Annotated in this window: 72 protein-coding genes and 1 pseudogene; 36 read left to right on the top strand and 37 right to left on the bottom strand. The window is 40.4% G+C overall.

What is annotated here, in order from left to right; all coding sequences use genetic code 11:
* Window positions 1–131 precede the first annotated feature (131 nt).
* The 7 genes from LV85_RS18650 to LV85_RS18685 all read left to right on the top strand — a co-directional run bounded on the left by LV85_RS18650 (window position 132) and on the right by LV85_RS18685 (window position 8807).
* Window positions 132–431 carry a GIY-YIG nuclease family protein gene (locus LV85_RS18650; protein WP_111322295.1) on the top strand — a complete coding sequence of 100 codons (300 nt, stop codon included), beginning with the start codon at window positions 132–134 and terminating at the stop codon, window positions 429–431.
* Window positions 432–567: 136 nt separating this feature from the next.
* On the top strand, window positions 568–1656 hold the full coding sequence (locus LV85_RS18655) for a glycosyltransferase (protein WP_111322297.1): 1089 nt from the start codon (window positions 568–570) through the stop codon (window positions 1654–1656).
* Window positions 1657–1808: 152 nt separating this feature from the next.
* Window positions 1809–2441 carry an FkbM family methyltransferase gene (locus LV85_RS18660; protein ID WP_158531207.1) on the top strand — a complete coding sequence of 211 codons (633 nt, stop codon included), beginning with the start codon at window positions 1809–1811 and terminating at the stop codon, window positions 2439–2441.
* 127 nt (window positions 2442–2568) lie between these two features.
* Window positions 2569–3894, top strand: a complete 1326-nt coding sequence (locus LV85_RS22345; RefSeq protein WP_245942374.1) for a glycosyltransferase — start codon at window positions 2569–2571, stop codon at window positions 3892–3894.
* Between the two features lie 259 nt (window positions 3895–4153).
* Entirely contained in the window at window positions 4154–5371 is a 1218-nt protein-coding gene (locus tag LV85_RS18670) for a hypothetical protein (RefSeq protein WP_170125634.1), read from the top strand.
* A 578-nt stretch (window positions 5372–5949) separates the two neighbouring features.
* Complete coding sequence (locus tag LV85_RS18680; RefSeq protein WP_111322301.1) at window positions 5950–6933, top strand: polysaccharide deacetylase family protein; 984 nt, start codon at window positions 5950–5952, stop codon at window positions 6931–6933.
* A gap of 683 nt (window positions 6934–7616) precedes the next feature.
* Window positions 7617–8807: an ATP-binding protein gene (locus LV85_RS18685; RefSeq protein WP_111322303.1), complete on the top strand. Its 1191-nt coding sequence runs from the start codon at window positions 7617–7619 to the stop codon at window positions 8805–8807.
* A gap of 1327 nt (window positions 8808–10134) precedes the next feature.
* Here LV85_RS18685 and LV85_RS18690 read toward each other — a convergent pair.
* From LV85_RS18690 to LV85_RS22505, 4 genes are all read right to left on the bottom strand, one after another.
* Window positions 10135–10509 carry a cupin domain-containing protein gene (locus LV85_RS18690; protein WP_111322305.1) on the bottom strand — a complete coding sequence of 125 codons (375 nt, stop codon included), beginning with the start codon at window positions 10507–10509 and terminating at the stop codon, window positions 10135–10137.
* 216 nt (window positions 10510–10725) lie between these two features.
* Window positions 10726–13530 (bottom strand): phospholipase C, encoded by a 2805-nt coding sequence (locus tag LV85_RS18695; protein WP_111322307.1) that lies wholly within the window; start codon window positions 13528–13530, stop codon window positions 10726–10728.
* 247 nt (window positions 13531–13777) lie between these two features.
* The gene (locus tag LV85_RS18700) at window positions 13778–15166 is read right to left on the bottom strand and encodes an FAD-binding oxidoreductase (protein ID WP_111322309.1); all 1389 of its coding nucleotides are present in this window, start codon (window positions 15164–15166) and stop codon (window positions 13778–13780) included.
* Window positions 15167–15304: 138 nt separating this feature from the next.
* On the bottom strand, window positions 15305–15460 hold the full coding sequence (locus LV85_RS22505) for a helix-turn-helix domain-containing protein (protein ID WP_111322435.1): 156 nt from the start codon (window positions 15458–15460) through the stop codon (window positions 15305–15307).
* Window positions 15461–15551: 91 nt separating this feature from the next.
* Between LV85_RS22505 and LV85_RS18710 the strand changes: the two genes are divergently transcribed.
* From LV85_RS18710 to LV85_RS18730, 5 genes are all read left to right on the top strand, one after another.
* Window positions 15552–15926, top strand: coding sequence for a BlaI/MecI/CopY family transcriptional regulator (locus tag LV85_RS18710; protein ID WP_111322311.1), 375 nt, complete (start codon window positions 15552–15554; stop codon window positions 15924–15926).
* Entirely contained in the window at window positions 15923–17188 is a 1266-nt protein-coding gene (locus tag LV85_RS22350) for a M56 family metallopeptidase (protein WP_111322313.1), read from the top strand. Before LV85_RS18710 ends, LV85_RS22350 begins: the two co-directional genes overlap by 4 nt.
* 105 nt (window positions 17189–17293) lie before the next feature.
* On the top strand, window positions 17294–17719 hold the full coding sequence (locus LV85_RS18720; RefSeq protein ID WP_111322315.1) for an energy transducer TonB: 426 nt from the start codon (window positions 17294–17296) through the stop codon (window positions 17717–17719).
* A 104-nt stretch (window positions 17720–17823) separates the two neighbouring features.
* The gene (locus tag LV85_RS18725) at window positions 17824–18261 is read left to right on the top strand and encodes a lipocalin-like domain-containing protein (protein ID WP_111322317.1); all 438 of its coding nucleotides are present in this window, start codon (window positions 17824–17826) and stop codon (window positions 18259–18261) included.
* A gap of 294 nt (window positions 18262–18555) precedes the next feature.
* Complete coding sequence (locus LV85_RS18730; RefSeq protein ID WP_111322319.1) at window positions 18556–19044, top strand: Dps family protein; 489 nt, start codon at window positions 18556–18558, stop codon at window positions 19042–19044.
* 135 nt (window positions 19045–19179) lie between these two features.
* On the opposite strand, the gene LV85_RS18735 is transcribed toward LV85_RS18730, so the two are convergent.
* A complete protein-coding gene (locus tag LV85_RS18735) occupies window positions 19180–21729 on the bottom strand; it encodes a M14 metallopeptidase family protein (protein WP_111322321.1) in 2550 nt (849 codons plus the stop codon).
* Between the two features lie 126 nt (window positions 21730–21855).
* Between LV85_RS18735 and LV85_RS18740 the strand changes: the two genes are divergently transcribed.
* Both LV85_RS18740 and LV85_RS18745 read left to right on the top strand, forming a co-directional pair.
* On the top strand, window positions 21856–22623 hold the full coding sequence (locus tag LV85_RS18740; RefSeq protein WP_111322323.1) for a 3-keto-disaccharide hydrolase: 768 nt from the start codon (window positions 21856–21858) through the stop codon (window positions 22621–22623).
* Window positions 22624–22706: 83 nt separating this feature from the next.
* Window positions 22707–24047, top strand: coding sequence for a Gfo/Idh/MocA family protein (locus LV85_RS18745; RefSeq protein ID WP_111322324.1), 1341 nt, complete (start codon window positions 22707–22709; stop codon window positions 24045–24047).
* Between the two features lie 190 nt (window positions 24048–24237).
* On the opposite strand, the gene LV85_RS18750 is transcribed toward LV85_RS18745, so the two are convergent.
* The 4 genes from LV85_RS18750 to LV85_RS18765 all read right to left on the bottom strand — a co-directional run bounded on the left by LV85_RS18750 (window position 24238) and on the right by LV85_RS18765 (window position 26338).
* Window positions 24238–24627 (bottom strand): hypothetical protein, encoded by a 390-nt coding sequence (locus LV85_RS18750; protein WP_111322326.1) that lies wholly within the window; start codon window positions 24625–24627, stop codon window positions 24238–24240.
* 19 nt (window positions 24628–24646) lie between these two features.
* On the bottom strand, window positions 24647–25036 hold the full coding sequence (locus tag LV85_RS18755) for a hypothetical protein (protein ID WP_146260507.1): 390 nt from the start codon (window positions 25034–25036) through the stop codon (window positions 24647–24649).
* Window positions 25037–25061: 25 nt separating this feature from the next.
* On the bottom strand, window positions 25062–25559 hold the full coding sequence (locus LV85_RS18760) for a DUF937 domain-containing protein (RefSeq protein ID WP_111322330.1): 498 nt from the start codon (window positions 25557–25559) through the stop codon (window positions 25062–25064).
* A 131-nt stretch (window positions 25560–25690) separates the two neighbouring features.
* Window positions 25691–26338 (bottom strand): CAP domain-containing protein, encoded by a 648-nt coding sequence (locus tag LV85_RS18765; RefSeq protein ID WP_146260508.1) that lies wholly within the window; start codon window positions 26336–26338, stop codon window positions 25691–25693.
* Between the two features lie 342 nt (window positions 26339–26680).
* Between LV85_RS18765 and LV85_RS18770 the strand changes: the two genes are divergently transcribed.
* Complete coding sequence (locus LV85_RS18770) at window positions 26681–29917, top strand: S41 family peptidase (RefSeq protein ID WP_111322334.1); 3237 nt, start codon at window positions 26681–26683, stop codon at window positions 29915–29917.
* A gap of 177 nt (window positions 29918–30094) precedes the next feature.
* Here LV85_RS18770 and LV85_RS18775 read toward each other — a convergent pair whose 3' ends face one another.
* From LV85_RS18775 to LV85_RS18845, 15 genes are all read right to left on the bottom strand, one after another.
* A complete protein-coding gene (locus LV85_RS18775; protein ID WP_111322336.1) occupies window positions 30095–31570 on the bottom strand; it encodes a M28 family peptidase in 1476 nt (491 codons plus the stop codon).
* Window positions 31571–31727: 157 nt separating this feature from the next.
* Window positions 31728–32489: an RluA family pseudouridine synthase gene (locus LV85_RS18780; RefSeq protein WP_317046470.1), complete on the bottom strand. Its 762-nt coding sequence runs from the start codon at window positions 32487–32489 to the stop codon at window positions 31728–31730.
* Between the two features lie 55 nt (window positions 32490–32544).
* Entirely contained in the window at window positions 32545–33429 is an 885-nt protein-coding gene (locus LV85_RS18785; protein ID WP_111322340.1) for a hypothetical protein, read from the bottom strand.
* Window positions 33426–34559, bottom strand: a complete 1134-nt coding sequence (locus LV85_RS18790) for a 6-bladed beta-propeller (RefSeq protein WP_111322342.1) — start codon at window positions 34557–34559, stop codon at window positions 33426–33428. Before LV85_RS18790 ends, LV85_RS18785 begins: the two co-directional genes overlap by 4 nt.
* 158 nt (window positions 34560–34717) lie before the next feature.
* Window positions 34718–35020 (bottom strand): hypothetical protein, encoded by a 303-nt coding sequence (locus LV85_RS18795; protein ID WP_111322344.1) that lies wholly within the window; start codon window positions 35018–35020, stop codon window positions 34718–34720.
* A gap of 162 nt (window positions 35021–35182) precedes the next feature.
* Window positions 35183–36397, bottom strand: coding sequence for a tRNA 2-thiouridine(34) synthase MnmA (gene mnmA / locus LV85_RS18800; protein ID WP_111322346.1), 1215 nt, complete (start codon window positions 36395–36397; stop codon window positions 35183–35185).
* A 340-nt stretch (window positions 36398–36737) separates the two neighbouring features.
* Window positions 36738–38009, bottom strand: a complete 1272-nt coding sequence (locus tag LV85_RS18805) for a serine hydrolase domain-containing protein (RefSeq protein ID WP_111322348.1) — start codon at window positions 38007–38009, stop codon at window positions 36738–36740.
* Between the two features lie 201 nt (window positions 38010–38210).
* Window positions 38211–38885 (bottom strand): ROK family protein, encoded by a 675-nt coding sequence (locus LV85_RS18810; RefSeq protein ID WP_111322350.1) that lies wholly within the window; start codon window positions 38883–38885, stop codon window positions 38211–38213.
* A gap of 377 nt (window positions 38886–39262) precedes the next feature.
* Window positions 39263–39616: a translation initiation factor gene (locus LV85_RS18815; protein ID WP_111322352.1), complete on the bottom strand. Its 354-nt coding sequence runs from the start codon at window positions 39614–39616 to the stop codon at window positions 39263–39265.
* A 54-nt stretch (window positions 39617–39670) separates the two neighbouring features.
* Window positions 39671–40519, bottom strand: a complete 849-nt coding sequence (locus LV85_RS18820) for a universal stress protein (protein ID WP_111322354.1) — start codon at window positions 40517–40519, stop codon at window positions 39671–39673.
* Window positions 40520–40582: 63 nt separating this feature from the next.
* Window positions 40583–41503: a 1,4-dihydroxy-2-naphthoate octaprenyltransferase gene (gene menA / locus LV85_RS18825; RefSeq protein ID WP_111322356.1), complete on the bottom strand. Its 921-nt coding sequence runs from the start codon at window positions 41501–41503 to the stop codon at window positions 40583–40585.
* Between the two features lie 19 nt (window positions 41504–41522).
* On the bottom strand, window positions 41523–42110 hold the full coding sequence (locus tag LV85_RS18830; RefSeq protein ID WP_111322358.1) for a glutathione peroxidase: 588 nt from the start codon (window positions 42108–42110) through the stop codon (window positions 41523–41525).
* Between the two features lie 111 nt (window positions 42111–42221).
* Complete coding sequence (argS, locus tag LV85_RS18835) at window positions 42222–44012, bottom strand: arginine--tRNA ligase (RefSeq protein WP_111322360.1); 1791 nt, start codon at window positions 44010–44012, stop codon at window positions 42222–42224.
* 68 nt (window positions 44013–44080) lie between these two features.
* Entirely contained in the window at window positions 44081–44485 is a 405-nt protein-coding gene (locus LV85_RS18840) for a GxxExxY protein (RefSeq protein WP_245942377.1), read from the bottom strand.
* Between the two features lie 60 nt (window positions 44486–44545).
* Window positions 44546–45496, bottom strand: a complete 951-nt coding sequence (locus tag LV85_RS18845; protein ID WP_111322362.1) for an arginase — start codon at window positions 45494–45496, stop codon at window positions 44546–44548.
* A gap of 325 nt (window positions 45497–45821) precedes the next feature.
* Here LV85_RS18845 and LV85_RS18850 point away from each other — a divergent pair, with 325 nt between their 5' ends.
* From LV85_RS18850 to LV85_RS18870, 4 genes are all read left to right on the top strand, one after another.
* Window positions 45822–46970 (top strand): methionine aminotransferase, encoded by a 1149-nt coding sequence (locus LV85_RS18850; RefSeq protein ID WP_111322364.1) that lies wholly within the window; start codon window positions 45822–45824, stop codon window positions 46968–46970.
* A 134-nt stretch (window positions 46971–47104) separates the two neighbouring features.
* Window positions 47105–47527 carry a hypothetical protein gene (locus LV85_RS18855; protein ID WP_111322366.1) on the top strand — a complete coding sequence of 141 codons (423 nt, stop codon included), beginning with the start codon at window positions 47105–47107 and terminating at the stop codon, window positions 47525–47527.
* A gap of 128 nt (window positions 47528–47655) precedes the next feature.
* A complete protein-coding gene (locus tag LV85_RS18860; RefSeq protein ID WP_111322368.1) occupies window positions 47656–49041 on the top strand; it encodes an arginine decarboxylase in 1386 nt (461 codons plus the stop codon).
* A gap of 1409 nt (window positions 49042–50450) precedes the next feature.
* Window positions 50451–53216 carry a carboxypeptidase-like regulatory domain-containing protein gene (locus tag LV85_RS18870; RefSeq protein WP_111322372.1) on the top strand — a complete coding sequence of 922 codons (2766 nt, stop codon included), beginning with the start codon at window positions 50451–50453 and terminating at the stop codon, window positions 53214–53216.
* A 7-nt stretch (window positions 53217–53223) separates the two neighbouring features.
* Here LV85_RS18870 and LV85_RS18875 read toward each other — a convergent pair whose 3' ends face one another.
* The 6 genes from LV85_RS18875 to LV85_RS18900 form a co-directional block, all read right to left on the bottom strand.
* Window positions 53224–53784, bottom strand: a complete 561-nt coding sequence (locus LV85_RS18875; RefSeq protein WP_111322374.1) for a mycothiol transferase — start codon at window positions 53782–53784, stop codon at window positions 53224–53226.
* A 68-nt stretch (window positions 53785–53852) separates the two neighbouring features.
* Entirely contained in the window at window positions 53853–54194 is a 342-nt protein-coding gene (locus LV85_RS18880; RefSeq protein ID WP_111322376.1) for an L-rhamnose mutarotase, read from the bottom strand.
* A gap of 161 nt (window positions 54195–54355) precedes the next feature.
* Window positions 54356–55171, bottom strand: a complete 816-nt coding sequence (locus LV85_RS18885) for a sugar phosphate isomerase/epimerase family protein (protein WP_111322378.1) — start codon at window positions 55169–55171, stop codon at window positions 54356–54358.
* Window positions 55172–55175: 4 nt separating this feature from the next.
* The gene (locus LV85_RS18890) at window positions 55176–56195 is read right to left on the bottom strand and encodes a zinc-binding alcohol dehydrogenase family protein (RefSeq protein ID WP_111322380.1); all 1020 of its coding nucleotides are present in this window, start codon (window positions 56193–56195) and stop codon (window positions 55176–55178) included.
* 196 nt (window positions 56196–56391) lie between these two features.
* Window positions 56392–57324 carry an aldo/keto reductase gene (locus tag LV85_RS18895; protein WP_111322382.1) on the bottom strand — a complete coding sequence of 311 codons (933 nt, stop codon included), beginning with the start codon at window positions 57322–57324 and terminating at the stop codon, window positions 56392–56394.
* Between the two features lie 282 nt (window positions 57325–57606).
* Window positions 57607–58635 (bottom strand): sugar phosphate isomerase/epimerase family protein, encoded by a 1029-nt coding sequence (locus LV85_RS18900; RefSeq protein WP_111322384.1) that lies wholly within the window; start codon window positions 58633–58635, stop codon window positions 57607–57609.
* 145 nt (window positions 58636–58780) lie between these two features.
* On the opposite strand from LV85_RS18900, the gene arfB reads away from it, so the two are divergent.
* Window positions 58781–59212, top strand: coding sequence for an alternative ribosome rescue aminoacyl-tRNA hydrolase ArfB (gene arfB, locus LV85_RS18905; protein ID WP_111322386.1), 432 nt, complete (start codon window positions 58781–58783; stop codon window positions 59210–59212).
* A gap of 69 nt (window positions 59213–59281) precedes the next feature.
* On the opposite strand, the gene LV85_RS18910 is transcribed toward arfB, so the two are convergent.
* The 3 genes from LV85_RS18910 to LV85_RS18920 all read right to left on the bottom strand — a co-directional run bounded on the left by LV85_RS18910 (window position 59282) and on the right by LV85_RS18920 (window position 62362).
* Complete coding sequence (locus tag LV85_RS18910) at window positions 59282–59671, bottom strand: hypothetical protein (protein WP_111322388.1); 390 nt, start codon at window positions 59669–59671, stop codon at window positions 59282–59284.
* Window positions 59672–59831: 160 nt separating this feature from the next.
* On the bottom strand, window positions 59832–60650 hold the full coding sequence (locus tag LV85_RS18915) for a PAS domain-containing protein (protein WP_111322390.1): 819 nt from the start codon (window positions 60648–60650) through the stop codon (window positions 59832–59834).
* Window positions 60651–61147: 497 nt separating this feature from the next.
* Window positions 61148–62362, bottom strand: coding sequence for a serine hydrolase domain-containing protein (locus tag LV85_RS18920; RefSeq protein ID WP_111322392.1), 1215 nt, complete (start codon window positions 62360–62362; stop codon window positions 61148–61150).
* Between the two features lie 171 nt (window positions 62363–62533).
* Between LV85_RS18920 and LV85_RS18925 the strand changes: the two genes are divergently transcribed.
* Window positions 62534–62878, top strand: a complete 345-nt coding sequence (locus LV85_RS18925) for a zinc ribbon domain-containing protein YjdM (RefSeq protein WP_111322394.1) — start codon at window positions 62534–62536, stop codon at window positions 62876–62878.
* Between the two features lie 60 nt (window positions 62879–62938).
* Here LV85_RS18925 and LV85_RS18930 read toward each other — a convergent pair whose 3' ends face one another.
* Both LV85_RS18930 and LV85_RS18935 read right to left on the bottom strand, forming a co-directional pair.
* Window positions 62939–64120 carry a retropepsin-like aspartic protease gene (locus tag LV85_RS18930; RefSeq protein WP_111322396.1) on the bottom strand — a complete coding sequence of 394 codons (1182 nt, stop codon included), beginning with the start codon at window positions 64118–64120 and terminating at the stop codon, window positions 62939–62941.
* Between the two features lie 74 nt (window positions 64121–64194).
* Window positions 64195–65121, bottom strand: coding sequence for a ThuA domain-containing protein (locus LV85_RS18935; RefSeq protein ID WP_111322398.1), 927 nt, complete (start codon window positions 65119–65121; stop codon window positions 64195–64197).
* Between the two features lie 80 nt (window positions 65122–65201).
* On the opposite strand from LV85_RS18935, the gene LV85_RS18940 reads away from it, so the two are divergent.
* The 5 genes from LV85_RS18940 to LV85_RS18960 are packed head-to-tail and all read left to right on the top strand — an operon-like array spanning window position 65202 to window position 71424.
* The gene (locus tag LV85_RS18940) at window positions 65202–66170 is read left to right on the top strand and encodes a DUF6807 domain-containing protein (protein ID WP_111322400.1); all 969 of its coding nucleotides are present in this window, start codon (window positions 65202–65204) and stop codon (window positions 66168–66170) included.
* Window positions 66171–66200: 30 nt separating this feature from the next.
* A complete protein-coding gene (locus LV85_RS18945) occupies window positions 66201–67571 on the top strand; it encodes a Gfo/Idh/MocA family protein (protein WP_111322402.1) in 1371 nt (456 codons plus the stop codon).
* A gap of 11 nt (window positions 67572–67582) precedes the next feature.
* Window positions 67583–68953, top strand: coding sequence for a putative oxidoreductase C-terminal domain-containing protein (locus LV85_RS18950; protein ID WP_317046468.1), 1371 nt, complete (start codon window positions 67583–67585; stop codon window positions 68951–68953).
* A 54-nt stretch (window positions 68954–69007) separates the two neighbouring features.
* Entirely contained in the window at window positions 69008–70414 is a 1407-nt protein-coding gene (locus LV85_RS18955; protein ID WP_111322404.1) for a Rossmann-fold NAD(P)-binding domain-containing protein, read from the top strand.
* 56 nt (window positions 70415–70470) lie between these two features.
* The gene (locus tag LV85_RS18960; RefSeq protein ID WP_111322406.1) at window positions 70471–71424 is read left to right on the top strand and encodes an aldo/keto reductase; all 954 of its coding nucleotides are present in this window, start codon (window positions 70471–70473) and stop codon (window positions 71422–71424) included.
* 157 nt (window positions 71425–71581) lie between these two features.
* Here the strand turns inward: LV85_RS18960 and trpF are convergent, their stop codons facing one another.
* The gene (trpF, locus tag LV85_RS18965) at window positions 71582–72202 is read right to left on the bottom strand and encodes a phosphoribosylanthranilate isomerase (RefSeq protein WP_111322408.1); all 621 of its coding nucleotides are present in this window, start codon (window positions 72200–72202) and stop codon (window positions 71582–71584) included.
* Between the two features lie 129 nt (window positions 72203–72331).
* On the opposite strand from trpF, the gene LV85_RS18970 reads away from it, so the two are divergent.
* The 10 genes from LV85_RS18970 (at window position 72332) to LV85_RS19015 (ending at window position 86662) form a co-directional block, all read left to right on the top strand.
* On the top strand, window positions 72332–72991 hold the full coding sequence (locus tag LV85_RS18970; RefSeq protein ID WP_111322410.1) for a hypothetical protein: 660 nt from the start codon (window positions 72332–72334) through the stop codon (window positions 72989–72991).
* The gene (locus tag LV85_RS18975; RefSeq protein WP_111322412.1) at window positions 72978–74642 is read left to right on the top strand and encodes a S8 family serine peptidase; all 1665 of its coding nucleotides are present in this window, start codon (window positions 72978–72980) and stop codon (window positions 74640–74642) included. Before LV85_RS18970 ends, LV85_RS18975 begins: the two co-directional genes overlap by 14 nt.
* A 54-nt stretch (window positions 74643–74696) precedes the next feature.
* A complete protein-coding gene (gene rpe, locus LV85_RS18980; protein WP_111322414.1) occupies window positions 74697–75356 on the top strand; it encodes a ribulose-phosphate 3-epimerase in 660 nt (219 codons plus the stop codon).
* 113 nt (window positions 75357–75469) lie between these two features.
* Entirely contained in the window at window positions 75470–75979 is a 510-nt protein-coding gene (locus tag LV85_RS18985) for a hypothetical protein (protein ID WP_111322441.1), read from the top strand.
* Window positions 75980–76075: 96 nt separating this feature from the next.
* Window positions 76076–77098 carry a hypothetical protein gene (locus LV85_RS18990; RefSeq protein ID WP_111322416.1) on the top strand — a complete coding sequence of 341 codons (1023 nt, stop codon included), beginning with the start codon at window positions 76076–76078 and terminating at the stop codon, window positions 77096–77098.
* A 96-nt stretch (window positions 77099–77194) separates the two neighbouring features.
* Window positions 77195–79768, top strand: coding sequence for a DNA gyrase subunit A (gyrA, locus tag LV85_RS18995; RefSeq protein WP_111322418.1), 2574 nt, complete (start codon window positions 77195–77197; stop codon window positions 79766–79768).
* A gap of 27 nt (window positions 79769–79795) precedes the next feature.
* Window positions 79796–81007: a tetratricopeptide repeat protein gene (locus LV85_RS19000; RefSeq protein WP_111322420.1), complete on the top strand. Its 1212-nt coding sequence runs from the start codon at window positions 79796–79798 to the stop codon at window positions 81005–81007.
* Window positions 81008–81167: 160 nt separating this feature from the next.
* Window positions 81168–82301: an acyloxyacyl hydrolase gene (locus tag LV85_RS19005; protein WP_111322422.1), complete on the top strand. Its 1134-nt coding sequence runs from the start codon at window positions 81168–81170 to the stop codon at window positions 82299–82301.
* A gap of 82 nt (window positions 82302–82383) precedes the next feature.
* Complete coding sequence (locus tag LV85_RS19010) at window positions 82384–84840, top strand: PIG-L family deacetylase (RefSeq protein WP_111322424.1); 2457 nt, start codon at window positions 82384–82386, stop codon at window positions 84838–84840.
* Between the two features lie 103 nt (window positions 84841–84943).
* Window positions 84944–86662, top strand: coding sequence for a sodium:solute symporter (locus tag LV85_RS19015; protein WP_111322426.1), 1719 nt, complete (start codon window positions 84944–84946; stop codon window positions 86660–86662).
* Window positions 86663–86869: 207 nt separating this feature from the next.
* On the opposite strand, the pseudogene LV85_RS19020 reads toward LV85_RS19015, so the two are convergent.
* Window positions 86870–87187 (bottom strand): annotated as a pseudogene (locus LV85_RS19020) (hypothetical protein); the annotation flags it as partial.

Genomic DNA, 87187 nt, shown 5'->3' on the forward strand with positions numbered 1-87187 from the left:
TTATATTAGCGTCATCGCGAGGAACGAGGCGATCTGTATTTAAATAGGTAGATTGCTTCAGTCGTGCCTCCTTCGCAATGACGTAAAGCAGATTGCAGCGCTCGTATCTCACTCGCAATGACGGTTAAATTATGAAAAAAGGTGGTTCCATATATCTCCTAACAAACAAGAATAATACAGTGATCTATACAGGTGTCACTGAAGATTTAATTCGAAGAGTACAAGAGCATAAATCCAAATTTGATCCTAATTCATTTACAGCAAAATACAACTTGGATAAACTGGTTTACTTTGAAGGTTTCCATACAATTGATGAGGCAATAGCCAGAGAAAAGCAGATTAAGGCAGGGAGCAGAGCAAAGAAAGAAAAGTTGATAAACTCTGTAAACCCAACTTGGAAAGATCTCTATAATGAATTATTGAGTGAATGAGGTGGCTATTCGTCATTGCGAGGATTGAGACAGAAGTTCATTTTACTGGACGGCTTATCAATCCGCGGCAATCTATTGGAAGTTTGTACTAATAAATTACAGATTACCGCGGTCGTTCCTCCCTCGCAATGACGATATGAAAATCATTCAACTTATACAAAAGCCTCAACGAAGAGGAGCGGAGATCTTTGCGGCTCAACTCAGCGAGCAGCTTAGGCTAACTGGAAATGAGATTTTGTTGGTTAGTATTTTTGAAGGAGATGCTGATTTACCCTTCAAGGGCAAATGGATTAAATTGAATAAACAGGTTTCTCATCGGTTTTTTGATTTTAATGGCTGGAGTCAATTTTCTACAATTGTAAAAGATTTTAAGCCAGATATCATTCAGGCAAATGCAGCTGATACGCTTAAGTTTTCAGTGTTTTCGAAAAGGCTATTCGGATGGAAAGCTCCAATAATTTACCGAAATGCAAACCAGATGGGGGATTTTATCAGAAATGGTTTCCACCAAAAGTTTAATCAATATTTATTAAATCAAGTTTCAGGAATAGTTTCAGTTTCTAATGCTTCAGCTGCAAATCTTCATGATACTTTCAGATTTCCACAGGATAAGTCCACAACTATTCCAATTGGAATTGATTCCATGGATATAGATTTAAAATTGCAGCAAAAACCCACCTTACCAATGCCAGAGGATTTCTTGCTGCAAATTGGTGGTTTGGTGGAGGAAAAAGACCCTTTAGGAATGCTGGATATTTTCTTTGAGATTCATAAAGATAAACCAGGTTTGAAGTTAATCTTTATGGGGTCAGGGAATCTTAAAAGTAAATTGGAGGATAGAATTAAAGAACTTGGCTTAGCATCTAAAGTTCAATTGATACCCTCACAGCAAAACATTTTCCCCATTTTATCTAAAGCAAAGGCCTTAGTAATGCCTTCTAAAATAGAAGGATTGCCTGGAGTGATTTTAGAAGCGATGTATTGCAAAGTACCGGTGATAGCTTATGATGTAGGAGGGATTAGGGAGGTGATAAAAAATGAGAATGGATGGTTAGTTCCTGCAGGTAAGCCAGTTTCATTTGAGAAAGCAATCGTAAGTGTTCTGAATAGCTCCAAAGTAGATTTAAAAGCAAAACTTTTTAAAGCAATGGAATTAATAGAAGATCAATACACAATTTCTAAAATTTCAAATCAATTTGGATTTTACTATAAATCTATCAGATGAGGCAAAAATTTCTAAAAATTATTCGTTCCAAAGTACTGCAACCTTTGTGGGTGAAATTGCACCATATTTCATTGATAGGGATGAATTACTTTGGCGGAGCATCTCTGAGTCACAGTGGAGAGATTTGGGCTTTGAATTACGTGAAACAGAAATTGAAAGATAAGGATGAGATCTTAATATTTGATGTTGGAGCAAACTCAGGCGAATACTCATTGGTAGCAAATGAATTGTTTGCGGATAGAGTGTTCATACATGCCTTCGAACCATCAGCCTATACCTATAAGATTTTGGAAGAAAAAACTGTTGCGTGTACTAAGATAAAAACCCATAAACTAGGAATAGGTAGTGAGAAGGCCATACTTAAATTGTACTCCAGTGGAAAAGGAAGGACTACAGCTTCTGTATATAATTTAGAATATAGAGTAAATAATTTTCAAGATGAGTTTACCGAAGAAATTGAAGTTATTTCGGTTGATTCGTTTTGTAGCGAGAATTCAATTCAATTTATTGATTTATTGAAAATTGATATTGAAGGCCATGAGTTAGTAGCACTCAAAGGAGCTAAATCTCTCATTGATTCTTTATCTATTAATTTCATTCAGTTTGAATTTGGGAAATGTGACATTGATGCTGATGTTTTCTTTAGAGATTTTTATGAAGTATTGTCCCCAGGATATCATATGTATAGGATTGTCTCAGATGGATTATTTGAGATTAAAAATTACGACTCAAGTTTAGAGATTTTTCACACCGCCAATTTTCTGGCGGAAAGAAAAGGGATATAGAATTTATGTTTAAGGCGGTTGTCACGTCATTGCGATCCTGAGCAGTGGGAGTAGTAATATGTTTATTGAATGGCATATTGTATCGCTCATACCTCACTCGCAATGAAGGATAAAGATCTTCTTTAGCATGATAAATAAAAAAATTAAAATATTACACCTTATCAAATCACTAGGCCGTGGAGGAGCTGAAAAACTCATTCCCGAAACTGCCTTGGTCCATGATCAGACTCGCTTTGAGTTTCACTGTATTTACTTCTACCATCAAAAGAACAATATAGTAGATGAGCTTGAAGCGGCGGCCATACAGGTACATTTATTTCCTTCTAGCAATTTGGGGCTGTTTTTTCAAGTAAATAAGGTTCGCGACTTTGTCAAGGCACATCAGATAGATATTATTCATGCACATCTGCCCTGGGCGGGAATTATGGCAAGGATTGTAGGTGATAAACTGGAAATCCCCATTGTCTACACAGAACATAATACCTGGGATAGATACAATTCTATATCCTATTGGGGTAATAGAATGACCTTTAAAAGGCAAGATATAGCCATTGCTGTTTCAAATGAAGTGGCGCTCTCCATGCAGCTCAATTCCATGGTGGATCCCTATCAGCGTGGTGGTAGAATGAAGATCAAAGTGATACAGAATGGCGTAAATACGGAGGTGTTTAGGAAGATGTGGGATCCACCACGGCGGACAAGTGTAGGATGTCGGATCCGCCACGGCGGACAAGTGCCCGATGTAGATTCGTCATTGCGAGGAGGCAAGAAAGCCGACGAAGCAATCTTACAATTTGATTCAGCTCTTATTGGTAACTCGAGACAAAATCCCCCTTTTCAAATGGGGGAAGGGGGGATTTACTCCAATTTGAAAACTACCCTTGGTATTCCTGAATCAGCTAAAATAATAGGTATAGTAGCAGTATTCCGCGATCAAAAACGCTTATGGTTATGGATAGATCTAGCCTTGAAAATTTTGAGAAAATGCCCAAATACACATTTTATATTGGTCGGCGATGGAGAGTGGAGGTCTAGGCTGGAAAAGCAGATATCAGATTCAGGTAAATCAGGCCATTTTCATTTAGTAGGGGTACAAAAACAAGTAATTCCTTATCTATCAATATTGGATATATACCTGAGTACCTCAGAGTTTGAGGGTTTGCCCATTGCCATGCTAGAGGCCATGTCCTGTGAAGTGCCGGTAGTGGCTACTCGTGCGGGAGGTATTGGTGAGGTAATTCAGCATGGAATCCAAGGCTTTTTATCTGAGATAGATGAATACGAAGAATTGGTTGATCACTGTGTTGAGCTAATCAATAAGGAGACCCTTCACAAATCAATGTGCCTTGCTGCTCGAGAAAGAGTGGTACAGCATTTTAGTATGAATAGGATGGTGGAGGAGTTGGAAGAGGTTTATGAGTCCGTCATTGCGAGGGAAAGCACTCGACGGTAGGAGAGTGTTTTGCCGAAGCAATCTTAAAGTTGGAATATATACTCTGATCAAAGAGATTGCTTCAGTCGGTTGAATTCCTTTGTAATGTAAAATTCCCTAGTCCTCCTTCGCAATGACGTATACTTGTCATTATGAGGATTGGACTCAAAATTTAATTTAGCATTGAATCATACATACAATCCGAAGTAATCATAAAGTTGGATTTCGTACGCTATACGCTAATTTTAAATTTCAAATTCAAAAATTTTAAATTAACGCAGTGCTTGGCGCAGTAGTCCTCATACTCATCCTTTTTGGCATTAGCCAACCCATACTCGGCAACTTGCAGCGTGAGCATAAGTGGGTGAAAGCAGGGTTACTCAACCAGATGTTTTGGTACCATATGTTCTTTGGATTAGTCTATTGGACATATAGCCAGTTTAACAGATCTGATTCTCAAATGTATTATAGGTACACTGAGATTTCCAGAAATTGGTTTGACTCTTTTCATGCAGGGACGGAGTTTATTCATTGGATGTCCTATCCATTTGTAAAATGGTTGAATTTCAATTATGATATGATGATGTTCTTGTCCTGTTGGTTGGGATTCTGGGGTTTTGTTTATTTCTACCTATTTTTTAAAGAGAACCTTCGATTTAATCCCAAATTCCAAGGTTGGGATGCGATTACGATTTTTATGTTTTTGCCTAATATGCATTTCTGGACTGCCTCTCTGGGCAAGGGGGCAGTGATTTTTGCAGGAATAGGCTTTTTGGTTTATGGACTTTCTTGGCCTCAAAAGAGACTTAGTTATATCGCATTTGGGAGCTTTCTTTGCTATATGGTGAGACCTCATATTCTCTTTGCAATTCTGATAGGTATGGGAGTGGGCTTTGTGCTGGGTAAGGAAAAAGTCCCTATTTATCAAAAGTACTTGGTGGTGTTTTTTGCAATAGGAATGAGTATTTATGTTTATGAAGATTTACTAGCTTTCTTAGGTTATGACCCTAATAATGTATTAGAAAGCTTTGAAGAAGAGTCTGCCCTGAATATGGGGAGACTTCGGTCTTCAGGTTCGGGAGTGGCTATGGAGTCATATAGCATGCCTATGAAGCTATTTACTTTTTGGTTTAGGCCTTTGTTTATTGATTCACCAAATGCCTTGGGAATTGCGATTTCCTTTGAAAATGCACTATACATCTACATGTTTAGTAAGGTGGTTCGAATGGATTTCATCAAGTATATCAAACAAGCTCCTGCTATGGTGAAGATGTCTGCGGTGGTATTTATTTCCATATCAATCTCCATGACCTTTGTGATGTCTAATCTGGGTATTATCATCCGGCAGAAGTCTCAGATCATGTACTTTATGCTCTTTGTGGTAGTGGCTTTTATGGATTGGCAACGGACCACGCGAATCAAAAAACGAGGAGAAATATTTAATCGGATAGTGGAAGAGGAGAGGAAGAATTTGGAATTGGCGGTGGCTGAGAAATAGTGTTTTAACGTCATTGCGAGGCACGAAGCAATCTGTATCTGTTAACTATTTACCTCCCTCCAAAACGACTGTAATTTGTCAGTTATTCCCTGTTCTCGATGAAAAAAGATGGCTCAATATATCTTATGACAAATAAGAATAACTCTGTTCTAGATATTGGAGTAACTGAAAACCTTATTCGTCGTGTTTAGGAGCATAAATTGAAGTTTTACCCAACTTCATTCACCGCAAAATACAACTTGGATAAGCTGGTATATTTTGAAAATTGTCAATCTATTGATGAAGTTATAAATCGGGAAAAGTAAATAGAAGGTGGTAGTAGAGCAAATAAAAAGCTTGATATTCAGTCAATCCCAATTGGGAAGATTTGTTTGAGGAATTGAGAATGAATTCCCTTCATTTCTAAAAGTGAAATACAAAAGCCGACTCAGTATTGTCCTAACTGGAGCTTCCTGCTATTTGATAAATAGATCGCTTCGTTCTTCGCGATGAGGTATTTGACCTAGATTAGCTTGTTCACAATGAATCGGGATAGGCTATACTCCTTTGAAATATTTCTTCAAAAGTCTATATATAAAATGAAAACCGGCACCTTCACCATTTCTCTTGACTTCGAACTCCTCTGGGGTATCTTCGATAAGGTAGGAACTGGCTACAAGCCTTCTTACTTTCTTAATACCAGGCAGATCGTCCCGATTATGTTGGAGAAGTTTGCCAAAGCGAATGTGCAGGCTACTTGGGCTACTGTAGGGATGCTTTTTGCAGAGAATGAAGAAGAATGGCGTGCATACTCACCCAAGTTTTTGCCATCCTACCGGGACAGAAAATACTCTGCGTATGAATGGGTTAAGAAAAATGGCATCAGGCCCGAGGTGCATTTTGCTCCGGATCTAATCAGGCAGATTATTGATACTCCAGGCCAGGAATTAGGTTCGCATACTTATGCACATTATTATACTTTGATGCGTGGCCAAAGCCCGGAGCAGTTTCGTGAGGATCTAATGGCCACTCAAAGAATTTCTAAAGATAAGTTTGGGGTTGGACTGGAATCTCTTGTGTTTCCCCGAAACCATATCAATGAGTTGTATTTGGGGATTTGTTTAGAGGAGGGGTACAAGTACGTTCGTGGTAATCCAAGAAATTGGTTTTGGCAAGAAACTCAGCACGAAAACCTCAGTAAGAAAATTTTCCGATCTGCAGACTGCTTTTTTCAGGTTGGAGCAAAGACCTCTTATGCTTTGGAAGAAGTCAATTTATTTGAACAGGAACCAATAATTATCCCCGCTTCTAGGATACTTCGTCCTCAGCAGCAGCACAATTTGCTAATGAACAAGAGTCGTTTGCTGAGAATTAAATCCGAAATGACATTTGCTGCACAGCATAAGGAAGTATATCATCTTTGGTGGCATCCGCATAATTTCGGTACCAATCCTGAAAGTTGTTTAGCTGAGTTGGATGAATTATTAAGTCATTATGCAAAGCTCCATTCTGAGTACGGAATGCTTTCTATGAATATGCGAAGTATGGGAGAATTGATAAAAGAGCAAGTTTCAATGGTTTAATTTCTGTGCCTCATCAGGTCCTGCATAAACCTCAGATCGTATAAGTCTGAGGTTTTTGTGTTTTCCAGCTCTTGTAAGGGCGAATCATCATTCGTCCTATAGAGCCATTGAGCTATTGCCCCAATGTCTCAATGATCCAATGTCCCTGTGTTTTCACAATTTTCCAATTCCATTTCTCGGCAGAACCATCTGGTACAAAGAACCATCTTGGCCGAGAGAATTTGGCTTCGGTAATTTATAACCTAGGGTTGAAACCCTAGGCTAGGAATATGGCTCGTCCCCATGGGACTGTTAGGTTTGAGTGCGTTCTTAGTTTTGGGCTTACTTAACAGAAGTGCCTTTTGATAAGGGTAGATGGGGAGGCTAGAATATCTTTTCTTCTTCAGCTCTGCTCTTGTAAGGGCGAATCATCATTCGCCCATCGCCCCATTGTGCCTGTGCTTTCACAATTTTCCGTTTCCATTTCTCGGCAGAACATTCTGGTACAAAGAACCACCTACGCCGAGAGAATTTGGCTTCGTTGTTTTATTACCTAGGGTTGAAACCCTAGGCTAGCTATATGGCTCTTCCTTATGTCAATCAATGGTTCACTTTCCACAGCAAGTCAGCGCAATTGATCTTGTGTATAACGTGTATCACAATAAACAAAAAATGGATATATTTGTTTATTAAGATAAACAACCATGGAGATTCTATTTAGTCTATACCAAAAGCTTTTACGAAATACAGCGCTAGATTTTCAGCGTAACTTGCTTGAAGAAATACGATGGGAAAATCGCCTGATTGGGATTAAAGGTGCCAGAGGAGTTGGGAAGACCACCTTGGTTCTTCAATATCTGAAAAAGGAATTTGGGAGTTCAGATTCTACTGTCCTTTATGTTTCCCTAGATCATTTTTGGTTTTCTACTCACAGTCTCTTGGATTTAGCAGATCAATTTACCAAAACGGGCGGTAAGCTATTGGTGCTGGATGAGGTTCATAAGTATCCTAATTGGTCTAGAGAATTGAAGAATATATACGATTTTTACCCCGAGTTGAAAGTTGTTTTTACTGGTTCCTCACTCCTCGAAATACTTAATGCTGGGGCGGACTTGAGTAGGAGAGCGGTGATGTACCAGCTGACCGGACTTTCTTTTCGGGAATACCTAAATTTGGAAGCAGGTTTGAATCTTCCAGTTTTGAAGCTTGATGTCTTAATTCATGAGCATATAGCTATTGCAAATGAATTGTTGACAGAAGTTCGACCTTTTCAATATTTTAGTGATTACCTACGAAAGGGCTATTATCCATTTTCAAGAGAATTTGGGGATTTATATGAGCAGCAGCTTAGCGCTGTTGTCAATTTGGTGTTGGAGGTAGAGCTGCCTCAGCTGCGCAAATTTGATTTAGCTTATGTGCCAAAGATTAAGCAGTTATTGGCAATAATCGCTGATTCAGTTCCCTTTATCCCTAATGTGACCAAACTCAGTCAAAAAATCGGTATCAATAGAACTACCTTGCTGACCTATTTTCAATACCTCGATGAAAGTAAATTGACAAGTAATCTGTATCAGTCCAATGAGGGAATATCCATTTTGCAGAAGCCTTCAAAACTATATCTTGAAAACACCAACTTAGCATATGCTCTGGGGAGAAATGTAGATGTTGGCAATCTTAGAGAGACTTTTCTGCTCAATCAGCTTAGCTATAAACATAAGATGACTTTGCCTCTAAAAGGAGATTTTTTAGTGGACAAAATATGGAATATTGAGGTGTGGGGAGCAGGGAAAGACCTTCCTAAATCAGGACTTGAAACTGATGTTGTTGCTGCCGATGGAATTGAATTGGGTCTCGGATCCAAGATCCCATTATGGCTTTTTGGTTTTTTGTATTGAGCCAAAGGATTTCCACAATAGAATAGCTATCCCGATCAGCCAACTTCATTATTATCTCATTGAGCGTTCATTATTAGCAAGGCGGTGCTTTGTGGTAAATATGAGTTATCATTTCCATTTCTCGGCAGAACCTTCGGTTACAAAGAACCATCTTGGCCGAGAGAATTTGGCTTCGGTAATTTATAACCTAGGGTTGAAACCCTAGGCTAGGTATATGGCTCGTCCCCATGGGACTGTTAGGTTTGAGTGCCACATCTAGATATTCTCGCTTATGATATTAGTTTAATATTAGCGCTTTTTGGAAGCAGTTTTGAGCGGAATCTTTTCCCTCTTCAGCTCTATTCTTGTAAGGGCGAATCATCATTCGTCCTTTAGAGCCATTGAGCTATTGCCCCAATGTCTAAATGATCCAATGTCCCAGTGCTTTCACAATTTTCCATTTTCATTTCTCGGCAGGACCTTCTGGTACAAAGAACCACCTAGGCCGAGAGAATTTGGCTTCGGTAATTATAACCTAGGGTTGAAACCCTAGGCTAACTATATGGCTCGTCCCTATGGGACTGTTTGGTTTGAGTGCCACATCTAGATATTCTCGCTTATGATATTAGTTTAATATTAGCGCTTTTTGGGAGCAGTTTTGAGCGGAATCTTTTCCCTCTTCCGCTCTACTCTTGTAGGGGCGAATCATCATTCGTCCTTTAGAGCCATTGAGCTATTGCCCCAATGGCTCAATGATCCAATGTCCCAGTGCTTTCAATAATTGTCATTTCCATTTCTCGGCAGAAACCTTCGGGTACAAAGAACCATCTTGGCCGAGAGAATTTGGCTTCGTTGTTTTATTACCTAGGGTTGAAACCCTAGGCTAGCTATATGGCTCGTCCCTATGGGACTGTTTGGTTTGAGTGCCACATCTAGATATTCTCGCTTATGATATTAGTTTAACATTAGCGCTTTTTGGAAGCAGTTTTGAGCGGAATCTTTTCCCTCTTCAGCTCTTCTCTTGTAAGGACGAATCATCATTCACCCTATAGCACAATAGCCCGATTGCCTGTTTAATCCAAAGTCCTTGTGTTTTCAATAATTGTTATTTCCATTTCTCGGCAGAAACCTTCGGGTGCAAAGAAACATCTTGGCCGAGAGAATTTGGCTTCCGTGATTTATAACCTAGGGTTGAAACCCTAGGCTAACTAAATGGCTTGTCCCCATGGGACTGTTAGGTTTGAGTGTGTTCTTACTTTTGGGCTTACTTAACAGAATTGTCTCTTGTTAGGGTAAAAGGGGAGGATTATTGCAACAAAGGTTTCCTCTTCTGTTTTGTAAGCACGAGTCAACCCATTTCAGCCATCTTCTTTCCTATATGCTCCATTACCTCCTGAAACTCCTTGGTTGGACTGAAGTCAATGATTTTTGTGTTCTGCTCTGCTTTGGCGGTATGTCCATTAGGCATATAGAAGACATCACCCTTTTCTAACAGTTCTTCTGTTCCATCGTCATATATGACGCGCATAGCGCCTTCCACTAGGTATCCCCAGTGCGGACAGTGGCAGCTATTGTTGTGAAGTCCCTGCAATAGTGGTGTAAAATCCGCTCCGGCTGGAACTTCATTGAATGCGATGGTCATACCTCCATAGCCAGGCATGTTGCGCATAATCGTATCAGGTGTTTGCATTACCACAGGTATGGCCTCTTTGTTGATTTTCATGATTAAACGAGTTATGGTGAGGATATTAGTTATTTAGTCCATAAGTCTACTAGTTCTGAGCTGATTTAGTGCTTGCTCTTTGCTTAGGCTTGAGATGAAAACTAGTTATGATTAATTAGGTAAACCACCATTATTTACCCAAAAATTAACACTATTGATCCCAGAACAGGCAACTATACTATTTCAAAATCTAGAGCCTTTATAATAGAAGTATCATTACTCCTTTTTCTTAATTTGATCAGCAACTATTTTGCGGAATTTTGAGCCAAAACCAAATAGTAGCATGTTGTCATGAAAACTATCCGCACTCACTTCCCTGTCATTTATCTCACCAGGCGCATTTGCAGCTATAAAAAACTGATGATTTGCTACAGTGGATGGCGTGACTGCCCTCGGGCGTCGGTCTAGAACTGATAATATACTGTTGGCGGCATCTGTTCTCTTGCCGAGCAATTCTTTGTTGGTGCCTTCGGGGCCTATAAAATTGGAAAGAATAGTTTTAAGAATAGAAGTGTGATCGAAGACTGTCTTTGATACAGATTTTGGCTTTACCCAAGGAGAAATAATAAATGCAGGTACTCGCAAGCCGTAATGACTTGCACCGTCTTTGTGAATCTTGTGTACTACTGGGTTCCCCTCACCGTTGATGCCATGTGGAGGCACATGATCATAAAAACCACCATGCTCGTCATAAGTGATGATAAATAGGGTCTTCTGCCAATGCAAGTCATTGCTTTTCAGTGCATCGTAAATCTCTTTGACACCAAGTTGACCTTTCCCGACATTTGCTGGCGGATGGTCATCATCAGCTTCACCTTCTATCTCTAGGTCAATGATGTGTGGATCTATCCATGAAACGGCTGGAAGCTGTCCATTTCTTGCCTTACTCAACCATTCATCTCTTTGGATAATGTTTTTTTCATCCACTCTGTATTTATCGAACATTCGCAGAAAGGCAATATTGCTCTCTACATAGTTCCAACTGATATTTTTCTGGGTCAGAATATCGAAAATGGTGTCGCCTTTGACAGCTCCTGCTTCATTTCCACCTATTTCAAAATTGTTGATGCTTGGTGCAGATCCCATTACAGAAATAAATCTATTGGGGTAGGTAGCCCCGGGGTGAGATGAGAACCATCGATCACAGATCATATAATTTTCTGCAAGGAAATCAAACATACCTAGTGTATCGTCGTCATAAAAACCCATTACCAACTTTTCACTGCCTGGATCATTCTTGATATCGGTTTTACTCATATAGTTTGAGACAAATCCCGACATTTCACCATTGGCAATCTGCTCTTTGACCTGCTTTACTCCATGCCCTGGGTCCACGCTGATTTTGGCCCCATCCGTGAGTTTAAATACGCTATGCGAGAAGTTGGTGCCTGGAATAGGATTAGTGTGATTGGGCGCTGCTCCCAGTCCATCCACATCTGTTCTGTTCTTTTTTTGAGTCAAATATCCCAGCATGTGATCAAATGACCTGTTTTCTAAGGTCAGTACTACAATATGTTCTATCTGCTTAGAATCAGGTTTGACTGGGGCATTGTGTGTTGGAGGTTTTATACTTATTGAAGCTTTATCCTTCTGGAAGAATCTGCCAAATTTGAAGCTTGAGAAAATAGATTTATGCAACCTTGTCTTTTGTGAAGTAGTGGGAATGGGACTTGGCTTGCTGGGTGCACTTTGGTTAATGATTTTGGTTACCTTCATGGTAGGCCTAGTTGTTATCAGACTATCCTTGAGCCGTATTTTCGCTGAAGGTCTGCTATAATGTCTCACAGTGAAATCTTTCGAAGTTGTTTGCAAATCGAAAAACACTTGGTTGTTTCTTCCAGAAGCTAAAAACAATAGCATATCAGTGAAATGTTCTGCAACAGTCTTGAGTATCTTTTTTGTCGAATTAGCTTTTAATATTTTCTCGATAGCGGATTTGGCACCAGCATTTATTCCGCTTTGTGTTTTAAAAACAATAAATTTTTCGGCGTGGATTGTTGGGAGTATGGTTGGCTCTGCTGCACTGATTGGAGAATGAGAAGCAATGAGTTTTCCTGCCAAATTTCGCTCTTCATAATAGCTTTGATTAAATGGAGCTTTGAATGCTAGCTCAGATTTCACTGCTAGTTTGGTGATATTGACATTTGGTCCTACGACGTTAACTTCATTCCCAGATGTCTCAAAAACAACCTCTGCAGCTAGTGCAATGGCATCTCCATCTGAAGGAATTACGCTTAAGTCTAGTGATTCTAGATTGATATTATTTAGAGAGAAGTTTACTGATATTGATCCAACTGATAATCCAGTCAGAGGGTCTTTGATTGGGTCAATAGATGTGGAAAGCTCACCAATAGGGATTTCTATTTTGTCAATGCCAAGCATTTTTTTTGCCTTGCTGCTGAAATCTAGCGTAAGGTTTTTGTCAATTTTAAGACTAACAGCAAATAACCGGTTGACCTTTTTCAATAAGCGATTCAACAAGCTAAATGGGACTGCTGATTCTTCTAGTTTTAATTGTAAATCCGGATGTGAAATATCGATTTCAAAATTTTCAGACTGAACCCCCTTGTTTTTTATTTGAATAGTCCAAGCCCCATTAGGGTCGTTATCTTTAATGGTGTATTTGAATTGGGTCAAATGTGCGGGTGGGCCTGGAGGTGGAAGAGTAGGGTCAAAGGGTGAGCCTACGTCGACAAGATCATCGAGTACAGATATCGCTGTTTTTCCAGGGAATTTAATATTACCTAAAGCAGTTTTTGTGGAAAATTTTGCACTTAGGAACGGAGTGAGCTCTTCACTTACTATTAATTTGTTAGGATTAATAAGCTGTATTTCCACTGGAGCTATTAGGAGAGGCTCGGGACCTTTTTGTCTTACATATACTACAATCTGTTTGGAGCCTCCTACGATTTCGGATGAAGGATTGAATTTGGTAGTGAAATTATATTCGATGGCTTTACCAAAACCGATAGGGATATTTCTTAGTTCTTTTACTTTAACCCTTGTTAATACATCTGCCATAAGTGATAAAAATTATTAATTATATAAATAGTTGAATAAAAATGTAAGATTACTCCTTCTGCTAAGAATTGCTTTATTCGCCTAGCTAGGCAGCCTGAATTATCACATCGTAATTTTGATGTGATTTTTATCAAGGTACTGATAATCTGCTTATTGATTTTTCCATGGATAAAAGTAAGAGAGCTTCATCCCTAGGTTTTTTTATTTGGCACTCCTTTTTCCACCATAGAACCTTGCAATCATAGACTTATTCAGGTGCTATATTCTGATTGATTCGGAAGAGGTTGTTCGGATCGTATCGTTTTTTTATCTGTGTTAGGCGTTCGTAGTTGTGTTTGTAACTGGCCTTGACACGATCTTCACCCTCGTCCATCATAAAATTGGAATAGGCGCCGCCTGAGGAATAGGGATGTAAGGCTCTCCAGTAGTCCTTGCACCATTTGGTGATTTTGTCCTTGTTCGCAGGATCTGGATCTACGCCTACGATTACGCCAGCGTACTTGGCGTCGCGATATGCCCAAGGGGTTTCTTCAGACCCAACTCGGCTCGCAGCTCCACTTATAGGATATAGGTGCATTTGAGAGAGGGGAGTGGGAATCGTAGAACCGAAATTCAAATGTTCTTTTCTGATTTCAGGACCTAATTCATTGAAAAAATCTGCACGCCAGTACCACTGCAAACCCGGCGGAAACAGCCCGTCAAAGAGGGTCTGAATAGCAGGATAAGGCATTTCACCTACGTGTTGGAATATTGGATTCTTTGCCAATATAGGCTTGAATGCTTCTGCTGCTTTGTCCATATCGCCAGTGTAGCACCAGACGATTCCGCAAAATTGTTTGTTGTGTAGATCCTCCGGAAATGGAGGTCCTGGAATAATCATGGTAGCTATAAATCCATTCAAGTCATCTGGAGCATCATGGATAAACTTATGATACCAATCCATTATTTCCTCAGTCTTCTCAATAGGCCATAAAGTCGGTCCACCGAAAACTGTTTTTAATGGATGTGCTTGGAATTTGAAGGAGGTGACGATGCCAAAATTCCCGCCTCCGCCACGAATGGCCCAGAAGAGATCCTTGTTCTGTGTAGCATTGACGGTGACGCAGGTTCCATCCGCCAACACCATATCTGCCTCCAGCAAGTTGTCGATGGTCAAACCATATTTTCTAGACAAATAGCCAACGCCTCCTCCGAGTGTTAAGCCTCCGACCCCTGTGCTTGAGATGATTCCGGCAGGGATAGCTAGACCAAAGACATGTGTAGCATGATCCACCTCTCCCCAGGTATTTCCACCGCCCACTCTTACGGTATTGTCAGAAGTATCCACTCTTACATTTTTAATCCCCGACAGATCTATGACCAATCCATCATCACATAAACCCAATCCGCCGCCATTGTGCCCACCACCTCGGATGGCGAGTGCAAGTTTATTTTCTCTGGCAAAATTCACTGCGGCAACGACATCTGCGACATCGGTACACATGACAAACATGCCGGGATGCTTGTCGATCATTCCATTGAAAACCTTCCTGGTGTTATCGTATTCCTTATCGGTGGATAAAACCAGCTTGCCCTTGAGCTGAGCGCTCAAATTGTCTAGTAAAGTAACGTCTAAGTCTGTGAGTTGAGTAGCCATGAGATGAGTATGTTAGAGTTTAGTCAAATCTAATCAGGGTTAAGAAGGGGCTCAACCACATTTCATTCAAAAAATAGCACTATTCGTTCATAGGTTGTTTTAGAGGGAAATAGGGAAGGGTTGTTAGAAGGACAGTTGTTAGGCGGAAGCTCGGATGGTTTTGTTATAGGCAGATGGGACCATGCCATATGCTTTTTGAAAGCATTTTGAAAAATATGCGGGTGTATTGAAACCCGTCTCATAGGCTATATCGGAAGCCCTTCGTGAGATACGAACGGTGGTGGTGGTTCTTATTGAGCAAGAGGTTAAACCTTAATATTTGTGAAATAGATCTATCTACGAAAAAATAGTAGGATTATTAAAAATTCGTTTCTATCTTAGGGATATGGAAGAATTAAATAACAACGAAGAAAGGATCATGCGAATTTTTTGGAGACTTGAAAAAGCGCTTGTCCGAGATGTACTAGATGAATTGCCAGATCCGAAACCGCCTTACACCACCTTGGCTTCTGCTATCAAATTACTGGAGAAGAAAGGTTATTTGGATCACAAAGCTTACGGTACCACGCACCAGTATTTCCCATTGATCACACAGGCTGATTACAGCAAGAGAAGTGTAAATCAATTGGTAAAAAATTATTTCGAAGGTTCGGTGGGAAATTTTCTCTCTTTTATGGTAAAAGAAAATAAGATTTCTGACAAGGAAATTGAGGGTTTACAGCGCATGATTGATGATATGGATAAACCCACAGAATCATGAACGCTATCCTAATCTATCTAACTGAGGCAAGTATTTGCGTAGCCATCACGGTGCTCTTTTACAGACTTGTGTTGAGTGATTTGACTTTTTTCACCTTGAATAGAGTCTTATTGGTTGGCATGTTGATGCTGTCATTTATCATTCCTTTGTTATCAATTAATCTTGGGGTCAAGGGAATAGGAACTGGCGAAATTACCCTTCCTGAGTTTCTGGTGGGCAAAGGGGTAGAACAAGAATCCTTGAGTTATTCATGGCAGGAAATTCTTTTTTATACTTACCTCGCTGGGGTAGTAGTCATGTCGGTTCATTTGTTTTTGGGCTTCTTTCTATCACAGCGCTTATTGGGCAAATCCAAGTTGATGCGCTACAAAGATTACTGGATAGCTGTTCATCCTAAATTCATTCCTGCTTCCTTTTTCAGCTACATTTTGCTTCCAGATTTTGATCCAAGTCGCTCTGAGCAGAAGCAAATCGTCCTTCACGAATCGGTGCATGTGCGATTGAAGCATAGCTGGGATTTGCTATTAGTCCAGTTTGCAAAAATTATCTTTTGGTTCAATCCGCTTATCTACCAGTTTGAAAATTCTCTTAGAGAAGTGCATGAATACCAGGCAGATCAGGGGGTGACCTCCAGCTATTCCAAAAGAGAGTACTCTGGCCTTTTACTCCAGATGATCAGAGGAGGACAGGGCTGGCACTTCATGAATAACTTTAACCAATTTCAAACCAAAAAACGAATTATCATGATGAGTAAACCAGAATCCCAGAAGAGGGAAATGCGTAGGTTCTTGCTTGCGATTCCCGTATTAGCTGCTTTGTTCTTTGTGTTTTCCTGTGAAATCACTCCCGAAGAAGATATCGATGCTCCTACGATGATGGGTGAGTCAAAAGCTACCAAGATAGGACCGGCTGACATTACCGCTAGAAAATTAGGTAAGGATGGAGAAACAGTATTTGATGTGGTAGAAAAGCAGCCAAATCCTCCAGGAGGAATGTCAGGATGGAATGAGTATTTAAGAAATAATTTGACTTATCCTGAACAGGCTAGAAAATTAGGTATTGAAGGAACCGTGATCGTAGCATTTATTGTCAATGCTGACGGTTCTCTTTCAGACTTTGAAATACTCCGAGGTATAGGTGGAGGAGCTGACGAAGAAGCAATTCGAGCAGTACAGAATTCCCCAGACTGGACTCCAGGTTCTCAAAAAGACAAAGTCATCAATACAAGAATGAGACTGCCTATTCGCTTTAAGTTGAACTAAAATCACTTAGTAACCAAAATCTGATTTCGTGGAGATACTTGAAGTTTCGACTTATAAATAACTCTACTTTACCATACTGAAAGACATTCACCTAAACCAATTATTATGAAATTATCAATCTCCAATTTCCCAATTAAAGCATCTCCTCTGTTTCTACTTGCGATGCTCTTTTTCGCTACTCTTCCCAATCAAACGGCGATTGCACAGACAGAATCTGAGACTGTCCATATGGAGGTAGATGAAATGCCACAACCCAAAGGGGGAATGGATGGCTGGAATACCTATTTGGCCGAAAACTTGAAATATCCTAAAGCAGCTAGCGAAGCGAAAATAGAAGGTACTGTGATCGCTACATTCGTAGTCTTAAAAAACGGCGAAATAGATTCTGTTGAAATCCTGCGTGGTATAGGAGGAGGATGCGATGAGGAAGTGCTACGATTGGTGAAAGAGTCTCCAAAATGGACTCCTGGAAAAAAGGATGGGGAGATCGTAAAAACACGAATGAGACTTCCTGTGAGATTTAAATTGTAAAAGTTAAGTTTTAATTAGTAGTAAAACATCCGGAGTATCTTCGGATGTTTTTTGTTTGTAGACAAATGATCTAGTTTTGCCGGTCAATAGCTGCAATCCATCCCATGAACAAAATAGAAGTAAGTAGTCGATTTTTAGTATGTCTTCCATTGCTGGTCCTTACGGTTATGATGTTTTCCTGCACGGACAACCTTGAGGAGAAGTTGGTTGGCTCATGGAAGGGCAGTGATCAATTGTTTGTCAAAAAGGCTGGTCCGAGCATTCCTGTTACCATTAATGGTGGGATAGAAAGGCACTTGAATAGTAGCTTTAATCTCAATGAAGATGGTACATACCAAAAGCTTGTAGGTGAATATGACAATGGGTCCGGTACTTGGGAGCTGAAAGATGATCAATTGATCATCCACGACAAGAGTGGAAATGACCTGACTTACACGCTCATCAAGCTTACGGACAAGGAATTGGTAACTATCCATAAAGTAAGTATGGAAACTCCAAGCGGAGAATTGTCTGGAAATATGACCTTGTCTTACACGCGATAATAGATTTCGGACGCGGTGAATATTGATCCCATTACTTTTTAATGAGTTTTGAGCGTTCATTTTACGCTGTTAGGAGTGAGGTTTTTCAACGAATTGGGGAATTGTTTTCATGGGATTAGCTTGGCTGATTTTATAGCTGATCAGAATAATCCATTTTTTATCGTATCGTTTAGAGATAAGTCAAAATAGTATTCCGCATAGTCTATCAAACCCCAGTATTCGTTTGGGGGGTATGGTCGTGGCATGTCTCTTGGATGATTAGTAGTATAATTTTAAATTTTAAAGACACTACATATGACTACTACTAAAGCAACACTCGCAAATCATTTGAAATTGGATAATAAAGCTATGAAAGAACTATCCGGCCAAATGAATGATTTACTTTCTGATTACCATATTTTCTATCAGAACGTAAGAGGGTTTCACTGGAATGTGAAAGGGGAAAACTTCTTTGATCTACACATCAAGTTCGAGGAGCTTTATACTCAACTATATGAAAATATAGATGAGTTGGCAGAAAGAATCGTAACGATAGGTTTCAAGCCGCTACATGCCTATTCTGATTATTTGAAAAGCACTATTCACAAGGAGATTACGGATGTTTCGAATGGAGATGAATGCGTAAAGCATGTGATTGATGGCTTGGGCATTTTGGCTCAGTCACATCGTAAAGCGGCCAAAGCTGCAGAAGAAGCTGATGATATCGCTTCAGCTGATATGCTTACGAAATTTGTGGGTGATATCGAGAAAAGAATGTGGATGTTTACCATGTTCTCTAAATAATACATAAGATAACTAACCAAAAAAAACCACAGTGAGAGCTGTGGTTTTTTATTTTGAAAACACTGTATTGGATTCCTAAAATTCAAAGAAAAGAGCGCCACTGAAGTCATGCAGTAGCGACTTGCAGTGCCATATCTAATCCATCAAATCCCCAAAGAATAAAGCGTTTAGGAATAATTTATTGGTACCAAACCAAGTTCCTCGGAAGTTGGGACTGTCGAAGAAATTGATCACTCTACCACCACCTACAGGCGATATAATTACACTCGCACTTTGTTTTAGCTTTTCCAGATTTGCGTCAGAAATATATCCTCCCAAATGTGGGTTTTCGGTATATCGAATAGGGCTGAGGTACTTGTTTTCACTCGGCTTCATAAATATGCTGTTGTTGCGATAAACAGGAAGTTCATCCCGCTGATAGCCATAAGCGATAGGATGGGTCAGATCCAGTTTTGCCATGTAGATGCTTCCTCCAACTGACTTGGCTCCTTCATGCTCTCGCTGTATCGCAAATGGAAGGTTTTTAGGTTCTGCTTCTTTTTCTTCGTCACTAACCTCTACCAGTGTTTCTTTGATAATCTCCTTTTTATTTAACCAGCTGCTGGCACTTTTCATGGATATAACGGTGCCGCCACGACTGATCCAGTCTTTCAGATGTGTGAGGAAAGCATCAGACAATGAATTGTAATTTCCAGATGGTAAGATTAGGCTTGTATAATCGAAAAGGTTTACTCTTCCCATATCATCGGAGTTTACTTTCGTTATTGGCATACCCAACTGACTATCCAATAGATACCATATCTCTCCTGCTTCATAACTTGATATTCCTTCACCCACTACCATGATTACTTTAGGCTTTTTCACCGCTCCGACCAGATTAGAACCAAGGTCTATCCCTGCTACATTCATACCTGTACCTGCCGCGAATATTTGCTGTGAATTTTCCTTTGCCAGTTCCTGAACAAGGCTTACGAGTTTTTCGGATTCTAAGCTTTGAAAACCTGTAGGAATCATCAAGGTTCCTGCTGCAAATTTGGTTTCCCCAGCTTGTGTATTTGCCGTAAATGGTCGATTGATGATCTCGACATGAACTCCTGCCTCTTGCAAATCAAAGAGCATTTTGGGAGCATAATAATCCGCCCAATCTATCAAATAGGCATAGGCTTTTTCCGTAGGGAATTCAAAAGTAGAAACTGCTGCTTCCGTAATTTGATCCCCTGATTTGATAGCGGAACTTGGCGCAAAAGGCATATCGTAAGCACGAGCCATAGTCCAGGCTGAAGCATCATAGAATACCGAGTCAGCAAATTCTTTTACATCCTCAAACATGGTACGTACCATTCTATATTGTGGCTGAGATGTAGGTACTATCCATGACTTGCCAGCTTTGAATTCGTATCCAGCAGCACTCAGGTCTTTAGTGTTTTCAAATACTTCGATTTTGTGATCTAACAGGAATTTCACAAAAAGTTGATTCTTACTTGCATCATACTCGTCGCCGAAGACATAGTTTTTGGCTGGATCTTTTGCGCCTTCAGAGACTGCCGTCTCGAAAAACTCTCTGAGGTAATCATGCATATACTCTCTATTATCCAAACCGGCTTCCATGGTCGCGAGAGAGGTTCGTACGTGATTTTTTATCGTAAAGGCAAAGCTGATATCTCCACGCTGACTGGACTGCAGATGTCCTCGGCTACTGGCTTGTTCAAATACTAGCCCTAAACCGCCTTGGATATCCGGATAGGTTGAGCCATAGCCGGGATAGCTATTATCGAAGACTTCTTTGGTCCAGTAAAGGCTTCCTATTTCATTCAAGTAGTCTGCGAAATAGGCTGCAAAGCGCACATTGATATCATCGTAATTTTTTCTTGGGATTACAGGATTCTCACTTCCGTAAGGTTTAGTTGGCTCAAAGAAATAAGTGCTATTTGTCCCCATTTCATGAAAATCGGTGGTCACATTTGGATACCAGTCGTGATACCAGGCTATTTTCACCTGAGATTCTGGATGTGCCAGAGGTAGCCAGTCCCTGTTCAGATCAAACCAGTAATGATTTGTTCTTCCGCCAGGCCAAGCTTCATTATGCTCCCTATCCAGCGGATCGGCTACAGGAGGAAAGCCTTTGTTGCTATTTGCCCAGAGGCTATGGCGATCACGCCCATCAGGATTGACGGTAGGATCGAAGTGAACGACGGAGTTTTCACGCAGATTTTGTGCTAATTCAGATTGAGAAGCTAGCAACCAATAGGCAGAAAGCATGGCTGCTTCTGCTGAGGAAGGTTCATTACCATGCACTCCATATCCCAAATGAATAATCGCCGGCATATTACTTACATCGGGCATTGGAAGGCTCGGATCTACCAATTGAAGATGTGTTTTTCTGATTGCTTCCAAATCAGCCATATGTGCAGCTGAAGCAATGGTAAGGATGATTTTAGGTCTATGTTCATGGGTATAACCTATCGTTTTTAGCTCGGCTAACGGGCTAACTTCATCCAGTTTTTCGAAGTATTTGACGATCAAATCATATCGTGTATGCCAATCGCCGATTGGATAGCCTAAAAACTCTTCAGGAGAAGGAATACTTGGGTCAAAACTTTCCTCTGGGAAATAATAGGAGGATTGCGCAAATCCTGATGCGCTAATGAGAATGCTGAGAAAAAGGCTGAGTATTAGTTTTTTCATAGGAAAATGGTTTCTGGAATTTACTAAAGAGAATCTGCACCACAATTTAAAATCCACCAATGGTTTTTGGTTTGCCGTGTTTTGGCTTAATTTATCGCCTTAATAGTAAATCCTAAAATCTATCGTATGAAAAATAGCATTTTCGCACTTGCTTTGACTGCCGGTGCTTTGACTTTGAGTTCATTAGCAACTGCCCAGGAGAAAACTCCACCACCAATGAAGCCTGAGGCTACGGAATTCTACACTCCGGTCCCGCCGAAAGTCACTCCTGGAGCAAACAATACCGCTCCTCCTTCTGATGCAATTGTACTTTTTGACGGTTCTAGTCTGAACGGTTTTGTCAGTGCAAAAGACGGTTCAAGTCCTGCGGAATGGACTATAGAAAATGGCGAATTGGTAGTGACAAGAGGTAAGGGAGATATACAATCCAAATTGCCTTTTGGTGATGCTCAGTATCATGTAGAGTGGTCAGCGCCAACAGAGATTGTAGGCGAAGGTCAGGGGAGAGGTAACTCTGGTTTTTTCTTAATGGGAATGTATGAGGTGCAGGTATTGGATAGCTACGAAAGTAAGACCTATACAAATGGACAAGCTGGAAGTATATATAAACAATTTCCTCCTTTGGCGATGGCACTTAGACCTGCTGGTGAGTGGAATTATTATGATATTATTTTCAAAGCTCCCCGCTTCAATAAAGACGGTATTTTGACTTCTCCTGCTACTGTTACGGTTTTGATGAATGGAGTACTAGTTCAAAATCATGTGATCTTAAAAGGCCCAACAGAATATATTGGTATTCCGAATTACAAGGCTCATCCAGAGAAGTTACCTATCAAACTTCAGGATCACGGTAACCCTGTGAGATTCCGAAATATCTGGGTTCGGGAGTTGTAAAAGTCTAATTCAAAGGGAGTAGTTATTCAGTTAGCTACTCCTTTTTTGTGCAATTGTCATTAAGAATTTAACCCAATAACCATATGTCATCGAGAAGAAGATTTATACAAAATACCATGTTGCTGGGAGCTGGTCTTACTATGCCTACTGTTCTCACAGCAGCAGATTTCGGCAGATATACCCGTAAAATAAAGCCCTCAGATCAACTGAATTATGGCTTGATAGGCTGTAAAGGTATGGGCTGGTCAAATATGAATGCACATCTCAAGATGCCTCAGGTAAACTGTGTGGCTCTGGCGGATGTAGATCAATCTGTGCTAGATCAGCGAACAGAAGATGTGTTTAAGCTCCGAGGAACTCGCCCTAAGCAATACAAAGACTACCGTAAGCTGCTGGAAGATCAGGATATAGACATTGTGATAATTGGTACGCCGGATCACTGGCATTGTCTGATCATGTGCGATGCAGTCTCTGCAGGTAAAAATGTCTATGTGGAAAAGCCAATTGCTAATACGATCGAGGAATGTCAGCTGATGGTCAAAGCTCAGGAACGCTACGGAAAAATCGTCCAAGTAGGGCAATGGCAGCGCTCGGGTTCGCAGTACGCTCAGGCAATTGACTATGTGAAATCTGGAAAGCTAGGTCAGATTCGCCTTGTGAAATGCTGGGCTTACCAAGGTTGGATGAAGCCTGTGCCCGTCTTGCCAAATGGGCCAGCTCCAGCGGGAGTTGATTACAAAATGTGGTTAGGTCCAGCTCCCGACAGACCATTCAATCCAAATAGATTCCATTTCAACTTCCGTTGGTTCTGGGATTATGCAGGGGGATTGATGACGGATTGGGGAGTTCATGAGATAGATATTGCATTATTTGCAATGGGAGTAAGCGCTCCCAAATCAGTGATGGCTTCAGGTGGTAAATTTGCTTATCCAGATGATGCTTCTGAGACTCCAGATACCTTACAGACTGTTTATGAATACGATGGCTTCAATATGCTATGGGAACATGCCACAGGAATAGATGGTGGGAATTATGGTACGACGGAAGGGATTGCCTTCATTGGCAATAATGCGACGCTGGTAGTGAATCGTGGTGGATGGAAGGTAATTCCAGAAACTGAATCCAAGGATGGAGTGAAGGTGCCGAAAGTGCCAGAAGTCCCTCATACTCCTGGGATAGGAAATGCCTTGGATCTTCATGCAATTAATTTCGTGGAAGCAGTGACAGCCAATGACCCTAGCTTGCTAAACTGTGCTATCCAAACAGGCAGCATCGCAGCGATCAATGCTCAGATGGGGAATATTGCTTATAAGACAGGTAAGAAGATCTACTGGAATGCTGATAAGAATCAATTTACAGATAAGGAAGCAAATCAATTAATCAAGGCTCATTACCATAATGGATGGGAGCTGCCGAAGATTTAAAAATCAAACAAACTTATGATAGGCTGCTTCTCCAGAAGCAGCTTTTTTATTTACAAAGCGCACCCGAAAAAGCGATTAAAAAAAATGATGATTTTTTACCCAGACTGTGGTAGTAGATGGCTATTATCTAGACAGACAAAAGCCGCAGAAATCACTCTCTGCGGCTTTCAATTTATAGTCTTATACTAGCTTAGAAGGCCAGTGCTGCCAGTCCAAGTTTGGATTTGAAAGGATTGATAGATTTCAGAACTTGACCTGAATATTTTTTGAATATGTCGCTGCCCAGCAAATCTGTTAGGAATTTGGTTCTGTTATTCTTCAGACCCAAGAAAGCAGACTTTTTATCATCGTCAGATTTATCGCTATTAGTAATATCCATTAGTTGATCTACAAAGCTTGAGTTATTTTTGGTTAGCTTGTCTTTTTGATCAGAATTAAGATCTAGTCCATCAGTGTCGTTAAGAACTCCCAGAACTTGAGAGGATAGATCCATCTTTGGCACTTTAAGTCCTTGGGCTTGTGTGCTTATCGAAAGCATCACGAGTAAGCTCAATCCGAGTAATAATTTTAATTTGTTCATAGTTGTATAATTTGGTTAATTACAGCACAAACTTAGCCAGTTTATACTTTCTGCGTAGCGGGCCAGTTTGTTTTTTGATTTTCTTACGGTATTTGCTGACAGTATCTTTACCGAGAATACTCTCAAAAGCGGAGTTTTGATCTTTAGCCAATCCAGTAATTTTGGCGATTTTGTTATCATCCGAATCATCTGATCCAGCGACTTTGATCACATTGTCCAAAAATGAAGAGTTACTAGTTTTCAATTTGTCTTTTTGATCATTGCTAATTCCGAGATCATCACCGGGGGAAAATGCGCCCATCATATCTTTTTTGAAATCTGGTGAGGGCAATTTGATAGTTTGTGCTGAAGCTTGCCAAGAGATTGCCATCATTAGCAAGACGAGCGTGAATATTGATTTGACTTTCACGATATGAATAAGTTTTGTTTGTGATTTATTTAAATAAGCCTTTTCCTAAGTCCATTAGGCCTCCTATATCCATTCCTCCCTTTCCTCCTCCATTTCCAAGCAATGAACCCAACAAGTCAGCAGTTCCTACTTTACCCTGTCCACCCTGAAGTGAAGAAACAACAGAAGACATAATGTCATTGTTATCTTGCGGGGCGTCATTCACTCGTTTGTTGAAGAAATTCATAATCATCGGAAGCGCGGCGGCGGCTATTCCCATGGCTTGCTCCTTGGAGATCCCTAGTTTTTCCATCAGGTTTTGCGAAACGTCTCCCTGAAGACTATTGATTTCTGAAGCACCTGGAGCCGTCTCTTTACCGGAAAACATTTCCTGTATGGCGGAGGTATCCCCTGAGGCAACGCGCTTTTGAAGGCTGCTGGCAAGGGAGTCTTTGATGGCTGCAGCTCCAGCTTTGTCCTGATTCATTCCTTGGAGCATTTCTTGAAGCGGCCCATCTGCTAACTGTAACAACTGATCTAACATGATTTCAAAAATTTGATTTGTTCAATTTCCTTAAAATGGAATGGGATTCCAATATTTTTCTTCTGAATTCATCAATTGACTAGCTAGATTGCTCAATAACAGAACGATTTTTTTCAATCGATGAAAGGAATTTATTGAACCAAAGCGATTTCCTGTCCTCCAAAATTCTGGACTCCAATTAGATAAGGGACATTGTGAAATTCCTTATTGTAATAGACGCTGGCACCACAACCTAACTGTACAAAATTTGGGTTTAGAATGCTCTTTCGATGGCTAGGAGAGTTCATCCATAGTTTTACCACTTCCTCCGCATAGCTAAGATAGGTATGTGGCAAGATCACTTCTCGTTTGGAACTGGCATAGGTATACATTCCTCCTGATCTAGGTATAATGATTTTTCTTCCATCTTGGTATTGTAGGCCTATGCTAGAACTGATATTTTCTCCGATTAGCATCAGGTTCAATCCTTCCAGTCCGAAGCGTTCATTGACGGTCTTCTTTCCTTTGATCTTACTGATATGTGAATAGAAATGTAGCTTGACCATGTCTGAGGCATGAGCAGCTGCTACTTTTTCTATGATCTCCGAATGTACAAATGGAGGCAGACCATATTTGATGCGCTCTTTATTGGTGACATAAAACATGGCAGCTTGTAGCAACCCAGGATCCATCTTTTTGTAATTGATGGTTTGATGAACTGCTGCCAATTGGAAAAATTCTTCAGGACTGAAGCGCTTATAATCTGAGGGAATCCAAGATTGTGCTGATGCTGATTGCACCAAAAGGAAAAGGTAAATGAATAGAGTCCGTGAAAGCAAGGTGACTTTGTCTTGAAATGGGAACAGGTGTCTTCTGAAGAATAGACGAAAAATGGGCTCAAATATTTTATTGAACCAGGGTGCTTTTGTGTGATATCGATCAAAACACTGTACGGTTTTGAGGCAGTCTGATTTAAAGCTGATTTTTTAGCATACTTAAAATCAATCACTTAAATTGAAATACTGTGTGATGGTATTGTTTTTTCTATAGATACAGATCTTTTAATTTAAATGATTTGACCTATAGCGTTTTGATGGTTAAATACATTTTACAAGTATTTTCAATCCAAATAATTACTTCCTATGAGAAAATTCATATTAGGCTTGTCGATTTTCGCAGCCCCTTTCTTTAGTCAGGCACAGACTGATGCCAGGCTTATGCAATTGCCCGATGTATCGGATACTCAGATTACTTTCACTTTTGGAGATGATATTTGGATAGTGCCAAAGCAAGGAGGCGTCGCCCAGAGACTTACTTCTCCTGCTGGTCCAGAAATGTATCCGAGATTCTCCCCTGATGGCAAGCAGATCGCCTTTTCTGCTAACTACAATGGGAATTATGATGTTTATGTAATGCCTACAGCGGGTGGAGTACCCACTAGACTGACTTATCATGGTATGCCGGATTATGTGCAGGGCTGGACCCCTGATGGCAAATCTGTGCTTTTTACCTCAGGTCGTGAAAGTGGCAAGGAGCGCTTTTCGCAGTTTTATACTGTAGCAGCCCAGGGTGGGCTTCCTACCAAATTACCTGTGCCATATGGGGAGTTTGCTTCTTATTCTCCTGACGGAAAAAGATTTGCTTACACTGATAAAAGCCGGGTAAATAGAAATTGGAAAAGGTATAGAGGAGGAACAGCGCCTGATATTCTGCTCTTTGACCTGGCAAGTTATAAAACCGAAAATGTAACACTAAATGATGCCAACGATGAACTTCCGATGTGGATAGGCGATGCAGTTTTTTACATGTCAGACAATGGCCCGGAAGAAAGGAATAATCTCTGGAAATATGATCTGAACACCAAGCAAAACACCCAGCTGACCGATTTTAAGGACTTCGATATCACCTTTCCTTCCAATAGCGAGCAAGAAATTGTCTTTGAAGCTGGTGGAAGTTTGTACCTATATGACATCGCTACCGATAAATCACAGCGTATAGAAATTCAGATTATTTCCGATCAAAAAGCCATGATTCCGAAGATCGTGAAAACTGAATCTGACCTCACAGCAGCAAGTATTTCTCCAGATGGAAACAGAGTGATAGCAAATGCCCGCGGGGAGATATATAATTTGCCAGCGAAAAAAGGTTTTGTTACCAATCTGACCAATACATCTGGTGTAGCCGAGCGCTATCCTGAAATAGCTCCAGACGGCAAAAAGATCGCATACTGGTCAGACGCAACTGGCGAATACCAGCTTACCATCAAAAGCTTGGGAGCTGATTCGGAGACTAAAACACTTACCAAATTCAAAGATGGTTTTGGTTACAATATCTTCTGGTCGCCAGATAGTAAGAAAATTGTATCTGTAAATCAGGCTATGGAAGTCATGTTAATCGATGCTAGTTCTGGGGACGTTCAAGTGATTGATCAAGGAAAGTATATGTTTGAAGGGAATCTTCAGGGCTTTGCCGTAAGCTGGTCACCAGACAGCAGATATATCACTTATAGTCTGTCTAAGGTAAATCGAGCTACTTCAGCGCTTTATGTGTTTGACACTCAATCAGGCAAGGCATCACAGCTAACTTCGGGTTTTTATTCTGATCAAAGCCCTGCTTTCAGCGAAGATGGTAAATACCTTTTCTTCAGTACCAACCGAAACTTCAGTCCACAGTATTCAGATATCGACAATACTTTCATCTACTCCAATACCACTGGTGTAGCTGTGGGAACCTTGAATCAGTCTATTTCATCCTTGATTTCTTTAGAAAACGATGAGATCAAAGTCGAAGAGGAGAACTCAGATAAGGAAGATGATAAAAAGGAGGAAAAAGAAGAACCAAAAGGAGTAGAGTTTGAGACTACAGGCTTCGAAAATAGAATAGAGATGCTTGATATTTCCACTGGAAATATAAGTGATTTAGCCAGTTTAGAAGGAAAGCTTCTGTACCTGCGTCACCCGAATACTGGTGCCGCTGATGATTCTCAAAGCAGTTTGCAAGTCTTTGATTTTGAGGAGAAAGAATCCAAGACCGTAATAGAAGGAATAGGTGGTTTTTCACTTTCAGCAGATCGCAAGAAAGTGTTGGTGTTCTCCATGGGCAAACTTGCTGTGATCGACCCCGCTCCTGGCCAGAAAATAGAAGAAACGGTGCCTCTTGGTGATATGCAAATGACTGTAGTTCCAGCTGAAGAATGGAAGCAGATTTTCAATGATGTGTGGAGGTTTGAGCGGGATTATTTCTACGATCCAACTATGCATGGAGTGGACTGGGCGCTTATGCGCAAGCGATATGGCGATTTGGTAGCACAGGCAGGATCGAGACGCGATGTCAATCTAATCATTGGCGATCTGATTGCAGAATTGAACGCTTCTCATACTTATAACGGTGGAGGAGATATGGATTCTGGACCAAGCTTATCTGTAGGCTATTTGGGAGCTAATTTCACTCTTGAAAATGGTGCTTACAAAATCGCCAAGATTATCAATGGAGCTCCTTGGGATGTGGAAGTTCGTTCACCGCTTTCAAGGCCTGGTCTAGATATCAAAGAAGGAAATTATATCCTTGCCATCAACGGTCAACCAATAGATGCGACCAAATCTATTTATGCCGCTTTGCAAGGCCTTGCTGGCAAAACAGTGCAGCTGACCGTAAATAGCTCAGCTTCTATGTCAGGAGCTAGAACAGTATTGGTGGAACCTCTAAGATCAGAAGCAAGACTTCGGAATCTAGACTGGATCAATGATTTCCGGAAGCGAGTAGAAGAGGCTACAGATGGACGAATCGGCTACATTTTCGTTCCTAGTACAGGGGTGGATGGGCAAAATGAGCTTTTCCGTCAGTTCTATGGACAGATGGAGAAAGAAGGAATGATTATAGACGAGCGCTTCAATAATGGTGGACAGATTCCAGATCGATTTGTAGAACTGATGGATCGTCAACCGCTTGCATTTTGGGCAGTTCGTGATGGTCAGGATTGGGCCTGGCCTCCTTCAGGCAACTTCGGCCCGAAGGTGATGTTGATCAATGGATTCTCGGGTTCTGGTGGAGATGCATTTCCTGATTACTTCCGCAAGCGTGAGATTGGCCCGCTGATCGGAACTCGCACATGGGGTGGATTGATAGGTATTTCAGGAGCACCAAGTTTGATAGATGGCGGTTCTGTGACAGTACCAACTTTTAGAATGTATGATCCTGATGGTACTTGGTTCAAGGAAGGTCATGGCGTAGATCCGGATATTGAAGTTGTAGAGGATTTCGAAAGTCTGGCCAAAGGAACAGATGCTCAATTGGAAGCAGCAATCAAAGAAGTAATGAGGCTATTGAATAGTACAGATCGCTTTAAGGTGCCAGCTAGGCCTGCTTACGAGAAGCGCTAATTTTGGAAATTTGGCTTAAATATTATTACTGGATTTTCTAATTACAGCCTGATTATTAAAGAACCAGCTAGTCATGACTTAAAGAAAAAGAAAGAGGTAGTAAATCGACTACACCAGCGACTTACTACCTCTCACTTTTTACCTCTTACAATACTTACTACTTACGAACCTTACGACTTACTTATCCCCGTAAAGCGCCTTACCCGCTTCCTCGTACTTATCACCGGCAACCCACATAGGTTGGTTTTTGGAGTTGGCAATGTTTTGCGCAGCAAGGATAAATGATTTCCAGTAAAGGGTCACATAGTCCAAATCCATGGAATCCACGTGATCACCAGCTTTGTGATAATACTTGTTTATCTCATCATCAAATGCGGTAAAACCCAAGCTGAAAGTAGGAGCGGGGATGCCTTCTTTGGCGAAGTTCACATTATCTGATCTATCGTAAAGTCCTTGCTCAGGCGCTGGGTCTGCGATTGCTTTCAATCCAAAATCTGCTACGGCTTCAGAAACCAAATCATCAGCGGTTGTTCTGCCCAGACCGATTACCGTAATAATAGAAGTGTCGTTATAGCCAGCTCCATCGATATTTAGATTGTAGATGATCTGATTCAAGGGGATAAGTGGATTCTCTGCAAAGTATCGGCTACCTAGCAAACCTTTTTCTTCAGCAGTCCAAAGAGCTAGCAATACAGATCTTTTTGGCGGGTTTTTCGCAAGGAATTTCGCTGCATTCATTACCGCTACCGTACCTACTGCATTATCACGAGTACCATTATAAATGGAATCACCACTTGCATCAGGAGCACCAATTCCTACATGATCATAGTGCGCAGAAAGCATCACATATTCGTTTTTCAAATTCTTGTCTGTTCCTTCTATCCAGGCTAGCACATTTTTCCCATCAATGGCTACATTGGTTTTGCCGTCAATTTCCACATCAGCCGATTTAGCTGTACCTGTAGCAATTGCTTTGGGTAATACATTCGAAAGATCTTTTACCCAGATATAAGGAAGTTTGCTTGACTCACCATTGTCTATGCCCATTTGAGCACGATTCAGGTAATTGGCGATCAACTGCCAAGGAATAGAAGGAATATTGAAGCGCTCAATAAGCGCTACTGCACCTTGTTTTTTGGCATTGGATGTTTTTTCGCTACCTAGAGAGAATAGATCTGCAGGCCCCATTTTGTCAGGAGCACCCACGCTACTCACTGCTATTTTACCAGTCAGATCTTTTCCTTCGAAGTCAGCTGGGGTTCCGAATCCTACATCGACCAATTCATAGGTTCCTGTCAGTGATTCTCCATCTAGCACCAGCAGATTTACCCCTTGGCTATAAGTGGAATCGCCTAAAGTGATCTCACCTTTGGAAGGTGGTGAGGATAGACGGAAGGGGATGTTTTGAAAGTAGCCATCAGCTCCCGGAACCGGTTTTGCACCAGCATCTTCCAATTGCTTTGCTATAAAATCATAGGCAAGTGCCATTTCAGGGGCAGCAGGATCCCGGCCTTTTAACTCATCAGAAGCAAGATATGTCAGTTCAGAAATCGCGCCCTTTTCATCGAATTTCTTATCAATTTTCTTCTTTTGCGCCTCAGCCACAAAAGTCACGGATAGTAGAAGGCTAAGGCCTAAAAGTGATTTTTTCATATGTGTATAAATAGTTTTTGTCTCTGTTTGAAGTAAATTATAAAGGCAGGAAGACCGAAGAGGCCTCAATATCAGCAATGTTTATTTCCTTTAAGTTCTTTGAATCAATTGCTTGGGCTATTATGCTAAAGTAAAGCATTTTTATAAAAAGTTGACTTTAATCGGCTAGATGTATGGCAGCCCATCCCAAGTCCCTGAAGGTTTTTTGGAAATGAGGGGGGAGTTCGGCTAGAACTGAAATGGATTCGGATGAGACAGGATGAGTAAATTCAAGTTTTCTTGCATGCAAAAGCAAGTTCTCCAAACCGAATTGCTTCTCAAAAAACTGGTTCTGCTTATTATCACCATGCTTTTTGTCTCCCAAGATGTAATGCCTCAGATGTGCCAAATGACGACGGATCTGATGAGTACGGCCTGTTTCAGGTTTCAGTTCTAGTAAAGAATAACGACTAGTAGGATATCTTCCTGTAGTATCAAACGGGATTTCAGCCTCGGCTAGCACCTGATAATACGTTTGGGACTCCTGTATCCTTCCCGATCGCTCGCTTTTCAAAGGATGATCAATCATCGCTGATTTAACTTCAGGAATCCCACGAACAATCGCTAGATAGGTTTTCTTCACAGATCGATCAGCAAATTGCTCTTTTAGCATTGGAAGTACATCTTCCTGCTTGGAGAAAAGCAAAACACCGCTGGTTGGTCTATCCAATCTGTGAACAGGATACACATGCTGCCCAATCTGATCACGAAGCATTTGCAAGGCAAAAATAGTTTCCTCCGCTGCAATGGAAGTTCGGTGAACCAGCAAGCCTGAAGGCTTATTGATCGCAATCAGTTGCTCATCTTCATAAAGTATTTCTAACACAAGAAAATTTGAGATAGGTGGATTTGAAATGGGTAATCTTTGAGCAATCAGTATTCTTTTCTCATTTCACAAATTATAAGAACTGGATAATCTGTGTTTGTCAACAATATTACTCTATTAAGTATTCTAACACCACTGCAAAGTGATCTTTTCGTTTGTTTAGAGTTCCTATTGAACCACCAGAATTGTAAAAGGCTGCAGTTATTTTCTGATTTGATTGGTTCTGGAAAGGGATTACAAGTGATTCATATGGATCGTTTCCTTGATTTACCACATCGAAAACTAGAAAGGCTCCTTTATATTTCCCAGGTATAATGAATTCATCAGCTGTCAAATCAAGATCATTCCACCCATGTCCGTTACCTTCGTAAAGTGTATTGGATTTGGCACGTATGTCTCGAAACTGGCTAATACGGTAGATGTCACCTTCTTTAGGTTTTTTAACTTCGTCGGAAACTAAAACACGAACGGTGATTTTTGGATTGGGGTCACCTAATTCGGAAAGGTAAAGGCTAAGTCGAGAAAGGATTCGGGTTTGCTTTCCTTCAAACTCAAAATAGACAGCGTATCTATTTATTGTTGTTGAATTTCTCTTTTTGTCTTGATTTTTTGAAAGTGTAATCGGGAGGTTAAAGTCGCCTGTAACCTGCTTTCTGAGTTTTTTTGAATTTAGTTGATATTCTGGCATTTCTATAAACCGTGGTTCTAGAAGTACCAACCTCGACTTTTTCATAATTGCTTTTGATATCAAGGTGTCTGCATAGCCCATGGCGGAAATACTAAAAGTTGCATTTTCGGGAAATAAAGACATATCCATCTTAAACTCTCCCTCAGGATTACTGGAGGCCCATTTCTGGGTAGTCAATTCAGTAATTTTGGCATAGGAAATTGGAACACTATCATGATTAGATTTCAAGATCCACGCTTCTTGACCGTAAAGAAAATTTGTTTCGAATAATAAAATAGCTAATACGCATACGATAGTTCTTTTCATTGATTCGGGAAATTATTTATACTGTATTTTAAAAGAAAGGGTTTTGACATATCAAATTTTGATATTTCATCAGTCGACAATCCCATTTGCAAGAGAATTTCTTTATCATATTCATCTGGATACAAAATCGACAAATTATATCCATCAGAAACAGAAAAGGGCCACATCAGATAATCCTCCAATGGCCCGATATCACTAATAATTATTCCTCTATCATTTATTAAATCATAAAGACCTATCCTGATTTCCTCTATCGTTCGCCAATAAAAATTAAAACTTATCACACTATCTATCAAATTAAAGTTATGAACAGCAAATGCATAGTCCTGAGATCTTAGAATTTCATAAAAATCCTCTGCTTCTTCTAACGATTGAGCTATTTTTGGCAGACTATTCTTGCCAAAATCTACCTGATAGACAGGGGAAAAATCCAAGCTATCCATAGCATATATAATTTCTGAGAATGGTTCTGCATAAAAAATTCTATTTCCAATATTAGATAAATTACCCCTTTGAGATGCTTCTATTACCCCAGCAGGTTTCTCATTATTAAAAATAACTTGATAATTCTCATCTAAAAATACTAACCCTCTGTAGGAACCATTTTCAAGTTCATCATCACTTAACCCAATTGAATGACCAAATGAATTCCAATTCAATAAATCACCTCTGAAATATCCACTAGCCTCAAATGATTCCAAAAAACTTAGATTTGGAAGTTGATATTTTATGATTTTTTGCAGTCCTCGGTCATATACTGCTAGATTATCTTCGTGTATAATATAACTTTCCAAGGTAGTAAATTCACCTGGGCCAGACCCAATTCTTCGAAGCGTATTTATAAAATCCCCACTTTTATTGAATATATAAAGTGCTTGTGCATAATCTTTATCATGTAGGATTAAGTAATCAGCGTAATATCTGATAGAATGTATCCTACCCAAGGAAACAGAATCTGGAATGTTTAGCAGTACGATTTCTAGATTATCAGATATTTCTGAGAAATCAACTATTCTACTACCACTTTGGAATTGCAATGTTTTGATTTTAATTAAATCTTCCCTTTGAGAACTACAGGAAATTAGGACAATAGAAAAAAATATCAGAAATAAAATATTTATAATTTTCATTAGACTCTATAATATGTTATGATAAATATTTTAAACATTAAGAAACTAATTGGTCTTCAGCTTTTTTTAAGACATTGAATTATTTGCTAAAAAAATAAAGTTTTTTAAATAAGGTTGAGAAGCTTTCACTACCCAACCTCTTTGCTGAGAATATTAGATTAAGGGAGACTTGGTATTTCTGGCCACCCAGGGCCAGTATCTCTGAGTAAACAAGTTTTATTCGCTTTTACAATGCAGTTCGTTGAAAGAAATACTTTTTTATAACCACAAAGCATATAAGCGTCATCACCTACTGGCTGGCTCACACAAGGAGGGTCTTCCAGAACTTCCTTTGCATTGGTATTACTGACCAGTCCCCAGTCTCCATTTACATCTGTTTGAATGTTCAATACAAAGGCTAAAAAGAACACCAGAATCCCTACTATTTTGACGGGATAGAGCTTTGATTTCTTGTAATCCATAATTATTGTTGTTTAAGTTTGTGTTAGTTTTTAAGTCTATAAAAAAAAAACTGTAACTACAAAATAATTAAGAAGTTAATTTGATTTTCTTCAAAAGAAAAGCTAATGAATTGAAATTAAGGAATCCGATCTCATTAGCCTCGTAAAGCGTAAATCGTAAATCTAAAATATCGTCCCAGAACCAATACACTCTTCTCCATCATACCAGGCAACAAACTGTCCAGAAGCCACACCTTTTTGAGCTCGGTCGAAGATGACATAAAGGCCATTTTCTTTTTGGATAAGCGTTGCTCCACTGAGCGGTTGACGATAGCGGATACGTGCTTCATATCTTGCAGTTTCTCCAGTCTTGAGCTTCAGGTCTTCGCGTATCCAGTGGATCTCGTCAGTTTTGACAAAGAGCCCGTCACGAAGTAAGCCAGGATGTGTTTCCCCCAAACCTGTATAGATCACATTCTCTTGCGTATCGGTAGAAATCACAAATAATGGTTTTCCGGTTCCTCCTACATGAAGACCTTTTCTTTGGCCTACGGTGAAGTAATGTGCGCCATTATGCTCACCCAATACTTTACCCTGATCTTGGGTATAATGAGTTGGAAGTGAAATAGCATCCAATGTTTCCTGATCATAATCCTCTGGAGCAATTCCAACCGGAATTTGTTGCTTTTGGTAAATACCTAGCTCTTCTGGAATCTGTATGATTTTGCCTTTTTTAGGCTTCAATTGTTGCTGCAAGAAATCTGGCAAGCGTACTTTTCCGATAAAGCACAAACCCTGACTATCTTTTTTATCCGCAGTGATTAGATCCATTTCTTTAGCTTTTGCCCGTACTTCTGGCTTTTGCAAATGCCCAATAGGGAACAAAGCTTTAGCTAACTGACTTTGATTCAATTGACACAGGAAATAACTCTGATCTTTGTTTGGATCGGCTCCTGCAAGTAATTGATAGGCTGTTTTTCCATCTGCACCAATAGTTTCGCCTTTTTGACAATAGTGCCCAGTTGCCACAAAATCGGCTTTCAGTTTCTCGGCCGCTTTCATAAAAATATCGAATTTGATCTCTCTATTGCAAAGAATATCTGGATTGGGAGTTCTGCCGGCTTTGTATTCAGCAAACATATAATCCACGATTCTATCCTTGTATTCCTCGCTGAGGTCGATCGCTTGGAAGGGAATTCCTAGTTTCTCTGCCACCAGCATCGCATCAGTGGAATCTTCCATCCAGGGGCAATCATTGGATATAGTGACAGATTCATCGTGCCAGTTCTTCATAAACATCCCGATGACTTCGTAGCCTTGCTCGATGAGTAGGTGAGCGGCGACGGAACTATCGACCCCTCCGGAGAGGCCGACTACTACTCTTGGTCTTGTCTTCATATGCTGTAATAAGTAATGGATTCAAGGTCCATTAGGTTACAATGTGATCAGAACAGTTTTTCTTTCGGAAATGGTTCTGATCGGGGCAAAGTTAAGGGAAATCTATTTCACCGTCATTTTGAAATTATCAAATAAATATGTCATTCGTGATGACACGAAAGACGGCAAGAGAAATCTAATGAGCAAAGTTTTTTATTGATCGTGAAGGCACGGAAGAAGTCCAATGTACCTTTACTTTCTTTGCTAGAGGACCGAAGACCGAAGCAGCAATTCTGTTCTTCAACCCTTCCTTTTATTGTTTCTAGCTAGTTACTGGCAGCAAAGCGGATATCAATACATCTTAATTCGATTCTGACGGCTGGTATTTTCCATAGACTGCATCTTTAAACTTCTTGTGAAGTTTAATTTGATCGTATGGAAAAAGCTGAACGAAAAGCACCGCTGTGATCTCATTCACTGGATCTACCCAAAAAAGTGTACTTGCAGCGCCATCCCAGAAGAATTCCCCTACAATCCCATTCATTTCTTCAGCACTGGTAGGTGGAGCAACTCGTACAGCGAAATCAATTCCAAATCCAACATTTCCTTTGCTCGGAAGCCAAGATCTTTCAGTTACTGATTCAGGGAGCTGGTTGGTACTCATCAGTTGCACCGTTTCAGGCTGGAGGATTCTCGTCCCTTCAAATTCCCCTTTATGAACCAGCATTCTGGCAAAAGTCATGTAATCATCCAAGGTGGAAGTAAATCCAAACCCACCAGGAGTCAGAGGCCATTCATTAATATTAAATCGATGGGCTTCTTCGTTTGGCATTTGTTCAAGTTTCCCTTCACCAGTTCTGCGATAAGATGCAGACATCTTAGATCTATCGCCTTCAGGGACGAAGTACCTTGTTTTGCTCATTTTCAGAGGATCGAGCACATGCGTTTGCACATACTCTTTGTAAGGTGTTCCAGAGATTCTTTCTACCAAAAAAGCCTGTACATCGACTGATTGACCGTATTCCCACTGCGTTCCTGGCTGAAACCAAAGTGGAACTTCTCCGATTCTTTTGGCCATTTCAGTCAAATCGATCTCAAAACTTCTTGGATCTTTCACTGCTAAAATTTCACTCAAACCAGGGATATCCGCTCTGTTAGGAAAACCAGCAGTATGTCGTGTGATGTCCCGGATGGTCACGGATCTATCAGCATCTACAAGTTTGATGTTTCCGTTTTCATCCACTCCATCATAGACCTGCATATCCGCAAATTCAGGGGCATACTTCTCAAGAGGGTCATCCAACTGAAATTCCCCTTCTTCGTAAAGTGTCATCAATGCTGTTCCAGTGATCGGCTTGGTCATGGAATAGATCTGAACAATGGTATTTCTATCCATTTTGACCTGCTTTTCCAGATCTGCGTAGCCAAAAGCATTATAATAGACCTCTTGGTCTTTCTCAAATATCAATGCTGAAACCCCAGCTAGATTTCCGCTTGCTACAAAGCTAGATAGGGTAGAGTCAATTCTTGCTCGAGTTTGATCATTGACTAGGAGTGGAGCGGAGGGTTCCTTTTCTTGGCAACTACTTGAAAAAATGAGAATTGCGCAAGCATAGAGAAATAGCTGTTTCATGTGTTTATTATTTGAGTTTCAAGGGCCATCCCCTTAGGCACCGTGTGGAATCTTGCATCCTAATTCATCTTAGCTGGGATTGATACATAGCTGTATGATCTAGATGAGCTCGGTTTCATAGGTTTGGGTATAGCTTATCAATTGAATTGTAATCAATCCATTACATAATATATGAAAAAATGAAACAGCTGAACTTAGAATTTACAACTTGAAATCCTCTTCCCAGAATTTGAACCCGCCCTTGAAAGCATTTTCATTCGTTCCCAATCTACAGCCTTCAGGAATATTAGTTAGCAATTTAGAGTTTCCTCCTCCCAGCAAAATATCATCTGGTCTAAAGGCTGCTCTAAAGTACTCAACCATTTTTAGGACGTTTTTCTCCCATCTTTTGGAGCCTGATTTGGTCAGGTATTCTTTGCCTACATACTCTTCAAATGTCTTTTTCTTAAATGGCAAGTGACCACCTTCGATCGGGATAATGGTGTCGTGAATGACCATTGCAGTGCCAAGCCCGGTGCCCAAACCCAAGAAAAGTAATTTTTTGCCTTCATAACTACCAAGTGCCTGCATGGCGGCATCGTTGATGAATTTGATAGGGCAATTAAAAGCCGCTTGGAAATCAAAAGTATTCCAGCCTTCGCCAAGATTTACAGGCTCGCTTACTATTCTGTTTTCTTTGACCACCCCTGGGAAACCCATGGTAATCATATCGTATTCCCATTGTGCTGCATTTTCTTTGACGAGTTCGACCATTTCTTCAGGCTTAAAATCAGCTCCAGAAGGGATTTTAATACGTTCTGCAGCACCTGTTGCCAAGATTTTCACATTTGAACCCCCGATGTCGATTACGAGAATATTCTTTTTGCTTTTTTCCATCCATTGAAACTAAATAGAAATGTTTACTTAGCGAAGAAGAAATTGATTCAATTCTGAAATTTTGCTTAAAAATACTGTTGTGATTGGTCAAATAGGATTTTGCTTTCAGCTGATTGTTATTCAAAGTCTAGACTGTTTTAGGATTTTGAGTATGTGAGTGATTTCTTTTCAGCTAAGTGCATAATTACACTTCGGTCTCCCGATAGCTTCTCCCGATAGCTATAGGGAGGTCTTCCGACCAGATAAACAAAGAAGCTAAGGCAACTGGCATCATTGCGGATCATCACAAAATTTAATCCTTAAAGCAGATATAAAAATAGTTTGCTGATAAAACAAAAGCATCTTTCCATACAGCATAAGCTACTTTTCGCAGGATTTTATCCTCCAGATTTTTTGGCTTTGTACCCAGCTGCCTGAAGTACTTGCACAACTTTGTCTCGGTGATCTCCTTGGATTAATATCTCTGCATTTTTTGCCGATCCACCAACACCACACTTATTCTTGAGCATTTTGCCCAATTCTTTCAAGTCATCTTCGCTTCCGACAAAACCCTCGATCAAGGTGACTTTCTTGCCAGCTCTTGCTTTTTTGTCCAGCAAAACTTTGAGGTTTTGTTGATTTGAGGCTAGCGTCTCTTGGATGTCATTATTTCCACTTTGGAATTCAAAATCATCGCTAGTGGAATAGACCATGCCATCGCGCTTTTTCCAATCGTTATTTTTCTTTGCCATATCAAATGAAAATACCTACCCCGAGGAGTAGGTATTAGTATGCTAGTGGTGAAATTAATTAGTCTTAAATGTCCAAACTGGACGCTTAGCATGGTTGACCACATCTTCGGCTATAGAGCCAGTAAAGAAGTGAGATAAACCAGTTCTGCCATGTGTAGCCATAGCGATTAGGTCTGCATTGATATCCTCTGCGAATTCCACTATACCCTCTTCTTCGGACTGAGAATTGTAGATTTCAGCAATGGCATGCTCGATATTATACTTGTTAGCAAATGCCTTAATTCTAAGCGCAGATTCTCTTGTGGTTTCAAAACTACCTGGAGTATTGATTACCACTAAGTACAGGTCAGCGTCAAACCATTTCTGAAGGGTTTTTACGCGATTGGCTAGCTCATCTTGATCTTCTTTGAAATCACTTGCAAAAACAATCTTTTTAAATGATTCAGGGTTAGTTTGGCCTTTGACCGTTAAAACTGGACAGTGCGCTGTTCTAACGACCTTTTCAGTGTTGCTTCCTACAAGCACTTCTTCAATGCCACTAGAACCTTTTGAACCCATTACTACCAAGTCAGGATCTTCGTCTAGTATCGCCGAAGAAATATTTTGGAAGGCATTTCCAAGCACTATTTTGGTGACTAATGCGTAGTTTTTTCCTGCATATTTACTCTCCATTTCTTTGAACTGCTCCTTTCGGCGATTCATCAGTTCTATAAAGAATATCTGGTTTTCGTATTCAGCGATAGGTTCGCCACCCATGGTACCCATTCCGCTATTAGAGGGAACCTCGATGACGTGCAAAACTGTAATTACTACATTGTCAAATTTGTTTGACAGATTAGTAGCTAAATCCAGCGCGTTCTGAGCCTGCTCAGAAAAATCAAATGGAACAAGTACTTTAGTCATAAAATGTGCTGTGTTGGTTTATGCCAAATTAGCCTAAAAAAAGAGATCAGGAAAGTACTTTTATCAGCTTTTTCCTAAAAAAACTAAACCTATTCCAAATAAGAGTACCCAAACCAGGGTGGAGATTGCCATTTTTTTAAGATTAGGATCAATTGCTTCAGCATCCTTGCCTTTTTGGACATTCATACCAATTCTGATCATCATCGGGAAAACAGCAAGTGCTAGGAGAGAAGTCCATTCGTTGGTTACAAAAGCGAAAATGAACAAACAGTAGTTTCCTCCCAAAATCAAAAACCAATTGTAAATTATTGCGGCTTTCTTTCCGATTCTCACAGGAATAGACTTTTTGCCTGCAAGTTGATCGGATTCTATATCTCTAATATTATTGATGTTCAGCACAGCTGCGCTGAAAAGCCCTAAGGCTATCCCAATCCAAATGGCCGAATTGTCCCAGGCCAAACTGTGAAGGAAATAGGTGCCATAGACGCCCAGTAAGCCAAAGAAAATAAACACGGATATGTCTCCAAAACCAGCATAGCCATAAGGGTTGCTGCCGGAAGTGTAGGAGATCGATGCCCAGATTGCTGCTAAACCAAGGCCCAGGAATATCCCGAAAAGTACCCAGTCCTGAATAGCCAAATAGAGTAAAATCAAACCTGATGCTAATGCCAAGGCACCAAACACATACATGGCCTTCTTCATTTCGGGTAAGGAAATCAAACCAGACTGTACTGCTCTCACAGGCCCTTGGCGATCCTGATGATCCGCTCCGTGGATACTGTCTCCGTAGTCATTGGAGAGGTTGGAAAGGATCTGCAGAAAGATGGTGGTGAGCGCAGCAAATAGTAAGATTTCCCAGCGGAAAACAGATTTGTATGCTGCCAAAAATGAACCTGCAAAAATACTTGCTAGTGCGAGCGGTAAAGTACGAAGCCTGACCGAATGCAGCCAGGCTTCCTTTTTTGTTTGAATAGTTTGTTTCACTCAGTCCTAAAGCTTCTGATTAACCGTTAATTAAATCAATGATTTCCTGATCCATTGGTGCTACTTTCGAAGGAAAGAACTTGATCAATTCACCTTTCTCATCCAAAATGTATTTGCAAAAATTCCAGCTTGGTTCTTCGTTATTCCATCCGTTCATTTCTGCATCTGACAACCATCTGTAAAGTGGATCCTTATCAAATCCTTTCACAGATATTTTTTCAAACATGGGGAAAGTAACCCCGTAGTTTTCTGAGCAAAAGGACTTGATTTCTTCGTTAGAACCAGGTTCCTGTCCTCCAAAATTGTTGGCAGGGAAACCTAGGATTACCAATTTGTCACTATGAGCAGCGTATAGTTTTTGCAAAGCTTCGTATTGTGGGGTATAGCCACATTTGGAAGCCACATTGACTACCATGATTTTTTTGCCTTTGTAGGTGCTGAAATCTACTTCCTTTCCATTGAGGTCTTTCATTTTGAAATCGTAGAAGGATTTTGCCATGGTTTCGTCAGGTAGAGAGGAACTTTTAGATTTTGTCTCATGAGTTTTGCTGATAGAGTAAGCGCTCACAAGCAAAAGAAGACAGCCTAGAAATAATAAGTTTTTCATGTGTTTATATTTTTATATGGTCATCTCCCTGAATATCGGGCTATGGGAGAAATCTCACATAGTTTACAATCATGCCATGATCTGAAGTATGAATCATGATCGATTTCATCATTACATTCGTTCAGGTACAGCGATTCCAAGTAGTAGCATTCCTTTATTGAGAGTTTTGGCAGTATGAGCCGAAAGCGCTACTCGGAAGGCTAGTATGATTGGGTCATTTTCCAGAAATATAGGAAGATCCGCATAGAATCTGTTGTATTCCTTCGCCAAATCGAAAAGGTATTGTGCCAAAATAGCGGGGGAATAATCCGTGCCAGCTTGTGTGATTTTCTTTTCAAAATCATTCAATAAATAAATCAAACTCGATTCTGATTCTTCGATTTTAGAAATCGTAGAGAAATCTGTCTGCTTATAATCAACTCCGATTTGATCTGCCTTGCGTAAAATTGAAGCGATTCTAGCATGGGAATACTGGATAAATGGGCCGGTGTTTCCTTGGAATTCGATAGACTCTTGAGGATTGAACAACATGCGCTTCTTTGGATCAACCTTCAATAGGAAGTATTTCAAAGCTCCCATGCCAAGTGTTTCGTATAGCTCAGTTGCCTGTGCTTCATTGAAGCCGTCGATTTTACCAAGCTCTTTGGTGTGAGCAGCTGCAGTATCTACCATCTCTTGCATCAGGTCATCTGCATCTACTACAGTTCCTTCGCGAGACTTCATTTTTCCTGTAGGTAAATCTACCATGCCGTAAGACAAATGAGATAAACCATCACCATATGGTCTGCCTAGTTTACGCATGATCTTAAACAAGACATCAAAGTGATAATCTTGCTCATTTCCAACTACATATACTGACTTACTAATCCCAAAATCATCGTATTTCAAATCAGCAGTTCCCATATCTTGGGTGATGTAAACAGAAGTGCCATCAGCGCGAAGTACTAACTTCTCATCCAGTCCTTCTTCTGTCAGATCCACCCAAACTGAGCCATTGTCTTTCTTGAAAAACACTCCTTTTGCCAAGCCTTCAGTTACGATGTCTTTACCTAGAAGATAGGTGTCTGACTCATAGTAGTATTTGTCAAAACTAACGCCCATGCGTTCGTAAGTTTTTTCAAAACCAGCATAAACCCATGTGTTCATCAGCTTCCAAAGCGAAACTACCTCCTCGTCATTAGCTTCCCATTTGCGAAGCATATCCTGAGCTTCTAAGAAGAGCGGAGCATTCTTTTTGGCATCATCTTCAGATTGACCTTGTTCCTTCAGATCAGCGATCTGCTCCTTGTATTTCTGGTCAAAAATCACATAGTATTTTCCAGCTAAGTGGTCGCCTTTCAGTCCAGAGGACTCCGGAGTTTCACCCTTGCCGAAATGCTGATAAGCCACCATGGACTTACAGATGTGAATTCCTCGGTCATTTACCAGATTGGCTTTGATAACTTCATAGCCATTTGCTTCTAGGATATTTGCCACAGAGAAACCCAAAAAGTTATTTCTAAGGTGTCCTAAGTGAAGTGGTTTGTTGGTGTTTGGTGAAGAATATTCCACCATCACTTTTTGACCATTTGCAGGCAGTTGCCCCACATTTTCGTTAGCCAAAAGCTTCTGGAAGACATCCACCCAGATCATGTTGTTCAATTCCAGGTTCAGGAAACCTTTCACCACATTGAAGCCAGCTACTTCCGCGACATTTTCTTTGAGGTATTCGCCGATCAGATTGGCAGTAGCTTCTGGGGTTGCTTTGGATACCTTCAGGTAAGGGAATACCACGAAGGTGTAAGTGCCTTCAAATTCCTTGCGCGTAGGAGCGAGGCTAATCTGCTCCAAAGGAAGGTCGTGATTGAATATGTTCTGGAAGGCAAGCTGAATGCCTTTATTGATTGATTCTTGTATTTCCATAATTTTTTAACCGCAGAGCACGCAAAGATTTCGCAGAGGGCGCAATTGATTTCTTTTATGTTATTTGATTATATTCTGGGTTTCGTATTAGCAACTCTTTGAATTCCATATTTAAGTTGGGAAACATTAAAGTTAATAAGCAGACCCAGTTTGAATTTTCCGATTTTTACGTAGTTAAGCGTTTGGGCAAAATGAACATCGTTGAGTATTTCGACTGATTTTAATTCTAAAACTAATTTTCTTTCCACCAAAATATCAATGCTGTAGCCAATATCTAAGTTGATTTCATCAATTACTAATGGCATTTTTTTCTCTACTTCTACAAAAATACCAGCTTTCTGGAGTTTATAGGCTAAAACTTGCTTATAAGCATTTTCTAAAAGCCCAGGCCCTAATTGACGATGGACATCTATCGCTATTCCAATAACTCTTGTGGCAAGTTTATTTTCAAGTATGAGATCTTCGTCAATCATAATTGTTTTTTTTCTCAGTGTTCTCTGCGCAAAACTCCGCGCACTCCGCGGTTTATAAATTTAAAAATTATCCACCAAAGACTTAATAGTCGCTTCCAAGACTTCAAAGGCGTTTTCAGCCATTAAGTTCTCTGAGTCGAGCGTAGGATTCACTTCCACGATTTCCCAGCAACACACACGCTTATCCTGGATGAGTTTTACATTTAACTCTATCGCTTCCTGCACGGTCAATCCATCAGGAACTGGGGTGCCAGTACCCACGGAAATGGAGCTGTCTAAGCTGTCTACATCAAATGAAATATAGATTTGCTCGCAGTCTTTTAGCGTTTCTAGTGCTTCAGAAGCGATTTGATCAATTCCTTTGGTGCGAACTTCTTCAGTGCTAAAGTTTTTGATGCCGTAATTTTTGATCAAATGATCTTCCGGAGCTTCTGTGTCCCGCACAGTGATAAATACTATGTCACTTAGTAGGATTTTAGGGAAGTCGCCACCGATGGTTTTTATCTTTTTCCAGATTGCCAACGTGTCCTCAGATGGCTCATTTACCTGACAATCTATATTGTCAAGTTGTGATACCATGGCCAAAGGCATTCCATGCATATTTCCCGAAGGAGTAGTGAAAGGCGTATGCAAATCAGCATGTGCATCTATCCAGATCACCCCTAATCGCTTGTCAGGATCTGCAGCTTTGATTCCCATAATGGTACCTGCTGCAGTGCTATGATCACCAGCTAGTACGATGGGGAATTTCTTTTCCATCCGCAGTGATTCGATGGTGGAATAGACATTTTTGAGAACCTGATATACTCCATCTATGTATTTAGCATGCGGGAAATTATTGCCTTTCCAGAGAAAACTATTTGCATCGGGAACGTTGATCGGGTCAAACTTGGTGAAGAAGTCAGACTTCTTATCCAAGCTGGCGATTTTCAATGCATCAATTCCCATACTTGCTCCACGGGTTCCTGCCGCTAACTCAGAACGCACTTCTACTAGTTTTATATCACGCATTTTGGCTGAATTTAAAGTTATATTGGGTTGGGTAATGCGAGGCAAAAGTAGTTAAAAATGCCTTTATATGATCAATAATCAAACTTCAATTGCCATTGGCCAAACTTCAATTTTCAAAAATGTAGAACTGCCAATTTGTTGGATTGTAGTTTTTCCCTCGAATTCTTGTGGAAAAGGTTCGCAGATTTCTGCGGATATGATAGTCTAATACGTTTCACATCTTCCTCATTTAAATCAGCGTAGATCTGCGGTATTTGTCTGCGCGTATCTGCGGGAAATCAAGACAAATTATAAGATTCTACCTCAAAATCAATAGTTTTGAACTATGCCTATTTCAACGAAACTCCCCAATGTAGGAACGACCATTTTCACAGTAATGTCCAAGCTCGCAGCTGATTGTGGTGCGATTAATCTCTCGCAGGGTTTTCCTGGTTTCGATTGTGATCCTGTTTTATTGGATTTGGTGAATAAGTACATGAAAGCGGGTTATAATCAATACGCGCCGATGAGCGGAGTGCCAGCATTGCGCGAGCGGATAGCTGAGAAGACGAAGTTGGTATATGGGATTGACTTGGATTCAGAAACTGAGGTAACTGTTGTATCTGGAGCTACAGAGGCTCTTTATGCTGCTGTGACAGCCGTTGTGAAGCAAGGAGATGAAGTGATTCTTTTCGATCCAGCCTATGATTCTTATGCTCCAGCAGTAGAATTGAATGGCGGAATTCCAGTTTATGTGCCGCTTGGGATGCCTGATTTTTCGGTGAATTGGGAAAGAGTAAAATCTGCTATTTCTGATAAAACACGATTGATTATGGTTAATACACCGCACAACCCGAGCGGATATGTTTGGACGCAGGAGGATCTTGATACGCTGGCAGAAATGATTCAAGATCGGGATATTTTGGTGGTGAGTGATGAAGTGTATGAGCATATCACCTTTGACGGGAGAAAGCATCTTTCACTATTGACTCATCCGATCCTGAGAGAGCGAACTTTTGTTTGCGGTTCTTTCGGCAAGACTTTTCATGTTACAGGTTGGAAGATCGGCTTCTGTTTGGCACCGCCGAAACTCACAGAAGAATTCAGGAAGATTCACCAGTTTTTGACTTTCAGCACCGCTACTCCTTTGCAATATGCATTAGCTGATTACCTGTCTGAGCCTTCCCGCTATTTAGCACTTCCTGATTTTTACCAAAAAAAGAGAGATCTATTCTGTGTAGGGCTTAAAGAAACTCCTTTTGAATTCAGTCCAGCGCAGGGAAGTTTCTTTCAAATGGTATCGTACGCACATCTTTCTCAGGAATCTGATTACGATCTTGCAGTGCGGCTTACCAAGGAAATAGGTGTGGCGAGTATTCCTATTTCAGTATTTTTCTCTGATAAGAAGGATCATAAGATTCTTCGATTTTGCTTCGCAAAAGAGGATTCAGATCTTAATAAGGCACTGGATAAGCTAGGGGATCTAAAATTATAGAATTGTAAATCAGTTATTTAGGTCTTGGTTTTTACTTTTACTGCCTATAACCCTATAAATATTATAGGGAATATAGGTTTTTGAAAAAATCTCTTATACCTTTGGATCATTATCATAATCTAAAACTCACAAAAATGAGCGCAGTACCACAAACCAAACTTACATCTCAAGATCAGTTGACTGGTTTAGCCAATGGCTTCACCAAAGTTTCCGTTAATCAGCAGGAAATCGTGAAGATATTCAATCAGAAATCTGGTTTGGTCATGCAGGGGATGTGCAAGTTTGAGGAGGGTTTTGAAGCACTTTACCCACTTTTCAGAGGTTTGAGTGAAGCAGGGAAACCGAAGTCTTTGAATTTGAGATTTGAGACATCTGATAAATCTGCCTTTTTTCACTACCCAGTATCTAGTCAAGATGAGGTATCTATTTTCTTTTCGCAACTGATCCTACTTTTGCAAAAGGAAGTGAAATTCAAAAAGGTATTGAAGGAGGTAATCACAAATCTAAATCAGTTTAAAGCTGAGCAATCCTTGCTTCAGTATGCGATGATGGATTAAGTAGAAACGAAGAAATTATTACATTTCACTAATATTGGGGCAGTCCACAGGGATTTGTCCCTTTTTCATTTGAATTCATCTGAGAAAAAGCAATTTTTGTGGGGCTTTAACACCAATTATTCTTGCTAATGAATACCTACAAAGATCTGATTGAGCAGACATTTGATTTTCCTACCAAAGAATTTAAGGTAGAAAATAATGAATTGCACTTCAATGGAGTGAATATGATGGAGATCATAGAGACCTATGGTACTCCACTTAAGCTTTCCTACCTGCCGAAAATCTCTGAGAGTATCCAGAACGCAAAGACGTATTTTAAGAATGCGATGGAGCAGCATGACTACAAGGGCAATTACACCTATTGCTACTGTACTAAGTCATCGCACTTCAGTTTTGTGCTCAACGAGGCTTTGAAAAATGACATCCACATTGAGACTTCCTCGACTTTTGATATTCCATTAGTGAGAAGTTTGTATGCTCAAGGCAAGATTACTAAGAACACTTATATAATCTGCAACGGCTTCAAGAGGGAATTGTACAAGCAGTACATCTCTGAATTGCTTAATGACGGTTTTGTGAATTGTGTTCCGATTTTGGATAATTTGACTGAGATCGATTATTATCTAGAGCATGTGAAAGTTCCTTTCCAAGTTGGGATTAGAATCGCTGCGGATGAGGAGCCAAAGTTTGGTTTTTATACCTCAAGACTAGGTGTGAGATACAATGACATTATCAAGCTGTACGAAGATAAAATCAAGGATAATCCAAATGTAAGCCTGAAAATGCTTCATTTCTTTATCAATTCAGGTATTCGGGATACAGCTTATTATTGGTCTGAATTGACTCGATTTATACAGAAATATGTAGATCTGAAGAAGGTTGCACCTACATTGGATACCATGGATATCGGTGGTGGTTGGCCGATCAAGACCAATGTCTTTTTTGATTATGATTACCAATATATGGCGGAGCAAATCGTCAAAAACATCAAGTGGATGTGTGGCAAAAACAATACAGATGAGCCTAATATTTTCACGGAATTTGGAAGTTATACAGTAGGAGAGAGCGGAGCGGTATTGTATTCGGTTTTGGAAGAAAAGCTTCAGAATGATAAGGAGCTTTGGTATATCATTGATGGATCTTTTATTACACAACTTCCTGATAGCTGGGGACTTAACCAGAAGTATATCATGCTTGCCGTGAACAATTGGGATGCGGAATATCATAACATCAACCTCGGAGGATTGACCTGTGATAGTATGGATTATTATAATTCGGAAGCACACCAGTTCAATATCTACCTTCCTAAGCCTGAGAAGAAAGTTCAGTACTTGGGCTTCTTTCATACTGGAGCTTATCAGGAATCTCTTGGAGGATATGGAGGAATTCAGCATTGCCTGATCCCTGCGCCTAAACACGTGTTGATTGAAAAGGATGCAGATGGAAATATATCACATCGACTTTTCGCAGAAGACCAGACCGAAGAGAGTATGTTAAAGACACTTGGATACTAACATAGAAAACCGCTCCCGAATGAGAGCGGTTTTTCTGTACCTATTTTTCAAGACCCGAGTTGTCCTGCTTCTCCAGAAGCTGGACTTTTCTTGGATTCATGCTGCTTCTGGAGAAGCAGCATAACTTCAGGTGTTATTTATTCCAACTGAATGCATGGTTTTTTCATATTTCACGAGTCGTTCCTCTGGAACGAAAAATACTTCTCGATAGATTCTTATCTACAGACCAGACGTTCCTAGGGAACGTTTTAGAATTCAAGCTAACAGCAGTCAGGATACTTCATTATCGTTGGTCCAAGTCATGAGAATTGATCCAGTTAGAAAGGGGAGGATGTTTTGATCTGTTTTCCAATATGAATGGCATGAGGCAGCTCCAGAGGAGCGGTATTTTTGTAGCCCCAGGTTTTAACCTGGGGTTACAAAAATTATTATTTTATCCGGGTTTTGGCAGAAATGCAGTCAATCGAGCATTCCCGGTTCGCCAAAACGAGAGGATTTTGAAAGGAGCAAGAGACAATAATTTTTTCAGCAAAGCTCCGAGTTGTCTTGCTTCTCCATAAGCTGGACTTTTTTGATTCATGTTGCTTCTGGAGAAGCAGCATAACTTCAGATGTTATTTGTTCCAACTGACTGCATGGTTTTTTCATATTTCACGAGTCGTTCCTCTGGAACGAAAATACTTCTCGATAGACTCTTATCTACAGACCAGACGTTCCTAGGGAACGTTTTGTAACTTAGCCTAACAGCAGTTAGGAGATTGCATTATTGTTGGTCCAAGTCATAAGGGTTGAGCCAGTTAGAAGGGGGGGGTGATCTGTTTTCCTATATGAATTGTAAGAGGCAGCTCCATAGGAGCGATATTTTTGTAGCCCAGGTTTTAACCTGGGGTAGAAATTTTTGTCGTGTCTGGGTTTTGGCAGAAATGCAGTCAATCGCGCATTGCCGGTTCGCCAAAACGAGAGGATTTTGAGAGGAGTGTTTTGTGTATGTTTTGATCTGTTTTCCTAACTGAATGGCATGAGACATCATTTTATTTTCAAAGCTCCGAGTTGTCCTGCTTCTCCATAAGCTGGACTTTTTGGATTAATGCTGCTTCTGGAGAAGCAGCATAACTTCAGATGTTATTTGTTCCAACTGAATGCATGGTTTTTTCATATTTCACGAGTCGTTCCTCTGGAACGAAAATACTTCTCGATAGACTCTTATCTACAGACCAGACGTTCCTAGGGAACGTTTTGTAACTTAGCCTAACAGCAGTTAGGAGATTGCATTATTGTTGGTCCAAGTCATAAGGGTTGAGCCAGCTAGAGTTTTTTGTTGGTATATCTTACTTCGCCTAAAACAAAAATGTATCAATGTGATTTTTCACCAAAACTTCTATCTTAGTGAACTGACCCAATTTCTACCTAATGACTTCATACGCAGCTAGATTACTGTACTTTTTGTTGGCTGTGGGTTTTATCAATTTTTCTGTAAATGCTCAAACGATTTCGGGAACTGTAAAAGATTCGAAAACTGGTGAACCCATGCCCTTTGCCAATGTATTTATAAACAATACAACTATTGGAAGCACTACTGATGAGCAGGGCAACTATTCGATTTCTGGTAAATTTTCTAGGACAGTTGAGTTGGTGGCCTCGTTTGTAGGTTATGAGACGAGTACTAAAACTTTAAATATTTCAGGTGCCACGAAAGCTAATTTCTCCTTGAACCCTTTGGAATCTATACTGTCTGAAGTAGAATTAAAAAGTAGGAGAGACAAGAAATGGGAACGTGATCTACGTCGATTTAAGGAAGTGTTTTTGGCAGTACCAGACGATCCTTTCTCATCTCAACTAGAAATTAAAAATCCTTGGGTGCTGGACTTCGAAACTGTAAAAGAAAATGGTCCTAACTATGTTCATGCTACAGCCCAAGCTCCTTTACAAATTGCAAATAATGCCTTAGGTTATGATGTGACCTATTATTTGACTGATTATCGTTTTTATAATAATCGGTCCAGTTATTTGGGGTTTGTGTTTTTCAGCCCTCAGGATATTAGTGATTCAACTGCTTTAGCGACTTTGGATGCCAATAAAGAGACGAGCTATATAGGTTCGATTCGTCATTTATTTAAATCAATCCTATTGAGCAATGTGGCTGAGGAAAACTTTGAGATTTATGAACTTGATAAATCTTCCATGTTGCGGGAAAGAACGAATGTTTACCATGAGGAACTTGGCAAGTCAATCAAACTTTTAGACGGGGATTCTATACAGCGCATACCGCTAGAAAATGGAAATTATAGAATCGTATGGCCATTCGAGGCAGAAATTCACTACAAAAATAAAACCTGGTGGAATGATTATTACACAGACCTGTATCATCCGATCAGCTGGATCACGGCTCCATTGGGCTACTTTGATATTGACCGAAATGGTGTGCCGGTGATGCCATCACAGGTGGTTCTATCTGGATACATGGGGCGGGCGCGAATGGGTAGATTTTTACCATATGATTTTATGCCCTCTGAGACTTTTGAAAAATACCTGGCTGAGGTAGACACTAGCCTGCAGCAAATCACACGCTGGAATAATCTGCGTGAAAGACCCTATTTCAGTACGAATAAACCCTATTATTATCCTGGTGAGACAGTCTGGCTTGGTGGTGAAATGCTCTATCAAAATAAGATTATGTCTGATTCGCTGAGCAGAGTACTCTATGTGGACCTAATGGATAAAAACGCCAAAATCATTCAATCAGAGACTTTTCCTATCAAAGGAGGTAAGATCTCGGGAGCTTTGGTTTTACCTAAAGAACTCCAATCAGGTGATTACTTTCTTCGAGCATATACTGAGTGGATGCGTAATTTTCCGGAACAGGATATTTTTCTTCGAGCAGTTCCTATACTGAAAAAGGAAGAAAATGTAACAGCTGTTCCAATTTCTAATCCTGACCTATTTGGGGATTTGACTATTTCGATGATGGACACCATTTACAACAGAGATTCTTATAAGGAGATGAAAATCGACTTATCTTTTCTGGATGAGACGGAGGAATTGACGGATGCTCACTTTACCCTTTCTTTGACTGATGCTGATTTGGTATCAACGATTGGAGATAGTCCGTCTATAATTAGCGCAATGGAATGGCTGGATAAATCGCCTTCACCTACCAATTTTTCACTCAGTAATCATCAGATAGAGTATGGGATTACAGTCGATGGCCAATTCAAAAGTGATAAAAAGCGCGATCCTGTGATTAATCCTATCACCATTGTCAGAGATGATTTGGCTGATTATGGCATAGTAAAAACAGATTCTTCGGGGTATTTCCGAGCTACAGGATTGTTTTTCACGGATACGGCTACGATTTCAATTGCCGCTATGGATTCAAAGCAAAGGCATTATGGATCGGTTACGGTAAATGAAAAGACTAAACCTCTTTTCGTAGGTTCATATCCTAAACTCAATTATCAAACCTACCAGAGACAAGACGATGGATTAAAGTTTGATATCTCAGGGGATTATGTGTTGCTGGAAGAATTTGTGAAAGAAGATGAAAAGATTGAAACCATGGAGGATCGAAACTATGGGTATGGGCCTTCGGATCGAGAAATTAGTGGTGATAAATTGGCAACTATTTCGCCTGAGGCTTTGGCTGGACAATTAGGTTTTAAGAATGGTTGGAAAACTATTGGGAATTACAATTTTGGCTTAAAGGCATCAAACCCGTTATTAATTATCGATGGTGCTCAATATCCATTTTTAGATAATGAAAGCTTTGATATTTTGATAAGTACATTTATACCTGCTGAATTAGAATCCATCAAAGTCTACACCTTTAATTCAGCTTCCTTTGGTATGGCAGGATTTGGCGGGGTAATAATGATTACTACCAAAAAAGGCCAGAGAACTAAGCCTGGGAAGGATAACGCATTTAACTCTTCCGAATTTCAGCAATTCCATATTCGTGGCTTTTCTCCTGAAATTGCATTCCCGGATAATTATGAAAATGAAGATCCAGTAGAGATTAAACCTACACTGTATTGGAATGCAAATGCTGAAACTGATGGAGGAACTTACTTTTTCAAAGTAAAAATCCCTCAAGCTCTGAAACGTATGAATCTGAGAGTTGAGGGATTAACAAAGGACGGTTTGGCCTTTGAGAAGACTTTTGAGATCGATGTGAAGTAAGAAGACCTTACTCTGGTAATCTGCTTTTCAGCATGTTGATTTGGCCCATGTGATTGGCCTGATGTTCCATCACATGAAACCAAGCCCAATGATTATCTGTCTGTCCTCCTTTTGCAAGCTTCGCAAACCATTTATCGTCTTTCTCCTTGAGTGTTTCCAAGGTCTTTTGGCGAACCTGTGCCCATATATCTAAGTAGTATTGAATAGGTTTTCCAACAAATTCTACTCTTGCTTCATCGCCTAGGTTCAAAGCGGTTTCCCATTTCTCTTTTTCGGCCTCATTAAATCCTCTGCCTTCAAATGTGTAAGCTTGATAATATACTTCTGTTGCGGCCAAGTGCATAATCATCGCACCAATTCGATTTGCTTTATCATCTAATAGAAAATCTGTCTGTTCCTGATTGAGCTCTTGTGTGCTGTAAATTATCCTTGCTCTAAGGTTTTCCAGCATGGACACCATCATTCCTGTATCATGATCATATCCTTTTGGGGGATTCATCGTGTTTTGGGCAAAGAGCAAGGTTGAACTGAGCAAAACCAAGGAGAACAATAGAGAGAATTTTTTCATTTGGGTAAAAGTTTGTGAGTCAGCAAAATGCCTATTAAATGAGAAATCAGCTAATCAATTATTGTTAATTACGCTCCGGACTTAAAAATTCTATTCATCAGCACCCACTTTTCTCCAGGCTTAGCCCATGGAATCGGCTGCTGATATTTCCACATAAAATCTTCCCATTCGGCGATTTTTGGGTTGGTTGCATCGAACTTGGCTTTGACTTCGAAGTCGAACTCATCGACAGTTTCCAGTAGCATAAACATGCGATTGCCTGTTCGGAAAATTTCAATATTGAGAATGCCGGCATCTATATCATGTTGTGTGACTTCAGGCCAGGCAGCTCCGGCCGCATGATGCTGCTCGTATTCTTTGATAGATTCCTCATCGTCAATGAGGTCAAGTGTCAGTGCGAAACGTTTCATTTTATTAGTATCAAGATATCAGATTTAAGACATTAGACTTAAGACATAAGATTTTAGAGTCAAGAGTCTAGAATCAAGAATAGGAGAAAGTTTAATTGAAAATTCATGGCTTGGAGTACCTAAGAATCTCGTAAATCGTATTTCGTAAATCCCACTTCCGTTTAGCGAAACCATTTCCTAAACTCCTCAATAGTCTGCTCAGCAGCTTCATCAGGATTAGGGTAGGGGAAAGCTTCAGCTGAAGCATAACCAGCATAACCAATTGTTTTCAAAGCATCGGCTATTTCCTTCATCGAAGTATGTCCAAAACCCATAGCACGTCTATTACTATCCGCAAAGTGCAGGTGTCCGATATTTTTCCCCCAGTTCAGAATACTTTCTTCCAAATTGCCTTCTTCAATATTCATGTGAAATAAATCAGCCAATAGCTTCACCGACTTGGTATCCAAAGAATCCATAAAGTTTGATCCAGCTTCTATGGTATTAAGCAAGTTGGTTTCGTAGCGATTTAGAGGCTCATAGATCAAAGTGACCCCTTTCGATTCGGCATGCTTCCCAAGTTGATTCAATCCTTCTGACAGCCAAGACATTGTTTCCTCTCTGTTATTTCCAGGAAGTACATTTCCCTGCATGGAACCTATAATTGCGGGTGCTCCAAAGGCAGCTCCGAAATCCATCATATCCTTTATAAATGAAATTGCTTTTTCTCGAATTGCTGGATCAGGATCTGTAAGTGTTAAACCATGAATTACCTTACCAGCTCCAGTTCCTACAGCAGCTAGTTCCAGCTTGTATTGAGCTAGAAGGTCTTTTAATCTAGGAATTTCAATCGCATCAGCAGAAGCTGTGAAAAGTTCTATTGCGTCAAAGCCAAGCTTGGAAGCTTTCGCCATTCCAGCTTCCAGGTCTTCCCAGAATATCCAAGGGCCAGTTTTGATTTGAGGTACTAGAGCGATTGTTACGCAGGATTTTATCATTTTCTTATTTATCAAAATCAATCATTATTTTAATTATTCCCTCTTGGCTCTCAGCCCAATCTGCAAGAGCTTTTTCGGACTCATCAATGGTCACCACTTTGCTGATAACCTCATCCACAGGGAATTTTCCTTGTTCTAAATATTCGATTACTTCAGGGAATTCGGTGGTGCAATTTCTCGAACCTAGAATCTCAATTTCTTTTTGCACAAAAAGAGAAGTATTGAATTCCACAGGTGCTTTTGCGTAGCCAATGCAGACAACTCTGCCAGTAAAAGCCACTTCTTCCACAGCTTGACGATAAGTTATAGGACTTCCCACTGCTTCGATGATCACGTCTGGGCCATCGTTGGTAGTCATTTCCTGAAGGGTCTGATGTAGATCTATCTTCTTTGGATTGATGGTGTGTTTCACTCCTATTTTCTTTGCTATAGCGAGCTTTGCGTCGTCCAGATCAATTGCGATCACTTCAGCTCCTTTATTCACCGCTGATGCTACAGCTCCCAAGCCTACGATTCCACAGCCGATTACTGCTACACGATCCTGAGCTGTCACCTTTGCGCGATTCACAGAGTGAAAACCAACCGTCAGCGGCTCCGCCAAAGCTAATTCACGTAAGGATAATTTTTCAGAAGGAAACACATCTTGCCAAGGCAAGGCAATGTATCGGCACATGGCACCAGGACGACGAACTCCCATCGTCTTATTTTCCTTGCATGCATTTCGGGCGCCCTTGCGGCAAGCAATACATTTTCCACAATTCAAGTAAGGATAAACCGTCACTTTCATTCCAACTTTGATGTTCTCAGGAATATCAGTTCCGAGTTCTTCGATAGTTCCCCCAACTTCATGCCCTAGGATATTTGGATATTCCTGTAGCGGAAAAAGTCCTCGATAAGAATTCAGATCTCCACCGCAAAAGCCAACCATACCGACTTTTAGGAGAACTTCTCCGGATTTAGGTGTTGGTTTTTCGACTTCTCGAAGTTCTGTTTTACCGATATCGGTGAGTACTAATGCTTTCATGAGGTTTGAGGTTTTTAGTTTAATACTTTACTATATAGCGACTTCGACTTCGCTCAGTCTGACACGATTGTCACCCTGAGCGAAGTCGAAGGGTTATTTCTTACTAACAGATCGCTTCACTTCCCGACGAATCGAGACATGCTCTCCGTCGTTTGCGATGAAGGTCGCTTCCGTCTCCCGTCTTCGGTCTCCCAGCTTATATATTATTCTCCGCTTTCCCTTCAAACCACATTTGGTTTTTGACAGGAGCGACGAGTGTTTCGATTTCTTCCAAAAGACCATCTGGAATCCTGAAATCAAGCACGGATACATTTTGGGTGATGGTGGCTAAATCACACATTCCTACGATTGTGGTAGAAATATCAGGATGATCCAAGGCGTAGCGAATAGCCACATCGCTGAGCTTCACGCCATATTTCGCACAAAGGCTAAGTAGTTGCGATTGCATATCCTTCATCGCTTGTGGAGATCTATGCCATTCCGGCAATGGAGCATCCGAAAGTATGCGCTGCATCAAAGGAGCTGCATTCATCAAACCGAAGCACTTTTCTTTCGAAAGAGGGACGAGCTCACGGTTGATTTCATCTTCCAGTAGATTATAATGCGCCCAAGAAAGAACTGTATCTACATCTATATTTCTCGTGATTTCGGCTAGGTAATTTACCGGCAAACCAGTAATTCCTATAAAACGAGCTTTGCCGGATTCTTTCAGTTTTACTAGTGTCGGCCAAGCTTCATTGATGATTTGCTCTTTGTCCACAAACTCTATGTCATGAAGCTGGAGGAGATCGACGTAATCTGTTTTCAGTCTGGATAGAGATTCATCTACGCTTTTCAGAATTCGCTTTTCAGAAAAATCAAATTCCTGTAAGTCATAGCGACCGCATTTTGTAGCTAAAATCACCTTGTCACGCTTTCCTTCGAGCGCATTTCCCAGTCGCTTTTCCGCCAGGGTAAGACCATAAAAAGGAGAAACATCGAAAAAATTCACACCATGATCGATCGCATAGGCTACGGCTCGGTAACCGTCTTTTTCGTCAGAAACATTGAATACATCTCCCATAGGTGATGCTCCAAATCCCAGAATAGACAAGTCTAGTCCAGTGTTTCCTAACTTTCTGTATTCCATAAATTAGGTTATTCTTGGGGTTGTTATTTTACAAATCCAATATATGGAGATTTTGTGAGGAGGGAAAGTTGGTAGCTAATATCCCTGAATATTCATGGAGCTTAGTATCGAAAGTCCAGTAAAATGAGTGAGGTTGAGGTGTTTCTCTTAGATCTTTTAATTGCTGTTTTCTGCGTCCAATTTAAGTTTGACTATCCTACAAAAACTAAAAGCGGCAGTGCTTATACTGCCGCTTCAAAAAAGTAGTTTGAAAAACCAATTATGGAAAATTAAATTTCTACACTAAACTAGTGCTTTTTTACAAAATTCAACACATTTCTGAACCTCTTTGACAGCATCTGATCCTTCAGGGATCTGGTATTCCAACTCAATGGTAGCCGGGAACTTATACTTATTTTTTGCCATCAGATTTAATAATTCAGGGATAGGCGTGTCTCCAGTTCCCCACGGCAAGTTTCCTTTGCCGTTGGCAGGGGTTTGACGGTCTTTGGTATGCATGCTGAGAATGCGCTTATGTTGCTTTTCTATCAGAGGAATTAGGTCTGTATTTCCTGCAGCGATGTAATGCCCTGCGTCTAGATTTAGCCCATTTCTCTTGCTTTGCTCTAACGCAGTGTCCCAAAATGTAAAGGTCTCCTGCTCATGACCATGATAGCCAACAGACATTTTATATTTTTCTCCTAGTTTCCCCAGGCGTAAGGTATGTGCATCATTTGAAGGATGCTCAAGAGTGACATGACTAGCACCCAAAGCCTTCGCAGCAGTCATTCCATAGGCGATTTCTTCATCGGAAGCATTTATACCAAAAGCATTTGGTTTAAAAGCATATATGCTGACCCCTGCATCGTTGTACATTTTACGCATTTTCTCAAAAGGCGCCGTACCAACCTTATTTCTCCATGCTGCAACTTCTTTTCCGTAAGCCTCAGACTGAGCAGTCATATCTGCTAGCTTGGCTTTTTCCTCAGTAGTGAGTTCTTCTCCTTTTCTTTGTTTTGATCTAAGCGGGTACATTTCCCGCATGTTGACAGGATTCGTTGGTTTTCCTGCGAAAGACTCTGCCGGATCGCCCATAAGTTCTATGGCAGAAAGCCCAGAATCAAGTACATATTGAAGGGTTGCCTCGGCGCTCTGATCTGGTAAAGATCTGAATGAATAGGTAATACAGCCTATTTGTACTCCATTGATCAAAGAGTTTGGCTTATTAAGAGACTTGATGATGGCTGGAGCGCCCTGCAGCCAGGATGGAGCCATCGCTAGTCCACCTATTCCAAGTGCGGATTTTATGAGGAATTCTCTTCTATTTTTCATGTTGTTCTGGGTTTGAGTACTGAGTTAAACTTCAAATTAGTATTTACTTTTTCTTTTTTACTGAAAAGTTTACCCATAATTTCATTTTCGGGCTGAGAGGTCATATACTCGTTTAAAGATTTTGCCTGATAAAAATTACTGAGAAATGGATTACGAAGTAAATAATATTACCAAGAGGATAGCTAGGGGAGACTTTCTCAGTGAGTTACAATTCAATACCTCGAGGAGTGGAGGTGCAGGCGGACAGCATGTAAATAAGGTTGAATCCAAAGTTCAACTGAAATTTGATATCCCTAATTCCCGTCAGTTGAGCGAGGAGGAAAAGGCAATGGTGCTAGAAAAACTGCAGACTAAAACTGATCAAGATGGGGTGTTGCAGTTGCAGTCACAGGAAAAGCGATCACAAATTCAAAATAAGGAGTTGGTGATCCGGAAGTTCGAGGACCTGCTGCGTAAGGCTTTTCAAAAGAAGCGAATCCGAAAAGCTACCAAACCAAAAAAAGGAGCAATCGAGAAGCGGCTCAAAGCAAAAAAAAATCAGGCGGAGAAAAAGGCAAATCGTAACTGGAAAGCGTAAAGTTTTGGCAGTTGTCGCAGTGATCAGTTTTCAGTCGCAGGAGCTATTGTGATAAGTTTCGATTCAGTATTAGAAGTCTTTTATCAGGACTGTGTATTGTTTCGTTGAATCAGGTTTGTAGATCTGAATGGGGTAATTGCCAGTAGGCTTCATTATTTGTAAGGTGTAAACTGGTTCTGTATTTGAAATAATATTCAATTTATCCTGATTTCGGAAAAGCTTGTAATCATCCAGTTTTAAATCCAAGTATCTGTCAATATTGTCGAATTTTTTGATGTAGATAGTGTCATTATCAAGTCCCGTAATAGGAGCACTTGCTAATGAGTCTAAAACATTCTCCTGATGCTCGTAGGTAGGTTTTTCCTGGGTTAACTCACGGAATTTGGTCTGATAACCCTGTGAGAAAGAAACAGCATAAGTGCTGATAGTCAGTAAAATAACTAGGATTTGCTTTTTCATATCTCTTATAAATTAATGATAGCTCAGCATCTCACCATGCATTTGGGCATGAAAGTTTAAAACTGGAATAAGTTAAAAAATAAACTTCAGGTAGTTATCCATTTTAACGTTTTATATGAAATCAAAAGATTTTGAAATCAAAAATAACCTAATCTGATTCTCATATATTCATCTTCTGAGAAAGCTCCTTTAAAGCTTCGTCCAGTTCTTGTCCTGAAGATTTCAAATGTTTGATGAGATCTGTTTTCTCATTAGAGTCAAGTTGCACATTTTGAAATAGTTCTATGATACCTAGTATTCTTGCCAATGGAGCGCGCACGAGATGAGATTGGTCCGAAGCAAGTTCCAGAAGTTGCTTGTTTTTAGCTTCCAAAGAATGCAGAAATGTTTCTTGCTTGGTGATGTTTTGAAATGCAGCTAAATATCCCTCTAAGACACCTTTTTTATCTTTAAGTACGATCCCATACAATTCGATAATGATAGCATTTCCTTGCTTGTCTTGTAAATACTTGTTGATGATAAAACCTTTTTCGGATTCAGACATTCTAATTTTATCTAATTTCTTCTGATCTTCTTCTAGGTATTCAGGAGGGGTGAAGTCTATTACTTTTTTGCCAATGATTTCCTTATCAGTATAGCCGATGATCTCCAAAATATTGGGGCTGACGTAAGTGAAATAACCATCTTCATTCACTTTGATTATTCCCAAATTAGGGTTGGTGAATAGTAGTTCAAGTTCTTGTTTTCTGCCGTTGACTTCGTCATAGAGTTTTTTGATCAAATAGTAAAGCATAAGCCCAGTAAGAAAGACATACAGGCAACCTTTGATCATCTGAAATCGGGACATCGCTCGGGTATTGTCACTAAAAATATTACTGATAATGATATCACTGAAAAGTATCCAGTTGATTCCTACCACCATGTAAACAGCCACGATAGCCCAAGGCTGATTAATAGAAAATATTTTTTCTTTGGACATATGCGGGATTTATAAGACACAGCAGCCTTTGAAGATTTTCGCTAGTTTCATTTAATTTCCAATAAGTTAAAAATTAATCTGACTTAGTCTGGATATTTTTTAATGGTAAATTAGCTTTTAGCAAATAATTAGCTGCGTGGTGTCGACCATGCCGAATATAATAACGTTTACCAAGATGAATGAATAGTCCTGATAAACCAATTCACCTAACTCACTTAGGGATTGGGAGAGTAAACAGGGATCTTTGATTTGACCGAAGTTTGCATCCAGAATCCAATTGCACGAAACCGAAATAAAGCTTCCCTTGCTTTTTGATGAATATTGCTCTTTCCTCCCAATTCTTTGATTTAATTAAGTACTATTAATCTAAATACAGATTACTCATTGATGTTTGAATTTCCTTTTTACATTTCCTAAAACGTGAGCAACCGAGAACCAGCTCAAAGCCAAGAAAAATTAGACTGAGAAAAAGGCTAATCATAACCTAAGCCAAATCCCTACTTCAAACTCTCCAGCACCAGTCTCACCAACTCATTCTTATCAGCACCCGGTATCCACCGAGCGACGATTACCAAGTCATTTTCCTGATCTACATAGATCATGTTGGTGCCTGCTCCAATATGGGAATAAGCTGTTTTAGGAGCTGCAGGAATGTCTTTTAGATCGTAGTTCAGGAAGTAATTCATAAATCCATATCCTTGATTTGCGGGGGTAGGAGTTTTGGATTTTTCGATCCAGGATGTCGGTATCAATTGCTCACCATTCCAATTGCCATTATTCATCGTCAGGTAGCCGAATCTAGCCTGATCATAGGCAGAGAGCATCATGCCGCCGCCCCAGTGTGATCCACCACTTACGGATTGCATGATTTGTCCATCGATAATCACAAAGGAATTTTCATAGCCAGTCCATCGCCATGTATCGCTGGCGCCGATGGGATCCATGATGTGTTCTTTGAGGACTTTGGGAAGAGGTTTTCTCCAGATATTCATCAAGGCAAGGGCAAGCACATTCACACGGGTATCGTTGTATTCGTAGACCGAACCTGGAGCATTTTGTGGTCTCGCTCTCTTCTCTTTTGCTCCCTCACGAGGTCGATCAGCCCAGTCAGGCTTACCCCAAAGGGAGCCTTCCCAATCTGATGTCTGACGCAGGAGGTGATTCCAAGTGATGCTGCGGTTGTGTTCAGTAGAGAAAAGTTCGAACGTATCTTCATCCTCAAAATGATCTGCCTTATTAATGCTGAGTTTGCTTGGATCGTACGGATAGATAGGCGCCATATAGGGATAAACCAAATCATTTTCATCCGAAATCAGTCCTGCTTTCACGGCCAAACCAGCTGTGGTAGAAAGGAAGCTTTTGGCTACAGAAAATGTAAGATCCACACGTGCTGGATCGCCCCATTGTCCAACGATATAGCCTTTGTAAATTATCAATCCTGTAGCAGGCCCTCGCATTTTCATAGGGCCTATTGGATATCCAAAGGGTTCTCTGCCGAAACCGCCTTCATAATGCGCGATTTTCAGATTTGGGTTTTCCTGACTTTCATGAGCGATCGCAAAGTCTATCGCATCTTTGATCTTTGCGGCATCGAGCCCCAAGGCTTCCGGGCTTTTGCTTTCCCAGTGGTTTTTTTCGGGAAAATAGGATTGTGCCTGTACTGCGGTGGCCAAAGAGAGTAAGAGTAAGAATAAGATAATTTGTCTTGTCATTGCTTATAACTTTGTCTGAGTTTACTAAATAAGCATTTAATCAATTCAATTTTCGGAAATTATTGAAAACCTGTTTTAAAAAACAGATGGATTGTTACACATTCAATTTGCTTGGTTCAAACCTCCGGCGTCCTATCTCCCTAGTTTCCACATTTTCATTAACTTCGCAACATGGAAAATATACCTGCTTGCCCTGCCTGCAACTCACCCTATGGCTATGAATTAGATGGAAAGTTGATCTGCCCAGAATGTAGTTTTGAGTGGACCTTCGACACAGTTCTAGAAGAAGAAGCCGAAGAAGGATTAGTGGTCAAAGATTCCAATGGAACCATACTCGCTGATGGTGATGCTGTTACCATCATAAAAGATTTACCCGTAAAAGGAGCACCCAAACCAATCAAAGCCGGGACTAAAGTGAAGAGTATTCGCTTGGTAGAAGGAGATCACAACATCGACTGTAAGATCGACGGTTTTGGCTCTATGGCGCTGAAAAGTGAGTTTGTGAAGAAAGCTTAGCGATTTACGATTTCAGATATTTGATTTCGGATTGCTGGAATAAACTTAGACGCTTGATTATCAATCATTCTCAGGTTCTGGGGCGGTGTAGTTATAGACTATTTCCCCTTCTTCTGATTCGAATGTGAACTTGATGGTTTTTTGACCATATATTTCTGACCAATCCATATTTAGCTGTTCACAAAATGGTATAGAATCTAGGTGTAAATCATTTACTGAGCGTAAAATTTGGCCTTTTCGCACTCCCGCTAGGTATGCATAAGATTTTGACTCAATGACTGTAACTTGATTATCTACCATTTGAAAATCCAATTTTCTTTTGAAATCAAGATTTGCATTTTCATAAGGCTGAACATAAAACCTATCTTTTACTAGGTCGATCACCACAATAGCTTTTTCGAGAAGTCCAGCGCCTAAATTTGAGACAAACTCTGTTTCAAAGGTGTTAACTGGCACATTTGAAAAAATAGTTTCTCCTACACGTAATCCTTCAGTTTCAAATGAATAGTTCAGCATGTCCTGCTGTGAACCAAACAATCCTCGTGCTGTGAAAGAGTGGATTGTGTCAGTGATAATGTCCTCAGAAAATATATTGTCATCAATCATTTTCTCAAATGTGTTTTTACTCATATTGAAAAATCTATTTCCTGATCCAGTATCAAACTGTACCAATTCAGCGGCGTTGGTTCCGACATAATATATTGGAATCAAAGGAGTTTTTTGTTGATCAGTATACTTTATTTCGACAAAATCGGAATAGTCATTTTCTAAAGAACTCAATGATTTAGATATGGTTAATCGTTTATTTCTAAGATCGATTTCAATAACTTTTTCATCAAAAAATTCTAGACCCAAATATCCATCTAAATGAACATTACAGACCTCATACATATTACTAGGAGCTATTATAGATGTTTTAAGATTCCTGACTTTAATGTCTCCAACAGTAATTTCCGGAATAATGGTATGTGTCACAGAATCGGTATTTCCATAATAATCCATACCATGATGCCAGCCAATAGAATCTAAGCCAAGCCTTTGTGCTGCGTCTGGAGAGATTGTAGTAGGAGCTCCAGTATCAAATTGAAAAGTAAAGACTTCCCCATTGATTTCTGCCGAGATGAATATTGCATTTCTCATCACTTCAAATGGAATTACTTCCGTTACATTCCTCACATATTTACTATAAAAAAATGCAACTACTGCCAATACAATTGTTGCTACAAAAAGTCTTTTGATCATGTGTTGGAAAAATTAAAGCCCAATAGTTGAATGCACATACGATTCAACTACTGGACTTTTAAATAGTAAACTCTTTACTTACCAATCGGCGTTTCATCTACTTTCACATCTCCAGCCACGTACTGAAGAGCATCTAGGAAGTAGGCTAAAACATTTGCGTTTTCGAAGCTTTGTGCATTGTGAGAAGTAGAGATATACATTGCTCTACCTTTGCCATCTTTTCTGATCCAAGAAACGTAGGTTTTGCCTGAAGTTTTCTCCTGACCTTTTCTTTGACCTTCGATTTCAGCATTGTTGAAATAAGTCAGAGGATGGAAATCCAACTCATCATAAGCATTCTTATAGAAATATGGCTCATCTACGTGATTGTAACCCTCAGCAGGAAGTGACTTGGTCAGTGGATGCGTAGGATCTACTATTCTTACCTGGAACGCCTGCTGCTTGGTGTGATAATCAAAGCTACCACCAGTCAACTTAGAGAATTCCATAGAGTTGTTGAACATCGTATCACCACCATGCACAAGTAGAATTCCACCGCCTTTTTTCACATAATTAATGATGTTTTGCTCCAATTTATTCGCTTCAGCCCACACCGTAGCGCTGTCAAGAGATGTGTCTTCGCTAAGCTTATCCACGAATAGATTTCTATATTGTGGTTTAGAGTTAGTGTTGTTGAAAACCACTGCATCAAACTCCTTAAGCTTATCTTTCTCCATCATCGCGATATCAGTGCTGGTAGTCACCTCAAAAGTTCCGCTTTTGTCGGAAATGATCTGTATCATCGCCTGTGTGTGTGGATTTACCCAGTGCCAGAAGCCTGTGTGTAGGGAAAAGACTAAAATCTTTCTTTTCTTTTTGAAAGGGAAATTGGCCTTTTCAGGTGCCAGTTCCGTGATTTTGTCTTTCCAAGCTTGATCCAAAGGAATCTCTTTTGGGTTTTGTGCCAATGCAAAATTGACAGAGGCTAGGAAAACGATTGCGTAGATAATAATCTTCTTCATGGGGTATTTAGATGAACGGGTTAGTCAATAATTTAGATTTCTATATCTTTAAAATTCAATCCAAATAACCTGATTTTTATATGATATTCAAAAGGATTTTCTGTGTACCAGCGATTTACCTATGCTTAATGGTGTCGGTTTATGCGCAAAATGTGACCTTAAAAGAGACAGATAACGGAATTGATTTCGTAATTGGTAATCAGTCTGTTCTAACCTATCAAACGGCTGTAGAAGATGTCCCAGAAGGTATCAAAAAAGATTTTGCTAAATCTGGATTTATTCATCCACTAAAATCACCCTCAGGTCAAGTTCTTACGAGAATCCAACCTACAGACCATTATCATCACTATGGAATATGGGGACCCTGGACCCGTGCAACCATCTCTGGAAGAGAGGTTGATTTTTGGAATCTTGGTGATCAAAAGGGAAGGGTGGATTTCTCACATGTGCTTTCTGAAAAGGTAGCTGGCGGAGCTGCTGAACTAAATGTTCGACAGAATCACTTAGATCTAAAAGCTCCTGAATCCGAGCGTATTGCCATTGAAGAAGATCTTCGTATCAAGGTAAAACCTGCAGATAAAGGTCGCTACATGGTGGATTACACCAGTACGATTGAGACTGAGATTCCAGGTGGTATCTTGCTAGATGATTACCGTTATGGTGGTGGAATTGGTTTTCGAGCCACTGAGAAATGGGGTTCAGATAATAGTACCATTTTAACTTCAGAAGGAGATACTAGAAATACTGCGGATGGTACCAATGCGAAATGGATCATCGTACAGGGCGAAACTGACGACTCTTCGGGTGAGAGTGGGATTCTTTTCATGAGCCACAATACGAATAAAGCTCATCCAGAACCACTACGTGTTTGGCCAGAGAATACCTACAATGGTATCGGTAATGTCTTTATCGAATTCACTCCGATCAGACATGATTCTTGGGAATTGGAGCCTAATAAACGATATACCTTAAAATACAGAATGATTGTCTATGACGGTGTCATGACAGCTGAAGAAGCAAATGCCTACTGGCGTGCATTCGTGAAATAATAATAAGTGATAATTAACCCTGAATAAGTAATGAAAAGAAGAGAATTTATTAAAAACAGCGCATTAGCATCTGCGGCGATTGGATTTCCTACCATCGTTCCATCCTCCGTTTTCGGAAAAAACGCTCCAAGTAATAAAATCAACATAGGTCAAATAGGATGTGGTAGAATCGCACGTGATCATGATATGCCAGGTGTATGGCGGCATGACATCGCCCGCATAATTGGAGTTTCTGATTTGGATAGCAATCGAATGGCAGATGGTAAGAAGCGAGTGGAAGATTACTATGCTAAAAAAATGGGCAAGCCTTATCTTGATGTTACCCAATATGCTGACTACAAGGATATGCTTCAGAATAAGGATATAGACGCAGTCGTAATCAGTACACCAGATCACTGGCATTCACAACCAGCTATGGAGGCATCTTTGGCAGGCAAGCATGTCTATGTGCAAAAGCCAACGTCTTTGACAATTCGCGAAGGACGACAGTTGGTGGAAGCTGTGAACAAAGCAGGTACGGTGCTTCAGCTGGGTACGCAGCAACGTTCTAGTGAGCAATTTAGAATTGCAGCTGAGCTAGTGAGAAATGGTAGAATCGGTAGACTTCATACCGTGAAAATAGGTCTTCCAGGAGATCCAGCTGGACCAGAGGCGGCTCCTATGCCAATTCCGCCTAATTTGAATTATGATATGTGGTTAGGCTCTACTCCAGAGGTTCCTTATACAGAAATCGGTGTTCATCCTGCTACTGGCTATGATAGACCTGGATGGTTGAGAAGAGAGCAGTTTGGTGCAGGTATGATCACTGGTTGGGGTCAGCATCATTACGATTCTGCAGCTTGGGGAATGGATACTGAGTTGACTGGTCCTAGATATGTACAGGCAGTTGCTGAGTTTCCACAGTCAGGCCTTTGGAATGTTCATGGTGACTTCTACGCCAAAGCTGAATATGATAATGGTATCATCATGTACACAGGTGGTGGCTATCCAAATGGTATTCGCTATGAAGGTACAGAAGGCTGGATTTGGGTATCTCGTGGTAGCTACGTAGCTTCTACTTCTGATCCTGTAGCTCAAGGCAATAGTGCCAAGGCTTTGGATGCATCTGACCCGAAGATTCTAAAATCAGTGATCGGTCCAGATGAGATTCAGTTGACTAGAAGTGATGAGCATCATGGCAACTGGCTGGGAGCTATTCAGGGAAATAATGAATTGCTATCTCCAGTAGAAATAGGTCATCGTTCTTGCTCTGTTTGTTTGTTGACACACATTTCTATGAAGTTGGGCAGAAAACTGGAGTGGGATGCAAATATTGAGAAATTCATTGGAGATGATGAAGCAAACTCAATGTTGGAAAGACCTCAGAGAGCGCCGTATGGCACTAATTATGTGAAAATTTAATTATCAATATTTTGAAAAACATTGCGCTACTTGCATTTGCTGCAGGGATTTTGATTTCCTGCGAAAATAAAGAAACCGTGAGTCAAGCAACAGAATCTACATCTGATATTACGATCATGTCCCTAGATCCGGGGCATTTTCACGCTGGGCTAATTCATAAATCCATGTATCCGCAGGTGGATTCTACGGTTTATGTATTTGCGCCGGAAGGCCCAGAACTCAAAGACTATATGAATCGTCTGTCTGGCTATAATCAGCGGGCGGAAGATCCCACGGCCTGGGATTTACAGGTAAGTACTGGTGATGATTATTTGGAGAAAATGATCTCTACCAAGCCAGGTAATGTGATGATGGTGGCGGGAAAGAATGATCGTAAGATCGATTATATCTCAGCCGCTATTTCTAATGGGATCAATGTCTATGCAGATAAGCCTTTGGTGATTAATAAGTCAGGATTTAAGAAACTTTTGAAGGCTTTTGATGAGGCTGGGAAAAAGGATCTTCTGCTTTATGATATCATGACGGAGCGATTTGAGATCAGCACCATTTTGCAAAAAGAGCTTTCTTTGGTTCCCGCCGTTTTTGGCGAACTCGAGAAAGGCAGTCTTGACAATCCTGCGATTACCAAGGAGTCTGTGCATCATTTCTTCAAGTATGTTTCTGGAAATCCGCTCATCAGACCTGACTGGTTTTTTGATACGGATATAGAAGGGACAGGCATCGTGGATGTGACTACGCACCTAGTGGATTTGATCCAGTGGGAAGCTTTTCCGAACGTTACGCTTGACACTAGCGATGTGCAGATGCAGACGGCTAAGCTTTGGTCAACAGATCTGGATTTGGATCAGTTTAAACAAGTGACTGGACAGGCCGAGTTTCCGGAGTTTTTACTGAAAAACGTAGCCAACGATAAGTTGAGCGTCAACAGTAATGGGGAAATGAATTACACGCTGAAAGGGGTTCATTCCAAAGTGAGCGTAATCTGGAATTATCAGGCACCAGAAGGTGCTGCAGATACACATTATAGTATGATGCGTGGTACCAAGGCGAATCTGATTATTCAGCAAGGTGCTGCGGAGAAATATGTAGCTACCTTATATGTGGAGCTTTTGGATGGACAGGACGAAGCATTGACCAGTCTGGTGAAGGAGAAACTTCAGGATCGTTTTCCTGGTTTGGACTTGGAGAAAACTGCTGAAGGTAAATACAAGGTGATTATTCCTGAAAAATATCATAATGGCCATGAGGCTCATTTCGCGCAGGTGACTGAGAAGTACTTGGAGTATTTTGCTGAAAGAAACATGCCTTCTTGGGAGGTTCCAAATATGATTGTGAAGTACTTTACGACTACCGAGGCTTTGGTGAAAGCTGAAGAAAAATAGGATAATCCTAAACATGAACACCAATTTATAGGTTGGTTAGTTAAGCTCTTACTTATGGGATTAACTGATCAACCTATTTCTGTTTCAAAACCTACCGTAGCCATTGCCGGTGCAGGGGGATATGTGGGTCGGTGGTTTATTTATCACTTTCGGCACAAATACAATATCATAGCGCTCAGTCGCAAGAAAGTTAAGGACAACCCTTACCCGGAAGTAACTTGGAAACAGGTAGAACTGTATTCAATTTCAAGTACAATTGAGGTACTGAAGGAGGTAGATGTCGCAATCTATCTGGTGCACTCTATGAATGCATCAACTCGTTTGAATCAAGGAAGTTTTGAAGATACAGACTTATTGCTGGCTGATAACTTCAGTCGTGCTGCACATCTAAATAAGGTAAAGCAAATTATCTATCTGGGAGGACTACTTCCAAAAGAAACGGGAGAAACCCTATCAAGGCATCTCAAAAGTCGCCTGGAAGTAGAGCAGACTCTTGGGTCTAGATCAGCAAAACTGACTGCCATACGGGCTTCGATCATCGTAGGGCCTGGGGGCTCTTCTTTTGACATGATCAAAAATCTGGTCACCAATCTCCCCGTACTCATGTGTCCTCAGTGGACCGAATCGCTGACACAACCCATTTCGCTACGGGACACCTTAGAGATTATTGATACATGTGTGGGCAATGAACATTTATATGGAGAAGCGATAGAAATCGGGAATCCAGAGGTGATTTCATATCGAAAAATGCTTGAACTGACAGCCAAAGCTATGGATAAGAAGCGATGGGTTTTCTCCGTTCCAGTTTTCTCTTTAGGGCTTTCCAAGCTTTGGGTTGGTTTTTTTGGTGAATCACCACCACAATTGGTTTCGCCATTAGTAGAAAGTCTCAAGCATACACTAACTGTGTCTGAGGAATTGAAATTTCAGGAAAAGCACATTGATTACCTTAGCTATGAGGAATCGGTGAGAGTGGCCTTGGATTCTGATGTTCGTCCCGAGATTCCAAGTTTTTATCCTTTGGACAAAGAAAAAAACACGGTACGCAGTATTCAGCGAATGGCAAACCCAAATGGGGAATCTGCAACATGGGTAGCTCATCGCTATAATATCTGGCTTCCTACATTTTTCAAGTTTTGGATCAATGGAAAATTGCTGGATTCTGGTGATATAGTTTTCTTTTTGCTTTGGAGCAAAAAGCCCATGCTTCAATTGACAATGATCCCAGATCGAAGTGAAGAGAATCGGCAGTTATTCTATATTTCTGGCGGCTGGCTGGTGAAAAGATTCGATCATGGCTGGTTGGAGTTTCGTGGGGTATTGGACAATAGATATATTATTTCAGCCATTCATGAATTTGTGCCACGATTGCCTTGGTTGATTTATGTGAATACCCAAGCGAAAATTCACCTATGGGTGATGAATAGATTTAAGAAATATTTGGAAAATCGACTGAATTAAATTCAAGGATATTTACTTTTAAAGTAACTCAAACCAAAAACTAAATTATCAGAGTCATGAAAAACTTAATTTTTAAAAACGGAGATAAACTACCGATTATCGGATTAGGAACTTGGAAGAGCAAGCCAGGAGAAGTTGCGCAGGCAGTTTTCTGGGCTATAGAGGCAGGTTACAGACATATCGATTGTGCTGCTGTTTATCAGAATGAGAATGAAGTAGGAGCCGGGATTGCCAAAGCCATCGCGGAAGGACTAGTAAAGCGTGAGGAGCTTTTTGTGACTTCTAAGCTTTGGAACAATGCACATAAAAAAGAGCAAGTTCTTCCTGCTTTGGAGAAATCTCTTGCTGATTTGAAATTGGATTATGTGGATCTGTATTTGATTCATTGGCCTATTTCCTTTAAAGCTGGAGTAGGTTTTCCTGGCGGAAGAGAAGATTATTTGACCTATGAGGAAGTGCCTATTTCGGAGACGTGGAAAGCAATGCAAGAATTGAAAGAAAAAGGTCTTGCTAAGCATATCGGGGTATCGAACTTCAACCAGAACAAGTTGAAGGAAATACTTGAGCTAGGAGGTCAATCTCCAGAAATGAATCAGGTAGAAATGCAACCATATCTTCCTCAAGAAGGCTTGGTGGAGTTTTGTATAGAACATGGGATTTTGATGACCGCCTACTCTCCATTGGGTTCACCGGATTCTAGAGCAGACAAGCACGCAGATGACCCGAAGTTGCTGGTAGATCCTGTAGTCAAAGAGATTGCCGACAAGCATAAAGTGGGTGCTGGTCAAGTCTTAATTGCTTGGTCTATCGCCAGAGATATCGCGGTGATTCCTAAGTCAGTTCATCAAGAGCGTATAATTGGGAATTTGGCTTCTGCTAACATTAATCTAGATGATCATGATATGATGGAGCTGCGTGATATAGGGATCAATCATAGATTTATTGATGGGTCTTTTTTCACTGGGGAAAATAGCCCTTATGAATCTTCGGATTTATTTGATCAAGCTTAGGGATTTGAGAGGTTAGGGGTAAGCGGTAAGATGTAAGTAGTTAGTGGTAAGTAGTAAGTAGTAAGAGGTAAAATGTAAGTGGTGAGTGGTGAGAAGCTCATTAAAAAAGGCTATTGGGTTGATCCAATAGCCTTTTTGCCTATAATACGAATTAGGATTAATCCTCTACTTCCAAGGCTTCTAGAATGTCAGCCAACTCATCAAAGTCCTTTAAGCCAGGAGTGATCTCTACTCCACCGGTAAGAGAAATCCCATAGAGGCTTAGCTCAGAGACTAATTGTTGTACGTTTTCGGCGGTAATTCCTACGCCCAATATCACCCGACAATTCTCGCTGATTACTTGGATGGCTTTATGATCAGCTTCATCCAGTTCTTCATGGTCTGAGGTGATATGAAATATGATCCCAGATTCATTCAGTTTCTCGGCCACTTCTAATTCTATATGTCGAACTTCTTCTAGATCCATTTTATAGATGAGTCCATATCCTTTGCCCTCAATATCTGCCAATGGTTCTATTCTATCATGTTCGATCCATTTTACCGAAGGGTAATTCTTTAGCGTTTCTAGTACTTCATCCGCTGTGTAGCTCTCAAACTCACCGACAAATTCAGGTCCTGAAACCCAGCCGGTAATTTCTTCAAACTTAGTACTGCTAATGAATTTGTCACCGTCTCCTTCTAGGGTAAAGCCTAGTAAATCCACATACATTCCTGCGCAATACCTAGCATCTGAGAGATTGGTAATACCGCTTATTTTTACAAAAGTGCTTAAAGCCATGGTTCGAATTTTGAAATGGCTAAGTTAAACAGGATGATTGGCTAGAAAAATAATATTTAGACTTTGTATAGACGCCTGCTAACCTCATAATTAAGAAAATACTAGTATTTTTAGTCATTGAACGATACTATGAAGAAACTCATACCCATCATTGTACTAGTAGCTCTGGCTCTTTTTACTTCGTGTACACGAGAAATTGAAGAGGGACAGGTTGACTTGGGCTATGATTTTCAACCGTTGGAAGTAGGGCTTTTTTGGATTTACGAAGTTGATCAAACCACCTATTTTGGTGAAAATGATTCCGAACAAGACTTGTTCTTTTTCAAAGATAGAATTAGAAGTTTTTATACCAACGCGGAAGGAGAGTCGGTTTTTATCGTGCAGCGATCCAAATCCCAAGATCAATTAGACTGGGGAAATCTATTTGAATACACCTTGATTCAGCGAGATCTTTCATTGGTGAGAACAATCGAAAACACCCCTTTGGTTACCTTGGTTTTCCCTCCCAATAATGGGCAACTATGGGATGGGAATGTATATAGAGATGAGGTAGAGGATGAATTCGAATTGATCAATACTGGTAGTTCCATTCGAGTAAATCAGGAGGATAGTGATGATCAAGTGACTTATCGAGATATTCGATATGAAGTCTATGATAAGAATGTAGGTATGGTAGAGAAATACGATGAAGTACTGACTTACTGTTCCAGAAATGACTGCCTGGGAGATATGCTGATAGACTCAGGAGTAAAGATTTTAATGAAACTAACCGATCATGGTAAGGATTAAGCTTTCAGTTTGTTTTTTAATTGTAATGGCTTTTTCATGGGATTTAGCTGCGCAAGATCGCTATGCAGTATTCTATAAGTATAAGCCTCAGGAAAGTTTGTCACTGGAAAAGCCAAGTGAATTTCTAAGTCAAAAAGCTTTGGATCGTAGGAGTAGAGAAGGCGTAGCTCCTGATAGCTTAGATCTCCCTGTTTCGCAGAAATACCTGGATGCTGTTTATGAGAAATCGAATTACATTCTCTATTCGAGTAAGTGGTTTAATGCTACTTTGCTTGTGACCGATGCCACAGGACTGAAGGATTTGCAAGCTCTACCTTTTATAGATCGCGTAGAGCTAGTAGGTAAAGGATATCTTCCAAGTCCAAATGCTAGAGTAGGGAGCAGGATATATGCTTCTGTTAGCAATAGATATTGTCCTCCGACCACAGAAAATGCCCGGGGTTTGGGCACTGAAGAAGAAACTTATGATTTCCAAAATGCGCTGCTAGGAATAGATAAAATGCACGAGGAAGGATATACAGGTAAAGGAGTGACTATTGCAGTCTTTGATGCAGGTTTTCCAGGGGCTGATACCGCCTCTCCTTTGGCACACCTGCAATCCAATGGGCAAATTTTAGGAGCAATGGACTTCGTTCGGCCTTGGAATAAGAATGTGTATTCTGAAAATCAACATGGTACTAATGTGCTTTCCCTAATCGCTTCCAATGAGCCAGGGAAAATGCTCGCGGGAGCTCCTGATGCCACTTACATTCTTGCGATTACGGAAGAGATCGCGACAGAATACTGGGTGGAGGAATACAACTGGGTTCGTGCCGCTGAATATGCGGATAGTTTAGGCACAGATATTATCAGCAGTTCGGTAGGGTATTTTGATTTTGATGATCCTGAGATGAATTATACGGTCGAGGATCTGGATGGAGAAACCACCATTATTGCCCGTGGAGCGGGTATAGCAGCAAGCAAAGGTATTCTAGTAGTCAACAGTGCAGGAAATACCGGTCCTTCAGAATCCAGTTTGAATTCTCCTTCTGATTCCAAAGCCGTATTGGCAATAGGTTCTGTAGATAATACGGTAACTATAGCAACTTCAAGTTCTAGAGGCCCGACATCAGATGGGAGAATCAAACCAGACTTGGCGGCTTTGGGACAGGGTGCAGCTTTGATTCGCTCAGATGGAAACCAAGGCTATTCTAATGGAACCTCTTTCTCTGCTCCACAGATCACTGCTTTGGCGGCTGGACTTTGGGAAGCCAAACCAGAATGGACGAAGGATAAATTGGTAGAAAGTTTATTGAACTCTGGAACACAAGCTGATGAACCTGATAATCTCTTGGGTTACGGTATTCCTAATTTCCTCGATGCACTTTATGGAGAAATACTCGCAGTTGATGAAAATGAGGAAGCTTTAGCATGGAAAGTTTATCCTAATCCAATCCTAGGAGATGAGCTGAATATTCACTTTGGAAATAGCCTGAGTGCAGAATTCTCATTAATTGATCTGCACGGTCGAACCCTACAATCTGAGACCCTCAACAGAGCGACTGTCAAAGTACCATTCCAAATTATATTGAAAGGTCTGAAGCCTGGGATCTATATGATCCAAATGCAAGACGGAGGATTAATCAAGCAAAGCAAACTGATAAGACAATAAGAATTTGGGGGCTGAGTATTAATTTAGTTTTTTTACATAACCAATATTGAACTCATGTCTCCATTAATCGCCCCTTCTATACTAGCCGCTGACTTCGCAAACCTTCAAAGGGAAGTAGAAATGCTTAATTCCTCAGAAGCAGATTATATCCATGTAGATATCATGGATGGAGTATTTGTTCCGAATATTTCTTTTGGAATTCCAGTGACTGAAGCTATTCATCGCCATGCGAAGAAACCGCTGGATGTGCACTTGATGATCGTGAATCCAGATAACTACCTGGAAGCTTTCAGGAAAGCAGGAGCAGAAGTCATATCCGTGCATTACGAAGCTTGTAATCATCTCCACCGTACGCTACAAGCTATTACTACACTGGGTGCTAAAGCTGGGGTGGCTATCAATCCTCATACTCCAGTGGAATTATTGTCGGATGTAATTCAGGATATTGATTTGGTATGCATGATGTCTGTGAACCCAGGTTTTGGAGGTCAGAAATTTATTGAAAATACGTATTCAAAAGTCTCACGATTGAAGGATTTGATCTTGGCAAAAGGAGCAAAAACAAAGATCGAAATAGATGGGGGAGTGAACCTTCAGAATGCTCCTAAATTACTTGCTTCTGGAGCGGATGTATTGGTAGCTGGAAGTTTTGTGTTCAACTCCTCAGATCCTGTGCAGACTATCTCTCAACTAAAAGAGATTGCGCTAGTTTGACCATTTTGATTACCATTTGTCATAAAAAAACTTAAAAAGCAGCTTTGTTTCTTGAATTTTTGGGTTTAGAGTTTTTTATTGGGGATTATACAGAAATTAAAATCACAAAGTTTATGAAAAAAGTATTGCTTTTCGGAGCGTTGTTCGCGTTCCTAGGGCTTGCTGCTTACGCACAAGATGAGGAGACAGTCACAGATGAAGACTTGACTAAATATGCAAATGTAGAGGTGACATTTGATAATTATGTGAATTCAAAAACAGATGAATTGAAAGCTATGATTTTGGAAAATGAGATTTTCCAGGGTGGTGGTAGATATAATGAGATCAAAGCAGCTTGGGGTGATGAGGCTAAAATGACTGAAGCTGAAGTTACAGATGAAGAAAAAGCTGCTTTTGAAGAAGTAAAAGAATTTCAAGGTTCTCTTCAGGGAGTTTTGAAAGAATATAAGACTAATTTGATCATGGACGAGGAAGTTCTTGGTGCTGGTACCTATAATAAAGTGTTAGCTGCAACTAAAGCTGATCCTGCTGTACAAGAGAAATTAGATACTATGATCGCTGAAATGAAAGCAAAGCAAGAAGCTGAAAAAGAAGATACTTCTGAGCCTACAGACGGAAAATAAGATTTTATTTACTCTTATTATGAAGATGCCTCCCAATCGGGAGGCATTTTTTTTTAATTTCACACCAAGAGTCCCAAGCCTTCGTTTAGATAAAGTATGAATTTCAAAAAGCTACCCCTCTCTATTATTCTTTGTTTTGTGTTGACAACTGTGCTCGCACAGGAAGAAGATATTTTCGGTATATCCGAGAAAGCCAAAAGCCCCAAAAGTGAATCTTCTATTGGCAATGTCGCTAGAAATGTGTTGGAGATGTTCAGTGTGGAACTATCTGGTGGGGGAGGCTATCAGCAATTTAGCACAAGCTTTTATACTCCTAATCCTGGGCTATATCCTTTCACTAGGTATCAGAATCTTGATGGTGATCCCTTAGATATTTCGGAGGAAAATCCCTTGGAGATGCAAGGAGGAGACTGGGTGTTTCCAAACTGGAATGGAGGCCTAAGAATTAACCTATTCAACTTATTGACCATAGGTGGAGGCTTCGGTCAGGAGTGGGGCAATCTTGCTCCTATGCAAGGAGGCGACCATCAGTTTGATTTTGAAGGAGCTACCTATCAGGTGGATAAATTGTATGGAACCGTTGGGTTGGTGCTATATGATGCCAATAGAAGACGTGCCTTTCTCAATTGGAGATATAGGAATTACTCTTCTTCCAATCTGTATATGCAATCAGAGCTTAGACAGCGTGCTCGACAGAATTATCCATGGAGATTTATTTTTGAAGCTGAGTTTGGTAAGCTGAATCTGAAGAAGGCTTACGATCCAGCATTTGACAATGGTACAGATCCATATGTGCCAAGACTAGCGGTATCCGACAAGAATTACTACGGATTAGGCTTGAGGGTAGAACGTGACTTTTCGGAGTACACCAAAATGTTTATAAAAGGAGGGGCTGATTTCCGAAAATTCACTTATGCTGCAGCCGATTATTCTGAAGTGCAAGATCTTGATCAAAAAGTTTACGCCCTGCAAGCTGGGGTAGCGGTTCGCTTTCCGGGAACTAAGCGTTGCAAAATCGCTGGTTGTGGCGTCGTAATGAAGCATATGCACAACGGAATCGAGTACAGAGGCAGCGGAATTTTCAATTTTCAGAACCGAAAAGTAGGGCAGTGGTATTAAAGTCTTGATTATCGACATTGGACTTTATAATCTCTTTTCAAAACCAGTCGGTTTTTACTATCTTGCAGCCTTAATCGACCCCGTGAATAGCATTATATGGCTCAAGGAGAAAACGAGAATATCATACCCATTAACATTGAAGAGGAAATGCGTGGTGCCTACATCGATTATTCGATGTCGGTTATTGTTTCAAGAGCGCTTCCTGATGTCCGTGATGGACTGAAACCAGTACACCGTCGAATCCTATTTGGGATGCAGGAACTGGGTGTATTACATAACAAATCTTATAAGAAATCTGCCAGAATTGTCGGTGAGGTACTAGGTAAGTATCACCCACATGGTGATTCTGCTGTGTACGAAACGATGGTTCGTATGGCGCAGCCTTGGTCTCTGAGATATCCTATGGTGGATGGTCAGGGTAACTTTGGTTCTGTCGATGGAGATAATCCTGCGGCGATGCGTTATACAGAAGCAAGACTAAAGCGTATAGCGGAAGAGCTTTTGGTAGATATCAATAAGGAGACTGTAGATTTTCAATTCAACTTTGATGACTCCCTGAAGGAGCCAATCGTATTGCCTGCAAAGGTTCCTGCACTTCTTTTGAATGGAGCTTCAGGTATTGCTGTAGGTATGGCGACGAATATGGCGCCTCACAATTTGGGAGAAGTCATAGACGGGATTGTAGCCTACATCGATGATAATGAGATCACTGTGGAAGGATTGATGGAGCATATCATTGCCCCTGATTTCCCAACCGGCGGTATAATCTACGGTTACAATGGCGTAAAAGCTGCCTTTGAAACTGGCCGTGGTAGAGTAGTGATGCGTGGTAAAGCCAATGTTGAAATCAAAGATGGTGGAAATAAGGAGATGATTGTCATCACCGAGATACCATATATGGTGAACAAGGCTAGCATGGTAGAGAAAACCGCCGCGCTGATCAATGAAAAGAAAATTGATGGAATTTCTGCAATTCGTGATGAGTCTGACCGCTCAGGAATGCGAATTGTTTATGAACTGAAGCGTGACGCGATATCCAGCGTAGTATTAAATAATCTTTATAAGCATACACAGTTACAGACTTCATTCTCAGTGAATAACGTTGCCTTGGTAAAAGGCCGTCCACATACACTGAATCTGAAGGACATGATCGTTCACTATGTCAATCACCGCCATGAGGTAGTGATTCGTAGAACGGAATATGAGCTGAGAGAAGCAGAGAAGAGAGCACATATACTCCAAGGTTATCTGATTGCATTAGATCACTTGGATGAGGTGATTTCCTTGATCAGAAGCTCTGCAGATCCTGAAACAGCTAGAAATGGCTTGATCGAGAAATTTGATCTGAGCGAAATTCAAGCAAGAGCGATTCTCGATATGAGATTGCAGCGATTGACTGGAATGGAGCGAGACAAGATTATCAATGAGTATAAAGAGATCATGGCTTTGATCGACGAGCTCAACGAAATCCTTGCAAGCGAAGAAAAAAGAATGGAAATCATCAAAGGCGAACTGGCAGAAATGAGAGCGCGCTATGCAGATGATAGAAGAACTGAAATCGAGCATAATGCAGAAGATTTCAGCTATGAAGATATGATTCCAAATGAGGAAGTGATTATCACTGTTTCTCATGAAGGATATGTGAAGCGTACAGCGCTTACAGAATATAGAACACAAGGTAGAGGAGGCGTAGGATCACGTGGTGTAAGTACCAAGCAAGATGATTTTACAGAGTATTTGTTCACTGCCTCTACGCATAATTACCTCTTGATCTTTACGGATAAAGGGAAGTTGTTCTGGTTGAAAACTTATGCAATTCCTGAAGGTTCTAAGACTTCTAAGGGTAGACCTATTCAAAACTTGATTAGCATAGAGCAAGATGATAAAATCCGCTCTATCATTCAGGTAGCTGATCTGAATGATCAGGATTACCTAAACAATCACTTCTTGGTGATGGTGACCAAGAAAGGCGTTATCAAGAAAACTACATTGGAGCAATACTCTCGTCCAAGGACTAACGGTATTATCGCACTGAATATCCGTGAGGATGATCAACTGGTGAATGTGGAAATGACTAATGGTAGTCAGCACATCGTGATTGCAGCCAAATCTGGTAGAGCTATCCACTTCAATGAATCAGCTGTAAGACCAATGGGCCGTACTGCTACAGGTGTGAGAGCTATCAGGTTAAATGATGATAACGATTATGTGATTGGCATGGTATGTGCGTCTGAGGAAAATGCAACTTTACTAGTAGTTTCTGAAAAGGGCTACGGTAAGCGCTCTAAACTTGACGAGTATAGAATCACCAATCGTGGAGGAAAGGGAGTAAAAGCAATGAGTGTTACTGAGAAAACCGGTACACTAGTCGCAATCAAAGAAGTAGTAGAATCTGATGATTTGATGATCATCAATAAGTCAGGCATTACCATTCGTATTTCTGTAGATGGCCTTCGTGTGATGGGAAGAGCTACTCAAGGAGTAAGATTGATTAAAGTCGGAGAAAATGACGAAATTTCCTCAGTTGAAAAAATATCAAAAGAGGAAGAAATAGAAGTCATCGAGGATGCGACAGTAATTACGGATGAAAATCCTGAAGCAAGCTCTGATGAGCCTTCCACTGACGAATCTGAGGATTCTTCTGAAGAAGGAAATGAAACTAACGATTAACCAACCAAACAAGAAAAATACGCTAAAATGAAGAAGCTAATTCTATCAATGGCCTTGATCGGTGCAACGACCTTGGCTTTTGGACAAAAAAAAGTGGTTCGATCTGCACAGAAGAATTTTAAATCTGGCGATCTAACTGAAGCCCTTGCAGAAGTAGAAGCGGCCACTGCTGATCCAGAAACAGGTAGCGATCCTGCCACTTATCTTTTAAAAGCACAAATTGAAACCAAAATGTTTGGTTCAGATTCATCTAATACAGCCTCAACTGTTGAGACAGGTCAAGTTGCATTAGATACTTATAACAAGGCTTTTGAAATGGCTGGATCTGATAAAGAAGATGGTGTAGGAGAAGAAGTTTATACGGAAGACATGCCAGGTGTTCCGGACAATCTTAGACCATATTCTATTTACACGCTAAAAAATGTAGCATTCGACAAAGCACTCGAAAGATATAATGCTGAAGATCAAGAAATGGCTTACCATTTCTTTGACTTAGCTGGACAAGTAGACCTTATGGATACTACGGTTCATTATAATGCAGGTTTTATAGCAAATGATTTGGGTATGTTTGAGGAGGCCAAAAAGCATTTTGGATACCTACTTGAAGTACCTGATTACAATAAGTTGACTGTTTATTACCTATTGGTTCAGATTGCTAGTGGTGAGGATAAAAATCCAGAAGAAGCATACGATATCATCATGAGAGGTAGAGAGGATTATCCTGAGGACAAAGTTCTTGCAGAATATGAGATCCAATTATTACTTCAGTTAAACAAAATGGACGAAGCAATGGCTTCTATCCAGGAAGCATTGAAAAATGATCCAAACAACGCTGGAATCCTATTGAGATCAGGTTACCTAAGAGAGCAGGCTGGTGATATAGATGGAGCACTAGAAGATTATAAAAAGTCTGTTGTTGCAGACCCTGAGTTTTACGATGGCAACTATTATACTGGTGCGCTATTGCTAGAGAAGTCAAGAGAAATTCTTGCTGAATTGAATTCACTTTCTGATGAGGAATGGGAAGCTAAGTCAAAATCAATGGGGGATGAAGCAAATCTTCACTACGAGGAAGCAATACCTTACTTTGAGAAAGCATTGGAAATCAGGCCTGATAATACCGATGTAATGGCTATTCTGTTCAGAGTTCATGCAAGATTGAAAAATGATGCTGAAGCAGATAAGTACAACAAGATGTTGATCGAAAAAGTAGGGCCGAACTGGCAAGAAACTATGTAATTCGAAATTTATATAAAAGAAGCCTCTGGATTTGATTTCAGAGGCTTTTTTGTGTTTTAGATATTCTTATTTGATTTCCTTATTAGCTAAATCTCTGGAAAAATAGATAGGCTGCCTTTTACAATATTTTTATCTTTGCCACCAGAAATTCACAGTAGCGATGCGATTGCAAGTAGTACTTAGTATAGTGTGTATATTTTTTTTGGGACTGATTTCAAACCAAGTTGACGCGCAAACCAAAAAATACATTGAAGTTTCCTATGACCAAGGACCGATCATTGGTAACAATAAAGACTGGGCTAATGAACTCATTGATAAAATCGATTATTCTGCATTTGACTTAAGGTTTGGATGGAGAAGTAGCAAGAATACTTACTATAATTACATCAACAGATACCCGAGTTACGGTGTGGGATTTACCTCAGCGCTCAATTATTATTCGGAAATAGGGAGACCAATGGGCGTTTATGCTTTTGGAGAATTTCCGTTTGGGAGGAATGTTTTTCACCGGAAACTCAATTTCAGCTATTTTGCTCAAATTGGTTTGGGTTTCAATATGAATCCCTATGACGCAGAAAGCAATCCTTTAAATGGTTTTGTGAGTACGGCAGTCAATATACACGTCCATTTCGGCTTGAAAGCTTCCTATAGGTTTTCGGATACCTTCGAAGGTTTCACTTCCATAGGAACCAAGCATTATTCAAATGGATCAATTAAAAAACCGAATTCAGGAATTAATTTCATTCCAATAGCGATAGGCTTACGAGTAAACCTTGACAAAGAGCCTTTCAACCCAGGGGGCAAACCTGATTTTCCTCCTTTAGAAAAAAGAGGTTTTTGGAATATTGCCGCTTACACAGGATTAAAGAGTTATGATATTGGTGAGAAAACCTATTTTAGAGGAGGTTTGGGACTGAATTATCTATGGGAGCTTTCTTACAAATACCGAGCTGGCTTAGGTATAGATTGGTTTTATGGAGCAGGTGCCAGTGAAAGATATCCTGATGAGAATATTACATTTTTTGATGTTAACTCTTTTGCGGTAGTAGGCTCCTGGGAATGGAAGCTTTCTGAGCGAGTTTATATGCCTATTGCCTTAGGAGTGTATATCAGTAGAGCACACTATAATCAAGAGGTATCAAGTTTCTATGAGCGTATAGGCATTCGATATAGGATGAATAATAATATGTTTACAGGCATTCAGATCAAGGCGCATAAAGCCAAAGCTGATTTCTTTGAGTTTACCTTTGGATATACTATCCCTGGTAAAGTGAGGAAAATCGTTAATCACTAAGTGATTTTGACTCCTTTAATCAAAAAACATTTTTATTTCCCTTGGTCTTGTTTTAGCTTGTAAGGACAATATACACCCACATATGAACAAGCCTATCTTGCTCAGATCATTAGCAATACTTTACTTCTTGCTGAACTCTTTGATCTGTGTTTCACAATCCCTTCCATCTTCCGAGATATACCATCAGCTACTTACACTCAAGGAAACCAAGAGAGTCCTGTACGTGGCTGCGCATCCTGATGATGAAAACACGCAGCTGATTGCCGCCCTAGGCAATGGAGAACATGTGCAAGTAGCCTATTTGAGCTTAACAAGAGGTGATGGAGGACAGAATCTACTTGGCAAAGAACTCGGTATTGAACTGGGACAAATCCGGACTCAGGAATTGCTTCGGGCCCGTGAGACGGATGGTGGAAGACAATTCTTTACTAGAGCGATGGACTTTGGTTACTCCAAGAATCCAGATGAAACCTTACAGAATTGGGATAAACAAAAGGTGCTTGCTGATGTAGTATGGGTAATACGAAATTTCAGGCCTGATATCATTATCACACGATTCAATACAATTCCAGGCGGTAATCATGGGCATCACACCACTTCTGCGATTTTAGCAGAAGAAGCTTTTGACTTGGCAGCAGATCCAAGCTCTTTTCCAGAACAATTGAAGTATGTGGAAACTTGGCAGCCAAGACGGATTTTCTGGAACTCATACAATTTTGGGGGAGAATTTGTAGCAGATAAATCGGCGAAATATGCGGTTTTTCAAGTAGGTGAATTTAATAGCTTGCTCGGCGAAACCTACAGTCAAATAGCCGCCAACAGCCGTACCATGCATAAATCGCAGGGTTTTGGAGCCACACCAAGGATAGGTGCAGCTGTAGATCATTTACAATTTATCAAGGGGGAATCCTTTGAAACTTCAGCTTTCGAAGGGATTCCTAATCGCTGGAATGAGCTAGACGGAGGGAATGAAATCGAGACTTTGATTGAAACTGCCATTGAGAGATTTGACTTCAAAGATCCAGTAGTAAATCTTAAATCCTTGATGCAAATCCGGGCTAAGCTGCTAGCAATTAATTCAAAACCTACCTGGGTTAGCGAAAAGGCAAAGAAGATAGATGAGTTAATTTTTGAAGTTTTGGGGCTGAAAATGGAATTGGTTACCAATCAGGAACTAGGTTATGCTGGCGAAAAGATCAAGGCCAATCTAGTTGTTAACAATCCTTCTGTGGTGTTGCTTTCAGGCCTTTCTTTAGAGCTTTACGGTGATGCCTATGCCGAGAAGAATAAAGTAATTACGAATAATGAGCCGGTTATTGTTCCTGTTAATTTCCAGATTCCAGTAGATGAGCCACTTTCTCAGCCATATTGGTTGGTCAATCCAGTAGTAGATGCAATCTACGATGTGAAGGATCAGCTTTTAATAGGAAAGCCTTTCAATGACATGAAGGTGGGAGGTACTCTAACTTTCAAAATAGATGATCAGATATTCAATACAGCTATTCCTTTAGAGTACAAATACAACGATCAGGTGGATGGCGAAGTGAAACAACCATTTACCATTATTCCAGAAATAGACTTAGATGTTTCAGATGAAAATGTGTTTTTGATTTCTGGCGTAAATCCAGTTGTTACCGTTTCGGTCAGTTTCCATGGTGAAATGAAAAAGGGGGAATTGACTTTTAAAAATCTAACTGAGGCTGAATTTGAGATTGTAGCTGAAGAAGAGATTGCCAGTCTCAAGAAAAAGATTTACTCAGTTTCTTTCAAATTGGATAAGAATGAAAAACGTGAAGTAGTAGCGCAGTTTACCACTAATGAGGGTAAAACTTTTGATCAAGACACCCATAGGATTTCCTACAAGCATATTCCAAACCTGACTTATTTTTCCCCAGCAGCTATGAACTTGATCCAACAGGATTGGAAAATTTCTGGAGCTGAGATCGGTTACATTATGGGAGCTGGAGATGATGTTCCTGCGGTTCTTTCTTCCTTAGGATATAAGGTCACTGAAATCACAGATTTTTCCTTAGCCAATCTTTCTCAGTTCAAAAGTATCGTAGTGGGAATCAGGGCATACAATACCAATGTGGCCCTTGCTGCCAATCAGCAAAATCTAATGGCCTATATTGAAAATGGAGGGACTGTAGTGGCTCAGTACAATGTAAGTCGTCCGCTTCTGATTGAAAATCTTGGTCCTTATCCATTTAAGATCAGCAGAGATAGAGTGACGGTAGAAAATTCTCCTTTTACGGCGGACTGGAATCATCCGATTTTGGCTGGACCAAATAAAATAACAACAGCCGATTTCGACGATTGGATCCAGGAAAGAGGATTGTATTTTGAAACTGATATTGCAGCAGAATATTCAACTCCACTGACTTTCCAAGACCCAAATGAGGATCCATTGAATGGCTCATTGATTTATGCCAAATATGGCAAAGGCACTTACATTTACACAGGGATCTCTTTCTTTAGAGAGTTGCCAGCTGGAGTGCCAGGAGCGACTAAATTATTTATCAACTTGATCGAGCAATAGTTTTGGAGGAAAAACGAATACGTTGGAAATACCTATATGCAGGATTAATTGTCTGCCTTTTTGTACTGTTAGCCTTGTTTTATTGGCTTAATATAGCCTACGCATGAGCACATTAGATTGGGTAGTGCTTTTCGGTACTTTGACTCTCATAGCGACTTATGGCGTCTATAAGACCTATGGGCCAAAGAGCCTAGATTCTTATCTGCGCGGTAAAAATTCGATGAATTGGTGGTCGATTGGTTTGTCTATCATGGCCACTCAAGCATCTGCTATTACCTTCTTGAGCACGCCTGGTCAGGCATATGAAGATGGGATGAGGTTTATTCAGTTTTACTTTGGTCTGCCTCTGGCGATGATTGTCATCTCAGTGGTTTTCATTCCGATTTATTACAAACTCAAGGTTTACACAGCTTATGAGTTTCTCGAGAATCGATTTGACCTGAAAACTCGAACGCTTGCTGCACTGCTGTTTATAATCCAGAGAGGCTTGGCTGCTGGTATTACCATCTATGCGCCAGCGATTATTCTATCCACTTTACTTGGTTGGAACCTGACGGTTACCAATATTCTGATTGGCTCTGTTGTGATTCTTTACACTGTTTCGGGAGGAACTGAAGCGGTGTCTATCACTCAAAAACAACAGATGGCAGTGATGATGGGAGGGATGATACTAGCAGGGATTATCGTGATCCAAATGCTCCCAATTTCCTTCCAGGAAGCTATGCATGTGGCAGGAAAGATGGATAAGCTGAATATGGTCAACTTTGAATTTGATATCTCAGACCGTTATAATATCTGGTCAGGGATGACTGCTGCGGTTTTTCTCTTCACTTCATATTTTGGTACAGATCAAAGCCAGGTGCAACGCTACCTCTCAGGTCAGACGCTTTCCCAAAGTCGAATGGGCTTGATTATGAATGGTTTTTTGAAGATTCCAATGCAATTCATTATCCTGTTTATCGGAGTAATGGTCTTTGTGTTTTACCAATTTTTCTTACCTCCAGTAGTTTTCAACAAGGTTCAAACAGATAAACTAAGGCAAAGCGAGTATGCCGCTGAGTTTGAAGGATTGGAAGCAGATTATGCAGAGAATTTTGAGGAAAGTAAAGCTTCCTATCTTGATATGCTTGACGCGATAGATCAAGAAGATGAAAGCCGAGAAACTGATATTCGAGAGAAATTATCTGGATTGAAATCAGAGCAGCGTGCTATTCGTGATGAGGTGAAAGAGTTAATCGTGACGAATGATCCTGTGGCAGAGACGCGAGATACAGATTACGTGTTTATGCGCTTTGTGATGGATAATTTACCGAAAGGAATCATTGGCTTACTCTTCGCTGTGATCTTTTCAGCGGCAATGTCATCCACAGCTTCGGAGCTGAATGCTCTGGGATCTACTACTACTATTGACCTGTATAAGCGATCCATCAAGAAAGAAGGTAGCGATAAGCATTACTTGAAATCATCTAAATTATTTACTGCTTTCTGGGGGTTGGGAGCTATCCTCTTTGCTACCTATGCCTCTTTATTCGAAAATTTAATTCAAGCTGTCAACTTGCTAGGCTCCCTATTTTACGGAACTATCCTTGGGATATTCCTGGTGGCTTTCTTTATGAAGTGGGTCAAAGGGCAAGCGGTTTTTATAGCGGCTTTGCTGTCCCAAGCTTTGGTGTTATTTGTGCATTTCAACAATGGAGATGTGATGGATGGAAATCTTTGGGAGATAGGTTTTCTTTGGTACAATCCTATAGGTTGCCTTGCTGTAATGCTATTAGCGGCATTGATTCAATTGGTTATGCCTACTGCAAAAGCGACCGAATAAGACCTAAGCAATTTTAACCAGAGAAGCCTCCCAATTTAGGAGGCTTCTCTAGTTAACTCTTAAATTAATGGTACCCGAAGTACATATTAGGGCTTTACAGGTTTTAAGTTTCAATACTCTTGCCACTTTTCACCATTTACAACTGGGTACTCATCGAACATTCGGCATCGGTCACATACCACCCAACAATTATCACTTCAACCCGCATTATGCATTAGAATAATTGAATGGAGGGCTTATGTTTTGAATTTGGGCAAATATCCCATCCATCCAAGGCCTCTTTTTAGCAGGTAATGAGATTTTCAATACCTGCTTATTGGCATGATTTACCTTCCATGCTCCTAATGCAAAGCAATAGGATTTCAGTGTTTTTAAGGTGGCCCGATTATGATGATTCAGCGCAAAATGACGGAATAAACTCATTAGGTTATAAGCTACCATGATGAATCTGAACGAGGCTTCTGTTGCCCAGAAATCCTGTAAGCAAAAACTTTCCAGGCCAAAATCATCCTTGAGTTCTTTGAT

The sequence above is a fragment of the Algoriphagus chordae genome (genome assembly GCF_003254055.1).
Taxonomy (GTDB): Bacteria; Bacteroidota; Bacteroidia; order Cytophagales; family Cyclobacteriaceae; genus Algoriphagus; species Algoriphagus chordae.

What these genes read in the sequence shown, in the direction of transcription:
- LV85_RS18975 (WP_111322412.1), top strand. Translation starts at nt 72,978, where the DNA reads ATGGTAAGGATTAAGCTTTCAGTTTGTTTTTTAATTGTAATGGCTTTT.
- LV85_RS19015 (WP_111322426.1), top strand. Translation starts at nt 84,944, where the DNA reads ATGAGCACATTAGATTGGGTAGTGCTTTTCGGTACTTTGACTCTCATA.
- LV85_RS18750 (WP_111322326.1), bottom strand. Translation starts at nt 24,627, where the DNA reads ATGAACAAATTAAAATTATTACTCGGATTGAGCTTACTCGTGATGCTT.
- LV85_RS18900 (WP_111322384.1), bottom strand. Translation starts at nt 58,635, where the DNA reads ATGAAAAATAGAAGAGAATTCCTCATAAAATCCGCACTTGGAATAGGT.
- LV85_RS18830 (WP_111322358.1), bottom strand. Translation starts at nt 42,110, where the DNA reads ATGAAAAACTTATTATTTCTAGGCTGTCTTCTTTTGCTTGTGAGCGCT.
- arfB (WP_111322386.1), top strand. Translation starts at nt 58,781, where the DNA reads ATGGATTACGAAGTAAATAATATTACCAAGAGGATAGCTAGGGGAGAC.
- LV85_RS18860 (WP_111322368.1), top strand. Translation starts at nt 47,656, where the DNA reads ATGAATACCTACAAAGATCTGATTGAGCAGACATTTGATTTTCCTACC.
- LV85_RS18745 (WP_111322324.1), top strand. Translation starts at nt 22,707, where the DNA reads ATGTCATCGAGAAGAAGATTTATACAAAATACCATGTTGCTGGGAGCT.
- LV85_RS18875 (WP_111322374.1), bottom strand. Translation starts at nt 53,784, where the DNA reads ATGAAAAAATTCTCTCTATTGTTCTCCTTGGTTTTGCTCAGTTCAACC.
- LV85_RS18655 (WP_111322297.1), top strand. Translation starts at nt 568, where the DNA reads ATGAAAATCATTCAACTTATACAAAAGCCTCAACGAAGAGGAGCGGAG.
- LV85_RS18895 (WP_111322382.1), bottom strand. Translation starts at nt 57,324, where the DNA reads ATGGAATACAGAAAGTTAGGAAACACTGGACTAGACTTGTCTATTCTG.
- LV85_RS18760 (WP_111322330.1), bottom strand. Translation starts at nt 25,559, where the DNA reads ATGTTAGATCAGTTGTTACAGTTAGCAGATGGGCCGCTTCAAGAAATG.
- LV85_RS18855 (WP_111322366.1), top strand. Translation starts at nt 47,105, where the DNA reads ATGAGCGCAGTACCACAAACCAAACTTACATCTCAAGATCAGTTGACT.
- LV85_RS18685 (WP_111322303.1), top strand. Translation starts at nt 7,617, where the DNA reads ATGGAGATTCTATTTAGTCTATACCAAAAGCTTTTACGAAATACAGCG.
- LV85_RS18695 (WP_111322307.1), bottom strand. Translation starts at nt 13,530, where the DNA reads ATGGCAGATGTATTAACAAGGGTTAAAGTAAAAGAACTAAGAAATATC.
- LV85_RS18870 (WP_111322372.1), top strand. Translation starts at nt 50,451, where the DNA reads ATGACTTCATACGCAGCTAGATTACTGTACTTTTTGTTGGCTGTGGGT.
- LV85_RS18930 (WP_111322396.1), bottom strand. Translation starts at nt 64,120, where the DNA reads ATGATCAAAAGACTTTTTGTAGCAACAATTGTATTGGCAGTAGTTGCA.
- LV85_RS18845 (WP_111322362.1), bottom strand. Translation starts at nt 45,496, where the DNA reads ATGCGTGATATAAAACTAGTAGAAGTGCGTTCTGAGTTAGCGGCAGGA.
- LV85_RS18785 (WP_111322340.1), bottom strand. Translation starts at nt 33,429, where the DNA reads ATGAAAAGAACTATCGTATGCGTATTAGCTATTTTATTATTCGAAACA.
- argS (WP_111322360.1), bottom strand. Translation starts at nt 44,012, where the DNA reads ATGGAAATACAAGAATCAATCAATAAAGGCATTCAGCTTGCCTTCCAG.
- LV85_RS18885 (WP_111322378.1), bottom strand. Translation starts at nt 55,171, where the DNA reads ATGATAAAATCCTGCGTAACAATCGCTCTAGTACCTCAAATCAAAACT.
- LV85_RS18945 (WP_111322402.1), top strand. Translation starts at nt 66,201, where the DNA reads ATGAAAAGAAGAGAATTTATTAAAAACAGCGCATTAGCATCTGCGGCG.
- LV85_RS18775 (WP_111322336.1), bottom strand. Translation starts at nt 31,570, where the DNA reads ATGAAAAAATCACTTTTAGGCCTTAGCCTTCTACTATCCGTGACTTTT.
- LV85_RS18725 (WP_111322317.1), top strand. Translation starts at nt 17,824, where the DNA reads ATGAACAAAATAGAAGTAAGTAGTCGATTTTTAGTATGTCTTCCATTG.
- LV85_RS19010 (WP_111322424.1), top strand. Translation starts at nt 82,384, where the DNA reads ATGAACAAGCCTATCTTGCTCAGATCATTAGCAATACTTTACTTCTTG.
- LV85_RS18850 (WP_111322364.1), top strand. Translation starts at nt 45,822, where the DNA reads ATGCCTATTTCAACGAAACTCCCCAATGTAGGAACGACCATTTTCACA.
- LV85_RS18955 (WP_111322404.1), top strand. Translation starts at nt 69,008, where the DNA reads ATGGGATTAACTGATCAACCTATTTCTGTTTCAAAACCTACCGTAGCC.
- LV85_RS18795 (WP_111322344.1), bottom strand. Translation starts at nt 35,020, where the DNA reads ATGGATTACAAGAAATCAAAGCTCTATCCCGTCAAAATAGTAGGGATT.
- gyrA (WP_111322418.1), top strand. Translation starts at nt 77,195, where the DNA reads ATGGCTCAAGGAGAAAACGAGAATATCATACCCATTAACATTGAAGAG.
- LV85_RS18650 (WP_111322295.1), top strand. Translation starts at nt 132, where the DNA reads ATGAAAAAAGGTGGTTCCATATATCTCCTAACAAACAAGAATAATACA.
- LV85_RS18710 (WP_111322311.1), top strand. Translation starts at nt 15,552, where the DNA reads ATGGAAGAATTAAATAACAACGAAGAAAGGATCATGCGAATTTTTTGG.
- trpF (WP_111322408.1), bottom strand. Translation starts at nt 72,202, where the DNA reads ATGGCTTTAAGCACTTTTGTAAAAATAAGCGGTATTACCAATCTCTCA.
- LV85_RS18770 (WP_111322334.1), top strand. Translation starts at nt 26,681, where the DNA reads ATGAGAAAATTCATATTAGGCTTGTCGATTTTCGCAGCCCCTTTCTTT.
- LV85_RS18880 (WP_111322376.1), bottom strand. Translation starts at nt 54,194, where the DNA reads ATGAAACGTTTCGCACTGACACTTGACCTCATTGACGATGAGGAATCT.
- LV85_RS18990 (WP_111322416.1), top strand. Translation starts at nt 76,076, where the DNA reads ATGAATTTCAAAAAGCTACCCCTCTCTATTATTCTTTGTTTTGTGTTG.
- LV85_RS18805 (WP_111322348.1), bottom strand. Translation starts at nt 38,009, where the DNA reads ATGAAACAGCTATTTCTCTATGCTTGCGCAATTCTCATTTTTTCAAGT.
- LV85_RS18970 (WP_111322410.1), top strand. Translation starts at nt 72,332, where the DNA reads ATGAAGAAACTCATACCCATCATTGTACTAGTAGCTCTGGCTCTTTTT.
- LV85_RS19000 (WP_111322420.1), top strand. Translation starts at nt 79,796, where the DNA reads ATGAAGAAGCTAATTCTATCAATGGCCTTGATCGGTGCAACGACCTTG.
- LV85_RS19005 (WP_111322422.1), top strand. Translation starts at nt 81,168, where the DNA reads ATGCGATTGCAAGTAGTACTTAGTATAGTGTGTATATTTTTTTTGGGA.
- LV85_RS18925 (WP_111322394.1), top strand. Translation starts at nt 62,534, where the DNA reads ATGGAAAATATACCTGCTTGCCCTGCCTGCAACTCACCCTATGGCTAT.
- LV85_RS22345 (WP_245942374.1), top strand. Translation starts at nt 2,569, where the DNA reads ATGATAAATAAAAAAATTAAAATATTACACCTTATCAAATCACTAGGC.
- LV85_RS18700 (WP_111322309.1), bottom strand. Translation starts at nt 15,166, where the DNA reads ATGGCTACTCAACTCACAGACTTAGACGTTACTTTACTAGACAATTTG.
- LV85_RS18790 (WP_111322342.1), bottom strand. Translation starts at nt 34,559, where the DNA reads ATGAAAATTATAAATATTTTATTTCTGATATTTTTTTCTATTGTCCTA.
- LV85_RS18960 (WP_111322406.1), top strand. Translation starts at nt 70,471, where the DNA reads ATGAAAAACTTAATTTTTAAAAACGGAGATAAACTACCGATTATCGGA.
- LV85_RS18735 (WP_111322321.1), bottom strand. Translation starts at nt 21,729, where the DNA reads ATGAAAAAACTAATACTCAGCCTTTTTCTCAGCATTCTCATTAGCGCA.
- LV85_RS18935 (WP_111322398.1), bottom strand. Translation starts at nt 65,121, where the DNA reads ATGAAGAAGATTATTATCTACGCAATCGTTTTCCTAGCCTCTGTCAAT.
- LV85_RS18910 (WP_111322388.1), bottom strand. Translation starts at nt 59,671, where the DNA reads ATGAAAAAGCAAATCCTAGTTATTTTACTGACTATCAGCACTTATGCT.
- LV85_RS18815 (WP_111322352.1), bottom strand. Translation starts at nt 39,616, where the DNA reads ATGGCAAAGAAAAATAACGATTGGAAAAAGCGCGATGGCATGGTCTAT.
- LV85_RS18680 (WP_111322301.1), top strand. Translation starts at nt 5,950, where the DNA reads ATGAAAACCGGCACCTTCACCATTTCTCTTGACTTCGAACTCCTCTGG.
- LV85_RS18840 (WP_245942377.1), bottom strand. Translation starts at nt 44,485, where the DNA reads ATGATTGACGAAGATCTCATACTTGAAAATAAACTTGCCACAAGAGTT.
- LV85_RS18920 (WP_111322392.1), bottom strand. Translation starts at nt 62,362, where the DNA reads ATGACAAGACAAATTATCTTATTCTTACTCTTACTCTCTTTGGCCACC.
- LV85_RS18690 (WP_111322305.1), bottom strand. Translation starts at nt 10,509, where the DNA reads ATGAAAATCAACAAAGAGGCCATACCTGTGGTAATGCAAACACCTGAT.
- LV85_RS18985 (WP_111322441.1), top strand. Translation starts at nt 75,470, where the DNA reads ATGAAAAAAGTATTGCTTTTCGGAGCGTTGTTCGCGTTCCTAGGGCTT.
- mnmA (WP_111322346.1), bottom strand. Translation starts at nt 36,397, where the DNA reads ATGAAGACAAGACCAAGAGTAGTAGTCGGCCTCTCCGGAGGGGTCGAT.
- LV85_RS18820 (WP_111322354.1), bottom strand. Translation starts at nt 40,519, where the DNA reads ATGACTAAAGTACTTGTTCCATTTGATTTTTCTGAGCAGGCTCAGAAC.
- LV85_RS22350 (WP_111322313.1), top strand. Translation starts at nt 15,923, where the DNA reads ATGAACGCTATCCTAATCTATCTAACTGAGGCAAGTATTTGCGTAGCC.
- rpe (WP_111322414.1), top strand. Translation starts at nt 74,697, where the DNA reads ATGTCTCCATTAATCGCCCCTTCTATACTAGCCGCTGACTTCGCAAAC.
- LV85_RS18740 (WP_111322323.1), top strand. Translation starts at nt 21,856, where the DNA reads ATGAAAAATAGCATTTTCGCACTTGCTTTGACTGCCGGTGCTTTGACT.
- LV85_RS18940 (WP_111322400.1), top strand. Translation starts at nt 65,202, where the DNA reads ATGATATTCAAAAGGATTTTCTGTGTACCAGCGATTTACCTATGCTTA.
- LV85_RS18915 (WP_111322390.1), bottom strand. Translation starts at nt 60,650, where the DNA reads ATGTCCAAAGAAAAAATATTTTCTATTAATCAGCCTTGGGCTATCGTG.
- LV85_RS18730 (WP_111322319.1), top strand. Translation starts at nt 18,556, where the DNA reads ATGACTACTACTAAAGCAACACTCGCAAATCATTTGAAATTGGATAAT.
- LV85_RS18810 (WP_111322350.1), bottom strand. Translation starts at nt 38,885, where the DNA reads ATGGAAAAAAGCAAAAAGAATATTCTCGTAATCGACATCGGGGGTTCA.
- LV85_RS18720 (WP_111322315.1), top strand. Translation starts at nt 17,294, where the DNA reads ATGAAATTATCAATCTCCAATTTCCCAATTAAAGCATCTCCTCTGTTT.
- LV85_RS18890 (WP_111322380.1), bottom strand. Translation starts at nt 56,195, where the DNA reads ATGAAAGCATTAGTACTCACCGATATCGGTAAAACAGAACTTCGAGAA.